Genomic DNA, 115343 nt, shown 5'->3' with positions numbered 1-115343 from the left:
GCGAGCGAGCCGCCGTCGGCGGTGGCCCGGTCCGCCCAGGTGGTGATCAGCGCACGGGCGCTGTGTTCCAGCCGCGCCTCCTCCTCGGGGCCGGTCGCCATGGCCCTGGCATCCGCCAGCCACGGCCCGAGCAGGAACAGCCGGTGCGCGCCGGTGACCTCGTCGCTGAGCCGCATCAGTCGCAGCCACAGCCCGGACAGCGCACGGAAGGTCGCCCGGTCCTTGCGCCGGTAGGCCTCCTGGAGCTGCCCGATCAGCTGCCAGGACCGGTTGGCGAGGGCCTGCCGGGCGGCATCCGTCAGATCGTGGCGGTAGGCATCGCTGCCGCGCAGCGCCGGGCGGACCCTCAGCAGCGCGGCGAACGCGGTGTCGAACCCCGCCGGGTCGAAGGCCGGGGTGTGGGTGGCCCAGACCGTGCCGGAGCGGGCGGCGAGGCTGGGCCGGGCGGCGAAGACCGAGTCGTGCGGACGGCCGTCCTTGCTGGAGATCTCGTACGCGCTGGTGCGCAGCGCGGCGTACGCGGCGCGGGCCCCCTCGTCGCGGGCGCCGTAGCGGAGGTCGGCATAGCCGTCGAACCAGGCCGTGCGGTCCACCGGGCGCTCCCGCCAGGCCAGCTCGCTGAACAGCTCGAAGGCGGCCGGGTCGCGCTCGGCGGCCTCCGGCATGTACGCGGTCCCGGCGAGCTCGCTGCCCGGCTTGTCGCGCCAGGCGGTGAAGCGCTCGGCCCAGATGTGGGTCTTGGCGCCGATGGTGGTGCGGCCGCCGAAGTTGGGGATGGAGCCGAAGGCGTACGGCACCCCGCCCCAGTCCCGCTCCCGGTCGGTGACCGTGTCCAGGTCGCTGAGGCCGTCCACGATCAGCATCCGGTCGTGGTCGACGGCGTCCAGCAGATCGCGCCGGGGGTTCTCCTGCCAGCCCAGGATCACCCAGGTGGCATCGGGGCGGGCGGTGCGCAGCGCCTTCTCGACGGCGCGGGCGGCGTCCGGTACGGGGACGTCCCCGGGGTCGCCGCCCTCGTGCAGCAGGTCCATCTTGAAGTGGTCCGCAGGTCCCAGGAGTTGCTGCTGGTGGCGGTAGAAGGAGGCGGCGGCCGCGGCGAAGACGTCGGTGCGCGGATCGAGCCAGTCGGGGCGCTTGAGGCCGGACCAGGTGCCCTGCGGCACGGTGCGCGCCCCGGGGTTGCGGGCGGCGAAACCGTCCGGGACGGTGCCGAAGTAGCCGGGCAGGACGGGACGCATGCCCAGCGCACGCAGCCGGTCGGTGATCCTGCGGCCCAACTCCGCTCTCTTGTCGATCAGTTGGCGGCTGAGCGGGCCGTCGTAGCCGCTCATGTTCTGCAACAGCCACCACGGCTGGTGCGAAGGCGCCGGGAGCCAGCCGCGGGCCTCGGTGTCGGAGTAGCCGAAGTCGGTCAGCAGCCGGTGGTAGACGGCCTCGGAGCCCGGGGTGACCAGCACCTCGTTCACCCCGTGCAGCGCCAGCACGTCGATCATCCGCTCCCAGTGCGGCCAGTCCGCGTACGGGGCGGTGTAACCGTCGTGGGTGTCGTTGAGGGCGAAGCGGTGCGGCAGAGAGGTGGCCCGCTCCATCGGGGAGGCCGGGGCGGGCAGCCGGTCCGGCAGCGCCGTCTGGTCGCCGGCCCACGACAGATGGGCCCGGCAGGTGTATTTGAGGTACCAGTTCACGCCGGTCAGCAGCACCGCGGGGGTGGTCCCGGAGACCGTGATCCGGCCCGCCCGGCCCTGCACCCGGAAGCGGTCGGCGCCGCCGTCCGGGGCGAGCGGCACCAGCTGGAACTGATCGGCGTGCCGGGGCAGCAGCCGGGCCAGCGCCGCCTGCGCCGGTGCGGTGTCATACGCCCGTGCGGAGTCGTACGCCGGTGCCCGCTCCCGGCTCCGGGCGGAAGTCCCGGCGGGGGCGGCCCCGCCGAGCGCCGCTCCGGCGCCGATCGCTCCGGCGGTTCCCAACAGTGCGCGTCGTGACGGTCGGCTCACGTGTGCCCCCACGGCTCGGTGGTAACAACAGTCCCGTGCGGGGGCACGCTAACGGTCGGTCAGCCGCGGTCCAAGGGGGCCAGGGCCGTTGGCGTCCGTCAGCGCCCGTCGGCTGGGGGAGTCGGAAGGGCAGTAGGGGGCGTGCGCCCTCCGGGCGGCGGCGACCAGTGTTCTGCGGACCCTCACCCGTTCGCTCCCTGGGCTTCACGCGCCCGGCCGTCGGGCACGGGAACAGTCTCCCGCGTAGAGAAGGGCCAGGTCATCGGGTGAACGCCCCCTCCCCAGGGGGCACCCGCACCACTGCGGAGCAGTGCAACGGCTGCCCCGCGCGGCCCGCAGGCCCGCTGTCTCACCGCCCCGTCGACTCGCACAGCCTCCCCACTCCCCAGGAGGGCTCTCATGAGCATGGCATCGACCGCGTCCGCCGCCGTCCCCCACACCACTCCCGCCCCCGCACCGGCATCCGTACCCGCCCCCGCACCGGCACCAGCAACCGCACCAGCAACCGCCCTCACACCGGCAACCGCCCCCGCCGACCCCGGCTACACCGCGGAGATCGCCGGCACCCGCGAGCAGATCCGCGCCGCACAGCGGCTGCGTCACCAGGTCTTCGCCGAGGAGATGGGCGCGACCCTGCACTCCCCGCTGGCCGGCCACGACATCGACGCCGTCGACGAACTCGCCGACCACCTCGTCGTCACCCACACCGCCACCGGCGAAGTCGTCGGCACCTACCGGCTGCTGCCGCCCGGCCGCAGCCCGCGGCTGTACTCCGACGGCGAGTTCGACCTCGGCGCCCTGGCGGGGCTGCGCCCCTCCCTCATCGAGGCCGGCCGCTCCTGTGTGCACCCCGACCACCGCGGTGGCGCCGTCATGACCCGGATGTGGGCCGCGCTCGCCCGCTACACCCTGCTCTCCGGCCACCGCTACCTCGCCGGCTGCGCCTCCGTCCCGCTCGCCGACGGCGGCACCGCCGCCGCCCACGCCTGGGGGCTGGGCCGGACCCGCTACGCCGCACCGCCCGAGCTCCAGGTCACCCCGCACCACCCCTGGCACGCCACGCTCCCCGTCCCCGACCGCCCCGGCCTCGCCCAGCTGCCGCCGCTGCTCCGCGGCTATCTGCGCATCGGCGCGTTCATCTGCGGCGCGCCCGCCCACGACCCCGAGTTCGATGTCGCCGATTTCTTCGTCGTCCTGGACATGGAACGGCTGGGCGACCGCTACCGGCGCTACTTCCTGGGGGAGCGGTGAACGGTCCCTGGGACGTCTGGTCCGGCTGCACCCCGGACTGCGCCGCACACGCGCTGCCGCGCGTACCGGCGACCCGTATCGCCCGCCGCGGCGCCGCGTTCGCCCACACCGTGCGGCGGGCGCTGACGGACGGCGAGCGGATGGCCGACCCGGTACGGCTGCGGGCCCACGCCGGGGCGCTGCTGGAGGCGCTCGGCGTCCGCGTCGAGGGCGCGGCCTCCCTCACCGCGGGGGACGGCACCGGCACCCTCATCGTCCTCAACCACATCTCCTGGCTCGACATCCTCGCCCTGCTCGCCGTCGAACCGGTCACCCTGCTCGCCAAGCGCGAGGTCGGCGGCTGGCCGGTCGTCGGCGGCCTGGCCCGCAGGGCAGGTACGCACTTCATCGACCGTACGAGTCCCCGCCGGCTGCGGCACACCGTCCAGGAGGTGGCCGAACTGCTCGGCTCCGGGCGGTCGGTGGCGGTCTTCCCGCAGGCCACCACTTGGTGCACGGCCGACCAGGGCACCTTCCGCCGGGCCACCTTCCAGGCCGCCCTCGACGCGGGTGCGCCGGTCCGCCCGGTGACCCTCGGCTACACCCAGCAGGGGCTGCCCAGCACGGTGGCCGCGTTCTGTGGCGAGGACACCTTTGCCGCCTCGCTGCGCCGGGTGCTCGCCGCCCGTGAGCTGACCGTACGGGTCACCGCGCATCCGGTGCTGACGGCGGCGGACGGGCGCCTGGGCCGGCGGGAGTTGGCGGAGCGGGCGGCGCGCGCGGTGCTGGGCGGCCGGCCGGGAGCGGGGGCGGTGGTACGGCAGGCGCCCGCGCGGCCCGCACTCCTGCCCGCCGCGCCGCGGCCGGGCTCCTCCGTGCCGGATGCTCCTGTGCGGGACACCCCGGCCCATGTTTGAGCAGCTGGACCAGCTCACCGAGCCGCTCCAGGGCATGCTGGGCTCGCCCTGGCTGTGGCTGATCGTCCTGCTGGTGTCCGGCCTCGACGCGCTGCTGCCGTTCATGCCGAGCGAGACCACCGTGGTCCTGGTCGCCGTGCTCATCGGCCCCGACCTGCCGCTGCTCGCCCTGCTGGCGGGCGTCGCGGCGGCCGGGGCACTGGCCGGTGACTGCCTCGGTTATGCGGTGGGACGGTACGCGGGCCCGCGCGCGATCGCCCGGCTGCTGCGGGGCCGGCGCGGGCGGGCCCGGCACACCAGGGCCCGCGCGAGGATCGAACGGCATGCCGCGCTGCTCGTCATCGCCGGCCGCTTCCTGCCCGGCGGCCGGGTGGTCGCGGCGCTGTCCACCGGGAGCGTCCGGTTCCCGCTGCGCCGCTTCGTCCTGCTGGACGCGCTGGGCGCGGGCATCTGGGCGGTGTGCAGCGCCGCCCTCGGCGGTCTGGGCGGCGCGGCGCTCACCGATTCCCCGGCGAAGGCGATGCTGCCGGCTTCCGGAACCGGGGTGGTGGTGGCGTGCGGTGTGGGATATCTGCACCGGCGGGCGCCCCGGAGGACGGGGAACGGACCCGCCCCGGGGAGCGAGCGCTGTCCGGCCGGGCGGGGGAGCGGCTCCCCGCCCGGCCGCGGCCCCGCGAGGAGGGCCTCCGAGCCCCGGCCTCAGAGGCTCGGCACGTACTTGTAGCCGACCCGCCGCACCGTCACGATCGACGACCGGTGCGCGGCGCCCAACTTGCGGCGCAGCCGGGCGACATGGACATCGACCGTACGGCCGTCGCCGACGTGCCCGTAGCCCCACACCGTGGTCACCAGCTGGTCGCGGGTGTGCACCCGGTGCGGATGCGCCACCAGATGGGCCAGCAGCTCGAATTCGAGGTAGGTCAGGTCCAGCGGCCGGCCCTGGACCTGTGCGGTGCGCTGTTCGGGGTCGATCCGCACGATCTCGTCGCCGGTCGGCGCGCTCACCACGGGCCCGGCGGCCGGCGGCGCGGCCGCGACCTGCTCGGCGGGTACGAGGACGAGATAGCCGACCATCGGCGGCTGACCGGGCAGCGCGGGCAGGCTGTGCTGCGGTGCCGGAAGCCAGGTGGCGCCCGAGTTCAGCAGCTCGGACACCGACTGGACGCTGTGGTCCGGAGCGGCTCCGCCCGGGGCGGTGGCGGGCAACGGGTGGGCCTCGTCGGGTGCTACGGCGCGCAGGCGGTGACGGTGCGGGTGCGGGGCGGGCTGGGCGGGGAGGGGAGCCGTCGCGGAACCGGCGGTCAGGGTACGGACGTTCGTCATCAGGAGTCAGCTCTTTCGCGCAGAGGGGCGTCGGGGACGTCGTGCGCGCGGGCAGGGCGTGGAACGCCGGTCAGCGGCGTCGGTGAGGCGTGTGCGGGCCCGCGCTCAGTGCGCGCGGCAACACAGACGGTCGAATGCGTGCGCCTGCCGGGACGGCCAGAAGGGCTCGAGGTCGCTGCGACCCGTCGCGGTGTCTGTAAGGCTGGCCATGGCACCCATTCAACCAGACGGTCGGTGATCTGTCCCTCGGGTGGACGGCCCTTTGACGGGATTCCGCCGCGCCGCAGCCGCGCAGGTACCGGGACCGGGGGCGACCCGGTCCCGACTCCGCTTTTCCGTAGGGGAGTTGGCGAAAGCACGGCGGGCCGGGCGGGTGGCTGGAATCCGCTTCGCGGGGCATGTTCCCCTATGGGCGGCGCAATGCGGATATCTGCGAGATGCGCCGTTCGCGCCTGGACGCCCAGGATTCACGCCCGGGGTTCACGCCCCGCTTCCCCGCCCCCCGGTTCATGCCCCGCTTCCACGCCGCGGGTTCATGCCTGCTTCCACGCCCGGGTTCACGCCCGGATCTGGGAGTTCGCCTCCGCCCCCGCCCCCGCCCGCATCCCCGTGCCGACCCGCATCCCCGTCCCCAGCGCCACTCCGATCACGAGCGCTGCCAGATGCCCGACGTCGGTGAACGTCCGCCCGCGGCGCAGTACGGGGCGTACGCCCAGTGCCAGCAGACCGGCCGTCGCCGCGGCCCGCGCGCCGTGGTGCGGGACGGTCGCGGCGAGGGCGCCCACGGTGGCGTTGAAGCCGTAGCTCGCTCCGACGTCGATGGCCCGTGCGGTCGTGTCCGGCGGCTCCGCACCCGTTTCCTCGGTGGCGTGGGTGGGGGAGACCCGGGCGGAGGCCGCGGTGGCGGTGGCGGTGGGGGTGCCTGCCCGCGTCCGCCGCCGCAGGGCCCCGTAGACCAGCAGGCTGGCCCCCGCATGGCCGGCCGCGAACACCCCCGCCGCACGCCATACGCCCCATCGCGCCTCGGCCGTGCCGAGCGCGGCGAGCAGCGCGGCGCTGTACGCCACCGGCAGCGGATCCTCGACGAACACGGCGCTGGTGGCCAGCGTCTGCCACCGGCCGGCCCGCAGATTGTCGACGTTGGTGGAGTGCGTACGCAGCAGCTCCGTTCGCCGCCGGCCGGGCAGCTGCGCGGTGGCATACGCGCCGAGCTGCACGGCGCCGACATACAGCGACGCGGCCCAGGGAACGGCGGCCGGCAGGCCACGCGGTGCGGTGGTCCGCGGGACGCGCGGTACAGCGGTCGGCAGGCCACGCGACAGGGCTGTCGGCAGGCCACGTGACAGGGAGATCGGCAGGACGCGTGGTAGGGCACGCGACAGACGACCGGAAGCTTTCCTCCGCGATGCGGCGCCCGGCATCTCAGGCCCCCGTCCGCGGCAGTCTCTTGCGCCAGTCCAGCGGGGCGACCTCGATGACCCGGTCCGGATCGCCGTCCCACTGCGCCGGCAGGCCCGCCTCGGCGAACGCCGCCACCACCGCCCGTCCGACGCCGGCCCGGTCCTGCGCGGAGGCCTCCCCGGCGTCCGCGTAGGCGCCGTAGCGGACCGACAGGCCATGGCCCTGCACGGCCGACTCGGTGTCCTGGAAGTGGAAGAAGACGAAGCCCCGGTCTCCTTCGCCGCGTTCGGCCGCTATCTCGCCCAGCGCGCAGTTGCTGCAACAGCTGAAGTTCATCCGGGCGGTCAGGCCCCGGGCGTCCAGTGCTTCGAAGGCCTGCTCGACCCGGTCGGCGTCGGTCACCGCGGGCCACTCGGCCTGCTCGGCGAGCCGCTCCTCCCACAGGCCCCCGACGATCCGCCGCGCCTCCTCCAGCGAGACCGGGGGATCCTCCGGGCCGAAGGCGTCACAGACGCCCTGGGCGACCTCATGGAAGTCCCAGAAACCGGAACAAATGTCCTTACGGGCCCGCTCCTCGGCGGCCGCGCGGGTCTTCGGGTCCAGGCCGGGGGTCGAGTAGAGATCCGCCGGCTGCCAGTCGAGCGCCGTACGCCAGGCCGCGCCGCCGCGCGCCCAGTCCAGGAAGAGCCCGACGACCCGGTCGGTATCGTCGCTCTCCGCGCGGAAGTGCCGCTCCGGAGCGCCGTCGCGGTACTCGACCGAGAACGGCCCGTCGCCGTCCCGCCAGGTCTGCACGAACACCTGGCCCTGTTCGGGGAACCGCTCGACGACCACGAAATGGTCGTCGTCGGCGCCGATCCGCCGCAGCAGCCCGGCGAGTTCGGCTTCGTCCGGGCGTGCGCGGTCCGGCCCGGTCTCGGTCTTGACGCTGATCGCAAGCATGCCCCCAGCGTGCCAGCCGCCACTGACAAACGGCCCCTGAACTGCGCCCGCTTGCGCCTGCCTGTGCCCGGCGAGGGCCGTGCGGCACAGGCGAAGGGGCCGGACCACAGCGGTCCGGCCCCTTCGTCCGTCGTGCTGGAGACGTCAGATCTGCTCGCGCCGCGCCAGCTCCGTGCAGCAGGTGTCCACCATCAGCCGGGTGACCACATACGGGTCGACGTTGGCGTTCGGACGCCGGTCCTCGATGTAGCCCTTCTTCTCGACCTCGACCTGCCAGGGGATCCGCACCGAGGCGCCGCGGTCGGAGGCGCCGTAGGAGTACGCGTCCCAGGGGGCGGTCTCGTGCGCGCCGGTCAGCCGGTCCTCGATGCCGGTGCCGTACTGGCGGACGTGCTCCAGCGGCTTGTCGTCCTGGCCCAGCGCCTCACAGGCGGTGATGATCGCGTCGTAGCCCTCCCGCATCGCGCGGGTGGAGAAGTTGGTGTGCGCGCCCGCGCCGTTCCAGTCGCCCTTGGCCGGCTTGGCGTCCAGCGACGCGGTGACGCCGAACTCCTCCGCCACCCGGTGCAGCAGCCAGCGGGCCACCCACATGTGGTCCGAGACCTCCAGCGCGGGCAGCGCGCCCACCTGGAACTCCCACTGGCCGGGCATGACCTCGGCGTTGATGCCGGACAGGCCGAGGCCGGCCGCCAGGCACAGGTCGAGGTGCTTCTCGACGATCTCCCGGCCGAAGATCGCGTCGGCGCCCACACCGCAGTAGTAGTCGGCCTGGGGAGCCGGGTAGCCGCCGCCCTCGGGGAAGCCGAGCGGGCGGTCGCCCTTGAGGAAGGTGTACTCCTGCTCGATGCCGAAGATGGCTTCCTGGTCGGCGAACCGCTCCGCGACCGGACGCAGCAGCGCACGGGTGTTGGAGGGGTGCGGGGTGAGGTCGGTGTGCAGTACCTCGCACAGCACCAGCAGGTGGTCGCCGCCGCGGATCGGGTCCGGGCAGCTGAAGACCGGCTCCAGCACCAGGTCCGAGGCGTGGCCTTCGGCCTGGTTCGTGCTGGACCCGTCGAAGCCCCACCGGGGCAGCTTGCTGCCGTCGGTCAGAATCCTGGTCTTGGAGCGGAGCTTGGCGGTCGGCTGCGTGCCGTCGATCCAGATGTACTCGGCCTTGATGCTCACGGGGTCCTCTTCACGGGGGTGCGGGGTACGGTGCGGGCGTACCGCCGCACTCTCGCAACGCGCTATTTCTCGTCCGTTGCCCGTTTGTGAACCACAGGTTACCGAGCCGGACATCCCGGCGTTCCTAAGGTTTTCCACCCGAGTTGCCTGGGATTTCCGGTGTGGATGTGCCGGTCGTCACATCATTCCGATGTGGCGGAGGCATTAGGGGGACGCTTCTGCGGCACCGTACGACGTGCGTGCGCGGAGCGCCACCGGCCGGCCCCTCGGCCCTCGGCCCTCGGCCCTCGGCGCGGCCGGGGCGAAATCGGCGCCCCGGCCCGCACCCCGCGAGACACTGGCCCCATGACGACCCCGCGCATCGGACTTCTCGGCACCGGACCCTGGGCGCGGAGCGTCCACGCCCCCGCCCTCGCCGCGCACCCCGGCGTCGAGTTCACCGGCGTCTGGGGGCGCAGACCGGAGGCGGCCGCCGCGCTGGCCCAGGTCCACCGCACCCACCCGTACGAGACCCCCGACGAGCTGTTCGAGGCCTGCGACGCCGTCGCGATCGCCCTGCCGCCGTCCGTGCAGGCCCCGTTGGCGGTCCGCGCCGCCGAGGCCGGCTGCCATCTCCTCCTGGACAAGCCGGTGGCCACCTCCGTGGCCGAGGCGCGCGCCGTCGCCACGGCCGCCGACCGGGCGGGCATCGCCTCGGTGGTCTTCTTCACGGCGCGCTTCGGGGAGCAGGAGGGGGAGTGGATCGCCGCCCAGGCCGCGGTCGGTGGCTGGTTCACCGCGCATGCCGACTGGCTCGGCTCGGTCTTCGCCGACGACAGCTCCAGCCCGTACGCCGACTCGCCCTGGCGCCGCGAGAAGGGCGGCCTGTGGGACGTCGGCCCGCATGCGCTGTCGGTGCTGCTGCCGGTGCTCGGCGACGCGGAAGCGGTCACCGCGACCCGGGGCCCGGCCGACGCGGTGCTGCTGACGATGCGTCACGGCAGTGGCGCGGCCAGTTCGGCGACCGTCGGCCTGACCGCGCCCGCCGCGGCGGCGGGCGTCGAGGTCACCCTCCGCGGCACCGCGGGCGTCACCTCCCTGCCCCGCCGCCAGGACGGCCCCGACGTGGCCTACCGCCACGCCGTCGACGCCCTGCTCACCGCCGCCGAGACCGGACTGCCCAACGCCTGCGATATCCACTTCGGCCTCCGGGTCACCGAAATCCTGGCGGCGGCGGAGGAATCGCTCCCCTCTCTCATGCCTCACGGGTCATGACTTCATGGCGAAATTGGTCGTGGAGGGCATGAGCGAACGTCCGTAGCGTCATGGGCGTGACCCCTTCGTCACGCACCCGCCACCGGCCCGAAGGAACCCGCTGCCATGACGCCCACCACCGGCTTCACCAGCTATACCGACGCCCTCCTCGCCGCCCTCGCCCGTGACCCGTCCCGTACCGCGGTGACCGTGGACGGCGGCGAGGAAGTCACCGCAGGCGCCTTACATGCCACCGTCCACCGCATGGCGGCGGTGCTCGCCGGCCGGGGCATCGGCCGCGGCCGGACCGTCTGTCTCCTCGGCGGCAACCGCCCCGAGGTCCTCGCCGCCCGCTACGCCGCGGGGCTCCTCGGCGCCCGCGTGGTCTTCCTCTACGACGGCATGGCCGCCGAGACCCTGGCCCGGATCGCCACGAGCGCGGAGGCCGCCCTGCTCCTGGTCGACCCGGCCCTCCACGACACCGCACGGGCGCTGCTCCACCACACCCGGGGCCCGCTCCCCGAGGTCATGACCCTGGGGGAGGGGGCCCCCGGTCCGGGCGCCGACCTGCTCGCCGCCTGTGCCGCACTCCCCGCCACCCCCGAGGTGCAGAGCGCCGCCCGGCCCGAGGACGACTGGTGCATCCGGCACACCGGCGGCACGACCGGCATACCCAAGGGGGTCCGGATGGGGCACGCCCCGTATGCCGGGATGCTGATCCACCACCGCATGGAGGCCGCCGGCGAGCCGCCCCGCTTCCTGGCCTGCACACCGCTCGCCCACCTCGCGGGCATCTTGGCCGATGCCACGCTCGTGGCCGGCGGCACCGTCGTCCTGCACCGCGCCTTCGACCCCACCGCCGTACTCGCCGCCGTCGCCCGCCACCGCATCACCCACCTGTGGCTGCTGCCCCCGCTCCTCTACCGGCTCCTCGACGACCCCACCCTCCCCACCACCGACCTCAGCTCCCTCACCCGCATCTCCTACGGCGGCTGCGCGGCCTCACCGACACGGCTGGCGCAGGCCGCCGAGGTCTTCGGCCCGGTCCTGTTCGGGCTGTACGGCCAGGCCGAGGCGATGTCGATCACCGAGGCCCGTCCGGAGGACCATGTCCCGACCGGTCCCGGCGGGCGGATCACCGTGGGCCGCCCGCTGCCCGGCGTGACGCTCGCCGTCCGGGACGCGGACGGGCGGGAGCTGCCGACGGGGGAGCAGGGCGAGGTCCACGTACGCTCCGCGGGCGTGATGACCGGCTACTGGAAGCAGCCCGAGCTGACCGCGCAGGTGCTGCACGACGACGGCTGGCTGCGCACCGGCGATGTCGGCGTGCTGGACGAGGAGGGCCGGCTCTACCTCGTCGACCGGGTCAAGGACCTGATCATCGTCGTGGGCGGCCATGTCCACCCGGCGGAGGTCGAGGACCTGCTGCACACCCATCCGGCGGTCGCCCAGTGCGCCGTCTACGGGGTGCTCGGGGCGGACGACACCGAGGAGGTGCATGCCGCGGTCGTCGCCGCCCCGGGCCGCCGTGTGGACACCGCCGGCCTCCGCGCCTTCGTCACCGAGCACAAGGGTGCCCTGTACACCCCGGCCGCCGTCCACGTCCTCGACGCCATCCCCCTCACACCTGTCGGCAAACCGGACAAAAACCTGCTCCGCGCGACGACCGTGCCGGCCTGACGGCGGCCGCCGGGGAGACCGTCCCGGAGGCTGTCCCGACGGGCGCGCGTCGGCCCCTCCTCAAAGCCTCAAATCCCTCCTGGCCAGGGGCTTTTGTCAGTGGTGGCCAGTAGAATGGGAACCAGTCAGTGAGGGTTCATCCACGCTCCAGGAGGTCGCCGATGGCCGCTGCCACGCTCATGACGAAGCCGCCCCCGGCCCACCCGCTGCCCAAGAGGCCGCTGCCCGCCGGATGGCCGCGCGAACGGTACGAATCGCACAACCGCCGCCTGAAGGCCATGCGGCTGGCCATAGCCCTGCTCGACACCGGCGTCTACCGCCCCGAGCAGGCCCACAACCGCAAGATCCGCAGCACCGCGGCCGACATCGGGGTCCACACCCCCTCCGACACGACCTGCCGTCTGGTGCGCGCCCTCATCTACGACAACTGCTGACCACCGACCGGCACACAACAGGGCGGCCGGCCCCGGGACTTCCCCCGGGGCCGGCCGCCCCACGCCGTGCCCGCACCCTGCCGGAGTCGGCTCACCCACCCGAGCCGTCCCCGGTCCCCTCGGCGGCGTCCATGTCCGTCACCTCCGCCAACGCCTCCTCCAGCCACTGGACCCAGAACGTCTCCAGGCCGATCCCGGCCCGCAGCACGAGCCGCCGCAACCGGTCCTCCGGGCCGGCCGCGGCCCCGAAGTCGCGGCCCTCGATGTCCTGGTACTCCGCCAACTGCCCCCGGTGCTGCGTCAGATGCCGCCGCAGCTCCTCGTCGAGCCCGGCCCGTCCCACGACGGCCGAGGCCCGCATCCGCAGCAGCAGTGCGTCCCGGATGGGCTTGGAGTCCTGCTCGCCGGACGCCCAGCGGGTCAGCTCGGTCCGTCCCGCGGGCAGCACCTCGAACTCCTTCTTCTGCCCGCGGGAGGGCTGGTCGCTGGGCAGTGCCCGGATGAACCCGGCCTGCTCCAGCTTTCCCAGCTCGCGATAGATCTGCTGATGGGTGGCCGACCAGAAGTAGCCGATCGACCGGTCGAACCTTCGGGTCAGCGACAGCCCCGACGACGGCTTCTCCAGCAGGGCGGTGAGGATGGCGTGCGGGAGTGACATGCGGCAATCCTAGGCAGGCGGCAGCAGGTCACAGGGTCGCCGCCAGCTCCGTCCCCTGCTTGATGGCGCGCTTGGCGTCCAGCTCCGCGGCGACATCCGCACCGCCGATGAGGTGCACGGCGCGCCCCTCGGCCCGCAGCTCCTCGTACAGATCCCGGCGCGGCTCCTGCCCGGTGCACAGCACGACCGTGTCCACGGGGAGCGTGCCGGCCGCGCCGTCGACGGTGACATGCAGGCCCTCGTCGTCGATCCGGTCGTACGTCGCCCCCGCGACCGTCGTCACGCCCCGGTGCCGGAGCTCCGCACGGTGGATCCAGCCGGTCGTCTTGCCCAGCCCGGCGCCGACCTTCGACGTCTTGCGCTGGAGCAGATGCACCTGGCGCGGGGCCTCGGGGCGCTCGGGCGCCCGCAGTCCGCCGCGCTCGCCGTACGCCGTGTCGACGCCCCAGGAGCGGAAGTAGGTCTCCGGGTCCTGGCTCGCCGCGTCGCCGGCGTCGGTCAGGAACTCCGCGACATCGAAGCCGATGCCCCCGGCCCCCAGGATCGCCACCCGCTCGCCGACCGGCGCGCCGTCGCGCAGCACATCGAGGTAGCTGACGACGCTCGGGTGGTCGATGCCCTCGATCTCCGGGGTGCGCGGGGTGACCCCCGTGGCGACCACGATCTCGTCGTACGCACCGAGGTCCCCGGCCGTCACGGGCGTGTTCAGCCGGACCTCCACACCCTGCCGCGCGAGCTGCGTACGGAAGTAGCGCAGGGTCTCCTCGAACTCCTCCTTGCCCGGCACCCGCTTGGCGATGTTCAGCTGCCCGCCGACCTCGTCCGCGGCGTCGAACAGCGTGACCTCATGGCCGCGCTCGGCGGCGGACACGGCGCAGGCGAGCCCGGCGGGCCCGGCGCCGACCACCGCGAGGCGCTTGCGCCGGCGGGTGGGGGAGAGGACCAGCTCGGTCTCGTGGCACGCCCGCGGATTGACCAGACAGGACGTGATCTTCCCGCTGAAGGTGTGGTCGAGGCAGGCCTGGTTGCAGCCGATGCAGGTGTTGATCTCATCGGCCCGGCCGTCCTCCGCCTTGCTGACGAAGTCCGGGTCGGCGAGGAAGGGCCGGGCCAGCGACACCATGTCGGCGCGCCCGTCGGCGAGCAACTCCTCTGCCACCTCGGGGGTGTTGATGCGGTTGCTGGTCACCAGGGGGATGGTGACCGAGCCCATCAGCCGCTTCGTCACCCAGGTGTAGGCGCCGCGCGGCACCGAGGTCACGATGGTGGGGATACGGGCCTCGTGCCACCCGATACCGGTGTTGATGATCGTGGCGCCGGCCGCCTCGATCTCCTTGGCGAGCGTGACCACCTCCTCCAGGGTGGAACCGCCCGGAACGAGGTCCAGCATCGAGAGCCGGTAGATCAGGATGAAGTCGGTGCCGACCCGTTCCCGGGTGCGGCGGACGATCTCCAGCGGGAAGCGCACCCGGTTCTCGTACGAGCCGCCCCACCGGTCCGTGCGCCGGTTGGTCGCGCCGACGATGAACTCGTTGATCAAGTAGCCCTCGGAGCCCATGATCTCGACCCCGTCGTACCCGGCGGACTTGGCCAGCTCCGCCGCCCGCACATAGTCCTCGATGGTCTGCTCGACCTCGTCGTCGGTGAGTGCATGCGGCGGAAAGGGGCTGATGGGAGCCTGGAGGGCGCTCGGCGCGACCAGATCGGGGTGGTACGCGTACCGCCCGAAGTGCAGGATCTGCATCGCGATCCGGCCGCCCGCCGCATGCACCGCGTCGGTCACGGTCCGGTGCTGCGCCGCCTCCTCCTCGGTGGTGAGCTTGGCCCCGCCGTCGTACGGCCGTCCCGCCTCGTTCGGCGCGATACCGCCGGTCACCATCAGGCCGACGCCGCCCCGCGCACGGGCGGCGTAGAAGGCCGCCATCCGCGCGAACCCGTTCTCGGCCTCTTCCAGGCCGATGTGCATCGACCCCATGAGCACCCGGTTGGGAAGGGTCGTGAACCCGAGGTCGAGCGGGCTCATCAGGTGCGGGTACTGACTCATGGGGGCCTCCTGGCGCGGTGGTCGTGACAGCAGTTGTAGACCAGCCGAGGAGCCTTATGCAACAAGTTGCATAAAACAGTGACGCAGGCGACGCCGGCCCGCCCCGGGCGCCCTTTGCCTCCTCGCCCCGGGTGCCTTCCCCCTTGCCCCTTCACGGCGCGCAGCCGCCGCGTCGGCGCAGTGTGACGTATCACAGACAACACGGGAGCGCTGTGGGAACTTCAACTGTGCTACTCCTCAATGGAGTTGCCGACGAGCTGACGGTGCGGGCCGACGGCGCGCGGACCGCACGGATCGCCTGGTGGGGGCGGCCGGAGCGACGCCGCGGGCCGGCGGCGGGCATCCGGCTCGGGACGGTCTGTCCGCGTGGAGAGGATCGAATGTCCACTTTGCAAGCCATCGCGCTCGACCAGGTGGTCGACACCGCCCGGTACCCCCTGGCACAACTCGACAGTGCCGAGGGGCGGGCCGTGATGTCCCGTGCCCGGCGCGAACTCTCGGCTCTCGGCTGCACCGTGCTGCCGGACTTCATCCGGCCGTCGCTCCGCAAGGTGCTGGAGCAGGAGTGCGCGGCCTTCGCCCCCCAGGCGCACTTCGACGTCGAGACCGTCAACGTCTACAACATCGCGGTGGACCGGGCGCTGCCCGAGGGCCACCCCGGCCGCCGGACCTTCCAGCGGGGCAACGCGTTCGTCGCCCGCGACCGCATCCCCGCGGACTCCGTCATCAGCCGGCTGTACTCCCACACGGCGTTCCAGGACTTCATCGCCCGCTGCTTCGGACTGCCGCAGCTGCACGAGCTGGCGGACCCGCTCTCCGGGCTGGTCCTCAATGTCGTCGCGCCGGGCATGGAGCACCCCTGGCACTTCGACACCAACGAGTTCACGGTGAGCCTGCTCACCCGCCAGGCGCAGGACGGCGGCGTCTTCGAGTACTGCCCGAACATCCGGTCCGCCGAGGACGAGCACTTCGACGACGTCCACGACGTCCTGGACGGCCGGGGCGAGCGGCTGACCCGCCGCCTCCCCCTGCAACCCGGTGATCTGCAGCTGTTCAAGGGCCGCTATTCGCTGCACCGGGTGAGCCCGGTGCGCGGCGAGCTCGCGCGCCACTCCGCGATCTTCGCCTACAGCGAGCGCCCCGGCGTCATCGGGAGCGTGGCACGGACCCGGCAGCTCTTCGGCCGGGCGCTGCCCGAGCATCTGGCGGCCGAGGGCCGGGCCGTCCGGGGCGACCGGCTGCTGGACTAGCGAAGGGCGACGCGCCGTCGCCTTGACCGTCGCCCGCTCCGCGCTCCAGGAGGAGCGGGCACGGTGGGTGACGGCGCGAGTATGGACGAGTGACATCACAGGTCCCCACGACGCGAATCGAGAGAGCAGAATTGAATACCCGTCAGGAAAGGCCAGCAGCCATGACGACCTTCGCCCAAGAGGACAGCCTGCCGCGGGTGCCGCTGCCCACGCTGGAGGCCAGCTGTGAGCGGTTCCTCGCCTGGTGCGCGCCGCTGCTGACCGCCGACGAGCTGGCGGCGACCGAGGCGGAGGTGACCGCCTTCCTCCGGCCCGGCGGCCCCGGCCGGGCGCTGCACGCGGCGCTGGAGCAGTACGACGCCGCGCAGGGCGTGCACAGCTGGCTCGACACCTTCTGGCCGTACCGCTACCTGGGCCGCCGGGACCGGATCGCGCTCAACGCCAACTTCTTCTTCCTCTTCCAGGACACCGGCCCGGCGCAACCGGAACCGCAGTCGCAGGTGGAGCGGGCGGCCGGCCTCATCGCCGGGGCCGTCGACTACAAGCGGCAGCTCGATCAGGAGCTCATCCCGCCGGTGGTGCAGCGCGGCGCGCCCCAGTCGATGGTCCAGAACAAGTTCCTCTTCTCCGCCACCCGGATCCCCGGGGCGGAACAGGACACCGTCCGCAGTCCCTACACCGACGCCTGGCCGGGCCCGTCCCGCGCACGGCACATCGTGGTGTTCTTCCGCGGCAGCATGTTCCGGATGGACGTGCTCGGCGCGGACGGCGTCCCGCACAGCCTGGAAGACCTCGAAGCGGGGCTGCGCGCCGTACAGAAGGCCGGCGCCGAACCGGCCCCCGCCAACACCTCGGTGGGCCACCTCACCACCATGGCCCGCGCGCAGTGGGCCGCGGCCCGCGAGTCCCTGCTCGCCTGCCACCCCCGCAACGCGGACGCCCTGGACGACATCGAGACCGCCCTGTTCTGCGTCTGCCTGGAGGACTTCGCCCCCGCGGACATCCAGCAGGCCTGCGACGAGCTGCTCCACGGCGACCGCGGCAACCGCTGGTTCGACAAGGCCGTCTCCCTGATCGTCTTCGCGGACGGCCGGGCGGGCATCAACGTCGAGCACTGCGAGCTGGACGGCACCACCATCCTCAGCTTCACCGACGCCCTGCTCAGCACCCCTGCCGAGGAACACTCCCGCCGCTCGGGAGCCCGCTCCCAGGGGCTCCCTTCCGTGGAGCCGGTCGTCTTCGAGCTGGACGACACCCTCCGGTCCGAGGTGCGCTCCGCCGCCGAGGCGTTCGCGGCGTTCGGGGAGAGCACCGCGACCCGGACCGTCTCCTTCGACGACTTCGGCAGCAACACCGCCAAGGCGCTGGGCTCCTCGCCGGACGCCTTCGTCCAGCTCGCCTACCAGCTGGCGCACCAGCGCGCCAAGGGGCACCTGGGTGCGACATACGAGTCGATCGCCACCCGCCAGTGGCGGCACGGCCGGACCGAGGCCATGCGGGTGGTCACCCCGGAGATCCAGGAGTTCGTCGCCGCGATGGAGGACCCGGCGGCCGACGCGGACACCCGCCGGGCCGCCTTCCGGGCCGCCGCCGCGAAGCACGTCGCCCGCGCCAAGGAGTGCCAGGCCGGTGACGCGCCCGAGCAGCACCTGTGGGAGCTGGAGCTGATCCAGCGGCGCCGCGGGGCGGAACTCGGCGTGACCGAGCAGCCCGCCCTCTACCGGACACCGGGCTGGCTGACGATGCGCGACGACTACCTGAGCACCAGCTCCGCGCCGTCCGCGAACATCCAGTACTTCGGCTTCGGCTCCACCAGCAGCCGCTGTATCGGCGTCGCCTACGTCCTGCTGCCCGACCGCTTCCACCTCTACCTGAGCACACCGCTGGCGGTGGCCGACCAGATGCGGACCTTCGCCGACCGGCTCCGGGAGGCGGTGGCCGAACTGCGGGAGCTGCTGGCGCCGGGGCGGCCCGGGGCCTGACCGCGCCGCCTTTCCCACCCGGCACCGAACCGAAGGGCCGCCACCCGCACCGGGTGGCGGCCCTTCCGCGCCGACTACTTCAGCAGCCTGGACATCCGCCGGTCCGCGAGGATCTTGCCGCCGGTCTGGCAGGCGGGGCAGTAGTGCATCGACGAATCGCTGAAGGACACCTCCCGGATCGTGTCCCCGCACACCGGACAGGCCTCCCCCTTCCGCCCGTGCACCCGCAGCCCGCTCTTCTTCTCCGCCTTGAGGTTCCGGAGGTCGGTCCCACGGGCCCGTTCGACCGCCTCGCCCAGCGTCGTACCGATCGCCTCGTGGATCCGGGTCACCTCGTCCTCCGACAGCCTGGCGGCGAGCTTGAACGGCGACATCCGGGCCGCGTGCAGAATCTCGTCCGAGTAGGCGTTCCCGATCCCGGCGATCACGCTCTGGTCCCGCAGCACCCCCTTGATCTGCCGGCTTTCCCCCGCCAGCAGCCCCGCGAAGGCCTCGCGGGTGAACCCCTCGGAGAGCGGGTCGGGCCCGAGCCGCGCGATCCCCGGCACCTCCTCCACCTCCCGTACGACATACACCGCGAGGTGCTTCTGGGTCCCGGCCTCGGTCACATCGAACCCCGCGCCGTCGTCGGGTGTCCCGAGCCGCACCCGGAGCGCCAACGGCCCCTTGCCCGGCCGCGGCGGCGCCACCGCCAGCTTCTCGCTCCACCGCACCCACCCCGCCCTGGCCAGGTGGAGGACCAGATGCAGCTCCCCGGCCCGGAGATCGAGGAACTTGCCGTGCCGGGTCACCTCGTCGAACGTCCGGCCCTCCAACGCGGTGAGGGGCGGGTCGTACGTCTTGAGCGCGTGGACGGCGACCGGGTACACGCGCTCGACGGTCCGGCCGACGACATGCTCGTGCACGAACCTGGTGAGCGACTCGACCTCCGGCATTTCAGGCATACCGCCAGTTTGCCTCAGTCCTCGGCCACCGGCGGGCCGGCGGGCACCGGCCGTACCGTGCGCTGCGGCCGGCGCGGCCGGCGGAAATCGCTCCAGGATTGAGCACCTTTTCCGACTCCGGGGTCGGAATCGACGGGCGGGGTGCAAGCTGGGCTCGATATGGAAGCCGGATGCGTTCTCAGGGGCTTGCGGGCCGTGGTGTTCGCCACGGTCTGTGTGCTGCTGACGGCTCTTGGGCACGTGCTGTCGTCCGGTTCGCCGCTGCCCTGGTACGTCGTGATCGCGTCCGTCGTGGGGGCCTCCGCCGGTGTGTGGTGCTTCGCCCGGCGTGAGCGCGGACCGGTGGTGGTGGGCCTGCTCACCGCCGGTACCCAGGCGGTGCTGCACACGGCGTTCGCGCTGAGTCAGATGGCCCCGGAGCAGGCGGCCGGCCCGTGGTCCCTGGGCCGGCTGTGGTGGAAGGTCATGGCGTGCGAGGGGGCGGCACCGCTCCCGTCCGCCCGGTTCGGCGACGGACCGGTGCCTGACGCGATGCCCGGAATGCCGAGGTCGCTGCACGAGGGAATGCAGACCGGTGGGCACTCGATGCTCGTGGCGCACCTGGCGGTGGCTGCGCTGAGCGCCTGGTGGATGTGGGGCGGGGAGCAGGCCGCCTTCCGTGTGGCGCGGACCGTGTCCCTGTTCCTGTTCCGGCGGATCTTCGCCGTGCTGCGTCCCGTGCCGTTGCCAGTTCCGGAGGGCGCCCGGGTACCGCGGCAGAGGCCACGACGGGCCCTGCGCGAACTGCTGCTGGCGCATGTGGTGTCGCTGCGTGGTCCGCCTGAGGAGCCGGCTGTCTGCTGACAGCAGCTGACCTCGGGTTGCGGACGTCGTGCGGCGGGAGCCGCGGCGGCCGTGCCCGCATCCGGCCCTCCGGTCCGTCCGTACGCAACGGCGACCGGATCACGCGAAGGACTCCAGATGATGACACCTGTCCGGACGTGGGCATCCCCGGTGCCCACGGCCGATCTCGTGCCGGCCACCGGCTCCGCCACGCGCAGGAGCCATGACCCCCTCTCCTCCGGGCTCCGTGGTGAGCGGCGAGGGGAGGAATCACATGCGTGAGATCGACGATGCTCTGGTAACCCAGTGGGCCTTGGCGGCCCGCACAGGAGACGAAGAGGCGGTGGAGCTGTTCGTGCGGGGCACCCGGCGTCATGTGCTGCGCTACGTCACGCATTTGAGCCGCGATGCCCAGGCCGCGGACGACCTGGTGCAGGACACCTATCTGCGGGCGCTGCGCAGCCTGCCCGGGTTCGAAGGCCGGTCCTCGGCCCGCACCTGGCTGCTGACCATCGCCCGGCGCACCGTCGCCGACCGGATCCGCGCCAACCGGGCCGGGCCCCGCGTCGCCGGGCTCGCCGACTGGGAGACCGTGGCCGAGCAGACACAGTGCGAGACCGGCCCGGGGTTCGACGAAGGGGTTGCCCTGACCGATCTCCTCTCCGCCCTCGCGCCGTGCCGGCGGGAGGCGTTCGTGCTCACCCAGCTGGTCGGCCTTCCCTATGCGGAGGCGGCCGCTGTCGTCGGCTGTCCGGTGGGGACGGTCCGCTCCAGGGTGGCCAGGGCCCGGGAGGCGCTGATCGCGCTCCTCGGCGCCGCCGACGGGGACCCGGCGCACCGGGAGACCGCGGCGCGGGGGCTTGCGCCCCGTCCCGTGGTGTCCGGTTCCGTGGCATGACCCGTCACCGGTAGGGAGCGAGGCCGCGCGGCACGGCAACGCGCCGTGCCGCGTGCGGTGCCCCGTCGGCCTTACAGCTCCCGCGCCGGCCACCGCCGTTCACGGCCACCGCCGTTCACGGGCACCGCCGTTCACGGACACCGTCGTTCACGGGCACCGGCCGGCTCCGCCGCGGCGGGGGCCTGGCGCCGGACGGTGCCGCGGCAGCGGCTCCGCGGCCCGGGCCGCACAGGCTGCCGACCGCCTGGGCGTGGGCGCGCTGACCCGGCTTCACGAATGAGAACAAACGGCGATGGCCGCCACCCGCGTGGGGTGGCGGCCATCGCCACGGCTGATGCCGCTCAGAGCACGGTTTAGATGTCGAAGTAAAGCTCGAACTCGTGCGGGTGCGGGCGCAGCTGGATCGGGGCGATCTCGTTGGTGCGCTTGTAGTCGATCCAGGTCTCGATCAGGTCGGAGGTGAAGACACCGCCCTGCTGGAGGTACTCGTTGTCGGCCTCGAGGGCGTCGAGGACGGCCGGGAGGGAGGTCGGGACCTGGGGGACGCCCGCGTGCTCCTCGGGGGCGAGCTCGTAGAGGTCCTTGTCGATCGGCTCGGCCGGCTCGATCTTGTTCTTGACGCCGTCCAGGCCCGCGAGGAGGAGGGCGGAGAAGGCGAGGTACGGGTTCGAGGACGGGTCCGGCGCGCGGAACTCGACGCGCTTGGCCTTGGGGTTCGAGCCCGTGATCGGGATACGCATGGCCGCGGAGCGGTTGCGCTGCGAGTAGACCAGATTGACCGGGGCCTCGAAGCCGGGGACCAGGCGGTGGTAGGAGTTCACCGTCGGGTTGGTGAAGGCCAGCAGCGACGGGGCGTGCTTGAGGATGCCGCCGATGTAGTAGCGGGCGGTGTCCGAGAGACCCGCGTAGCCCTGCTCGTCGTAGAAGAGGGGGCTGCCGCCCTGCCACAGGGACTGGTGGACGTGCATGCCGGAGCCGTTGTCACCGAAGATCGGCTTGGGCATGAAGGTCGCTGTCTTGCCGTTGCGCCAGGCGACGTTCTTCACGATGTACTTGAAGAGCATCAGGTCGTCGGCGGCGGCGAGCAGCGTGTTGAACTTGTAGTTGATCTCCGCCTGGCCGGCCGTGCCGACCTCGTGGTGCTGGCGCTCGACCTGGAGGCCGGCCGCGTCCAGCTCCAGGGAGATCTCGGCGCGCAGGTCGGCGAAGTGGTCGACCGGCGGGGCCGGGAAGTAGCCGCCCTTGTAGCGGACCTTGTAGCCGCGGTTGTTCTCCTCCGACCCGGTGTTCCAGGCGCCGGCCTCGGAGTCGATGTGGTAGAAGGACTGGTTCGCACCGGTCTCGAAGCGCACGCTGTCGAAGACGTAGAACTCGGCCTCGGGGCCGAAGAACGCGGTGTCCGCGATGCCGGTGGAGGCGAGGTAGGCCTCGGCCTTCTTGGCGATGTTGCGCGGGTCACGGCTGTACTGCTCGCCGGTGATCGGGTCGTGGATGAAGAAGTTGATGTTGACGGTCTTGTCGCGGCGGAACGGGTCCACACGAGCCGTCGACAGGTCCGCGCGCAGCGCCATGTCGGACTCGTGGATGGCCTGGAAGCCGCGGATCGAGGAGCCGTCGAAAGCGAGCTCCTCGGTCGGGTCGAACGCCTTCGCCGGGATCGTGAAGTGCTGCATCACGCCGGGCAGGTCACAGAACCTGACGTCGACGAACTTCACGTCCTCGTCCGCGATGAACTTCTTGGCCTCGTCAGCGTTCTGGAACATCCAACTCCTCCTAGCCCGGTCACCGGTCGGCGGACGCGGGATTGCTACTCGGAACGCGACCATGTGCGGTGGCGCGTTGCCCGACCATAGGCAGGCGGGATTTCCCAAGCATGACCCATTTGTTTCGCCGAGGTTAACCGGCGCGCGGCCGCCTTTATCTCCCAGTGTGACCCACGAAAGGCCATTTTGACCCGGGTGGCGACCGCCCGCTCCGACGTCGCGCCGAGTCGTTCCGCCCCCTTTCCGACCACCCCCGGGCACGGCCGGGAATGGGGGCCGGCACCGTCCCGCACCGGACCTCGGCGCAGCGAATGTATGCGGTCGCAGTACCGTGGTCGGGTGGACAACAGGCAAGCAATCGGATCGTGGATCTCCGGACCCCGCGCGGCAGCCGAGGACATGGGTGTCGAGTTCGGGTACCGCGGGCAGCAGCTCGGGCTGCCGGAGACGGGGCCGGGCTCGATCGCACGCCCCGGGCGGCGCTTCGCCGCGCTCTTCGTCGACTGGGCGCTGTGCATGCTCATCGCCTTCGGGCTGCTCAGCGGCGGTAGGGCACAGTCGGCGAGCAACTGGGCGCTGGTGGTTTTCGCCGTGCTCAGCGTGCTGACGGTGGGCACGGTCGGTTTCACGCCGGGCAAGCGGCTGCTGGGCCTGCGGGTGGTCGCCGAGGGCGGTGGCCGGATTTCGCTGCCGCGGGTCGTGCTTCGCACGGTGCTGCTCGTCGTGGTCATTCCGGCCGTGGTGTGGGACCGGGACGGGCGGGGGCTGCACGATCGCCTCTCGCGCGCCGTACAGGTCCGCATCTGAGCCCGTACCCGAGCTTTCGGCCTCGTACCTGAGCGCTTGCGGCCTTCCTCGTGCCTGAGCTGCGGCCCTCGTGCCCGCGCCCCGTACCTGAGCCGTCGGCCTCGTAGCCGCACCTGCGGCCCCCGTACCTGAGCCGTAGGGCGCCCCGTACCCGAGCACATCGGGGCCGCTCACGGAACGCCCGTCGTGGGGCCGCTCACGACACGCCCCGTCGTGGGGCCACTCACGGAACGCCCCCTGAACGCCCCACCGTGGGCCGCATACGAAACGCCCCGGAGCCATCGGCCCCGGGGCGTCGTCATCCGGTCAGGTGTCGGGTCCGCCGGCCGGCGCAGGCGCGCGGCCGGCCCGCACGGTCAGCGCGTCTTGCCGCCGCCCTTGGGCATCCGCATGCCCTTGGGCATGGGGCCCTTCGGAACCGGCATGTTGCTCATCAGGTCGCCCAGCGCCTTGAGCCGGTCGTTGACGGCAGTCACCTGCGCGCCGGGCAGCACCCGCGGCAGCTTCAGCAGGGTCGTACGGAGCTTCTTCAGCGGCACCTGGCCCTCGCCGTCACCCACGATGATGTCGTGGACCGGGGCGTCGGCGACGGTGCGCGCCATCCGCTTCTTCTCGGCGGCCAGCAGGCCGCGGAGACGGTTCGGGTTGCCCTCGCCGACCAGCACGATGCCGGCCTTGCCGACGGCGCGGTGGACCACGTCCTGGCTGCGGTTCATGGCCACCGCGGGGGTGACCGTCCAGCCGCGGCCGACGTTGTCCAGCACGGCGGCCGCCGCACCGGGCTGGCCTTCCATCTGCCCGAAGGCAGCTCGCTCGGCGCGCCGTCCGAAGACGATCGCCATCGCGAGGAAGGCCAGGACGAAGCCCAGGATTCCCGCGTAGATGGGATGGCCGATCACGAAGCCGATGGCAAGGAGAACGCCGAATACGACGATGCCTACACCAGCGACGACTAGACCGACCTTGGAGTCGACCCGACGGGTCATCTTGTAGGTCTGGGCGATCTGCTTCAGCCGCCCGGAGTTCTCAGCGCCGGCAGCGCCGTCTGAGTTTGCCTTCCTCGCCATACAGCGAAGTTTACGTGGCGTGCGGGCGCCGGGTCGCCGCGGCCTCCAGTACGTACGCGGCCTCGTGGCGGTCCTTGGCGCGGCGGCGGTCCTCCAGGACCGATGTCCAGGCGTTACGGCGGGCGGTGCGCTGCCCGCCGCGCATCAGAACGGCCTCGACGGCACGCAGTGCACCGGTGACCGAAGGGATGGGGAGGGCGGGATTGGCACGGAGCGGCGCGGCCTGCATGGTGGGTGACTCCCTCTGATCTGTTCGGAGAAGCAGGAGTAGGTGCGGGAGCGGTGCGTGCATCCATCGTCACTGATAGGTGTTACCAACGGATGACCTGCCGGTCAAACACCGATGAAACGTTGACGCGGCCCCCACGCCCCCCGTCAGGGGGAGTGCGGGCCGCGTCCTCAAGCATGTGCCACGTTTCACAAGATGGCGCGCCGGGGAAATCAAACCGCCTGACTGGACGCCTCGACCTCGCGCCGCTCGACGGCCTGCTGGTAAAGGCGGCCGGCGCGGTAGGAGGAGCGGACCAGCGGGCCGGACATGACACCGGCGTAGCCGATCTCCTCGGCTTCTTCCTTCAGCTCCACGAACTCGTCGGGCTTGACCCACCGCTCGATGGGGTGGTGGCGCACGGAGGGGCGCAGGTACTGCGTGATCGTGATGAGCTCACAGCCCGCGTCGTGCAGGTCCTGGAGCGCCTGGCTGATCTCCTCGCGCTCCTCGCCCATGCCCAGGATGAGATTGGACTTGGTGACCAGACCGGCCTCGCGGGACTTGGAGATGACCTCCAGCGAGCGCTCGTAGCGGAAGCCGGGGCGGATGCGCTTGAAGATCCGCGGGACGGTCTCGACGTTGTGGGCCAGCACCTCGGGGCGGGAGGAGAAGACCTCGGCGAGCTGCTCGGGGACCGCGTTGAAGTCGGGGATCAGCAGCTCGACGCCGGTGTCGGGCATCGAGGCGTGGATCTGCCGGACGGTCTCGGCGTAGAGCCAGGCGCCGCCGTCCTCCAGGTCGTCGCGTGCGACACCGGTGATCGTGGCGTACTTCAGGCCCATGGTCTGCACGGACTCGGCGACCCGGCGCGGCTCGTCGCGGTCCAGCTCCTGCGGCTTGCCGGTGTCGATCTGGCAGAAGTCGCAGCGGCGGGTGCACTGGTCACCGCCGATGAGGAAGGTCGCCTCGCGGTCCTCCCAGCATTCGAAGATGTTGGGACAGCCCGCCTCCTGGCAGACCGTGTGCAGACCCTCGCTCTTGACCAGGCCCTGGAGGTGGTTGTACTCGGGACCCATTTTCGCCCGGGTCTTGATCCACTCGGGCTTGCGCTCGATGGGGGTCTGGCTGTTCCGGACCTCCAGGCGCAACATCTTGCGTCCGTCGGGTGCGACTGCGGACACGACCGGCTCCCTACGACTTCGTTTCTTCGGCGTACACCAGGGTACGCCCGTTGATTCGCACGTCTTGACGTGCGGGGCAACCCCGTATGGCGGGGTTGCATTCCCGGCGGTCTCCGGAAGGACCGGGCCGGCGGCCGGCCGGCCCGGGATGCCGGGGCCGGCCGGCCGTCCGGTCAGACCGCGCGGGGGAGCAGTTCGGCGCCCTCCAGGACGTCCCGCAGATGTTTCTCGACGACGGGCAGCACCTCGGCGATGGTGATCTCGCGGCCCAGCTCGCCCGCCAGCGAGGCGACGCCGGCGTCACGGATGCCGCACGGCACGATCTTGTCGAACGAGGTGTTGTCCGGATTCACGTTCAGCGCGAAACCGTGCATCGTGACGCCCTTGGCGACGCGGATGCCGATCGCGGCGAGCTTGCGGTCCTCGCGGCGCTGGCCGGCGTTGGACGGCGCGTACTCCGGGCCGTTCAGCCGCGGGTCGAACAGCTCGTCCGCCGTCCGCGGGTCGAAATCGAGGTTCAGCCCGCCCAGGGCCGCCCGCTGCTCGGCTGCGCTGACGGTGTCTCCCAGGATCCACACACCGCTGCGGCCCTCGACCCGGGTGCCCTCCACGCCGAACTCGGCGCAGACCCGGATCAGGGCCTCTTCGAGACGGCGGACATGGGCCACGACGTCAACCGGGCGCGGCAGCTTCTGGATGGGATAGCCCACCAGCTGGCCGGGCCCGTGCCAGGTGATCTTCCCGCCGCGGTCCACGTCGACGACCGGGGTCCCGTCCAGCGGGCGCTCGTCGTCGGTCGTACGGCGGCCCGCGGTGTAGACGGCCTGGTGCTCCAGCAGCAGACAGGTGTCGGGCAGCTCGTCGGCGAACCGGGCGGCGTGCACCCGGCGCTGCTCCTGCCATGCCGATTCGTAGTCCACGGCGTCGGCGCCGAAGCCCAGATGCACAAAGCGCAGCCCCTCGGGTGCGGGGGTCTCCCCCCGAGAGATCGCAGTCACGGCAGCTCCTCTTCGAACCTCTGTTGCACTTCGCTGCAACGTTGATGCCACTTCGCGCCCATGCCACTGTACGGCCGCCTCGTCCGGACCCCGCAGGCGGCCGGTGTCCCGCCCTCCCGTCCCTGCTCACACGATCGGATGAACGCGAGGGACAGGCCGGGAATGGCGGGCCGAAGGCCGTTACATTCACGCCGTTCCACAAGGGCGATGAGCATGCCGGACAGGGTCCGCCGAACCCGGCAGCGGCCCGGAAGGCAGGAGACCGGTAAAGCTGATGACGGAACGACCCCCGCACCACACGCCCAACCGCCAGCTCGCCGCGCTCATCGCCGAGGCGGGATTCTCCAATGCCGGGCTGGCCAGACGGGTTGATCAGCTCGGCATCGAGCACGGCCTCGACCTCCGTTACGACAAGACGTCGGTGACCCGCTGGCTGCGCGGCCAGCAGCCCAGGGGCACCACCCCCGCCCTGATCGCGGAGGTGTTCACCCGCCGGCTGGGACGCCGGCTGTCCGCCCAGGACCTCGGCCTGGACGCCTGTGCGCCGGTGTACGCCGGGCTGGAGTTCGCCGCGAGCCCCAGTGAGGCGGTGGACATCGTCAGCGGGCTGTGGCGCAAGGACTCCGGCAGCCACGCCGAGCTGCGCAAGATCGCCTTCACCCCGGCCGGACTCGTCGTGCCCAGCCGGGACTGGCTGATCGGGCGCGCGGACGAGCGTGTCGCCCGCGGCGAGACCCACGACGACGGGGCGGGCCGGGTGCCCGCACAGGGCCGGGTCACGGTGCCCAGGCAGCGCCGCAACGACCGGGTCGACCGTACGCAGGGCTCCCGGGTCACCTCCGGGGACATCGCGGCGCTGCGCTCGGTCGGCGAGCTGTTCCGGGCGCTGGACCACGCCTACGGCGGCGGCCACGCCCGTCAGGCCCTGGTGCGCTATCTGGAACACGAGGCCGAGCCGATGCTGCGCGGCAGCTACGGGGAAGCCACCGGCCGCCGGCTGTTCGCGGCCGCCGCCGATCTGACCCGGCTGGCGGGCTGGACCTCGTACGACATCGCGGCCCACGGCCTGGCCCAGCGGTACTTCGTCCAGGCCCTGCGGCTGGCCCAGGCCGCCGGGGACCGGGCGTACGGGTCCTACGTCCTGGTGACGATGAGCCGACAGGCCGTCTACCTGGGGCACGGCAGGGAGGCCGTGCAGCTGGCTCGGGTCGCCCAGCAGGGCATCGGCAGCAGCGCGCCGCCCGCCGTGCAGGCGCTGCTGCACTCCGCGGAGGCGCGCGGCCACGGCGTCCTGGGCGAGGTCCGGGCCTGCACGGCGGCGCTGGCCCGCGCCGAACGGGCGCTGGAGACCGTCCGCCCCGGCGACGACACCCCGTACTGGGCACGCTTCTTCGACGAGGCGCAGCTCGCCGACGAACTGGCGCACTGCCACCGCGATCTCCAGCAGTACCGCGCGGCCTCCCAGCACGCCGAACGCTCCCTCCAGCTGCGCGCGGCCGGCTTCGCCCGCAGCCGGCTCTTCTGCCGGGTGGTGCTGGCCACCGCACGGCTGGGCCTGGGCGAGCTGGAGCAGGCCTGCACCCTGGGCGCCGAGGCGGCGCTCCAGGCCTCCGAGATGCGCTCCGTACGCGCCCATGAGTACGTCAGGGAGTTCGAGCGCCGCCTGGAGCCGTACCGGGACGCGGCGGCGGTGCGGGGGTACCGGGAACGGGTCGCGGCGCTGGGGTGAGGCCGGGCCGGGCCGCCGGGCTCAGGCCGCCGTGGGCAGGGTGTCCGGTTCCGTCGTGAAGGCCGGCAGCCCGAAGTCCTGGAGGAGCGCGCGGGCGGCGCGGCGGCCCGAGTTCAGCGCGCCCTGGAGGGTGCTGGTGTCGCGGTGATCCCCGCACACATAGAGACCGGAGAGCACCCGCACCGTCCGCTCGGGATCGTGCGGGGCCGGCATCGCGGGTACCGCGTACGGGTCGTGATGGGCGGTCAGCAGCTGCCAGTCGTCGGTGTGCGCACCGTAGATCCGGTCGAGCTGCGGACGGACGGTCTTGTCGAGCACGGACAGCGGCAGCATCGCCGCGGCGCCGAGCACGGTCGTGGTGATCAGGGACCGGCCCGGCGGTGTACGGGACGGGTCGATGGCGCCGGCGGCGTAGGTGTAGGCGACGGGGCCGTCCGCCGGCAGGATCAGGGTCGTGTCGCGCGAGGGTGCGCCGCGGCCCGCGGAGGCCGTCGCCGCGGTGTGGTGCAGGACGGCGACCGGGTGGAAGGCGGGCACCCGCAGGCCCGGCAGCAGCTCGGCCGCATCGCGCGCCCCGGTGGCCACCAGCACCGCCCGACAGGGGATCTGTCCGTGCTCCGCGGTGCTGACGCCGGTGGTGGAGACGGCGGTGACCTGCACGGACGTCCGGACCGTGCCGGGCGGCAGCGCGGCGGCGAGCAGCTCGGGGACGGCCGCGGCGCCGCCGGCCGGAAGCCACAACCGCCCCTGCGCGTAGGCGCGGAGGGCCGCCGTCGCGCCCCGGCTGGAGCCGCGCAGCTGCGGATCGCACAGCAGCGCGGCCAGCAGGGGCCGCAGGAACGCGTCATGGCCGCGCGGCGGGAAGGCGGGGCGGCTCGCGAGGGCGTCGCGGATCGGCCGGTCGGCGGGCGGGGCGTGGGTGGCGGCGGACGGGGGAGCGGCGGGCTCGGCGCGGCGGTCCGTACGGCGGTCGATACGGCGGACGGTGCGGCGGTCCGGGGGCTGGTCGGTCCGCCGGTCGGTGAGGCGGACGGTCTGACGGTCCGTGCGACGGTCGCCGCGCGAGAGGGCTCGCGCGGCGGCGAGCGCACCCTTCGTGCTCCGGGGCGCGCTGATGCGCTGGGTCCGTTGGCCGTTGTGGACGCTCAGGCCGGGGGCGAACGGACGGAGCGTCAGGTCGCCGAGGCCCGGGGTGCGGTGCAGCTCGGCGGCGGAGACGGCCAGCGGCCGGCCGCAGCGGTCCAGCCGGAAGCCGTCGAGACGGTCGGTGACGGACCGGCCGCCGATCCGTGGTGCGGCCTCCAGGACGGTGACCGACACTCCAGCGCCGGTCAGATGGCGCGCGGCGGCGAGCCCGGCCGGACCGGCCCCCACGATGACGACGTCCACGGCCGATGCGGTGCGCAGCACATGACCCTCCCGAGGTCGGTCCCAACGGCGGCGCACCCGAGTCGTGCCGGTGCCGCCGTGAGGGATACCGAGATGGTGTGCGGGGACGGTAGGAAGACGGCGGACCGTTCGACAGGGGGCGTCCAGGGGGCGCGTCGAAACGCCCCTTGGCCAAAGCTTCCCGTGTGGCCCCGCGGCTATGCCGCCCGGAGCGCGGTGTGACGTGGGCGACTCCGCGGCCCGGAAGGCTACGCGGCCCGGACCGCCTCGATGATGCGGGGACGGTGGAACGCGAACCCGGTGTCCAGCAGCCGCTGCGGAATGATCCGCTGGCTGCCCAGCACGTCACCGGCGAACTCGCCCAGGGCGATCCGCAGGACCGGTGCCGGAACGGTGAACAGCGTCGGGCGGTTGAGGACACGGCCCATCACGGCGGTGACCTCGCGGTTGGTGACCGGTTCGGGGGCCGTGAGGTTGACCGGCCCGGCCAGGGCCTCGGTGTCGACGAGGTGGCGGAGGGCCCTGATGTGGTCCTCCAGGGAGATGAAGCTCCAGTACTGGCTGCCGTCGCCGAGCCGGCCGCCCAGGCCGAGCCGGAAGAGGGGGAAGAGCCGGCCCCAGGCGCCGCCCGCGCGCGCCACCACCAGGCCGGTGCGGGCGAAGACGGTACGGATGCCCGCGTCCAGGGCCGGCTGCGCGGCGTCCTCCCAGGCCACACAGAGCTCCGGCAGGAACCCGCGGCCGGCCGGCGCGCTCTCGTCCGTGCGCCGGTCGCCGGTGTCGCCGTAGTAGCCGATCGCGCTGCCGCACACGAAGACTCCCGGCGGGCTGTCCATGGAGGCGAGGGCGGAGGCGAGCGTCCGGGTGCCCAGGACCCGGCTGTCGTAGAGCTCCTGCTTGTAGGCAGCCGTCCAGCGGTGGTCGCCGACCCCGGCGCCGGCCAGATGGACGACCGCGTCGCAGCCGGCCAGCCCGGCCGTGTCGACCTCCTGGCGCTTGGGGTCCCAGCGCACCTCGTCGGCGGCCGTGGGCTCGCGCCGGACGAGCCGGACGACGTCGTGGCCGTCCGCGCGCAGGGACCGTACGAGCGCCGTGCCGATGAGTCCGGTCGAGCCGGTGATCGCGATCCGCATGGGGCCATACTGCCCGCAGTGACGGGCCGGCGGGGGCATCCGGGCCCCGCGAGCCCGCCATGATCCGTACGGCATGCCTTACGGCTTGAAACGGTCCCAGAGGGTCGGGAAGCGCTCCGTCAGGGCCTGGGCGTCGTCGAAGTCGAGATATGTGCCGAGCGGTTCGCGCGGCGCCGGGGGCAGGCCCAGGTCCGGCATCACCCCGCCGGTCAGCTGCTCGTACGCCTCGTCGGCCGCGTAGCCCAGCTCCTCGGCGTCGCCGTCCACCGCCTCGTCGAAGTCGTCCAGCAGCTCGGCGAGCTGGTCCGGGTCGTGCAGTGCGCCCTCGAAGACCTCCCGGCCCTGGCCGATCAGCCAGCAGCGGAAGTAGTCGAAGGCGTCGTCGCTGGCGCCGCCCAGCATCACGGAGGCCGCGGCCCACAGCTCCCAGGAGTACGCCCGGTTGTAACGGGCCTCGAAGTGGCGGGCGAAGTCCACGACGGCATCCGGATCGAGCCCGAGGAGCCGCTCGACCAGCGCGTCGGCCTGCTCTTCGGGGTCGCCCTCGGCGGCCTCGCGGGAACCGTCGATCAGTTCCCAGAACTCCGTCTCGTCCATCACCGCTCCAGCATCTGCCCTGCCGGCGCCCGTCGCATGCGGAGTCCCCCGGATGCGACGGGTCGTTATCCGGATCGGTGACGTGCGGTGCAACACGGTGACGGGATGTTCGGGTCGGGCTCGCTCACCCCGGGCGGTGCTCCTGTGACCGTCCCAAGAATCACTCGTTGGAAGCCGTGCAACGACCGAACGACGGCATATCCACCACTTCGCGAAGGGCTGTTCCAGGCCATGCCCATGGACGAACGCACCCGGGCCGAGGTCGAACGGGCCGAGGCGGCCATCGTCGAGCACTATCCACGGCTCGTCCGCCTCACCTACCTCGTCCTGCCCCCGTCGATGGGCCGCCACCGCCGGGTCCTGACCGCGCACCGACTGGTCCAGCGGGCGCTGCCGCGGACCCGGCTGCGCCGGCCGGACGGCGGACTGCCGGCGCAGCGCGGCCCGGCGGCCGAATCGGGCTACGACGAGGTGCGGCTGCGGGCCCTGCGGGCCGCGCTGGCGCACGAGGGAGGGCCGGGCCGGGGAGTGGCGGTCATGCCGCTGGTCTGGGGGCTGCGGCTCTTCCCGCGGGCCGGCGGAGCCGACGAACTCGCCCTGGACCAGGCGCTGTCCGTCGTGCCGGCGCCGGTACGGGCCGCCCTGGGGCTGTGGCATCTGGAAGGCCTGGACGAGGACGCCGCGCGCAGCGTGCTGTCGCGGGCCGGGGTCGAGGACCCGGACGTGGCGCAGCGGGCGGCGGCGCAGCTGGACCGCGAGACCGGGGCCGGGGCCGCGACGCTGCTGAACTCGGCGGAGTTCGACCCCTGCACGGTGCAGACCCGCCCGACGGACCTGCTGCGCCGCCGGCAGCGGGTGCGCGCGGTGGCCGCGCTGGCGGCCGTACTGGTGGTCGGCGCGGTGGCGGCCGGGGCGTTGCGCGGCGACGGGGAGCGGGTGCGGCCTCCGGAGACCACCGCGGAGCAGGCCCTGGACCCGGGCCGGCTGCTGCGCACCCCCAACGAGCAGTGGACGGACACCTCCCGGGTGGACTTCACCGCCTGGCCCGCCCGCGGCCGGCAGGCCGGTGACCGGGAGCTGCTGGCGCGGGCGCTGCGGGTCTGGGCGGCGCCGCCCGCCGGTGCCCGGATCACGGCGGCCGCCGGCGCCTCCACCCGGCCGCCGGACCATCCGCCGCAGCTGCTGTACGCCGGCCTGATCGACAACGTGCTGGTCGTGGTCCTCCACGACGGCGAGCGGCTGGTGCGCTACGCCGAGCCCGAAGACGCCACGCCCACACTGCACTTCGCGCGGGTCGACGGCGCGGACCTGACGACCGCCGCCGCGTTGGTGATCGGGCGCGGCAACGGCTGGATGCGCTATCTGCTCGCGCCGTGGATCTCCGATATCGCCACCCGCGACCTGCTGGCACCGGCCGCCCCCTTGCACGGGCTGCATGTCGCCCCGGACGGCGTCACCGACCGGATCCCGACACCGCCCGAGGGGGCTGCCGGCTGCGGGCGCTGGCCGGTGGCCCAGTTCCGGACCTCGACGCGGATCGGGGCGAGCGGCCAGATCCCTCTCTTCCTGGTGGCCGACCTCGACGACCTCGTCCCCGTCCACCTCACCTATCTGCCACCGCCGTCCGACGGCGCACCGGCCGCCGGGCCGGGTGAGGCGACCGGCGCTCCGGCGCTGGCGAGCTGGGCCCGTACGGCCTGCTCGCTCGGGTCGCTGCGGGGCGCGGGCGTACGGTCCGTCAACAACTGGGCCTTCGCCGGGCAGCGCCTCCCGGAGGGCGGCGGCAGCGCGACCTGGGTGTGCACTCGTGCCGACACCTGGCGCGGGCCCGGCAGCGTGACGCTGCGGTTCCTGCCGCCCGCCGCGCGCCCGGCCGACCCCGGGCAGCTCGCCGGACGGGCCGCCAACACCGCCGCCTGTAGCCGCTTCGGATCCCCTGTGGTGGGCGGCGTCCACTGGCAGGCGAAGTCCGGCAAGTGGTACCTGCTCGCGGCGGGCAGCCAGGGGGTCGGCGGCCTCGACGCCACCGGCGGTGTACGGGCCACCGGCGACGGGAGCACGCTTGCCGCGCCGGCCGGGCGGGATGCCCCGGCGGAGGTCGTCGGACGGCTGGCCGGCGGGGGGAGCGTGCACGCCCTCCGTCCGTAGGCGGGTACGCGCTCCGTTCGTGAGCGTGCAGGCACTCCGTCCGTAGAGATGGGCCGATCGCTGTTCGGCGCCCGATGAACCCGGACAGGAGATGTCGGGTTTCGCTGCCAGGGTCGCTGCGCAGGGATGCGAGACACCGGACAGCGAGGAGTGGCGTACGTGACGGAACAGCAGGAACTGACGGGACGGGTGGCGCTGGTCGCCGGGGCGACCCGGGGCGCCGGCCGGGCGATGGCGGTGGAGCTGGGGCGGGCCGGGGCCCTGGTGTATGTGACGGGGCGGACGACCCGGGAGCGGGTGAGCGAGGTCGGCCGGCCCACGGAGACGATCGAGCAGACCGCGGAGCTGGTGACCGCCGCGGGCGGCATCGGCATCGCCGTACCGACCGACCACCTGGACCCGGCACAGGTCAAGGCGCTGACCGAGCGCATCGACCGGGAGCAGGGACGGCTGGATGTGCTGGTCAACAGCGTGTGGGGCGGCGACCGGCTGCTGGAGTTCCACACCAAGCTGTGGGACCTCGATCTGGAGAACGGGCTGCGGATGTTCCGTCTCGGCATCGACACCCACGTCATCACCAGCCATTACGCACTGCCGCTGCTGATCAGGCGGCCCGGCGGTCTGCTCGTCGAGGTCACCGACGGCACCGACACCTTCAACCGCACCTACCGCGAGAACCTCTGCTTCGACCTCACCAAGAACGCCCCGCACCGCATCGCCTTCGGCCTCGCCGCCGAGCTGAAGGAGTACGGCGGCACGGCGGTCTCGCTCACCCCCGGCTTTCTGCGGTCCGAGGAGATGCTCGACCACTTCGGGGTGACGGAGGAGACCTGGCGCGACGCGGTGGCCCAGGAACCGCACTTCGCCATCGCCGAATCTCCGGCCCTGATCGGCCGCGGCGTCCGCGCGCTGGCCGCTGACCCGGACAAGGAGCGCTGGAGCGGGCAGTCGCTCTCCAGCGGGCAGCTGGCGAAGGAGTACGACTTCACCGACACGGACGGCTCGCGGCCCGACGCCTTCGGCTACTTCGAGGAGGTCGTCTTCGGCGGGAAGGACGCGGGCGCGGACGACTACCGGTGAGGGGTCTCCGGCACTGGTAGGAGGCGCCGGGCGGAGGCGCGGGCCGGACCGCACCTGTTCCCGCCCGCGCCCCGCCGCGGGCCGTTCACGGCCCCCGCCTACTCGTACAACGCGGCCATCCGGCGGGCGGCCGACGCCAAGCGCTCCCGCAGCTCGCCGGGCGCGAGTACCTCGCCCTCCGGGCCGAGCGCCAGCAGCTGCGCGCAGGCGACCTCCATGGACTCCACGGCCAGCGTCACCGTCAGCCGGCCGTGCTCGTCGGGGCCGCCCTCGGCCTGCGCCCGGTCGATCGCCTCGCGGGCCGCGGCGCGTTCGGTGGCGTACGGCAGCTGGAGGACGCCGCGCGGGGAGAGCCGCAGCACCACCTCCTCGCGCAGGATCGACCGGGCGAACTGGGCCGCGCGCTCCGCCCAGAAGGCCGGGAGGTCGAAGGAGTCGTCGCGGGTGAACCGCTCCCCGGCGTCCTCGGTGCCGGAGGTCCTGCCGCTCCCGGCGCGCGCCACGGCGGTGAACCGGTCGACCCGGTAGACGCGGTAGTCCCCCTGCGTGCGTGCCGCGAGATACCAGACCCCGGCCTTCAGCACGAGGCCGTACGGCTCCAACTCCCGCTCCACCTCGGTGTCCTTGCGGAGGTAGCGGGCGGTGATCCGGCGGTCGTCCCAGACCGCGTCGGCGATCTCGGGCAGCAGTGCGGGGGTCTCGGGCTCCTGGTACCAGGCGGGTGCGTCGAGATGAAAGCGCTGGGCGGCGCCCGCCGCCGCATCGCGCAGCTCGGGCAGCAGGGCGGCGGAGACCTTCAGCCGGGCGGCGGACGCGGCGTCCGCCAGGCCCATCTCGCGCAGGGCCAAGGGCACTCCGGACAGGAAGAGCGCTTCCGCCTCGCTGCGGCCCAGACCCGTGAGCCGGGTGCGGTAGCCGCCTATGAGGCGGTAGCCGCCGGCCCGGCCGCGGTCCGCGTACACGGGCACCCCGGCCTCGGAGAGGGAGAGGACGTCCCGGGCGACCGTACGCTCGGAGACCTCCAGCTCCCGCGCCAGCTCGGCGCCCGTCATCGACGGCCGCGCCTGGAGCAGCAACACCATCCTGATCAGCCGGGCAGCACGCATGCGTCCATCATGCCGGGGGCCACTGACACCGCCCGGGGCAGTGGGCGTTGCCGTCGTCGGGCCGGCGGCGGAAGAGACAGCCCGGCCCGGCCGTAGCCAGGGCGTGGTCGGCCGGACCGGTGGTGGGTTCCCGTGCGGAGGCCCCGGGCGCGGGAAGGTGGCCTCCGCACGGGAGTCGGGGGTGCCCCTGAGGGGCGGGGCGGCGTCCGGCGCGGGCCGGGCCGCCCCCAGGAGGTACGGGCCGTACGGCCCCCGCCTCACAGGCCGTAGCGTTCCCTGGCCTCCTTGACGGTCTCCGGCTTGACCTGGCCGCGGTGGGCGAGGGCGGCCAGCGCCTGGACGACCACCGACTGCGGGTCGACGCCGAAGTGCCGGCGGGCCGCCTCGCGGGTGTCGGACAGACCGAAGCCGTCGGTGCCGATGGAGGTCCAGTCCTGCTCGACCCACGGCGCGATCTGGTCGGGAACCGCCCGCATCCAGTCGCTGACCGCGATGACCGGGCCGGGGGCACCGGCCAGCGCACGGGTGACGTACGGGATCCGGTCCTCGCCCTCCAGCCGGGCGGCGTCGCACTCCAGGGCGTCCCGGCGCAGCTCCGTCCAGGACGGCGCGGACCACACGTCCGCCGCCACACCCCAGTCGGCGGCCAGCAGCTGCTGCGCCTCCAGGGCCCAGTGGATGGCGGTGCCGGAGGCCAGCAGCTGGAGCTGCGGGCTGTCGGCCTCGGGCTTGGTGCCCTCGTTGAAGCGGTACAGGCCCTTGAGGATGCCCTCTTCGACGCCCTCCGGCATGGCCGGCTGGACCTTGGTCTCGTTGTAGACCGTGAGGTAGTAGAAGACGTCCTCGGCGTCCGGGCCGTACATCCGGCGCAGGCCCTCCTTGACGATGACCGCGACCTCGTAGGCGAAGGCGGGGTCGTAGGAGAGCGCCGCCGGGTTGGTGGAGGCGATCAGGTGCGAGTGGCCGTCCGCGTGCTGGAGGCCCTCACCGGTCATCGTCGTCCGCCCGGCGGTCGCGCCGATGACGAAACCGCGGCCCAACTGGTCGGCCAGCGCCCAGAACTGGTCGGCGGTGCGCTGCCAGCCGAACATCGAGTAGAAGATGTAGAAGGGGATCATCGGCTCGCCGTGCGTCGCGTAGGACGTCGCGGCGGCGGTGAAGTCGGCCAGCGAACCGGCCTCGGTGATGCCCTCGTTGAGAATCTGGCCGTCCTTGGCCTCCTTGTACCAAAGGAGCTGGTCACGGTCGACCGGGTCGTACGTCGCGCCCTTGGGGGAGTAGAGGCCGGCGGTCGGGAAGAGCGACTCCATGCCGAAGGTACGGGCCTCGTCGGGGACGATCGGGACCCAGCGCTTGCCGGTCTCCTTGTCCCGCATCAGGTCCTTGATCAGCCGGACGAACGCCATGGTGGTGGCGATCTCCTGGCTGCCGGAGCCCTTCTTCAGGGCGTCGAAGGCCTTGTCGGCGGGCATCGGCAGCGGCTTGGCGACGACCTTGCGGGCCGGGGCCGGGCCGTCGAGCGCGGCGCGCCGCTCGCGCAGGTAGACCATCTCGGGGGAGTCCTCGGCCGGGCGCCAGTACGGCACCTGGTCGCCCTCCAGCGCGCTGTCCGGGATGGGGAGTTCGAGCACGTCACGCATGGTGCGGAACTCGTCCATGGTGAGCTTCTTCATCTGGTGGTTGGCGTTGCGGGACTCGAAGCCCGCGCCGAGGGTGTAGCCCTTGACGGTCTGCGCCAGGATGACGGTCGGCGCGCCCTTGTGCGTGACGGCGGCCTGGTAGGCGGCGTACACCTTGCGCGGCTCGTGACCGGCCCGGGAGGTCTGGAACAGCTCCAGCAGCTTGGCGTCGGTCAGGGTACGGGCGAGGGCCTGCAGCGACTCGTTCGCGCCGAAGAAGTGCTCGCGCAGGTAGGCGGCGTCGCGGGTGGCGTACGTCTGGAACTGCGCGTCGGGGGTCTCGCCGAGGCGGCGGATCAGCGCGCCGTCGGTGTCCAGGGCGAAGATCTCGTCCCAGGCCCGGCCCCACAGCGACTTGACGACGTTCCAGCCGGCCGCGCGGAACTGGGCCTCCAGCTCCTGCACGATCTTGAAGTTGGGGCGGACCGGGCCGTCCAGGCGCTGGAGGTTGCAGTTGATGACGAAGGTGAGGTTGTCCAGGCCCTCACGGCCGGCCAGCGCCAGTGCGGCGGTCGACTCGGGCTCGTCCATCTCGCCGTCGCCCAGGAACGCCCAGACGTGGGAGTTGGCGGTGTCCTTGATGCCGCGGTGCTCCAGGTAGCGGTTGAAGCGCGCCTGGTAGATCGCGGAGAGCGGGCCCAGGCCCATGGAGACGGTGGGGAACTCCCACAGCCAGGGCAGCCGCCGCGGGTGCGGGTAGGAGGGCAGGCCCTCGCCGCCGGCCTCCTGGCGGAAGTGGTCGAGGTGCTCCTCGGTGAGGCGGCCTTCGAGGAAGGCGCGGGCGTAGACGCCGGGGGAGGCGTGGCCCTGGATGTAGAGCTGGTCGCCGCTGCCGTCGCCCTCCTTGCCGCGGAAGAAGTGCTGGAAGCCGGTCTCGTAGAGCCAGGCGGCGGAGGCGAAGGTGGCGATGTGGCCGCCGAGGCCCAGCTTGGAGCCGCGGGTGACCATCGCGGCGGCGTTCCAGCGGTTCCAGGCGGTGATCCTGGCCTCCAGTGCCTCGTCGCCCGGGAAGGCGGGCTCGGCGGAGGTCGGGATGGTGTTGACGTACTCCGTCTCCAGGAGGGACGGCAGGGCGGTGCCTTCGGTGCGCGCGGTGTGCTCCAGCGCACGGCGCATCAGGTAGGCGGCGCGCTGGGGGCCCGCCGCCTCGGTGACGGCGTCGAGCGACTCGCGCCACTCGGCGGTCTCCTCGGGGTCGCGGTCCGGGAGCTGGTCGAGCTGGCTGTACGGCAGGCGCACGGTTTCGGGCATGGGTGGCCCCTTTCCGGACGGGAGGTAGCTCGGGGGTGCCGCCGTGTACGGGCCGCGTCCACAGGGTTGGACGGCGGCCTCGACGACACCCCCTACGAGTTCGGCAGGCAGGGTTGTCGCGCCCCGACGCAAGACGATACGCCTCTGATCGATGATCGATCAACGCTCCGCGAACGAATAACCGCAGGTCGGCACGGGGTGCCGCATTTTTGGGCACCGCGTGCCAGCCGAAAAGGGGGCCGTCGGCCCCGTCCGGGAGGGTCCGCCGGCCCCTCCCGGACGCCCTCTCAGACCCGGGGTGCGCAGCTCAGCACGTGTGACTTGAGCAAGGCACCGATCTTGGGGTCGCGCCGCCGGAAGGCGTCCACGATCTCCTGGTGGTCCTGGGCGTGCGAGCGCGGCTCCGGGCTGAACCAGCGGATCGACAGCGTCGTCCAGACCTCGATGCCCAGTGACTCCCAGGTGTGCAGCAGCACGGCGTTCCCGGCGGCCCGCACGATCTCCCGGTGGAAGGCTACCGTGTGCCGTACCTGCGCCTCCCCGTCACCGGCCAGATCCGCCTCGCGCAGCGCCGCCACCTCGCGCTCCAGCGCCACGGTGTCCTCGGACAGCCGCCCGGCGGCCAGTTCGGCGGCCACCTGCTCCAGCCCGGCCCGCACCGGATAGCTCTCCTTGAGGTCGTCCGCGGTCAGATTCCGTACCCGTACGCCCTTGTTCGGTGCCGACTCGATCAGCTGAAGCGACTCCAACTCGCGCAGCGCCTCCCGTACGGGTGTCTGGCTGACCTCCAGCTCCACCGCGATCCGCCGCTCCACGATCCGCTCGCCCGGCTGCCAGCGGCCGCTGACGATCCCCTCGAGGATGTGCTCGCGGATCTGCTCGCGCAGCGAATGGACGACGGGCGGGGTCATGAGGTGCTCCTTCAGAGCGGGTGGTGACGAGGGGGCCATTATCCGGGACGGACGGAAGCCCCCGGGCGGCAACGGGTATCGGGGACGCGCAAAGGGGCCGGCCCCGGCTCGTACGACGAACCGGGGCCGACCCCCTGCTGCACACCTACGGCGTGACTGCCGGACTCAGAGACCGATCTCGGTCTCGAACTCGGCGGCCTCCAGGATCTGCTTGACCGTGGTCAGGTAGCGGGCGGCGTCCGCGCCGTCCACCAGACGGTGGTCGTAGGAGAGCGCGAGGTAGGTCATGTCGCGCACCGCGATGGTCTCGCCGAGCTCCGGGTGGTTGATGACCACCGGGCGCTTGACGGTCGCACCGATGCCCAGGATGCCGACCTGGTTCGGGGGCACGATGACGGTGTCGAACAGGGCACCGCGCGAACCGGTGTTGCTGATGGTGAAGGTCGCACCGGACAGCTCGTCCGGCGTGATCTTGTTCGCGCGGACCTTGCCCGCCAGGTCCGCCGTCTTGCGGGCGATACCGGCGATGTTGAGGTCACCGGCGTCCTTGATGACCGGGGTCATCAGGCCCTTCTCCGCGTCCACCGCGATACCGACGTTCTCGGTGTCGAAGTAGGTGATGGTGCCCTCGTCCTCGTTGATCCGGGCGTTGACGACCGGGTGGGCCTTCAGCGCCTGGACAGCGGCCTTGACGAAGAACGGCATCGGCGAGAGCTTGACGCCCTCACGCTGCGCGAAGGCGTCCTTGGCCTTGTTGCGCATCCGCATGATCTTGGTGATGTCCACCTCGACCACGGAGGTCAGCTGCGCCTGGCCGTGCAGGGCCTTCATCATGTTGTCGCCGATGACCTTGCGCATCCGCGGCATCTTGACGGTCTGGCCGCGCAGCGGCGACACCTCGATGACCGGGGCCTTGGAGGCGGCGGCCGGGGCGGCGGCCGGAGCCGGCGCGGCCGCCTTGGCGGCCTCGGCGGCGGCGATGACGTCCTGCTTGCGGATGCGGCCACCGACACCGGTGCCCTTGACCGTGGACAGGTCGACGCCGTTCTCCGCGGCGAGCTTGCGCACCAGCGGGGTGACGTAGGCGCCGTCGCCCTCACCGGCGGCCGGAGCCGGGGCGGCCGGAGCCGGCTTGGGGGCCGGAGCCGGAGCGGGCGTCGGAGCCGGAGCGGCCGGAGCCGGAGCGGCGGGCGCCGGGGCAGCAGCGGCCGGGGCCGGAGCCGGGGCCGGAGCGGGCTCCGGAGCGGCGGCCGGGGCCGGAGCGGCCGGGGCGGGCGCGGCGGCCGGAGCGGCACCGGCCGCACCGATGACGGCGAGCTTGGCGCCGACCTCGGCGGTCTCGTCCTCACCGACGACGATCTCCAGCAGGGTGCCGGAAGCCGGCGCCGGGATCTCGGTGTCGACCTTGTCGGTGGAGACCTCCAGCAGCGGCTCGTCGGCCGAGACCTCCTCGCCGACCTCCTTCAGCCAGCGGGTGACGGTGCCCTCGGTGACGCTCTCGCCGAGCGCGGGGAGGACGACGTCGGTGCCCTCGGCGCCACCCGCGGGGGCGGCGGCCGGGGCGGGGGCCTCGGCGGCCGGAGCCGGGGAGGGCTCGGGCTGCGGCTCGGCCGCGGGTGCCTCGGCGGCGGCCGGGGCCGCCTCGGCCGCGGGCGCACCGCTGCCGTCGTCGATGAGGGCCAGCTCGGCGCCGACCTCCACGGTCTCGTCCTCGGCCACCTTGATGGCGGAGAGGATGCCGGCGGCCGGGGCCGGGATCTCGGTGTCGACCTTGTCGGTCGACACCTCGAGCAGCGGCTCGTCGGCCTCGACGCGCTCACCCTCGGCCTTGAGCCAGCGAGTGACGGTGCCCTCGGTGACGCTCTCGCCGAGCGCCGGCAGGGTTACGGAAACCGCCATGGTTTCAGTTGCTCCTTACGGTGGGTCTCCCAGCTCGAGCGAGGTCGAGATCCTGGGGAAGTGCGGATGTGGTCGCGCCCGGGACTGGGGTCAGTCGTGGGAGTGGAGAGGCTTGCCGGCCAGGGCCAGGTGGGCCTCACCGAGGGCCTCGTTCTGCGTCGGGTGCGCGTGTACGAGCTGCGCCACCTCGGCCGGCAGGGCCTCCCAGTTGTAGACCAGCTGGGCCTCACCGACCTGCTCGCCCATACGGTCACCGACCATGTGGACGCCGACCACGGCACCGTCCTTGACCTGGACGAGCTTGATCTCGCCCGTGGTCTTGAGGATCTTGCTCTTGCCGTTGCCCGCGAGGTTGTACTTGAGAGCGACGACCTTGTCGGCGCCGTACAGCTCCTTGGCCTTGGCCTCGGTGATACCCACCGAAGCGACCTCGGGGTGGCAGTACGTGACGCGCGGCACGCCGTCGTAGTCGATCGGCACGGTCTTCTCACCGGCCAGCCGCTCCGCCACCAGCATGCCCTCGGCGAAGCCGACGTGGGCGAGCTGGAGGGTGGGAACGAGGTCACCGACGGCCGAGATGGTCGGCACGTTGGTCTGCATGTACTCATCGACCAGGACGTAGCCGCGGTCCATCGCGACGCCCTGCTCCTCGTAGCCCAGGCCCGCCGAGACCGGCCCGCGGCCGATCGCGACCAGCAGCACCTCGGCCTCGAAGGTCTTGCCGTCGGCGAGGGTGACCTGCACGCCGTCGGCGGTGTACTCGGCCTTGTCGAAGAAGGTGCCGAGGTTGAACTTGATGCCACGCTTGCGGAAGGCCCGCTCCAGCAGCTTGGAGCTGTTCTCGTCCTCGACCGGGACGAGGTGCTTGAGGCCCTCGATGATGGTGACGTCGGTGCCGAAGGACTTCCACGCGGAGGCGAACTCGACGCCGATGACGCCGCCGCCCAGCACGATCGCGGACTTCGGCACGCGGTCCAGCGTCAGCGCGTGGTCCGAGGAGATGATGCGGTTGCCGTCGATCTCCAGGCCCGGCAGCGACTTCGGCACGGAGCCGGTCGCCAGCAGGACGTGGCGGCCCTGGACGCGCTGGCCGTTCACATCGACGGAGGTCGGGGAGGAGAGCCGGCCCTCGCCCTCGATGTACGTCACCTTGCGGGAGGCGATCAGGCCCTGCAGGCCCTTGTACAGGCCCGAGATGACCTCGTCCTTGTACTTGTGGACCGCCTCGATGTCGATGCCCTCGAAGGTGGCCTTGACACCGAACTGCTCGCTCTCGCGAGCCTGGTCGGCGATCTCACCGGCGTGCAGCAGAGCCTTGGTGGGGATGCAGCCGTTGTGCAGGCAGGTGCCGCCGACCTTGCCCTTCTCGATCAGGGCGACGTCCAGGCCCAGCTGCGCCCCGCGCAGGGCAGCGGCGTAACCACCGCTACCGCCTCCGAGGATCACTAGGTCGAAAACGGTGCTGGCGTCGTTCGCCACGTCACGTCCTCCATGCATGGGTACGCCGGAGCCGGTCTCCGATGACCGGGCGGCGGCTGTGGTTCGGCCGCTTTTACTTCGGCCCTGGGTAAGGGGGGCCCTGTCCTGCCGAGAACCCATCTTCGCACTTGTTCCACGAAGCCGGGACGGCGGGCCGGGCTCGGGGCGGACGATCAACCGCCCCATAGGGGTTACTGGCGCGTACTGGCGTACGGATTTCGTTGAGGGCGAACACGGGGTGCACACGCACCTACGGCCCCGGGCGGTATGCCCGGGGCCGTACGGATATAACGGGCAAGAGGGAGGAATCTCCCCGGGTTGACCGTCAGCCCAGGTCGCCCGCGGCGGTGCGCTCCGCCAGGCGTACCAGGGTGCGCACCGCGGATCCCGTGCCGCCCTTGGGGGTGTAGCCCCAGGGAGCGCCCTCGTGGAAGGCCGGGCCGGCGATGTCGAGGTGGGCCCACGTGATGCCCTCGCCGACGAACTCCTTGAGGAAGAGGCCGGCGACCAGGCCGCCGCCCATCCGCTCACCCATGTTGGCGATGTCGGCAACCGGGGAGTCCATGCCCTTGCGCAGCTCGGACGGCATCGGCATCGGCCAGGACTGCTCGCCGACCTCCTCCGCGATCTCGTGGACAGAGGTACGGAACGCGTCGTCGTTGGCCATGATCCCGAAGGTGCGGCTGCCCAGCGCCAGCACCATCGCACCGGTGAGGGTGGCGACGTCCACGATCGCGTCCGGGGTCTCCTCCGAGGCGCGGGTCAGCGCGTCGGCCAGCACCAGACGGCCCTCGGCGTCGGTGTTGAGCACCTCGACGGTCTTGCCGCTGTACATGGTCAGCACGTCGCCGGGGCGGGTGGCGGAGCCGGACGGCATGTTCTCGGCGAGCGCCAGCCAGCCGGTGACGTTCACCTCCAGGCCCAGCCTGGCGGCGGCCACGACGGCGGCGAAGACCGCGGCCGCGCCGCTCATGTCGCACTTCATGGTCTCGTTGTGGCCGGCCGGCTTGAGCGAGATGCCGCCCGAGTCGTAGGTGATGCCCTTGCCGACCAGCGCCAGGGTCTTGGTGGCCTTGGCGTGCGTGTGCGCGATCCGCACCAGCCGCGGCGGGGCCTCCGCGCCCTGGCCGACGCCCAGCAGGCCGCCGTAGCCGCCCTTCTTGAGCGCCTTCTCGTCCAGCACCTCGACCTTGAGGCCGAACTCCTTGGCCGCGGCCTGCGCCTCGGCCGCGAAGGCCTTCGGGTCGAGGTCGTTGGGGGGCATGTTGATCAGGTCGCGGGCGCGGTTGATCTCCGCGGCCAGCGCCTGGGAGCGCTCGGCGGCGGCCTTGAACTCCTTGTCGCGCGGCTTGGTACCGAGGAGTGCGACCTCCGCGAGCGGCGCCGACTTGGCGTCGTTCTTCTTGGCGCCCTTGGCGTTCTGCCCGTTGCCGTTGCTGCGGTAGGCGGTGAAGGAGTACGCGCCGAGCAGCGCGCCCTCGCTCACCGCGGCGGCCGCCTCGGCGTCCTCGACGGGCAGCGCGAAGCCGGCCTTCTTGCTGCCGGTCAGTGCGCGGGCGGCACTGCCCGCGGCGCGCCGCAGCGCCTCGTTGTCGTAGCCGTCGTCCTTGCCCGGCGCCTCGCCGAGGCCGACCGCCAGCACGACCGGCGCCTTGAGGCCGTCCGCGGCGGGCAGCTTGGTCACCTCGCCCTCGGCACCACTCGCGCCGAGGGTCTCCAGCACCGCGGCGAGCTTGCCGCCGAAGGCCTTGTCCACGGCCTCCGCGCCGGGGGCGACAACGACGCCCTTGGCGCCCTTGGCCACGCCGACGACGACGGCATCCGCGCGCACCGTTGCGGCGGAAGAAGTACTGAGGGTCAGTGCAGTCACGGTGATAAAGGTCCTGTTCCGTCCGGGGAATCCGTCTGCGCGCAGCGCGCTGCTGCGGCCGAGCCTACGCTCGGCGGCGCCGCAAGGCCCGTCCAATACCACACCGGCACATAACGGGGCCTCGGCAGTTGTCGGCGTTCCGCCTCAACTCGATTTCTTTGCAGGCGAGTTGGGCGGACGGAAGGGGAGCGCTCGGGCGCTATCCGAGACTCATCGCGACCAGCGCCGTGAGCCCGGCGCCCTCCGCGAGCGCGCCGAACACATCGCCGGTCACCCCGCCGAACCGCCGCCGGCAGTGCCGCAGCAGCAGTTCGCCCAGCCCGAGGCCGAGCAGCGCCGCGAGCCCGGCGTGCAGCGCGCCGTACGGGCCGAAGGCGGCGCCGGCGGCCGTGCATCCGGCGGCCACCAGCGCCGTGCACAGCAGCGCCGCCCGCACCGGGACGGTGCCCGCGACCGCCGCGCCAAGTCCCTCCGGGCGGGCGGCCGGCACCCCCGCGCGGGAGGCGAGGGTCAGGGCGCAGCGGGCGGTGACCGCCGCAACGACCGCCGCGACGGCGGCGGGTGCCCAGCCGTCCGCATACAGCTGGTCGAGCGCGGCCACCTGTGCCAGCAGGGCGAACAGCAGCGTGATGACCCCGAACGGGCCGATGTCGGACTGCTTCATGATGCGCAGCGCCGCCTCGGCGGGCTTGGCGCTGCCCAGGCCGTCGGCGGTGTCGGCGAGCCCGTCCAGATGCAGTCCGCGGGTGAGCACGGCGGGCACCACGGCGGTGGCGACCGCGGCGAGCAGCGGACCGCCGCCGAGCAGCAGCAGCGCCGCGCCGAGCGCGGCCGCACACAGCCCGACGACCAGTCCGGCCAGCGGCGCGCAGAGCATTCCGCCGCGCGCCGCCTCCCGGTCCCAGCGGGTGACGCGTACCGGCAGCACGGTCAGCGTCCCGAAGGCGAAGCGCAGGGCGTCGGAGGGGGCCGGGGGAGCGGGGGAGTCGGTCACCGCGGCAGGCTATCCGGGCGTCCCACGCGTTTGGCTGCCGGTCCTGGCCGCCGAAACAGGGCCTAATGGTGGTGAGGTGTCCTTACGCGACATACGGGAGCGTGCGGGATGGGCCACTGGTGGTACCGCAATATCGTCGAGCCGGGGAAGCTGCCGCTGCTGCTGGCCCTCGTCTCGTTCGTGCTGACGTTCCTCGTGACCCGGGCCGTCACCCGGCTCATCCGCGCGGGCAAGGGCCCCTTCCGCGACATCACTCCCGGCGGCGTCCACGTCCACCACGTCGTGCCCGGAGTGATCCTGATGGTCGTCGGGGGCTTCATCGCCATCGGGGGCGGCCGGAGCGGTTTCGGCGCGGGTGCCGCGGCGGTGCTCTTCGGCGTGGGTGTGGGCCTCGTCCTGGACGAGTTCGCGCTGGTCCTCCACCTCGACGACGTGTACTGGACCGAGGAGGGGACCAAGAGCGTCGAGATCGTCATCCTCACCGTCGCCCTGGTGGCCCTGATCCTGGCCGGCTTCCTGCCGTTCGGCGTCAATGACATCGGCCCGGGGGAGAGCACCGACCGCTTCACGGTCGTGCGGACCGTGGCCGTCAACTTCCTCTTCGCGCTCGTCGCGCTCACCAAGGGCAAGGGCCGGATCGCGGTCATCGGGGTCTTCGTGCCGTTCGTCGCGCTCTTCGGCGCGATCCGGCTGGCCCGGCCGAACTCGCCCTGGGCCAGACGCTTCTACCGCACACGCGCGAAGGCGCGGGCCCGTGCCCGGGTCCGCGCCTACCGTCACGACCGTCGCTGGTCGGCGCTGCGCCGCAAGGTCGAGCACGTCATCGGGGGTGCCCCCAGCCGCTGACGTGCCGGTCGCCGCGCGGCTTGCGCGGCCGCCACACCTCTCCCAGCGCACACACGGCCAGCACCGCCAGCACCGCCGCGACATGCTCCTTGCCCGCCAGGTTGTTCTTGATGGACACCACCTCGACGACCATCGCCACGGCGACGAGGGCACAGGTGAACCACGCGCGATAACGCCAGCACACGAACACCGCCAGCCCCACCACGGCCGCCGACGGCCCGGTGTCGATGACGTACTTGTCCGAGTCGGGCAGCCCGACGGGGCTCACCGGGCCGATCCAGATGCCGATCCGGGCGTACATGGTCCCGGCGAGCGTGGCGACGTAGGCGACCACCAGCGTCTGCCGCCAGCCCACACAGATCTCCGCGATCCCGAAGACCACCAGGATCTGCGCCAGCGCCCCCCACACCGGAAGGTCCAGCGCCGGTACGAACAGCGACAGCGGGGTGCGCAGCAGCGCCACCCACAGATGCTCATAGGCCTGTACGGAGCCGATGTTCTGGACCGTCCGATAGCCCCAGGCCTGGTTCTGCACGAACTGGAGCGCCAGGGTCAGACACACCGCGGTGAGTGTCAGCGGAATCGCCCGCAGCCTGTCCGTGACCAGCGAGGAGCGCACCGTCCGCAGGAGCGGGCCCCACTCGGCACGCGCGAAGCGACGCAGGGCGGGTGCCTCCCGCCGCCCCGGCGCGGATACCTCCCGCCGCCCTGGCACAGGCCCCTCCCGCCGCCCTGGCACAGGCCCCTCCCGCCGCCCCGGCACAGGTCCCTCCCGCCGCCCCGCCCCAGCAGAGCTCATCTCACGTTCTCCAGGTGCTTGCGGTTCAGCCACTTGGGCAGACCCGGCGCTTCCAGAAAGCCTTCCGCACGGCCGGCGGCGATTCCGATGCGCAGCAAATCGGTGCTCTTTTCGAAGAGCATGTACCGCGGTTCCCAGATCGGCCGGTATTTCGCATTGGCGCGATAGAGCGATTCGATCTGCCACCACCTGGAGAAGAAGCTGAGCAGCGAGCGCCACAGGCGCAGCACCGGGCCCGCGCCGAGTCGCGATCCACGTTCGAAGACGGAACGGAACATCGCGAAGTTGAGCGAGAGCTGAGTGATCTCCACCTCTTTCGCCCGCTGGATCAACTCCAGCACCATGAACTCCATCAGGCCGTTCTCGGAGTTCCGGTCCCGCCGCATCAGATCCAGCGAAAGGCCCTTCTCGCCCCAGGGAACGAAGCTGAGCAGCGCCCGCAGCTCGCCCTCCTCCCCGTCCGTCCCGCCGTCCCGGCATTCGAGCATCACGCAGCGCCCGTCCCCCGGGTCGCCGAGCCGGCCCAGCGCCATCGAGAAGCCGCGCTCGGTCTCCCCGTCGCGCCAGTCGTCGGCCAGCCGCAGCAGGTGCGCCATCTCCGGTGCCGGGATGTCCTCGTGGCGCCGGATGGTGACCGTGTAGCCGGCCCGCTTGATGCGGTTGTAGGCCTGCCGCACGGTGCGCATCGCCCGGCCGTCGAGGGTGAACTCCCCGGTGTCCACGATCGCTTCGTCGCCGAGCTCCAGGGCGTCCAGGCCGTGCCGGGCGTAGATCGTGCCGCCCTCCTCGCCGGCGCCCATCACCGCAGGGGCCCAGCCGTGCTCCCGTGCCTCGGCCAGCCACACCTCGATCGCCCCGGGCCAGGCCTCGGGGTCGCCCAGCGGATCGCCGGAGGCCAGCGACACCCCGCCCACCACGCGGTAGGTGACCGCCGCCTTGCCGCTGGGGGAGAAGAGCACGCTCTTGTCGCGGCGCAGCGCGAAGTAGCCCAGCGAATCGCGGTCGCCGTGCCGCGCCAGCAGGGCGCGCAGCCGCTCCTCGTCCTCCTCGGTGATCGGGTCGGTGCTGCGCACGGACCGGAACGCCGCCCACAGGACCGCGACCAGCAGCAGCGTGCTGAGCACGTTGATCGCCACATTGACCCAGTTCGGGGTGGCGATCTCCGGGAACGCACGGTCGTCGGCGGCCAGCGACACCAGCCGCATCAGGCCGTAGCGCCAGCGCTGCACGAATGTCGAGGAACCGTCCCCGGCGGTGTTGGTGACGGTCACCAGCAGCGCCGCCAGCAGCGAGGCGATCAGCAGACCGCCCGCCGCGACCGTCGCCGCCAGTTTCGGGTTCGCGCGGTCACCCTTAGCCGAGAACTCGCGCCGCCCGACCACCAGCGCGGCGGCGAACAGCACGGTCAATACCAGCGACACCCAGTTCTGCACATGTCCGCGGAACTCCGGGGCCGCCACCATCCCGAATCCGAAGAGCAGCGCCAGCAGCCCGGACAGCACCAGATTCAAAATCCAGGACGCCCGCTTGCGCCGCCGCAGGGTCACCGACAGGAAGAGCGAGAAGGCGCCGGAGGCGAACCCCGCCGTCAGCAGGTACGGAGTGAAGAATTCCGCGATGTTGTGCCGACGGATGTCATTGCCGAACGACACCCATACCGCGCTCAGCAAATTGATGAAGGTGACCGTGCGCAGATACCAGATGCCGAATGCGGCACCACGCTGTGACCACGTGCCGCGAGGGCGGTCTTCGTCCGGACTCAAGCGATGTCTCCCATAAAACGTGTAAAGCGTGATCTTATGGGGCGCCGCCGGTGGTCCGGTGCGGGCGTGAAGTGATGAGCGCCCGGCGGGCGCTCATCCGGTCGCTGCGTACGACGGCCGGCCGGGCCGGTGCCGGGTCAGTCGCGTACGGGCAGTTCTGCCGCCAGGGCCGCGGCCGCCTGCACCAATGGCAGGGCCAGCAGCGCCCCCGTCCCCTCTCCAGCAGTGACGCCGTGGTCGAGCAGAGGGTTGAGTGCGATCCGGTCCAGCGCCTTGGCCTGCGCCGGCTCCCCGCTCGCCTGCCCGGCCACCCACCAGTCCGGCGCCCGGAACGCCACCCGCTGCGCCACCAGCGCACAGGCCGCCGAGACCACCCCGTCCAGGATCACCGGCGTACGGCGCACCGCACTCTGGAGCAGGAAGCCGGTCATGGCGGTCAGGTCCGCGCCGCCGACCGTGGCCAGCAGCTCCAGCTGGTCGCCGAGCACCGGACGGGCCCGCCGCAGCGCGTCGCGGATCGCCGCGCACTTGCGCATCCAGGCCAGATCGTCGATCGGGGCCCCGCCCCGCCCGGTGACCACCGAGGCGTCCGTCCCGCACAGCGCGGCGATCAACGTGCTCGCCGCCGTCGTCCCGCCGACGCTCAGATCGCCCAGCACCACCAGGTCGGTCCCGGCGTCCGCCTCCTCGTCCGCGACGGCCATCCCGGCCCGGAACGCCGCCTCGGCCTCCTCGGCCGTCAGCGCGTCCTCGATGTCGATCCGTCCTGAACCGCGCCGCACCCGGTGCCGGGTGACGTCCTCCGGCAGCTCCTCCGGGTCGCAGTCCACGGACAGATCCACCACCCGCAGCTGCGCCCCGGCGCCACGGGCCAGCACCGCGGCCGGGCTCGACCCGTCCAGCACGGCCCGTACGAGATCCCTGGTGCCGCCGGCCGGCCGGGCCGACACCCCCAGCTCCGCCACCCCGTGATCGCCCGCGAACAGCAGCACCCGCGGGCGTCCGACGGGCCGTACCGGGACCTGCTGCTGCGCGGCGGCCAACCACTCGCCCAGCTCGTCGAGGCGGCCGAGCGCACCCGGCGGCACGGCCAGCCGTGCCCGCCGCTCCTCGGCGTCACGGCGCACACCGCCGTCGGGGCGCTCGATCAGGTGGGCGAAGTCATCGAGGTTCAGGGCGCTCATTGGGCGCAGATTACCGTCAACTCACGGCTGACGAGGCGCCCCGGGGGAACCGGCCGGCGCGAAGCGCACCTCGCACACCAGCGGCGTCAGCGCGCCCAGCACCGGTACGCGGCGCACCGGCCACAGGAGCCGGGCCGGCAGACCGCCCGGCGCCGTCCGCTGCGGCGACGCCGGCGGCGGGCCGACTTCGCGGACCGCGACGATGCCCGGGTGCGCACCGGCCACCCGCGGCAGTTGGGCACGGTCCAGCGCCCAGCGCACCGGCGCCGGCCACCGGCCGCCGGCCCCACCGGCCCACCGGGCCCGCGCGGTCGCCCGCCGTGGCGGTGCGTCAAAGACCAGCGCACCACCGGGAAACCGCTCCGCACAGGCCGCCAGCAGCGCGCGGACCGCGGGCGGCGGCAGCCGCATCAGCACCCCCGGCGCCGTCACGATGACCCCGCGCCCCGGCTCCCGTACCGCGTCCAGCCAGCCGTGATCGGTCACCGCGCGGGCGACGGTACGCCGCCGGGCGCTGTCCGGCAGCAGTATCCGGCGCACCGCGGCGGTCTCCGGCGGCACCACCGTCAGCCAGTTCAGCCGCCCGTTGTCCAGCCGCCAGAAACCGGTCCCGAGCCCCTCGCCGAGCGCGACCACCGTCGCCTCCGGACGCCGCTCCAGATAGGCGCGTACGGCCGCGTCGAAACGCCGCCCGCGCGCGCCCGGCTCCCGGGCGGGCCCGGCTTCCCACCCGGCCGGCGTTTCGGATTCGGTCCGCTCGGATTCGGTCACGGGTCAAGAGCACCCGGTGCCGCGCCGCCGGGCAAGCGGACACGGGCCCCACCGGGCCTCCGTCATCCACGCAGCGCAGCGGACACGGGCCCCACCGGGCCTCCGTCATCCACGCAGCGCAGCGGACACGGGCCCCAGCGGGCCTCCGTCATCCACGCAGCGCAGCGGACACGGGCCCCAGCGGGCCTCCGTCATCCACGCAGCGCAGCGGACACGGGCCCCAGCGGGCCTCCGTCATCCACGCAGCGCAGCGGTCACGGGCCCCAGCGGGCCTCCGTCATCCACGCAGCGCAAGCGCCTGGCCCGCGACGACCAGCAGCAGCTGCTCGCACTCCGCGCCGAACGCCGCGTTCAGCCGCCCCAGTTCGTCACGGAACCGGCGGCCCGCCGCAGTCGCGGGGACGACGCCGGATCCGACCTCGTTGCTCACCGCCACCACGGTCCGGGGCGTGTGGCGCACCGCCGCCACCAGCGCATCGGTCCGCTCCCGCAGCGCCCGCCGGCCACCGGCCTCCCAGGTCGCGTCGTCCCACGCCCCGACCTCGTCCATGACATGCGTCAGCCACAGCGCCAGACAGTCGATGAGCAGCGGCGATGTCTCGCCCGCCCGGCCGGCGCCGGGCCCCTCGGCGTCGAGGCCCGGCCCCCCGGCTTCCGTGCCCCGCGCCTCGGCGTCCGCACCCGGCCTCCCGGCGTCCGCACCCGGCCTCCCGGCGTCCGCACCCGGCCTCCCGGCCTCCAGGAGCGGCACCAGATCGCAGGTCTCGACCGTGCGCCAGCTGCCGGGGCGCCGCTCACGGTGCAGCGAGACCCGCTGCGCCCAGTCCTGGTCGCCGTCCCGGGTCCCCCCGGTGGCCACGTACACCACGTCGGGAAAGGCCGCGAGCCGCCGCTCCGCCTCCACCGACTTCCCGCTGCGCGCCCCGCCCAGCACCAGCGTCCGCCGCGGCAGATCCGGCACCGCATGGAACTCGCCGACCACCAGCGTGCTGCCGTCGGGCACCGCACGGGCTCCCACCGCCGCCAGCCGGCGGTGCAGCTCGGGCCCCGGCGGCACGTCGTGGTCGATGTGCACCGCGACCACATCCGTCGCCGCGTCGGCCGCCCCGCTCGCCCGCAGCTTCGCCAGCGCATCGGGCCGCTCCAGTACGTCGAGCAGCACCAGGTCGTAGGGGCCGGTGCCGCCCCCGCCGCCCGCCGTGCGGCCGTTCCCGTTGACCGGCCCGGCCGGGGCCGCGCCCGGCGGCAGATACAGCAGCCGCTCGCCCGTGGCGCCGGAGATCTCGTAGCCGGTACCCGGGATGTCCACCGCGACCGCCCGCACCCGGTGTCCGTCGAGCAGCGCCAGCTCCCGCCCGTCCGCGACCCGGCCCGGCTGCGGCAGCCCGGCAGGCACCTCCATCACCGGACCGTCGTGCGGATGCGAGAGCAGCACCTGGCGGACACCCGTCAGCGACTGCCCGGCGCGGGCGGCCGCGAAAGCCGGTCCGGGCGTCAGATCGATCATCAGCGCACCGTCGACGAGCAGCGCGGTCGCCGCCCGCGCCTCGTCGCCGACGGCGGTCGCGCAGGCGGCACACGGGCAGCCGGGCCGCGGCAGCCCCTGAGGGGCGCCGGTGCCGAGGAGAGTCACATCCACACCGCCGAGTTTCTCGCGTCCGCGTCCGGCGGGCGCGGCGGGGGCGGACTCGACACGGCCGTTAGGCTGCCGATCAGCACGGAAGCACGGCACGGCGGAGTGCGTCAGGACGCGCTCCGCGGTGGCACAGATTCGTACTCGGTGGGATCCAGGAGGCGCACATGGCGTGGACGTGGCGGTTCGAGAAGGCCGACGGTTCGGAGACGGCGCCGGCCGTGCAACCGGAGGAGTTCACCACCCAGGGCGACGCGGAGTCCTGGATCGGCGAGGAGTGGAAGGCCCTCCTCGAGGGCGGCGTCGACCAGGTGAGGCTCTTCGAGGACGGCACCGAAATCTACCCGGGCCCCATGAGCCTGCACGCGGACGCGGAGGCCTGAGCCGGGGCTGACCAGCCCGGGGCCGAGCCCTGACGACTGCTGGGCCGGGTCCGTACGGACCCGGCCCAGCAGTCAAAAACTTCATCCCGCCGCGACGGCGCGCCACCACAACGGCGAGGTCCGGGGGCACCTCCCAGCGTTGGCCGGGGGAGGCATCGGGAACGACCCCGGCCCCCACGCACGACTACGGCTTTTCGCCCCGCTTCACCTGCGGCTTCGGCAGTCGCAGCCGCCGCATCTGCAACGTGCGCATGACCGCGTACGGCTTCACGCCCTTGAGGTTCTCGTTCGGGAAGCGCTCCTGGAGCAGCTTGCCCAGACGGACCCAGATCAGGGCGGAGTCGATCACGATCAGCACGATGATCACGAGCCACAGCAGCAGCGCGATGCTCTGGATCGACGGCACCCGGATCATGGTGAGCACCAGGATCACCACGGCCATCGGCAGGAAGAACTCGGCGACGGCCCAGCGGGAGTCGACGTAGTCGCGCGCGAACCGGCGCACCGGTCCCTTGTCGCGCACCGGCAGATACCGCTCGTCACCGCTGGCCATGGCCTCGCGCTGGCGGGCCATGTCGGCGCGGCGGGCCTCACGCTGGGCCTTCGTCGCGTCCTTGCGGTTGGCCGGCGTATGCGCACGGGAGCGGCGCTGCGACTGGGAATCGCTGCGTTTGGGCGTCGGGCGGCCCTTGGGGGCCTGCGGATCGCGGGGCTGCTGGGGCTGGTCCGCGGTCACCTTGGCGGTCGCGGCCTGCTCATCCTTCGAACGGCTTCGGAACACAAGGCCCAAGGGTACGTGCTCGCCGCGGCTGAACCATGGTCCGACGGGGCACGATCCGGCAACGGCACCCGCGGAGCCTGCGCCCGGCCGTGCCGGAACCCCTGTCCTACCGGCACAGAGCAGACATCGTGTGGCTTGTCCGGACTCTCCCTACTCCTTGCGCGGGAGACGACGCCGCCGCGATCGTCCTGGAGGAGGAGCGCATCCGGGCGCGAACAGTGCGGTAATGGAACCAGGGCCCGTACTGTGGGGTCTGTAGATGTGCTGGAGCCTAAGCCCGAGGTGACTCGGTCAGAAGGGGGCGCGCGAGGCCCATGAGCGATGGTGTCATGAAGCGGATGGGGATGATCTTCCGCGCGAAGGCCAACAAGGCCCTGGACCGGGCCGAAGACCCGCGCGAAACCCTCGACTACTCGTACCAGAAGCAGCTGGAGCTGCTTCAGAAGGTACGCCGCGGCGTCGCCGACGTGGCGACCTCCCGCAAGCGCCTGGAGCTTCAGCTCAACCAGCTCCAGGGCCAGTCCGCCAAGCTGGAGGACCAGGGCCGCAAGGCGCTCGCGCTCGGCCGCGAGGACCTGGCCCGCGAGGCGCTGAGCCGGCGCAGTGCGCTGCAGCAGCAGGTCACGGACCTGGAGACGCAGCACCAGACGCTCCAGGGCGAGGAGGAGAAGCTCACGCTGGCCGCGCAGCGGCTGCAGGCCAAGGTCGACGCCTTCCGTACGAAGAAGGAAACGATCAAGGCCACGTACACGGCCGCCCAGGCACAGACCCGGATCGGCGAGGCCTTCTCCGGCATCTCCGAGGAGATGGGCGACGTCGGCATGGCCATCCAGCGTGCGGAGGACAAGACCGCACAGCTCCAGGCCAGGGCCGGTGCGCTCGACGAGCTGATGGCCTCCGGCGCGCTGGACGACCCGACCGGCATGGCCAAGGACGACATCACGGCCGAGCTGGACCGCCTCTCCGGCGGCAGCGATGTCGAACTGGAGCTACAGCGGATGAAGGCCGAGCTCGCGGGAGGCTCGTCCGGCCAGCAGGCGATCGAGGGCGGTCAGAACGGCGCGGGGCAGTCCGCCCCGCAGCAGGACCGGCCGCGTTTCGACAAGCAGTGACGGCCGGCGGCGGATAGCCTCGCAGAGATCGTCGGACCGGACCAAGGGAGACCGTCGTGATCGTACGGATCATGGGGGAGGGCCAGGTGAAGCTGGACGATGCCCACTTCGCCGAGCTCAACAAGCTGGACGATGAGCTGCTCGCCGAGATGGAGAGCAACGACGAAGCAGGCTTCCAGCGCACTCTCGGTGCCCTGCTGGACGCGGTGCGCCGGCTCGGCACGCCGCTCCCCGACGACGCCCTCGAACCCTCCGAACTCATCCTGCCGTCCCCGGACGCCTCGCTCGACGAGGTCCGGGAGATGCTCAGCGACGACGGCCTCATCCCGGGCTGAGTCCTGGGCCGCTCCCGGCCCGACCGCTCCACTCCAGCGCACAGCGCCCCGGCCCCTCGGTGGACCGGGGCGCTACCGTTTGCTCTTGTGAGCCTCCTCGACCCCCGCCCGGACGCACCCCGTGTCGGCCGCTTCCAGTGGCACCGGACGCATCCGCTCGCCTTCGACGCCGCCCTGGCCGTGGCCGTCTTCGCGTGCATCCTGTGCGGTGCGGTGGCCGACCCGCACGGTCCGCACGGCCCGCGGTTCGCCGGCCACCACCTGACCGCCACGACCGTGGTGCTCGCCGCGCTGGCCTGCGCCGCACTGGTCCTGCGCCGCCGGCTGCCCCGTACGGTCCTGGCCGTCACCGGCTCGCTCACCATCGTCGAGCTGCTCGCCCGCTCCAGCGATCCGCGGGCCCCCGTGGCCGCCTCCGCCGTGATAGCGCTCTACAGCCTGGCCTCGCGCACCGACCGGCCCACGACCGGGCGGGTCGGCGCCCTGACCGTGGTCGTCCTGACCGCCGCGGCGATGCTCTACGGGCCCCGCCCCTGGTACGCGCAGGAGAACATCGCCATCTTCGCCTGGACGGGCATGGCCGCGGCCGCCGGCGACGCGGTCCGCAGCCGACGCGCCTTCGTCAGCGCCATCCGGGAGCGCGCCGAACGCGCCGAGCGCACCCGCGAGGAGGAGGCCCGGCGCCGGGTCGCCGAGGAGCGCCTGCGGATCGCCCGTGAGCTGCACGATGTCGTCGCCCATCACATCGCCCTGGTCAACGTCCAGGCGGGCGTCGCCTCGCACGTCATGGACAACCGTCCCGACCAGGCGAAGCAGGCGCTGGCGCACGTCCGTGAGGCGTCCCGCTCGGCGCTGGAGGAACTCCGCGCCACCGTCGGCCTGTTGCGGCAGTCCGACGATCCCAAGGCGCCGACCGAGCCGGCTCCGGGACTCGGTGTCCTCGACCAGCTCGTCGACGGGTTCGTCCGGGCCGGCATCCCGGTCGACCTGGAGGTCCCGCACTCGCCCCGGCCGCTGCCCGCCTCCGTCGACCTCACCGCCTACCGCGTGGTCCAGGAGGCGCTGACCAATGTCCACAAGCACGCCGGTGAGGGGGCCCGCGCCACGGTGCGGATCGTCCACGGCGACACCGCGCTGACCGTGACCGTCCTGGACGACGGCGCGGGCCGGGCCGGCATCCCGCGGCAGAAGGGCGGCGACCGGCCGCCCGTGGGGCCCGGCGGGCCCGGTGAGCCGGAGGACAGCGGCGGTGGCCACGGCCTGATCGGGATGCGCGAGCGGGTCTTCGCCCTGCGCGGCACGGTCGTGACAGGACCGCGGGCGGCCGGCGGCTTCCAGGTCCGGGTCACCCTTCCGCTTCAGGCCGTCCGGACGGGGGAGTCGGTATGACGATCAAGGTGCTGCTCGCCGACGACCAGGCGCTGCTGCGCAGCGCGTTCCGGGTGCTGGTCGACTCCGAGCCGGACATGCGGGTGGTGGGGGAGGCCTCCGACGGCGCCCAGGCGTACGAACTGACCCGGGCCCAGCGCCCCGATGTCGTCCTGATGGACATCCGGATGCCCGGGGTGGACGGCCTGGCGGCCACCCGCATGATCAGCGAGGACCCGGAGCTCACCGACGTCCGGGTGGTCATCCTGACCACCTTCGAGGTCGACGACTATGTGGTGCAGTCGCTGCGGAACGGCGCCAGCGGCTTCCTCGGCAAGGGCGCCGAACCGGACGAGATGCTGAACGCGATCCGGATCGCGGCGGCCGGGGAGGCGCTGCTCTCGCCCGTCGCGACCAAGGGCCTGATCGCGAAGTTCCTCGCGCAGGGCGGCAGTTCCGGGGACGGCGGACCCGGCGGCCGGGGTGCCGAACGGCTGGCGACGCTGACCGGCCGCGAGCGCGAGGTGCTGACCCTGGTGGCCGGCGGGCTGTCCAACGACGAGATCGGCGAGCAGCTCGCGGTCAGCCCGCTCACCGTCAAGACGCATGTGAACCGCGCGATGGCCAAGCTGGGCGCCCGGGACCGCTCCCAGCTGGTGGTCATCGCCTACGAGTCGGGACTCGTACGCCCACGGGTGCAGTGAGGGGGGAGCCTGCCGTACTCCCAACGCGGTACGGGCACCGGCCGGAAACCGACCTGCGAGCGAGGAAATCCGGTCAGGGCATGGCGGAAGGTGTATGTGGGCCCGTGAAAGGCCCCGCCGTCCGTTTCAGAACAGAAGAGAGACCCCACCCATGTCCTGGCTGTCCCGACTCAGCCTCGTACAACGGGGCCTGATAGCGCTGATGTCGATCGTGGCGATCGCCTTCGGCGCCATCGCGATCCCACAGCTCAAGCAGCAGCTCCTGCCGTCCATCGAACTCCCGATGGTGTCCGTGCTGGCGCCGTACCAGGGCGCCTCCCCCGATGTCGTCGAGAAGCAGGTGATCGAGCCGCTCGAGGACGGTGTCCAGGCGGTCGACGGCATCAAGAGCGTCACCTCGACGTCGAGCGAGGGCTCGGGCGTCATCATGGCGCAGTTCGACTACGGCAACGACTCCGAGCGCCTGGTCGCCGATGTCCAGCAGGCCGTGAACCGCGCCCGCGCGAAGCTGCCCAAGGACGTCGACCCGCAGGTGGTGGCCGGCTCGACGGACGACATCCCCACCGTCGTCCTCGCCGTCTCCTCCCGGGACAAGGACCAGCAGACGCTCGCCGACCAGCTCAAGCGCAGCGTCGTCCCGGACCTGAAGAACATCGACGGCGTCAGCCAGGTCACGGTGGACGGCGTCCAGGACCGGATCGTCGCGGTCACCCCCGACGAGAAGAAGCTCGCCGCCGCCGGGCTGAACTCCCAGGCGCTCGGCCAGGCGCTGGAGGCCGGCGGGACGTCGGTGCCCGCCGGGTCGTTCGCCGAGGGCGGGCAGAGCAAGACCGTCCAGGTCGGCGCGGGCTTCACGTCCGTCAAGCAGATCAGGGACCTGACGATCGCGCCGTCCCCGGCAGCCGGTGACGCCGCCGCGGGCGCCGGCCGGCCGGCCGAGCCGGTCCGCCTCGGCGACGTCGCCACCGTCAAGGAGCAGTCGGCCACCCCGACCTCGATCACCCGCACCGACGGCAGGCCCAGCCTCGCCGTCATGGTGACGATGGACCAGGACGGCAGCGCGGTCGCGATATCCGACGCGGTCAAGGACAAGCTCACGAAGATCCGTCAGGACCTGGGCAAGGGCACCGAGGTCACGGTCGCCTCCGACCAGGGCCCGGCGGTCTCCAAGTCGATCGAGTCGCTGACCACCGAGGGCCTGCTCGGTCTCGCCATGGCGGTCATCGTCATCCTCGTCTTCCTGCTCAGCCTGCGCTCGACGCTGGTCACCGCGGTCTCCATCCCGCTCTCGGTGGTCATCACGCTGATCGTGCTGTGGACCGGGGACCTCTCCCTGAACATGCTCACCCTCGGCGCGCTGACCATCGCGATCGGCCGCGTCGTCGACGACTCCATCGTCGTCCTGGAGAACATCAAGCGGCACCTGGGCTACGGCGAGGAGCGCCGCGAGGCCATCCTCTCCGCCGTCAAGGAGGTCTCCGGAGCGATCACCTCCTCCACCCTCACCACGGTCGCGGTCTTCCTGCCGATCGGCGTGGTCGGCGGCATGGTCGGTGCGCTCTTCGGCTCCTTCTCGCTGACGGTGACCGTCGCCCTGCTCTCCTCCCTGATCGTCTCCCTGACGGTCGTACCGGTCCTCTCGTTCTGGTTCCTGCGCGCCCCGGAGATCCCCGAGGGCACGACCCAGGACGACCTGCGCCGCGAGGCCGAGGAGAAGGAGGCCAAGAGCCCGCTGCAGCGCCTCTACGTCCCCGTCCTGCGGTTCGCGACCCGCCGCCGGATCACCAGCCTGGTCATCGCCGTCGTCATCCTCCTCGGTACCTTCGGCATGGGCCCGCTCCTGAAGACCAACTTCTTCGACCAGGGCGACCAGGACACCCTCACCGTCAAGCAGGAGCTCGAGCCCGGCACCAGCCTGGACGCGGCCGACAAGCAGGCCAAGAAGGTCGAGAAGCTGCTCGCGGCCAACGACGACCTCGCCGACTACCAGGTCACCGTCGGCTCCTCCGGCTTCATGGCCGCCTTCGGCGGCGGCACCGGCGCCAACCAGGCCTCCTACCAGCTCAAGCTGAAGGACGCCGCGGACTCCGGCAAGGTCAGCGACGACCTGCGGGCCGGTCTCGACAAGCTCGGCCCGTCCATCGGCGACACCACCGTCACCGCGGGCGGCGGCTTCGGCAACCAGGACCTGAGCGTGGTCGTCAAGGCCGCCGACGGCGACGTCCTGAAGAAGGCCAGTGAGCAGGTCCGCAAGACCGTCGCCGGTCTCGACGACGTCACCGACGTCCAGAGCGACCTCGCCCAGAGCGTGCCGCGGATCTCCGTGAAGCCCAACGAGAAGGCGGCCGCGGCCGGTTACAACCAGACCACCCTCGGCGGTGCGGTCACCCAGGCGGTCCGCGGCACCACCAGCGGCAAGGCCGTCCTGGACGACACCGAGCGCGACATCGTGATCAAGTCGGCCCACCCGGCGACCACCGTGGCCGAGTTGAAGAAGCTGGCCATCCCGACCCCGGCCGGACCCGCCGAGCTCGGCACGCTCGCCACCGTGCGGACCGTCCCCGGCCCGGTCCAGATGACCCGGATCGACGGGGCCCGTTCGGCGACCATCACCGCCAAGCCGACCGGCGACAACACCGGCGCGGTCAGTGCCACGCTCCAGAGCAAGATCAACGCGCTGAAGCTGCCGGACGGTGCCACCGCGGAGATCGGCGGCGTCTCCCAGGACCAGACCGACGCGTTCTCCTCGCTCGGCCTGGCGATGCTGGCGGCCATCGCCATCGTCTTCATGCTGCTGGTCGCCACCTTCCGCTCGCTGATCCAGCCGCTGATCCTCCTCGTCTCGATCCCCTTCGCGGCGACCGGTGCGATCGGCCTGCTGGTCGCCACCGGCACCCCGCTGGGCGTCCCGGCGATGATCGGCATGCTGATGCTGATCGGCATCGTGGTCACCAACGCCATCGTGCTGATCGACCTGATCAACCAGTACCGGGCGCAGGGCCACGGCGTCGTGGAGGCGGTCATCGAGGGCGGCCGCCACCGCCTCCGCCCGATCCTCATGACCGCCCTGGCCACGATCATGGCGCTGCTCCCGATGGCGCTGTCCATCACGGGCGACGGCGGCTTCATCTCCCAGCCGCTCGCCGTGGTCGTGATCGGCGGTCTGATCACCTCCACCCTGCTCACCCTCCTCCTCGTCCCGACGCTCTACGCGATGATCGAGCTCCGCAAGGAGCGCCGGGCGAAGAAGAAGGCCGCCAAGAAGGCCGGAAAGGGCGGCCCGCAGGCGGAGGAGACCGACCGCGCCGCCCCGGAGCCGGCGGGCGTCTGACGCCGGTGACGGGACACCGCAGAAACACAGAAGCAACGAGGTAGCGCAGAAACGATGCCCCCGCAGGCCGGTGCTTGCGGGGGCATCGTGCTGGGCATCCCCGTCACGGGGCCCGACCGCCCCACCACCGGCGAAGGGGGATGTCCATGGGAAAGCACGGGGACGGCAAGGGCGGCGAGGAGGGCGACAAGCAGCAGAGCCCGAAGGAGTCCGACGGCCGGTGGACCAAGCCGGTGACCCAGCCGCCGAAGAAGTAGGGGAGGCCGCCATGTCCTCACCGGGCCGGCTGGTGGAAATCCTGCGCAACAAGGGCGCGTTGGCGCCGGAATGGGCCCCGGCCGTCGCCGCGGTCGACCGCGCGCACTTCGTCCCGGACACCTTCGAGGTGGCCGACCGCACGGTCTCCCGCTCCGCGGACGAGGCGGAGTGGCGCCGGATGGTCTATGCCGATCTGCCGCTCATCACCCAGCACAACGACGGGCGGCGCGCGGCGGGCGAGGTCGCCGTTCCCACCTGCTCGACGTCCATGCCCTCCCTCATGCTGGCGATGGCCGCGGTCGTCCGGGACGGCGACGCCGTATTGGAGATCGGCACGGGCACCGGCTATCACGCCGCCTGGCTCGCGCACCGGCTCGGCGAGGACCGTACGACCACGATCGAGACCGACAAGGCCTTGCACGACATCGCCCGGGACAACCTGGCGCGGGCGGGCCTGCATCCGCACATGGAGTGCGGCGACGGCCTGGCGGGCGTCCCCGGGCGGGCCCGCTTCGACCGCACCATCGCCACGTGCACGGTCCGCGACATCCCCTACGCCTGGGTGGAGCAGACCGCCCCGGGCGGCACGATCCTCACCCCGTGGGGCTCGTCGTTCCACTCCTACTCGTTCGCGACCCTGACCGTCCGCGACGGGCGGGCCACCGGCCGCTTCTCCGGCCGACCGGCCTTCATGTGGGCCCGTCAGCAGCGCCGCTCCTACGGCCGCATCCGGGACTGGTACCACGGCGAGGAGGGCGAGCGCGGTACGACCACGCTCGATCCGCGGGTGCTGGAGGAGGATCTGCACGCCCGCTTCGCCGTGGGACTGCGGGTGCGGGACGCCTGGCCGCTGCTGTGCCCCGCCGACGACGGCAGCGACGAAGCCACGTACTGGCTCTTCGACGACGCCCGCAGCTCCTGGGCCACCGTCGAGTACGTCCCCGGCCGTGCGGTGTACGAGACCGAACAGCACGGCCCGCGCCGCCTGTGGGACGAGGTGGAGTGCGCCTACCGCGCCTGGACCGGGCAGGGCAGCCCCTCGCGGGACCGCTACCGCATCACGGTCACGGCCCAGGGTCAGTCCGTGTCGCTGTGACCGCCGCCCGGTGCACGCGTTCGGGGGCGCATCTCTCGCCGATCGCCGGGCGCGATGGTTACGTGGCCTGTGGTGCTGAACCGACGAAAGGTGAGCGAGCGTGCCGTCCTCCCTGGTCCGCAAGGCCGCCCCCGTAACCGCCGCCGGGCTCGCCTGTGCGCTGGCCCTCGCGGCCGCTCCGCCCGCCGCGGCCGGACCTGCCGCCGCCCTGCCCACCGTCGGCGTCCGGGTAGGCGTCACGGGCGGGGCCTACACCGGCAGCGTGGGGATCGTCCGGACGTCCGCCCGCACGGTCTTCGGCGGCTACTACTGCGCGGCCAACGGCACCGACCCCACACCGCTCACCGCCCTGGTCGACGCCCAGGAGCAATACGGCCTCGGCGGGGTGCGGGCGTACTGGGACGCCGCCAAGAAGGACTTCGTCGTCACCGACATCCATGGTGATGTCGCGGACGGCAAGAAGAAGTGGAACGCGTACGTGAACGAGAAGAAGATCACGACCGGGCCCTGCGGGACGGCGATCAAGGACACCGACAAGGTCCGCTGGACCCTGGAGGCCTGACCGGCCGCCGCACCCGCTCCGGGGCGGCCGTCGCACTCTCTCCGGGCGGGGCTGGGCGGCCGTCGCGCGTCACGCTGCCGGCCGCCACGGCCCGCGGGGCCTACGGCAGCGCCAGCATCCGCTCCAGCGCCAGCTTCGCGAAGCTCTCGGTCTCCTTGTCGACCTCGATGCGGTTGACGACCTTGCCGGCGGCGAGGGACTCCAGCGTCCACACGAGGTGGGGGAGGTCGATGCGGTTCATCGTCGAGCAGAAGCAGACCGTCTTGTCGAGGAAGACGATCTCCTTGTCCTCCTCGGCGAAGCGGTTGGCCAGCCGGCGGACCAGGTTCAGTTCGGTGCCGATGGCCCACTTCGAGCCGCGGGGGGCGGCCTCCAGCGCCTTGATGATGTACTCCGTCGAGCCGACGTAGTCCGCGGCCGCCACGACTTCGTGCTTGCACTCGGGGTGGACGAGGACATTGACGTCCGGAATGCGCTTCCGCACATCCTCCACCGACTCCAGCGAGAAGCGGCCGTGCACCGAGCAGTGGCCGCGCCACAGGATCATCTTGGCGGCCCGCAGCTCCTCGGCGGTCAGGCCGCCGTTGGGCTTGTGCGGGTTGTAGACCACACAGTCGTCCAGGGACAGGCCCATGTCGCGGACGGCGGTGTTGCGGCCCAGGTGCTGGTCGGGCAGGAAGAGGACCTTCGTCGAGTCGGCCTCCCCTTGCTCGAAGGCCCAGTCCAGCGCGCGCTTGGCGTTGGAGGACGTACAGATCGTGCCGCCGTGCTTGCCGGTGAAGGCCTTGATGTCGGCGGAGGAGTTCATGTACGAGACCGGCACGACCTGCTCGGCTATGCCGGCCTCGGTGAGGACGTCCCAGCACTCGGCGACCTGCTCGGCGGTGGCCATATCGGCCATCGAGCAGCCTGCGGCCAGGTCGGGGAGGATGACCTGCTGGTCGTCGCCGGTGAGGATGTCCGCGGACTCCGCCATGAAGTGCACACCGCAGAAGACGATGTACTCGGCGTCCGGCCGGGCGGCGGCGTCCCGCGCGAGCTTGAAGGAGTCGCCCGTCACATCGGCGAACTCGATGACCTCGTCGCGCTGGTAGTGGTGCCCGAGGACGAAGACCTTGTCCCCGAGCTCCGCCTTGGCCGCGCGGGCGCGCTCGACGAGGTCGGGGTCCGACGGCGTCGGCAGATCGCCGGGGCACTCCACACCGCGCTCGCTCTTCGGGTCGGCCTCACGGCCGAGGAGCAGCAGGGCCAGCGGGGTCGGCTGGACGTCCAGGGGCTGGGCGGTGGTCACAACACGCACCCTCTCTTCTTCGATGAGTGCGACGGGGCCGCACCAGGGGAGCCGGCTTGCACCGGGAGCCTTTTCGTCTATTTGACGCTATCTATCATAGCCGCTTCACGTCACTTTGACGATGGCCATCGTGTCGATGTGACGCATCCGTACCGCCGTGTGCGGTCGGCCACCTGTTCCCGGCGGCCGGTGTGCGAGCATGAGGAGAGAACGATGCGAGAGGCCGCCACCGGCGGTGTCCGAAAAGGCCTCTCGACGAATTGCGCCCAGCCGGAATTAATCCGGGACGTCCCCGGTTGCAGCTGGTTGCAACCGATGACAAGCGGTCCGTACAACCCGGGAGAGATCTAGATGAGCGTTCAGGACGAGACCACCGTCAGCGACGGCATCATCCTGTCCGACGCGGCCGCGTCGAAGGTCAAGAGCCTTCTGGAGCAGGAAGGCCGGGACGACCTCGCGCTGCGGGTGGCCGTTCAGCCCGGCGGCTGCTCCGGACTGCGCTACCAGCTCTTCTTCGACGAGCGTTCGCTCGACGGCGATGTCGTCAAGGACTTCGACGGCGTCAAGGTCGTCACCGACCGGATGAGCGCCCCCTACCTGGGCGGTGCCTCCATCGACTTCGTGGACACCATCGAGAAGCAGGGCTTCACGATCGACAACCCGAACGCCTCCGGCTCCTGCGCCTGCGGCGACTCCTTCAGCTAAGGAGACGGGCAGTACGTACGAAGGGCGGCGCCCCCCCCCGAGTGGGGGAGCGCCGCCCTTCGTTTTCCCGTCTCCGTGCGGCCCGCCGCGGTGGTCTCCGCCGCCGGCGGGCCCACGGCGTCCGCTCACCGCTTCGGCACGGACTCACCGCTCGACACATCGACCACCTTCCGGCCGTCCAGCGGCTTCTGGAGCGTCACGGTCTTGGTGAACTCCTTGGCGATCTTCACGCAGACCTGGCCCGGCTTCTTGTCCTTGCCGACGACCTTGGTCTTCACGGTCGAGCCGGACTCCTCGGCGCTCACCGAGTAGACGCTGCACACCCCGCCCCAGAAGTGCACCGTCAGCTTCTTGCCGCCGTCGCTCACGGCGTACGACTCCAGGGACATCGCCCCGGGCTTCCCGGACGGCTTCCCGGACGGCTTCTGCGGGCTCTGCGACGTGCCGCCGCCGTCCCGGTGGGCCAGGTACTTCGGGTTCACCGCCGGGTGCGCGACCGTCGAGGCGGCGTCCGGGCCGCTCCCGGCGCCCGGCTGGCGCACCGTGTAGAGCCACGACGGCACCAGCGCCTGGCTGCCGTCCACGTACTGCACCGAGAGCCCGAAGACCGCACCGGTCACCTCGGCCGGCTGCTGCGCCTTCGTCGGCGCCGGCTCGCACGGCGCGATCCCGTCGCCCTTGCCGCTCTTGCCGTCCTTGCCGGCGGGCGTCGAGGGGCAGCCGGCCGGCGTGCGGCCGTCGCCCGAATTCAGCCGGTCCAGCGTCTTGCCGGCGCTCAGCACCGGATAGTCCGCACCCTTGACCGGGTTCGCCAACTGCCCGCTGCCGCCCACCACTTGACCGTCCGAGCCGACCTGTATATCGCTCTGCCAGCCGTACGTCGGCAGCCCGCCGAGCACCGGATTCGCGCTGACGATGCGCACCGCACCGGACAGCCCGCCCGCGTCGAGCCTGGCGTTCTCCTGGCCGAGCGCCTTCAGCACCGGCCGCACCGCCTGCTCGGCCTTCTTCGGCGAGACCGCGCCCTTGCCGCTGCTGTCGTCCTCGGTCGTGACGTCCCCGCCGCCGCGGTACGACGGACAGCCGGGCCGGCCGGACGGCGCGGCGCCGTCGCCCTTGTCCTGGCCCCTCCCGCCCTTCGGGGAGGCGGGCAGCGCACAGTTCGTGCCGCCCGGGGTGCCGTACTGCGAGTACGTCCAGGCGCCCGAGCCGGACTTCTTCACCTCCAGGACGGGGCTACGGGCATCCCGCGTCAGCCCGCCGACCTTCCAGGACGCGCCCTCCGAGCGGACCTTTCCGGACACATCCAGTGCCTTCGCCAGTCGTTCCACCGACTCGCGGCTGATCTCGCCCTTGGGGCGGTATACCGGCGCGGACGCCGGGCCGCCGGGAAGCTTCTTCACCGCGCGGTACTTCGCACCCTGGGGGTTGGGCTCACCGGCGGCGATCGAACCGCCGCCGGCGTATCCGTCGAGTGCCAGCGGCGGCGGGTCGCCCGCGGCCGCGGAGCCCGCGCCGGAGCCCTCGCCGCTGGAAGCGGACGAAGCCCAGTACGCCGCGCCGCCCCCGGCGAGAAGTACCGCCGCGGCCATCGAGGCGACCACCACTGGGGTGCGCCGCCTGCGCTCCTGGGGGTTCGGGGTGTCGGTGGTGTCCTCGGTGTTCACCGCATCGCTCCTTCGCTCCGCTGAACATCTGACGTGCCATCCTCCGTGAGGGGACGTCGATGAGACGGAGCGGGGGCGTATACGGTTCCGGCCGGCCGGCCGGTCAGTCGCCGTACTCGGACATTCCGTCCACGAGTGCGGCCGAAGCGGAGGGGACCTCGACGCCGTGCAGATCGGCGGCGCGCCCCGGCGGCGGCGCGGAGCGCCGTCCGCCCTTCCAGCGACCGGCCATCCGTGCACAGTCGCCGCGCAGCTCGTCGAGCGATTCGGGGTCCGGCGCAGAGGGCGATCCGCCCTTGCGCGGTGTGACGGCTTTCACAGGCTTGGTCATAGGGGCACCGTACGCAGCCATGTACCGAGGAGAAAGGCCTACTATTGGGTAGTTTCAGCCATTCCAAGTGTCCGGGATGACCGGGTGGCGCGCGACCCCGGCGGGTAGCGTTGCTCCACGTCCGCCCGCCCCTACGCCTTCCGCAGGAGCAGACCCGTCGTGCGTATCGCAGTCACCGGCTCCATCGCCACCGACCACCTGATGACCTTCCCCGGCCGTTTCGCCGATCAGTTGGTCGCCGACCAACTGCATACGGTCTCCCTCTCCTTCCTGGTGGACCAGCTCGACGTCCGCCGCGGCGGCGTCGCCGCCAACATCTGCTTCGGCATGGGCCAGCTCGGCACCGCGCCGATCCTGGTCGGTGCCGCCGGCAACGACTTCGAGGAGTACCGCGCCTGGCTCGACCGCCACGGCGTCGACACCCGCTCCGTCCGCATCTCCGAGGTCCTGCACACCGCGCGCTTCGTGTGCACCACCGACGCCGACCACAACCAGATCGGCTCCTTCTACACCGGTGCGATGAGCGAGGCCCGGCTGATCGAGCTCCAGCATGTCTCCGCGCGCGTCGGCGGCCTGGACCTCGTGCTGATCGGCGCGGACGACCCCGAGGCGATGATCCGGCACACCGAGGAGTGCCGCAGCCGCAATATCCCGTTCGGCGCCGACTTCTCCCAGCAGATCGCCCGGATGGACGGCGACGCCATCCGCACCCTCCTGGAGGACGCGGCCTACCTCTTCTCCAACGAGTACGAGAAGGGCCTGATCGAGTCCAAGACCGGCTGGACCGGCGACGAGATCCTCGCCAAGGTCGGCACCCGCGTCACCACCCTCGGCGCCAACGGCGTCCGCATCGAGCGGGTCGGCGAGCCGGCCATCGAGGTCGGCGTCCCGGAGGAGAACGCCAAGGCCGACCCGACCGGCGTCGGCGACGCCTTCCGCGCGGGCTTCCTGTCCGGTCTGGCCTGGGGCGTCGGCCTGGAGCGTGCCGCGCAGGTCGGCTGCATGCTGGCGACGCTGGTCATCGAGACCGTCGGCACCCAGGAGTACGAGCTGCGCCGCAGCCACTTCATGGACCGCTTCACCAAGGCCTACGGCCACGAGGCCGCCGCCGAGGTCCAGCAGCACCTGGCCTGACCGGCCCCGTCAGGCGCGGCGCCGCACGACATATGCGGCGCCGCGTTCGGCCGCCCGCTCGCCCGCGTACTCCTGGCCGCGCATGGTGCACCAGGCCGGAATGTCCTGCCGGGCCGCCTCGTCGTCGGAGAGCACCGTCACGGTCCCGCCGACCGGCACCTCGCCGATGACCTTCGCCAGCTCGATGACCGGGATCGGGCAGCGCTTGCCGAGCGAGTCGACGACCAGGCTGCCGGAATCGTCCCCGGGTCCGGCGGGTCCGGCGGGTCCGGCGGCGGGCTCCGCGGTCTCCGCGGACGCCGGCACCCGAGCGGCGTGCCCCGCCCCGCCGGCCGTCGCCCGCGCGGCCCCGGCCTCCGCCGCCGGGACGCCCAGCCGCTCCCGCACCGAGCGCACCACCTGTGGCAGCACCTCAAGGAAGCGCTCCACCTCCGCCTCGGCCGTGCCGTACGGCAGCGAGATCCGCACATTCCCCTCGGACAGCACACCCATCGCGCGCAGCACATGGCTCGGCGTCAGGGTGCTGGACGTGCACGACGATCCGGACGACACCGAGAAGCCCGCCCGGTCGAGCTCGTGCAGCAGCGCCTCCCCGTCGACATAGAGACAGGAGAAGGTGACGAGATGGGGGAGGCGGTGCACCGGGTCGCCGACCACCTCCACGTCCGGGACCAGCTGCGGCACCCGCTCCCGGATCCGGTCCACCAGCCGCCGCAGCCGCGCCGCTTCGTCCCCGGTCCCCGCTCCGGCCCGCAGCGCGCGCAGGGAGGCCGCGGCGGCCACCACCGCCGGGATGTTCTCGAACCCCGCACTACGGCCCGACTCCCGCTCGTCCTGCGGCCCCTGAGGTGCGAACCGGGTCCCCTTGCGGACCACGAGCAGCCCCACACCGGGCGGGCCGCCCCACTTGTGGGCGCTCGCCGCCAGCAGCGACCAGGCGCCGGGCACCGGCCCCCACGGCAGCGACTGCGCGGCATCCACCAGGAGGGGTACGTCGGCCTCCCGGCAGAGCGCGGCCACCTCTTCGACCGGCTGTTCGGTTCCCACCTCGTGATTGGCGGACTGGAGGCAGACCAGGGCGGTGTCCGGGCCGAGCGCGCCGCCGACCTCGCCGGCCGCCACCCGGCCCGTACGGTCCACCGCCAGCTCCCCGCGGGTGCCGCCGGCCGCCTCGTGGACCTCGGCGGCATGCAGGACGGAGGAGTGCTCGACGGCGGAGTGCAGCAGCCGGCGGCCGACACGCCGACGGGCCGCCAGCGCGCCGGAAACTCCCGCGTGCACGGCCTGCGTCCCCGAAGGGGTGAAAACCAATTCGTCCGGGCGGCAGCCCACGGCCTCGGCCGCCGCCTCCCGCGCGGCGTCCAGCAGCAGCCGGGCGCGCCGTCCCTCCCGGTAGAGGCGGGCCGGGTCGGCCCAGCCTTCGTCGAGCGAGGCGAGCAGGGCCTCGCGGGCGACGGGGTGCAGCGGGGCGGCGGACGCCGCGTCGAAATAGGACATGTACAAGACGTTAGTCCCCGGGCCGATCCGGCGAGGCGCCCTCCTCGCGGTGCGGTGGCACGGGGCTCCGGGGCGCCGGTGCCCGGTCGGGCGGGGCCGCCGGGCGCAACCCCGCGGAGCGTCGTGGAAGCATTGCAGGGCACGGCGTCAGATGCCTGGTGGAAGCGGGTATTCGGGGGTCCGGGGGGCGTCTCCCGTAGGCCTTGGCCACCCCTTAGGGGTGCGTCGCGGCGCGTTGGGCACCCTCCCCGCGCGACCCCAAATAGCGTCCAGTAGGGTTTGGTCCGCATAAACATCCAAACCCCTGCCCGTGACAGGGCCGGCGACCGACCAGCGAGACGGCCGCAGCCGGTCTCGCGGGCGAGACTCTCGGGAAGGCGCTACGTGAGTCCCAACGGCTCCGACCGCTCGTCGCGGCGCCCGATGCGGCGGAAGCTGCCGCAGGTGCTTGCTGCGGGCCTGGTCCTGGCGACCGCTACTGGTTGCACATATAAGGACTTCCCCCGCCTCGGCATGCCAACGCCCGTCACCGACGAGGCGCCGCGGATCCTCTCTCTTTGGCAGGGCTCCTGGGCCGCCGCCCTCGCAACGGGCGTGCTGGTCTGGGGCCTGATCATCTGGAGCGTGATCTTCCACCGCCGCAGCAGGACCAAGGTGGAGGTCCCCGCGCAGACGCGGTACAACATGCCGATCGAGGCGTTGTACACGATCGTCCCGTTCATCATCATCGCGGTGCTTTTCTACTTCACCGCGCGTGATGAGAGCGCAATTCTCAAGACTTCCAAGAAGCCGGACCACATCGTCAATGTGGTGGGCTTCCAGTGGAGCTGGGCGTTCAACTACCTGGAGGACGTGGACGGCGACAAGGCGTCCTCGAACATCAACTCCAGCGCACTGAACGCGATCCCGCCCAAGTGGAAGAAGGGCGCTCCGGCCGGTGCCGACGGCGTCTACGACGTGGGCACCCCCGGCGAGCGCAACCCGCAGACCGGTAACCCGGGCCCGACGCTGTGGCTGCCCAAGGGCGAGACGGTTCAGTTCGTGCTGACCTCGCGTGACGTCATCCACTCCTTCTGGGTGGTGCCCTTCCTGATGAAGCAGGACGTCATCCCGGGCCACACCAACGTCTTCGAGGTGACCCCCAACAAGGAGGGCACCTTCATGGGCAAGTGCGCCGAGCTCTGTGGTGTCGACCACTCCCGGATGCTCTTCAACGTCAAGGTCGTCTCCCCTGAGCGGTACCGGGAGCACCTGAAGGACCTGGCGAAGAAGGGCCAGACCGGATACCTGCCGTCGGGCATCAAGCAGACGGATCACGCCAGGAATGCGGAGACCAAGAACCAGTGAGCATCCTCAACGAACCTCAGGGTGCCGCCGCCGATACGGCTCCGGCAGCACCGCCCGTACGCAAGAAGCAACCCGGCATCGCTGCGGTGAAGTGGCTGACGACCACCGACCACAAGACCATCGGCACGATGTACCTGGTCACGTCGTTCGCGTTCTTCTGCGTCGGCGGACTGATGGCGCTGCTCATGCGCGCCGAGCTCGCCCGTCCCGGCACGCAGCTGATGTCGAACGAGCAGTTCAACCAGGCGTTCACGATGCACGGCACGATCATGCTGCTGATGTTCGCGACGCCGCTGTTCGCCGGTTTCGCGAACTGGATCATGCCGCTGCAGATCGGCGCGCCCGACGTGGCGTTCCCGCGGCTGAACATGTTCGCCTACTGGCTGTACCTCTTCGGCTCGCTGATCGCGGTGGCCGGCTTCCTCACCCCGCAGGGTGCGGCGGACTTCGGCTGGTTCGCGTACTCGCCGCTCTCGGACGCGGTGCGTTCGCCGGGCGTCGGTGCCGATATGTGGATCATGGGTCTGGCCTTCTCGGGTTTCGGCACGATCCTCGGTTCGGTCAACTTCATCACGACGATCATCTGCATGCGGGCGCCCGGCATGACGATGTTCCGGATGCCGATCTTCACCTGGAACGTGCTGCTGACCGGTGTGCTGGTGCTGCTGGCCTTCCCGGTGCTGGCGGCGGCGCTGTTCGCGCTGGAGGCGGACCGTAAATTCGGTGCGCATGTCTTCGATGCGGCAAATGGCGGGGCGTTGCTCTGGCAGCATCTCTTCTGGTTCTTCGGCCATCCAGAGGTGTACATCATCGCGCTGCCGTTCTTCGGCATCATTTCCGAGGTCATTCCGGTGTTCTCCCGGAAGCCGATGTTCGGTTACATCGGTCTGATTGCGGCGACGATTTCGATTGCCGGTCTTTCGGTCACGGTGTGGGCGCACCACATGTATGTGACGGGCGGCGTGCTGTTGCCGTTCTTCTCGTTCATGACGTTCCTGATCGCGGTGCCGACCGGTGTGAAGTTCTTCAACTGGATCGGCACGATGTGGAAGGGCTCGCTGTCCTTCGAGACGCCGATGCTGTGGACGATCGGGTTCCTGATCACCTTCACGTTCGGTGGTCTGACCGGTGTCATCCTGGCCTCGCCGCCGATGGACTTCCATGTGTCCGACTCGTACTTCGTCGTGGCGCACTTCCATTACGTGGTCTTCGGCACGGTCGTCTTCGCGATGTTCGCCGGCTTCCACTTCTGGTGGCCGAAGTTCACCGGCAAGATGCTGGACGAGCGGCTCGGCAAGATCACTTTCTGGACGCTGTTCGTGGGCTTCCACGGCACCTTCCTCGTCCAGCACTGGCTGGGCGCCGAGGGCATGCCGCGGCGTTACGCGGACTACCTCGCGGCCGACGGCTTCACGACGCTGAACACCATCTCGACGATCAGCTCGTTCCTGCTGGGCCTGTCGATCCTGCCCTTCATGTACAACGTCTGGAAGACGGCGAAGTACGGCGAGAAGATCGAGGTCGACGACCCGTGGGGCTACGGCCGCTCGCTGGAGTGGGCGACGTCCTGCCCGCCGCCGCGGCACAACTTCCTCACCCTGCCGCGTATTCGCTCCGAATCCCCGGCGTTCGACCTGCACCACCCGGAGATCGCAGCCCTCGATGCGCTGCACAACGGCCGCGGCTCCGAGGATGACAAGGCCCTCGCCGGCGGCAAGGAGGCGGGCAAGTGAAGATCCAGGGCAAGATGTTCATCTGGCTCTCCGTCTTCGTCCTCGCCATGGCGATCGTCTATGGCGTCTGGTCGAAGGAGCCGGCGGGTACCACCGCACTGTTCCTCGCCTTCGGCCTGTGCATCATGGTCGGCTACTACCTGGCCTTCACGGCCCGGCGGGTCGACGCGGGTGCGCAGGACAACGAGAACGCCGAGGTCTCGGACGACGCCGGTGAGCTGGGCTTCTTCAGCCCGCACAGCTGGCAGCCGCTGTCCCTGGCCGTCGGTGGCGCGCTCGCCTTCCTGGGCGTCGTCTTCGGCTGGTGGCTGCTGTACTTCTCCCTCCCGGTGATCCTCGTCGGCCTCTTCGGCTGGGTCTTCGAGTACTACCGCGGCGAGAACCGCACGCAGTAACCACGGCGCATGTGCCTACGGCGGGCCCGGACACCTCAACAGGTGTCCGGGCCCGTCTCGTTTGGCGGCCGGGGGCAGACCCGTTTGCAGTCCTCCAGCGCGCTGAGACAGGTGATTCTTCATATTTTTGGGGCATGAGTCACAGACCTCGAACCCGGACGGTGCTGAGCTGCGGCCTCCTGCTCGTGCCCCTTGCGGTGAGCGCCACCGCGTGCGGGGGCTCGGATTCGGAAGCGCTCTCCGCCAATCCCTACGACGCGGCCGACCAGATCTCGGCCAACACCCCCGACGGCAACAAGAAAGCGGACCCCGACAAGCCGCTGGAGGTCTCCGTCAAGGGTGACGAGGCGCGGATCACGGACGTGACCGCCACCGACACCACCGGGCGCGCCGTCCGCGGCGAGCTGAGCGCCGACGGCAGGCACTGGCGCACCACGTCGCCCCTGGCCGCCGGCAGCCGCTACACGGTGCGGGTGAGCACCGAGGAGGAGGACGGCTCGCCCGGCCGTAAGACGCTCGTGGTCAACACCCGCGGCGCAGACGGGCAGTTGACCGCCACCTTCGGCCCGAAGGAGGGCGAGTACGGCGTCGGCCAGCCGGTCACCGCCGAGCTGAGCCAGCCGATCAAGGACCAGAAGGCCCGGTCGGTCGTCGAGAGCGCCCTGAAGGTCGACTCCATGCCGCGGGTCCAGGGCTCCTGGCACTGGGTGGACGACAAGAAGCTGCACTTCCGCCCGAAGGAGTACTGGCCCGCCCACGCCACCATCTCCGTGCACAGCAACCTGGCGGGTCTGAAGGTCGCCAAGGGGCTCTACGGAGGCCCGTCCAAACCGGTGAAGCTCACCACCGGCGACCGGGTGGAGGCCGTCACCGACGCGGCAACGCACCAGATGACGGTGCTGCGCAACGGTGAGTCGATCAACACCATCCCCGTGACCACCGGCAAGCCCGGCTTCTCCACCCGCAACGGCGTCAAGGTCGTCCTCGGCAAGGAGAGCTTCGTACGGATGCGCAGCTCGACGGTCGGCATCGCCGCCGGGAGCGGAGACTCCTACGATCTGCCGGTCTACTGGGCCACCCGGGTGACCTGGAGCGGTGAGTACGTCCACGCCGCACCCTGGTCCGTCGGATCGCAGGGCGCGGCGAACGTCAGCCACGGCTGTACGGGCATGTCGACGAGCAACGCCCAGTGGTTCTTCAACACCGTGCGGGTCGGCGACATCGTCAAGGTCGTCAACAGCGGCGGCGACACCATGACGCCGTTCGACAACGGCTTCGGCGACTGGAACATGCCGTGGCAGGAATGGCGCGACGGCAGCGCGCTGAAGAGCAAGGCCTCCAGCACCACAGGAGCGGCCGAGCGCGCCCAGAACCCCGCCGACGACGCCAGACTGCGCCCGAAATTCTGAGCGCCGCCCAGCGGGCCGCTCAGGCCTGTACGAGGTGCCTGCGGCGCAGCAGGCCGGCCAGGGCGTCGGCGAAGGCCACCGGGTCCAGCGGATGCGTCACCGCGGCGTCCGCACGGCTCCAGGTCGCCAGCCAGGCGTCCTGGGGACGGCCGATCAGCAGCAGCACCGGCGGGCACCGGAAGATCTCGTCCTTGATCTGCCGGCAGACACCCATCCCGCCCGCGGGCGCCGTCTCGCCGTCCAGCACGCAGACGTCGATGCCGCCCTGCTCCAGGGCGGTGAGGACGGCCGGCGCGGTGGCGCACTCCAGGATCTCGATCTGCGGGGCATCGGCGGCGGGGCGCCGTCCGGCCGCCAGCCGGACCTGCTCGCGGGTGTTGGCGTTGTCGCTGTAGACCAGCACCGTGGCAGTCGCCTGCATCGTTCCTCCACGCTTCGTAGCGGCACAGCATCGGGTGGGGCGGATGCTACTCCCGCGGCGGGTGTCCGCAGGAGGGGTTGGCCGGAACCAAGATCTGCCCGACGGGCCGTCAGGGCGGGCGCCGGGGGCCCGGCGGTCGGCGGCGCGCCCGGTGCGTCCCTCCTTCGAGCGACCGCCGAAATGGCCCGTACGAGCAGGGCATACGCCCTTGACACACCGAACGGCACCCCCCGGAGTGAGGGCGGGATAAGCGACCGACATAATGTCGGTCGTGGCGACAGCAACGACAGTAGAAACCGGGCACGCGCACCCGTCGGTCAATCGGCCGAACCTCACCAGCGTCGGAACCATCATCTGGCTGAGTTCCGAGCTGATGTTCTTCGCGGCCCTCTTCGCGATGTACTTCACCCTTCGTTCGGTGACCGGATCCGAGTATTGGAAGGAATCCGCCAGTGCGCTGAATCTTCCGTTCTCAGCGACCAACACCACGATCCTGGTGCTCAGCTCTCTGACCTGCCAGCTCGGCGTTTTCGCAGCCGAGCGTGGCGATGTCAAGAAGCTCCGGGCCTGGTTCGTGGTCACCTTCATCATGGGTGCGATCTTCATCGGCGGTCAGGTCTTCGAGTACACGGAGCTGGTCAAGCACGAGGGCCTGTCGCTCTCGTCCGGCCCGTACGGCTCGGTGTTCTACCTGACCACCGGCTTCCACGGACTGCATGTGACGGGCGGTCTGATCGCCTTCCTGCTGGTCCTGGGCAGGACGTACGCGGCCAAGAGGTTCACCCACACGCAGGCCACCGCGGCCATCGTCGTGTCCTACTACTGGCACTTCGTCGATGTCGTCTGGATCGGCCTCTTCGCCACGATCTACCTGATCAAGTAGTCCGGGCCCGTACCGGCTCGCATCAGACAGACATATCCAAAGCATCGACGCAGAAGATCCTGACACCGGGGTAATCCGTGAAAAAGCTCTCCGCACGACGGCGCCATCCGCTGGCGGCGCTCGTCGTCCTACTCTTCGCGCTGGCGGTCACTGGGGGGCTGTACGCCGCGTTCGCGCCGGCGGACAAGGCTCAGGCCGATGACACCGCCCAGTCTCTTGCCGTCAAGGAGGGCAAGAAGCTCTTCGCCGTGGGCTGCGCCAGCTGCCACGGCACCGGCGGTCAGGGCACCTCCGACGGCCCGAGCCTGGTCGGCGTCGGCGCCGCAGCCGTGGACTTCCAGGTGGGCACCGGCCGTATGCCGGCCCAGCAGCCCGGCGCCCAGGTGCCGCGGAAGAAGAACATCTACACCAACGCCCAGATCGACCAGCTCGCGGCCTACGTCGCGTCGCTGGGCCCCGGCCCGAGCGTGCCGTCCAAGGAGCAGTACAGCCCCGAAGGCGCCAACATCGGCAAGGGCGGCGAGCTGTTCCGCACCAACTGCGCGCAGTGCCACAACTTCACCGGTAAGGGCGGCGCCCTGACCGACGGCAAGTTCGCACCGACGCTCGAGGGCGTGGACCCGAAGCACATCTACGAGGCCATGGAAACCGGCCCGCAGAACATGCCCTCCTTCGGTGACGGCTCGCTGTCGAAGGAGAACAAGAAGGACATCATCGCGTACCTCGGCGCCGTCAACGGCGATGAATCCGAGAGCCCCGGCGGCCTCGACCTCGGTGGTCTCGGTCCGGTCAGTGAGGGTCTCTTCGGCTACATCTTCGGCCTGGGCGCGCTGATCGCGGTCGCCATCTGGGTCGCAGCCCGGACTACGAAGGCCAAGAAGTCATGAGCGAGACTGGACGACACGAAGACGTGCCAGAAGAAACCCTTCCCAGTGAGCGGGAGACGGCTCACGAAGGCGCGGTGGCCACGGCGGAGAACCCGTTCGCGGACCCGGGCCTGCCGCCCCACGAGCACCGTGCCCAGGACATCGACGAGCAGGCCGCCCGGCGCTCCGAGCGCACCGTGGCCTTCCTCTTCCTGGTGTCGATGGTGGCCACGGTCGGCTTCATCGCCTCGTACGTGGCGATCCCGATCGACAAGATCGTCTACATCTGGCCGATCGGACACATCAGCGCGCTGAACTTCGCGCTCGGTCTGACGCTCGGCGCGGCGCTCTTCTGCATCGGCGCCGGTGCGGTCCACTGGGCCCGCACGCTGATGTCGGACGAGGAGGTCGCCGACGAGCGCCACCCGATCGAGGCTTCGCCCGAGGTCAAGGCCAAGGTCATGGCGGACTTCGCAGAGGGTGCGAAGGAGTCGCAGTTCGGCCGCCGCAAGCTGATCCGCAACACGATGTTCGGTGCGCTGGCCCTGGTGCCGCTCTCCGGCGTCGTCCTGCTGCGCGACCTCGGGCCGCTGCCCGGGAACAAGCTGCGCACCACGGGCTGGAAGAAGGGCGTCCGCCTGGTCAACCAGGCGACCAACCTCCCGCTGCGTCCCGAGGACATCGCGGTCGGCTCCCTGACGTTCGCCATGCCCGAGGGCCTGGAGGAGGACGACGAGGAGTTCGCCGAGAAGATCGCCAAGGACGCCCTGATGATCGTGCGGATTCAGCCGCAGAACATCAAGGACAAGCACGAACTCTCCTGGTCGCACGAGGGCATCGTGGCGTACTCGAAGATCTGCACCCACGTGGGTTGCCCGATCAGCCTGTACGAGCAGCAGACGCACCACGTGCTCTGCCCCTGCCACCAGTCGACGTTCGACCTCTCTGACGGCGGTCGGGTGATCTTCGGTCCCGCCGGACACGCCCTGCCGCAGCTGCACATCACAGAGAAGGACGGCTTCCTGGAGGCCGCAAGCGGCTTCGAGGAGCCCGTCGGCCCGAGCTTCTGGGAGCGCGGATGAGTAACGAGACAACCGCGACCACCACACGTCGTGGCCAGGCGCCACGGGGCGAGCGGATCGCGGACTGGGCGGACGGCCGGCTGGGCATCTACAGCCTCGCCAAGTCCAACATGCGCAAGATCTTCCCGGACCACTGGTCCTTCATGCTCGGTGAGGTCGCGCTCTACAGCTTCATCATCATCATCCTGACCGGTGTCTATCTGACGCTGTTCTTCCACCCGAGCATGGCCGAGGTGACCTATCACGGTTCCTATGTGCCCATGCAGGGGATCCGGATGACGCAGGCCTTCGAGTCGACGCTGGACATCAGCTTCGACGTGCGGGGCGGGCTGCTTATAAGGCAGATCCACCACTGGGCCGCGCTGGTGTTCCTGGCCGCGATGATGGTCCACATGATGCGGGTGTTCTTCACCGGCGCCTTCCGCAAGCCGCGCGAGGTCAACTGGCTGTTCGGCTTCCTGCTGTTCGTGCTGGGCATGTTCACCGGCTTCACCGGCTACTCGCTCCCCGACGACCTGCTCTCCGGCACCGGCGTGCGGTTCATCGAGGGCGTCATCCTGGCGATGCCGCTGGTCGGTTCGTACCTGCAGTTCTTCATCTTCGGCGGGGAGTTCCCGGGGCACGACATCATCCCGAGGTTCTTCACGGTGCACGTCCTGCTGCTGCCGGGCATCATGCTCGGCCTGCTGGTGGCGCACCTGATCCTGGTCTTCTACCACAAGCACACCCAGTTCCCGGGTGCCGGCAAGACCAACAACAACGTCGTGGGCATGCCGCTGCTGCCGGTCTACATGGCCAAGGCCGGAGGCTTCTTCTTCCTGGTCTTCGGTGTGATCGCCGCGATCGCCGCGATCGCCAGCATCAACCCGGTGTGGGCGATCGGCCCCTACCGGCCCGACCAGGTCTCCACCGGCGCCCAGCCCGACTGGTACATGGGCTTCGCCGAGGGTCTGGTGCGTGTCATGCCGGGCTGGGAGTGGAACTTCTGGGGCCACACCGTCAACTTCGGCGTGCTGATCCCGATCATCATCTTCCCGCTGGTCCTGGTCGCGATCGCGGTCTACCCGTTCGTCGAGTCCTGGGTCAAGGGCGACAAGCGCGAGCACCACATCCTGGACCGCCCGCGCAACGTCCCGACCCGTACCGGCTTCGGTGTGGCCTGGCTGATCGCGTACTTCGTGATGCTGATCGGTGGCGGCAACGACCTGTGGGCGACGCACTTCCACCTGTCGATCAACTCGATCACCTGGTTCGTCCGGATCGCGTTCTTCGTCGGGCCGGTGCTGGGCTTCATCGCCACCAAGCGGATCTGCCTGGGCCTGCAGCGTCGCGACAAGGACAAGGTGCTGCACGGACGCGAGTCCGGCATCATCAAGCGCCTGCCGCACGGTGAGTTCATCGAGGTCCACGAGCCGCTCGACCAGGAGCAGCTGCACGTGCTCACGCAGCACGAGCAGCCCGCGCCGCTCGAGCTCGGCCCGGAGGTCGACGAGAACGGTGTGGCACGCAAGGTGTCGCGCTCGCAGAAGCTCCGCGCCAAGCTCTCGAAGAGCTACTACGGCGAGGACAGCGTCATCGCCAAGCCCACGGTGGAGGAGTACAAGGAGATCACCAGCGGCCACGGCCACCACTGATCACCTCGGCGCCTCGTAGCGCACCGTAGGAAGTACGCCACCCAGAGGGCCCCGTTCGATCACCGGACGGGGCCCTCCGGCATACAGGGCGGCTCGATAGGGTGACGGCATAAGCAGGAGACAAACCAGGAGTGTGGACCATGAACGTTGTGACCCCGGTTGGCGGCGACAGCGTGGCGGCCCACACCTGGCCGGCCCTGCTCAACGCCCTGCTCGACGGCCGGGACCTCGCCGCGGACGACACCGCATGGGCGATGGACAAGATCATGCGTGGCGAGGCCAGCGACGCCCAGATCGCCGGTTTCGTGGTGGCGCTGCGGGCCAAGGGCGAGACCGTCGCCGAGATCTCCGGCCTGGTGCGCACCATGTACGCCCACGCCCGGCTGATCGAGGTGCCGGGCCCCAGCGTCGACATCGTCGGCACCGGCGGCGACGGCGCCAAGACCGTCAACATCTCCACGATGTCCTCGATCGTCGTGGCCGGCACCGGCGCCAAGGTCGTCAAGCACGGCAACCGCGCGGCGTCCTCGGCCAGCGGTGCCTCCGACGTGCTGGAGAAGCTCGGCGTCAATCTCGACCTCACCCCGCAGCGGGTCGTCGAGGTGGCCGAGGAAGCGGGCATCACCTTCTGTTTCGCGGTGAAGTTCCACCCGTCGCTGCGGCATGTCGCCAACGCCCGGGGTCAGCTCGGCATCCGTACGACGTTCAATGTGCTGGGCCCGCTGACCAACCCCGCGAAGGTCCGCGCCCAGGCGACCGGAGTCGCGGACGCCCGGATGGCGCCGATCCTGGCCGGGGTGCTGGCCGAGCGCGGCTCGTCGGCGCTGGTCTTCCGCGGCGACGACGGCCTGGACGAGCTGACCACGACCGCGACCTCCCGGGTCTGGATCGTCCGGGACGGCACGGTGCGCGAGGAGGCCTTCGACCCGCGGGACGTGGGGATCGAGCTGGTGCCGGTGGAGGCGCTGCGCGGCGCGGACGCCTCGTACAACGCGGAGGTGGCCCGCCGGCTGCTGGACGGGGAGACCGGTCCGGTGCGTGACGCGGTGCTGCTGAACTCCGCGGCGGCGCTGGTCGCGCTGGAGCCGTCCGACGCCCCGCTGGCCGTACAGATCCGGGCCGGTATCGACAAGGCCGCCGCCTCGATCGACTCCGGAGCGGCCCGGCAGGCGCTGGAGCGCTGGGTGGCCGCCAGCAACGCATGAGCGCGCGGTGACGCAGAGTGTGACGCAAGCCCCGGTCCGGTATGCGGACCGGGGCTTGCGTGATGTTGCCCGTGTGGCATGATTCTGCGCAGGTCACGAGTGACAGCGATGCAGGCCCCGGCCCGCTGTCCGGCAACCCTCCTTCCGTGGCGGGGTGCCCCGGGTGATGACCAGGCCGTAGGCAGCGAGGTCTGCGGCAAGCGCGGATCCCTCGCCAGGGATCCTGGTCCTCGAGGGAGAACTTCCGTGAATCAGCGAATGCGATAGGGCTCGACGGCCCCTTTTCCGCATCCCTTTTTCTTTCCCGTTGCGGCGCCGTGCGGTGCGCTCCTCGCGCCCCCGCCCGCAGCGAATTCGCTTACCTCTTACGGGAGTTCGCCATGTCTGTTTCCGCCGTTGCCGCCGACCGTTCCGTCTGTGCCCCGCTGCCGGTTCTCGGCCGGGACGTCCGGGTCCCGCTCGTGACCGGCGGCGAGGTCGACTACGCCGCGCTGGACTACGCCGCCAGCGCCCCCGCGCTCCAGCGGGTCTGGGACGACGTCGCGGCCTACGCTCCGTACTACGGCAGCGTGCACCGCGGCGCCGGGTACCTCTCGCAGCTGTCCACCGACCTCTTCGAGAACAGCCGCCGGACGATCGCGGAGTTCCTGGGCTGCGGGATCGAGGGGGGCCTGGGCGGAGCCCAGTCCGGCAAGGGCGGTGGTGGGCGACGGGAGGGCGACCAGGTCGTCTTCACCCGCTCGACCACCGACTCGCTGAACCTGCTCGCCGCCGTACTCCCGCAGGACACCCGGGTGTTCGTCTTCGAGACCGAGCATCACGCCTCGCTGCTGCCGTGGGAGCAGCGCGCGGACGTCGCCGTGACGTACCTCGACGCGCCGCGCACCCCGCAGCAGGCGGTGGACATCCTGGAGAAGGCGCTGGCCGAGCGCGAGCCGTACGGCCCGGCGCTGGTGTGCGTGACCGGTGCGTCGAATGTGACCGGTGAGCTGTGGCCGGTACGGGAGCTGGCGGCCGCCGCGCATGCGCACGGCGCGCGGATCGTGCTGGACGCGGCGCAGCTCGTCCCGCACCACCCCGTGGACATCGCCGAACTGGACGTCGACTGGGTCGCCTTCTCCGGGCACAAGCTGTACGCGCCGTTCGGCGCCGGCGTGCTGGCCGGCCGCGCGGACTGGCTCCAGGACGCCGCACCGTACCTGGCCGGCGGCGGCGCCAGCCGCAAGGTCTCCCGGCGGACGGACGGCGGCGTGGACGTCGAGTGGCACACCACCGCCGCGCGGCACGAGGCCGGTTCGCCGAACGTCATCGGCGCCTACGCGATCGCCTCGGCCTGCCGGGCGCTGACCGAGGCCGGTTTCGAGGGTCTGGTGGCCCGCGAGCAGGAGCTGATCAACCGGGTTCGGGAGGGCCTGGCCGAGGTGCCCGAGGTGAACGTGCTCTCGCTCTTCGGCGAGGACGCCGCGCGGGTGGGGGTCCTCTCCTTCGTCGTCGAGGGCTGGAACAGCTCGCACTTCGCCGCGGCGCTCTCGGCGGAGTACGGCATCGGAGTCCGCGACGGCCTGTTCTGCGCACACCCCCTCGTACGGACCCTGCTGGGCAGCGAGCCGCAGGAGCCGGGCGAGTGCGGGGCGCCGGACTCGGCACCCGGCGAGCGCTCGCTGAACGCCATCCGCGTCAGTTTCGGCGCCGGCACCCCCGACGAGCACGTCGAGCGGTTCCTCCGCGCCGTCAAGGAACTGGTGACGGACGGCGCACGCTGGAACTACCGCACGGAGGACGGGCGTTGTGTGCCCGCGGTGTGAGGCCCACGTTTTTGGCTGTCCCGCCGTGTTGGTTTCGCCGCCGTTTGTCGCCCGCTGCGCGGTGCGCTCGCCGTTGCGCCTGCGGCGGGCGGGTGGGTGTCGGGTGCGGTGACGGGCCGGAGGGGCCGGTGTGTGGGACTGCTTCGCTTTACGTCCCACACACCGGCCCCTCCGGCCCGTCCCCTCCCGTGGGTGGAGTAAGTGAAGGTGGGTGGGGGCGGGCGTCTCGGCCGCTGATTTCTGTGCGAGACACAAGGTGCACGTGACCACCAACCGGCACCACGGCCAAGGTTTTTCCACCCCCCAACGGGAGGGGACGGGCCGGAGCGGGTGGGGTGCCGGACGTAAAGCGAAGCAGTCCGGCACCCCACCCGCGGAGGCCCGTCACCGCACCCCGACAGCCCCGCGCAGCGGACCCAGCCCGCCGCAGGCGCAACGGCGAGACGAACCACGGCGGGACAGCCGACAACGTGGGCCGCAAAGCAAAGCGCAGCGGAACGGCGGGAAAGCCAAAAACGTGGGAAGGAAAGGGCTACGCGTCGAGCCCAATCGCAAAGGCAGCCTCAAGGTCGTGCTGCGAGTAGGTGCGGAAGGCGATGTGCGTCTCCGTGGCGGCGACGCCGGGGACCTTGCTGATCCGGCCGGGGATGACATCCGCGAGGTCGTCGTGGGCGGCGACCCGCACCATCGCGATCAGGTCGTGGGCACCGGTGACCGAGTAGACCTCGCTGACCCCTTCCAGCGCGGCGATCTTCTCGGCGATCTCCGGGATCTGGTCCACGTTGGTCTTGATGAGCACGATCGACGTGATCACGGCTGGCTCTCTCCCTCGGTCGCCCGGACATCCCCCCTGGTGGCCCCCACACTATCCCTCCCGTAGCGGGCCCATGCGTAGAGGAACCCGAGCGCGAAGCCGACGACATGGGCGAGGTAGGCGACGCCGGGACCGCGGGGATCGTCCTGCGCGGCCTGCCACTGGAGGAAGAACCAGAAGAGCAGCACGATCCAGGCGGGGAAGCGCAGCGGCAGGAAGAACAGGAACGGGAAGATGCTGGTGACCCGGGCCGTGGGGAACAGGAAGAGGAAGGCGCCCAGTACGCCGGAGATCGAGCCGGAGGCGCCCACCAGCGTCTGGCCCGAAGCGGCGTGGGCGGCCGCGTAGCCGAGCAGCGCCAGGTAGCCGATGATGAGGTAGAAGGCGGCGAACGGCAGCCGGCCCATGCGCGCCTCGGTCATTGCGCCGAAGACGTACAGAAACAGCATGTTGCCGAGCAGGTGCAGCCAGCTGCCGTGCACGAACAACGCGGTGAGCGGGGTGATCAGCGCCCGTAACGAACCGCTCCACAGATCCAGCGGGATCACGCCCCACCGCTCGAAATATGCGGTCTGGGCCTTCAGCAGGGCACCGCCGCTGCCGTATATCCGGTTCAGGCCGGAGGCGGGGCCGAGCACGAAGACCGCACAGCACAGGCCGATCAGCACATTCGTCACCCGCGAGAACACCGCGGCCAGCGACCGGGCGCGGCGCGGAGGGCGGGGGAGGAGACCGGACGAGCGGGGAGAACGGGGTGAGGGGGCCGGCACCGTCATGAGGTGATCATGGCCCAATGCGGGCAATCGGGACAGAGTGCCTCGCCGCGTCCCGGCACCTGGGCGGGCCCGCACCGGCCCCCCGTCAGGCCGTAGGGTTACAGGCAGTACTTTGCGTACTTCCGCGATCCGACGGCGCACCGCGTGAACCGCGCAGCAGCACGAGACGATGAGCACGAAAGAGGACGACACGATGGCTGTTCCCCTGCCGACGGACGGAACCCGGTGGCGCTGCACGCTGTGCGGCAACCTCACGCGTTTCGATGTGACCCGCCGGTCCAAGGTCGTGGAGTACGTCCACCTGGACCTCGCCGGGGCGCCGACGGTCGAGGAGCGCGAGGTCCTCAGTGAGAGCATCGAGTCCGTGCGCTGCCGCTGGTGCAACGCGGTCGACCAGATCGAGCTGGTGGACCGTCCGGGCGCGAACGCCTGAGATCGGAGCGATGCAGCCGTGGTGGACCGTCCAGAAGGGGAGCCGGGGGCCCAGCGTGACGACGCACCCGAGGGTGCGGCCGACGAAGTGCTCGACCGTCCGCTGCCCGAGGGCGTGCGGCGCCGCGTCGTGGCGCTCACCGCGGAGTCGTTCGGCGCGCTGACCCTCGCCGAACTCCCGCCCCCGCTGCGGCAGTACGCCCGGTTCACCCCGACTCGTCGGGCCAAGTTCGCCGGAAATGCGATGGCCGCGGCGCTGGAGAGCGATGCGGTCTTCCGGCAGCGGATCGCCGGCAAGCTGCGCGAGGCGCAGTCCGAGCTCGCCGAGGCCCTGGAGCACGGCACCCCGCCCGCGGCCGCCGATCCGCTCGATGTCGCGGCGGCCGCCTATGTGCTGCGCCCCGAAGGGTGGGTCAAACTCGTCGCGGCGGCCGGTGAGGAGGCGCAGCGGGCGCGTGCCGAGCGGGCCGGCGAGGAGGCCGAGCGGGAGCTGGCCAGGCTGCGCGAGGAGCTGGCGCAGGCGCGCGGCGAAGCCCGTACGGAGGCCGACCGGATCCGGGGGGACCTGGACGCCCTCCGCAAGGAGAACGAATCACTGCGGCGCAAGCTGCGCAGCGCGCTGAGTGACGTCAAGCGCGGTGAGGCCGCGGTGCGCAAGGCCGAGGCCGCCATGGCGGACGTACGGGACCGGTCGGCCACGGAGAAGACCGCAGCGGACAGCGAAGTGCGCCGGCTCAAGGCCCGGATCGCCGAGGCCGAGGCGGCGCTGGAGGCCAGCCGGCGCTCCGCCCGCGAGGGCCGCAGCGTCGAGGACATGCGGCTGCGGCTGCTGCTGGACACGGTCCTGGACGCGGCACAGGGGCTGCGCCGCGAGCTGGCGCTGCCGCCCGCGAGCGTCCACCCGGCGGACACCGTCGAGGCGGTCGCGCCGGGCCGGATGACACCCAAGGACATTGCGGCGCGGGCACTGTCGGAGATGGACCCGGCGCTGCTCGACCAGCTTCTGGCGCTGCCGCAGGCGCATTTGGTGGTGGATGGCTACAACGTCACCAAAACCGGCTATCCGACCATGCCGCTCGACAAGCAGCGGCTGCGGCTGCTGGGCGGTCTCGCGGTGCTGGCGGCGCAGACCGGTGCGGAGATGACCTGTGTCTTCGACGGGGCGGAGCTGGCGGCGCCGGTGCTGCTCGCGCCGCCGCGCGGAGTCCGGGTCCTCTTCAGCAAACCGGGCGTAACGGCCGATGAGTTGATTCGTCAGCTGGTACGGGCCGAACCGCCCGGCCGCCCGGTCGTCGTGGTCTCCACGGACCGGGAAGTGGCCGACGGTGTGGCGAAGGCCGGGGCGCGGCCGGTCGCATCGGCCTTGCTCCTCAAACGACTTGCCCGGACCTGACGCACTGCCCGCCGGGAGCCGCCGCCACACCCAAAATCGCCGGCGATTCGTCTCTGAGCGTCAAGTGGCGCTCACTGCCTGTGTGATGTTGGTAAAGGATGGGACTCGTGGCGCAGATTTTTCCCCTGAGGATTTGAAGCGATCACAGCTCGGTTACTAAGGTCAGCCCCGAACCTTCATGAATCTGATCATCCAACCGGGATGAACGGTGAAGGAACCGCCGAGTCCGCGGCGTTCACGCGGAGCCGGGGTCTCACCCCCCACTTCCCGGTAGGCGGCTGGAGGAAGAAGGAGCTCGCCCCCGTGGCGTCCCACCGTCGACCCAAGCAGCCGAGCCGTACCCGCGTGACCGTGCTCACCGCCACCGCCGCGGCGGCCGTCGCCCTCTCGTCCCAGGCCGCCCAGGCCGACCCCCACCAGTCGAAGAAGGACGTCAAGTCCGAGGTCGACAAGCTCTACGGGGAGGCCGAGCAGGCCACCGAGAAGTACAACGGGGTGAAGGAGCAGCAGGAGAAGCTCCAGAAGGAGGTCGACGACCTCCAGGACAAGGTCGCCCGCGGGCAGGGTGACCTCAACCAGCTCCGCAAGGGCCTCGGCGCCGTCGCCTCCGGCCAGTACCGCAGCGGCAGCATCGACCCCTCGGTCCAGCTGTTCCTCTCCGGTGACCCGGACACCTACCTCGAAAAGGCCGCCACGCTCGACCAGTTGAGCGGCAAGCAGGCCGACCAGCTGAAGACCATCGCGGACAAGCAGCGCCGGCTCGCCCAGGAGCGCGAAGAGGCCGCGAGCAAGATCAAGGACCTCTCCGAGACCCGTAAGGCGCTCGGTGACAAGAAGGACGAGATCAAGGACAAGCTGGGCAAGGCCCAGGAGCTCCTCAACACCCTGACGGCCAAGGAGCGGGCGGCCATGCAGGCCGAGGAGAACCGCGCCAACCGCAGCAACGACCGGGTCAACCTCGGTGATGACGTCCCGGCGTCGCAGCGCGGTGCGGCCGCCCTGGCCGCCGCCCAGGGCAAGATAGGTTCCCCGTACGTCTGGGGCGCCACCGGCCCGTCGTCCTTCGACTGCTCGGGTCTGACGTCGTGGGCCTACCAGCAGGCCGGCCAGTCCCTGCCGCGTACCTCGCAGGCGCAGGCCAACGCCGGTACCCGGATCAGCTCGCAGAGCGCCCTCAAGCCCGGCGATCTGGTGCTGTTCTACAGCGACCTGCACCACATCGGCCTCTACGCCGGCAACGGCCAGGTGCTGCACGCGCCGAAGCCCGGCGCCGCCGTGCGCTACGAGCCCATGAGCAACATGGAGTTCGCGTTCGGCGTGCGGGTCTGAAAAGCCTCACAACGCTCTCAACCTGCCGCCCGAACGGGCGAATTGTGGCCTCGGCCGCTGACTTCCCGCCCCGCCGGTGACCTGCACAGTCACCGGCGGGGCGGCTTTTTGCGTACGAAAAGGCCGCTTTGGTCGGATCGTACCGGCGCCGTTACTGTCTGCCCTCGCAGCGTCCGGTTCACCGACCGCCCTCCCGGGGCGGCAGGGGCGTCCCCCAAGCTCTCGGCTGCGCTCGAACAGGGGGGATCCCCATCGGAAGGAGTTTGGCTCTCGTGGTGTCCCACCGCCGTACCTCGCAGCACGGCCAGACCACTCTCGCCGGGGTCACCGTGGTGTCGGCCGCCCTGGCGACCGCCGCCGCCGCGCTGTCGGCACCGCAGGCCTCCGCCGACCCCACCGCCCCCGCCGGCCGCGATACGGCGACCGCGCGGGTCGACCACCTCTACGAGCAGGCGGAGCGGGCCACCGAGAAGTTCAACGGCGCGGACGCACGCACCAAGAAGCTGCGCAAACAGGTGGCGGTCCTCCAGGACCGCACCGCCCGCACCCAGGAGCGGGTCAACCGGATGCGCGGCAGGCTGGGCGCTCTGGCCGCCGCCCAGTACCGGGCCGGCGGGATGGACCCCACCGTCCGGCTGATGCTCTCCGAAGGGCCCGACACCTACCTGGAGAAGGCCTCCGCCCTCGACCGGCTGGGCAACAGCCAGGCGCGCGAGCTGCACGGCCTGCGGGCAGCGCAGCGCTCCCTGGAGCAGCAGCGCAGGGAGGCCACCAGGAAGCTGGCGGAGCTGGAGGCCGGCCGCAAGGAGGTCGCGCGTCACAAGAAGGACGTCCAGCACAAGCTGGCCACCGCGCGGCGGCTGCTGAACGCGCTCCCCAGGGACACCAGGGAGGCCTACGCCAGGGCCTCCAGGAGCGACGGGCGCCATGAGGCGGTCCCGGACCTGCGGGGAGCCGCACCGGCCTCCGGGCGTGCCGCCGCGGCCGTCGCCGCGGTGCGCGCCGCGGTCGGCTCCCCGTACGCCTGGGGAGGCAACGGACCCTCGGCCTTCGACTGCTCCGGACTCACCCAATGGGCCTACGGCCGGGCCGGCGTCTCCCTCCCGCGTACCTCGCAGGCGCAGCGCGGCGCCGGGCGGCAGGTGTCACTGGGCCAGGCGCAGCCCGGTGACCTGGTCGTCTACCGCTCGGACGCCAGCCACGTCGGGATGTACGTCGGCAACGGCCAAGTGGTCCACGCGCCCTATCCCGGCGCCCGGGTCCGCTACGACCCCGTCGGGATGATGCCGATCTCGTCCATCACCAGGCCCTGAAGCCGGTCGCAGCGTTTTTGCCCCGGCCGGGCCGGATCTACGATCGTCCGCATGTCACACCAGTGGGCGAGAAGGCGGCCGTCGCGGGCCGCGGCGGCGGGCTGTGCCGCCCTGCTCCTCGCCCTGCTCGCCCCGGTGGCCGGCTGTGCGCCCGAGACCTCCACACCGGCCCGCTTCCCGGACGTCCAGCGGATGCTCGACACCCGTGCGCAGGCCGTCCAGCGGCGGGACGCGGCGGGCTTCCTCGCCTCCGTCGACCCGCGGGCCACCGGCTACCGGGACCGTCAGCGCGCGATGTTCGCCCATCTGGCAGGCGTGCCGCTGGCCGACTGGCACTACGACCTCGACTCGACCGGGGCCTTCCCGCTCCGGGCCGGAGAATCCGACGTGCGGCTGGCCGCCAAGGTACGGCTGCGCTACCGCCTCAAGGGCTACGACAGCTCGCCGGTGCACGCTGTCCAGTACCTCACCCTGACCCGGCGCGACGGCCGCTGGCTGATCTCCGCCGACACCGATGGCACGGCGGCGGGCAAGAGCGGCACCCGCCAGCTGTGGGACCAGGGCCCGGTGCGACTGGTCCGCGGCCGGCACAGCCTGGTCCTCGGCGGGCCCGCGCATCTGGCCCGGCTGAAGGACCTCGCGCGCCGGGTCGACCGGGCGGTGCCCGCGGTCTCCGACGCCTGGAAGGGGAAGTGGTCCCGGAAGGTCGTGGTGGAGGCGCCGGACTCGGTCGAGCGGATGGCGCAGCTGATGGGCAGCGACGACGCGTCCGGCTATGCGGGGATCGCGGCGGTCACCACCGGTGAGGCGGGCGTCGCGACGGCCACGCCCGCGGACCGCGTGATCATCAACCCCGACGCCTACGAGGAACTCAACGACCTGGGCCGCAGGGTGGTGCTCACCCACGAGACCGCGCATGTCGCCACCCGCACGGCCACCACGGTGGCCACGCCGCTGTGGCTCTCGGAGGGCTTCGCCGACTGGGTCGCCTACCGGGGCAGCCACCGCAAGCCTGTCACCATCGCCCCCGAACTCACGCGCGCGCTCGCCCGGGGCAGGGTCCCTGTCCGTCTGCCGACCGACGAGGACTTCGGCTTCAAGGCCGGCGCGAGCCGGCTGGCCAAGGCCTACGAGGGAAGCTGGCTGGCCTGCCGGATGATCGCCGGCAAGTACGGCGAGGCCAAGCTGATCGCCTTCTACCGCGCGGCGGGCAAGAGCGCGATACGTGCCTCGTCGGGGAGCGCGGGGGCGCCGATGGAGGCGGCCACGGCCGCTGCCGCCGGCTCCCGCCCGGCCTCAGGGGCCGTCGGCGACGGGCACCGCAGGCCGGCCCGCGCCGACCGGACGGACGGCGCCCTGCGCTCCCAACTGGGCATCAACCTCGCGGAGTTCACCCGGCAGTGGCGGGCCTATGTGAAGGCCCAGCTGCGGCGGTGAGCGGGGGCGGGCGCTCGCCGGGCCGGCCGGCCGCGCGGGTACCGCTGTCGGTCGTCCCGTGCGGGGGCGAGCTGTGGCAGTGCGCCTGGCAGTGCGCCACGGCGGCTCACCGGCCCGATGCCGCCGGCCCGTCCGCCGGTGCCTGCGAGGTGTGACGCGTGAGCCGCCCGGTGGCGGCGGTGGTCTCGCCGACCGGCCGGCGCGCGCTCACCACGCCGACGGGCTCCGTACGGCCGTGCCCGCTGCCGCGCGTCGCGACCCACAGCCGGCGGCAGGCGATCAGCGATGCGGCCACCAGCAGCCCGTTGCGCACGACCAGCAGCGCGACGCCCCGCGGAGCGCTCGCCACGACGTCCGCGAACCAGACGGGGAACTCCAGCAGCGTGACCCCGGTGGCCAGCAGCACCAGCACCGCCGGCAGCGCCTGCCGGCTGGCCCGTACGGTCACACACACGGCGGCGAGCCCCACCAGCCAGAGCATGTACTGCGGGCTGATGACACGGCTGGTCGTCGTGAACAGCAGGGTGGCGGTGAAGGCGGCATCGCACAGCGTCCCGGGGCCGGACTCCCGGGCGCGCACCCGCCACAGGAACAGCCAGCCCACGGCGGCGAGGCTCAGGGTGAGCGCCAGGGTGCTGACGAACGGAACGCCCGGCCCGAGGAACTCCAGCGAGCCGTAGTGCAGCAGCACCTGTCCGTCCCACCCGTACTGGCGGGCCACATGGAAGACCAGCGCGCCGAGCGACTCGACCTCCGTACCGCGGTCGCGCTGGAAGGTGAGGAAGGCCCACGCGCCCGGTGCCGCGGCCGCGGAGAGCAGGGCCAGCCCGGCCGCGGTGCCGGCCGCGCTCCACCACAGGGTGCGCGCCCGGCGGCCGCGCACCGCCGCCCCCGTCAGCAGCAGTACGGGCCAGACCTTCAGCAGCGCACCGAAGGCGACCAGCGCGCCCGCCACCCGCGGCCGGCGAGCGGCTGCGAACAGCGCGGCGGCGGCCACGGCGACGACCATCAGGTCGTAGCGGGCGTACGCGGTCGGGCCCAGCAGCGCGACGCCCGCGATCCACACCCAGGCCCCCGCCGGGCGATGGCCCGCCCGCCGACCGGCCCGCAGGAACAGCGCCAGCGCCGCCGCGTCCGTGACCAGGATCAGGGTGAAGAACGCCGGGGCGTAGTCCAGGAACGGCAGCAGGCCGGGGGAGAGGATCGCGAGCGCGGCGGCGGGCGGGTACTGCCAGGTCACATCGGCCAGCGGGAAGGTGCCGGTCTTCAGGATCCCGGACCAGCCCTGGTAGATCACCGAGACATCGGTGGTGACATCCGGCCCCGGCAGCACCAGCACCCTCAGGACGCACAGCAGGACCACGGCCCGGGTCACGGCCCATACCGCGACCGGGAGCCACACCCCGCGTGCTCTGCCGACGCCGCTCATCGTCACCTCGTCGTCCTCCTCGGCCGTTGCCCGACGGCGCCGGGTGCGGCCCGCCGGACACTGTGCCCTGCACACCGCTCCCCGCTCGTGCTGCCCGCACGGCGCCGGTGGCGGCTGGTCACGACCGTAGACGAGGGCCGGACCGGCAGGGCGGGCCGCCCCGCCGGGCCCGCCGACCGGTACTGTCGGGCCCGAACCGCCGAGACCGACCGCCGAGAGACCATCGTGCACAAGACCTTGATCGTCACGAACGACTTCCCGCCCCGGCCCGGCGGCATCCAGGCCTTCCTGCACAGCATGGCGCTGCGCCTGGACCCCTCCCAGGTCGTCGTCTACGCCTCGACCTGGAAGCGCGGTGCGGAAGGTCTCGCGGCCACCGCCGCCTTCGACGCCGAGCAGCCGTTCCCGGTGGTACGGGACCGTACGACGATGCTGCTGCCCACCCCGAGGGTGACCCGGCGGGCCACCGGGCTGCTGCGCGAACACGGCTGCTCCTCCGTATGGTTCGGCGCGGCGGCGCCGCTCGGGCTGATGGCGCCCGCGCTCCGCTCGGCCGGTGCGCGCCGCATCGTGGCGACCACGCACGGCCACGAGGCGGGCTGGGCCCAGCTGCCGGCCGCCCGCGGGCTGCTGCGCCGGATCGGCGAAGGCACCGACACGCTCACCTACCTCGGGGAGTACACCCGCTCGCGGATCGCCGGTGCGCTCACCCCGGAAGCCGCCGGGCGGATGGTCCAACTCCCGCCCGGGGTGGACGAGAAGACCTTCCATCCCGGTTCGGGGGGCGACGCCGTACGGGCCGCGCTCGGGCTCACCGGCCGGCCGGTGGTGGTGTGTGTCTCGCGGCTCGTGCCGCGCAAGGGCCAGGACACCCTGATCGAGGCGATGCCGGCCATTGTGGCCGCGGTGCCCGACGCCGTCCTGCTGATCGTCGGCGGCGGCCCGTACGAGAAGGAGCTGCACGCGCTGGCCCTGGCGAAGGGCGTCGGGGACTCGGTGCGCTTCACCGGCGCGGTCCCGTGGGAGGAGCTGCCGGCCCACTTCGGCGCCGGCGATGTCTTTGCGATGCCCTGCCGCACCCGCCGCGGCGGACTCGACGTCGAGGGCCTCGGCATCGTCTACCTGGAGGCCTCCGCCACCGGGCTCCCCGTGGTGGCGGGCGATTCGGGCGGCGCTCCCGACGCCGTCCTGGACGGCGAGACGGGCTGGGTCGTCCCCGGCGGCTTCCCGGCCCCCACCGCCGACCGCATCATCACCCTGCTCCGGGACCCCGCTCTGCGCCGCACCATGGGCGCACGCGGCCGCGCCTGGGTCGAGGAGAAGTGGCGCTGGGACCTGCTGGCGGAACGGCTGAAGGAACTGCTGTAGGGCTGCCGCGTTCTGCGTTCTGCGTTCTGCGTTCCGCGTTGCGCGTTGCGCGTTCCGGCGAACGAAAATCCGCCGCCGTGGCGAGCAGCCACGACGGCGGATTCGGCGGTACCGGACCGGCCTCGGCCCCAGCGCGGGCCGGACACCCCATCTACCCGCGGTAGATCGCCTCGATCTCCTCCGCGAAGTCCTTCGCCACCACGTTCCGCTTGAGCTTCAGCGACGGCGTGACATGGCCCGACTCCTCGGTGAACTGGGTCGGCAGAACACGGAACTTGCGTACCGACTCGGCCTTGGAGACCGCCGCGTTGCCGTCGTCGACGGCGCGCTGGACGGCGGCCAGCAGCTCCGGGTCCTCGGCGATCTGGGACGGCGTCACATCGGCGGGGTGGCCGTGCTCCTCGGCCCAGCGGGGCAGGAACTCCTCGTCGAGCGTGACCAGCGCGCCGATGAACGGCCGGCCGTCGCCGACGACCATGCACTCGGCGATCAGGGCGTGCGCCCGGATACGGTCCTCGATCACGGCCGGGGCGACGTTCTTGCCGCCCGCGGTGACCAGTATTTCCTTCTTGCGGCCGGTGATGGCGAGGTAGCCGTCCTCGTCGAGGGTGCCGAGGTCGCCGGTGTGGAACCAGCCGTCGGACAGCGCCTCCTTGGTGGCCGACGGGTTGTTCCAGTACTCGGTGAACAGGTGCTCGCCGTGCAGCAGCACCTCGCCGTCGTCGGCGATCCGCACGACCGAACCGGGCAGCGGCTGTCCGACGCTGCCGATCTTCTGCCGGTCCCAGGGGTTGAAGGCGGTCGCCGCACAGGACTCCGTCAGGCCGTAGCCCTCCAGGACGGTGAAGCCGATGCCGCGGTAGAAGTGGCCGAGGCGCTCACCGAGCGGGGCGCCGCCGGAGATGGCGTGGGTGGCGCGGCCGCCTAGGACGGCGCGCAGCCTGCCGTAGACCAGCCGGTCGAAGACCTTGTACTTCACCTTCAGGCCGAGGGACGGGCCCTCCGGGGTGTCCAGCGCGCGGCTGTAGGCGATCGCGATGTCCGCCGCCTTGTCGAAGATCTTGCCCTTGCCGTCGGCCTGCGCCTTCGCCCGCGCCGAGTTGTAGACCTTCTCGAAGACCCGGGGCACGCCCAGGACCAGCTTCGGCCGGAAGGAGGCGAGGTCGTCGGTGAGGTTCTTGATGTCGGGGGCGTGGCCCAGCTTGATGGGCGCCATCACCGCGGCGACCTGCACCAGCCGGCCGAAGACATGCGCGATGGGGAGGAAGAGGAGCACCGAGGACTCGCCGGTACGGAACAGCGGGCGCAGCCGCTCGACGATGTTGCCGCACTCCGCGAAGAAGCTGCGGTGGCTGAGCACACAGCCCTTGGGGCGGCCGGTGGTGCCGGAGGTGTAGACGATGGTGGCGGGCGAGTCCGCGTCGGCGAGCGCGCTGCGCGCATCCACCTCGGCGTCGGAGATGTCGGCGCCGGCCGCCCGCAGCCGGGCGATGGCGTCCCGCTCGATCTGCCAGATGTTCTCCAGGCCCGGCAGCCGGTCGCGGACCGACTCGACGGTCGCCTCGTGCGTGGGCGACTCCACCAGGCAGGCCACCGCGCCGGAGTCGCCGAGGATCCACTGGATCTGCTCGGCGGAACTGGTCTCGTACACGGGGACGGTGATGGCGCCGGCGCTCCAGATGGCGAAGTCCAGCAGCGTCCACTCGTAGCGCGTGCGCGACATCAGGCCGACCCGGTCACCGGGCTGCACCCCGGAGGCGATCAGACCTTTGGCGGCGGCGCGGACCTCGGCGAGGAAGGCGGCGGCGGTGACGTCCTGCCACGCGCCGTTCACCTTGCGTCCCATGACGGCAACATCCGGGTGCTGCGCGGCATTTCGACGGATAAGGTCCGTCAGATTGCCGTCCGCGGGGACCTCGTACAGGGCCGGAAGGCTGAACTCGCGCAAGACTGCTGCTCCTCAAAAGCGCCGGCGCCACGACGCTGTGTGTACACCGGCGGCGGTCCACGATCATGCAGGGGGGATTGGACTGCCCGGACGTTACCCATGGGTATTGCTTTTGGGATAGGGGGGAAAGGCCAGATGTTTGATGCGTCACACGCTGCGGGACACGCCATGGGGACTGTCCCGCGCAGACTAGACCAGCGGGTAGGTGACCCGAAAGTAACCCCAGGTCCGCCTACCCCTCCCCGCGCCCGCCCGCGCGATCTAGGGTGACGCCATGCGTGTGCATGTGGTCAGTGACGTACACGGCAACAGCCGGGACCTCGCGGCGGCCGGAACCGGCGCCGACGCCCTGCTCTGCCTCGGTGACCTGGTCCTCTTCCTCGATTACGCCGACCATTCGCGCGGCATCTTCCCCGACCTCTTCGGCGTCGAGAACGCCGACGCGCTGGTCGAACTGCGCACCGCTCGCCGCTTCGAGGAGGCCCGCGAACTGGGCCGCCGGCTGTGGGCCGGGCTCGACCGTTCGGGCGTGAGCCGTGAGTCGGTCATCGAGCGCGCGGTCCGCAAGCAGTACGCCGAACTCTTCGCGGCCTTCCCCACACCCACGTACGCCACCTACGGCAACGTCGACATCCCGCGCCTGTGGCCCGAGTTCACCGGACCGGGCACCACCGTCCTGGACGGGCAGCGGGTGGAGATCGGCGGCCGGGTCTTCGGGTTCGTCGGCGGCGGCCTGACCACACCCATGAGCACGCCGTACGAGATCAGCGACGAGGAGTACGCCGCCAAGGTCGAGGCGGTCGGCGAGGTGGACGTGCTGTGCACCCACATCCCGCCCGACGTCCCCGAGCTCTGCTACGACACCGTCGCCCGCCGCTTCGAGCGCGGCAGCGCGGCCCTGCTGCACGCCATCCGCACCACCCGGCCGCGCTACGCCCTCTTCGGCCACGTGCACCAGCCGCTCGCCCGCCGGGTCCGGATCGACGGCACGGAATGCATCAATGTCGGCCATTTCAATGCGACCGGGACGCCCTACGTCATGGAGTGGTGAGCCCGGACGCCTCAGGTCGCGGGCCCGGCGGTGAGCGGCCGGCCGCCGCCCCGCCCCGTCGTGCCGGGCCTGCTGGTGTCCGCCCGCCGTTGCCCGCGCGGTAGCCTTCAGCAGCAGAGACACCGCGTAAATTGGGGTCTCCCCGGCTCGAGAAGAGCGGAGAGCCGGGGAGGAGTCGGCGGACCGGCATGAAGCGGCATGGAGGAGTCACGGCGATGGCCGAACACACCAGCTCGAGCATCACGATCGAGGCGGCACCCGCCGAAGTGATGGGAGTGATCGCCGACTTTGACCGCTATCCGGAATGGACCGGCGAGGTCAAAGAGGCAGAGGTGCTGGCCAAGGACGACCGTGGCCGCGCCGAGCAGGTGCGCCTGCTGCTGGACGCCGGGGCGATCAAGGACGACCACACCCTCGCCTACACCTGGACCGGCGAGAACGAGGTCAGCTGGTCCCTGGTCAAGTCCCAGATGCTGCGCGCGCTCGACGGCTCCTACCGTCTCGCGGCGCTGGGCGGGGGCGCCCGCACCGAGGTGACGTACCAGCTCACCGTCGACGTCAAGATCCCGATGCTCGGCATGATCAAGCGCAAGGCCGAGAAGGTCATCATCGACCGTGCGCTGGCCGGGCTGAAGAAGCGCGTGGAGAGCGGCCCCGCCGACCAGGCCGCCGGGCCCGCCGACGCGGCCGAGTCCACCGACGAGGCCAAGAAGCTCTGAGCGTGCGCATCGTCCTCGTCACGGGCCCCGGCGGCGCGGGCCGCACCACGCTCGCCGCCGCGACCGCCCTGGCCGGCGCGCGCCGGGGCGCGCGGGCACTCCTGCTCACCACCGAGAGCAGCGCTCCGGAAACGGTGCTGGGCACCGCCCTCGGCGCCGACGCACCCACCCCGATAGCGCCGGGCCTGCACGCCCTGCGCATCGACCCCGGCGACCGCTTCCGCCAGGAATTCCTCGCCTTCCAGGAGCGGGCCGGCGCGGCCCTCGACCTGCTCGGCGCCAGCCCCCTCGACGAGGACGAACTCACCGAACTCCCCGGCTCCGAGGACTTCGCGCTGCTGCACGCGCTGCGCGCCGAACACGCCTCGGGCGCCTGGGACATGGTCGTCGTCGACATGCCCTCCGCCGCCGAAGCGATCCGGCTGCTCGCCCTGCCCGCCCAGGTGCGCCGCTATCTGCGCCGTCTGCTGCCGCCCGAGCGCCAGGCGGCCCGCGCGCTGCGCCCGGTGCTCGCCCAGCTCGCCGGCGTCCCGATGCCGGCCCAGAAGCTCTACGACGCCGCCGAGCGCTGGGAGAGCGAGCTCGCCGCCGTCCAGCGGGCGATCGACGACCCCGGCACCTCCGTACGCCTGGTCACCGACGCCGGCCCGGTCGCCGCCGCCAACCTGCGCACCATCCGTGCCGGACTCGCGCTGCACGGCCGGCGCACCGACGGCGTGGTCGTCAACCGGCTGCTGCCCACCGGCTCGTCCGACCCGTTCCTCGCCGCGCTCTCCGGCAGTCAGCAGACCGCCCTCAAGGCGCTGCGCGAGGAGTTCCCCGACCTCCCCGTCCACGAGGTGGCGCACCTGGGCCGCGACCCGCAGGGCGTCGACGAGCTCGACGAGCTGATCGGCGGGCCGGCCGGCGAGATCGGCGCGGACGGACCCGCCGACGGGGACCGCCCCGACCCCTGGACCGTCGAGGACCGGCTGGCCACCGACGGCATCCTCGTCTGGCGGGTGCCGCTGCCCGGCGCCGAACGCAAGGGCCTCGGCCTGGTGCGGCGCGGTGACGAGATCGTGGTCACCGTCGGCCGCTTCCGGCGGATCCGTACGCTCCCCTCCGCGCTGCGCCGCTGCACCGTCTCCGGCGCCGGACTGCGCGACGGCGCCCTGGAGATCCGCTTCACGCCCGATCCTGACCTGTGGCCCAAGAGCGACTGAACGCGGCACCACCGTTCGGGTACCGTCGAAGGTGGGCTGTGTCCCGACGTGTCCGTCCCGCACCCTTCGCCGTACCGCCTCGCCGCAGGAGTCACGGAGTTCCTCATGAGTGATGCCACCGAGCGCCCCGCCGACCGCAGGGCCGAGCCCGATGCCGACGCCTGGGCGGCTGCCTGCGCCGAGGATCTCGCGGCCGAGAAGGCCCGGCACCGTGCCGCCCACGGCCCGCAGCCGGGCAGCGCGACGGAGGAGCTGCGCAAGCTCGCCGAGGCGGTGACCGACAAGCTCGCCGGTATCCAGCTGCCCGGCGCGCTGGGCGGCATCGCCGCGCAGGGTGCCGTCAGCCAGCTGTTCAAGCAGGCCAAGGCCGCCGTCGAGCCGGTCATCGAGCGCAACCCCGACCTCTTCGACCACCTCGCCGCGGCCGGCTCCGAGCTGCTCGCCGCCTACCGCTCCGCCGTCGAGAGCAGCGAGCGCCGCTGGACCCGCGACGACCTCGACGAGGAGCCCGACGGCCGCCGCGGTGACGATCCGCGCGACGACGACGGCCCGACCGGCACCGAGCGGATCGATCTCGACTGACCCCTCAGGGCCTCGCCACCCAGGGGAAGCCGCCCAGGTCCACCACCTGAAGAGCACGGGCGGCACCCCCACCTCCGGTACGGTGGGACCTGGCGGGGTTCGAGCGAAAAACTGAGGGACACATGGGACTCACCATCGGCGTCGACATCGGCGGCACGAAGATCGCGGCCGGCGTGGTCGACGAAGAGGGCTCGATCCTTGAGACGTGCCAGGTTCCGACCCCGCATGCCACCGAGGCGCTGACCGAGGCCATCGCGGACGCGGTGCGGACCGTCGGGGCCGGGCATCACGTCGAGGCCGTCGGCATCGGTGCCGCCGGCTATGTCGACGAGAAGCGGGCCACGGTCCTGTTCGCCCCGAACATCGACTGGCGCCACGAACCGCTCAAGGACAAGGTCGAGCAGCGCGTCGGCCTCCCCGTGGTGGTCGAGAACGACGCCAACGCCGCGGCCTGGGGCGAGTACAAGTTCGGCGCCGGCCAGGGCCACAGCGACGTCATCTGCATCACCCTCGGCACGGGCCTGGGCGGCGGCATCATCATCGGCAACAAGCTGCGCCGCGGACGCTTCGGCGTCGCCGCCGAATTCGGCCACATCCGGGTCGTGCCCGACGGCCTGCTGTGCGGCTGCGGCAGCCAGGGCTGCTGGGAGCAGTACGCCTCCGGCCGCGCCCTGCTGCGCTACGCCCGCCAGCGTGCCTTCGCCACCCCCGAGAACGCCGAGATCCTGCTGGCGCTCGGCGACGGGACCTCCGAGGGTATCGAGGGCCGGCACGTCAGCGAGGCCGCCCGCCAGGGCGACCCGGTCGCCATCGACTCGTTCCGCGAGCTGGCCCGTTGGGCCGGTGCCGGTCTCGCCGACCTGGCCTCGCTCTTCGACCCGTCGGCCTTCATCGTCGGCGGCGGCGTCTCGGACGAGGGCGAACTGGTCCTGGACCCGATCCGCAAGTCCTTCCGCCGCTGGCTGGTCGGCAACCAGTGGCGGCCGCACGCCCAGGTGCTCGCCGCCCAGCTCGGCGGCAAGGCCGGTCTGGTCGGTGCGGCCGACCTGGCCCGCCAGGGCTGAGCGGCCGGGCGCCCTGCCACGCCCGCTCTTTCGCAGGACACCGTCCGTCGCGTCCCTCCGGGGATGCGGCGGACGGTGCTCTATCTTGGCCCGCGTGACGATCCCGGTGAGAGGACCCGCCGCCTTGATCCCGCTTCCCGACTCCCGTACCGAGCCCGACGGTACGGCCGTGATCCGCGTGCTCAGCTACAACATCCGCTCGATGCGCGACGACCGGACGGCGCTGGCCAGGGTCATCCGGGCCTGTGCCCCCGATCTCGTGCTGATCCAGGAGGCGCCGCGGTTCTTCCGCTGGCGCAAGGCCGCCGAGCGGCTGGCCCGCGCGGCCGGTCTGGTGTACGTCACCGGTGGGGGCACGGCCGCGGGCCCGATGATCCTGTCCACCCTGCGCGCCCATGTGGAGCACACCCAGGACGTGCTGCTGCCCCGCACCCCCGGACTGCACCAGCGCGGGTTCGCCACCGCCGTGGTCCGCATCGGCGGGGTCCGGCTCGGGGTGCTCAGCTGCCATCTCAGCCTCGCCGCCCGGGAGCGGGACGAGCAGGCCGGGCTGCTGCTGGAGCGGCTGGCCGCCATGGACGTGCCGTACGCCGTTGCCGGGGGTGACCTCAACGAGCGGCCGCAGGACCGTAGCTTCCGGCGGCTGGCGTCCTCGCTGACCGATGCCTGGGCGGCCGAGCCGTGGGGCGGGGAGCTCACCTCCACGCCCCGGGACCCGCATCAGCGGATCGACGCGATCTTCGCCACGAAGGGCGTGGAGGTCCTCGGCTGCGGTGTGCCGCACGGGCTGCCGGGGGTACGGGAGAGCGACCTCACGGCCGCGACGGATCATCTGCCGGTGCTGGCCGCACTGCGGCTGCCGGCCACGGGCTGATTCACACCACCGCGCCGCTGCCCGGCAGGTCGTCGTCGTCCTCGTCGTCCTTCTTCATCCGGGCCACCAGGGTGGCGAAACCGCCGAGGAAGCCGCCGATGCCCAGGACCGTGATCCACCACGTCACCGGCTGTTGCAGCAGCATCATGGCCACCAGCAGCATCGGACCGCCGATCACCGCGAGCCAGGCGAACTTGGTGGTGACATCGGCCTCCGGCAGCGGAGGCGGCTCGGGCGGGGTGAAGTGGCCCTCGTCGGTCTCGTCGAAGTCGTCGTCGGACGCCTCCGCGGCGGTCCAGTTGCGGGGGCCGACGCCCGGCGCGAAGACGACGAAGCTGCCCGGACGGGCGGGCTCCTCCTTGCCGTCCCCGGCCTTGTGGTCCCCGGCCTTGCTGTCGCCCGCCTTGTTGTCTCCCGCCTTGCTGTCGCCGTCCTTGCTGTCCCCGGCCTCGTCCTGCTCGGTGTCCTTCGTGCCGTCGCCTCCGGCCGGTTCGTCCTTGCCGGCGCCGTCTCCCGCGGCGAACGACGGCTGGTCGCCGTAGCCCGCCACGATCTCGGCCCAGGCGGCCTCTTCGTCCAGCGGGTCCCGGGGGTCGCGGGGGCTACGCTCCGGCACTGGCCGCCGTCCCCTCCGGAGTCGCGTCCGCCCCCGCACGGGGGGCGAGCCGGGTGATGAAGTGGAAGGTGTCCTGGCAGATGCGCTCCGCGTCGTGGTCGAGCGTGGCGACGTGGTAGCTGCGCTCCAGCAGCGTCTGGCGGACGTCCGTCGAGGAGACCCGGCTCAGGATGCGCTCGGAGTCCACCGGCGGTACGACATGGTCCTGCGGGCTGGTCATCACCAGCAACGGCTGGGTGACACCGGGGAGTTCGGAGTCGACCTGCTGGAAGAAGCGGCGCACCGAATACGCGGCGTGCAGCGGCACCCGGTCGTAGCCGACCTCCTCGGAACCGGGCTTGGCGATATCGCTCACCAGCCCCTTGGTCGTCCGGACGAGATGACGCAGCACCGGCAGCAGCGGCCCGGCGGCGTCGTGCACCTTGTTGGCGGGGTTGACCACGGCCACCCCGCTGATGGCGTCGCCGTGCTTGGCGGCCAGCCGCAGGGCCAGTGCGCCGCCCATCGACAGGCCGCAGACGAAGACCGAGGTGCAGCGCTCGGTCAGCGCCCGCAGCTCGCGGTCGACCTCGGCGTACCAGTCCTGCCAGGTCGTGATCTGCAGGTCCTGCCAGCGGGTGCCGTGACCGGGCAGCAGCGGCAGACTGACCGTGAGCCCTCGGTCGGCCAGGTATTCGGCCCAGGGGCGTACGGACTGGGGGGAGCCCGTGAAGCCGTGGCACACAAGGACGCCGACCTCTCCGCCGTCACGGCGGAACGGCTCGGCTCCGGGAAGGAGCGGCACCGGGGGACTCCGATCGATGAGGGGGCCTGGCGAGTTACCTCAGGGTACGCAAAGTGACGGCGGGCGGATAGGTCCGGCGACCGCCGCGGCGCGAGTGCGTCACCGCGGCAGGTTAAGGTCTTTGCGTCACACACAGGAGGCAGTCGGTTGATCTACGGCGCAATGAAGTTTTCCATCGGCGGGTCGCTGAAGCTTGCCTTCAGGCCCTGGGTGGAAGGCATCGAGAACATTCCCGCCGAGGGCCCGGCGATCCTCGCGAGCAACCATCTCTCCTTCTCGGACTCCTTCTTCCTGCCCGCGGTACTGGACCGGAAGATCACCTTCATCGCGAAGTCCGAGTACTTCACCTCGCCCGGTGTGAAGGGCAGGCTGACCGCCGCTTTCTTCAAGGGCGTGGGCCAGCTGCCGGTGGACCGCTCGGGCGGCCGGGGCGCGGGCGAGGCGGCGATCAAGAGCGGCATCGAGGTGCTGGAGCGCGGTGAGCTGTTCGGCATCTACCCGGAGGGCACCCGCTCCCCGGACGGCCGGCTCTACCGCGGAAAGCCGGGCGGTCTGGCGCGGGTGGCGCTGGCCACCGGGGCGCCGGTCATCCCCGTGGCGATGATCGACACCGAGAAGGTGCAGCCTCCGGGCAAGATCGTGCCGAAGATGATCCGGCCGGGCATCCGCATCGGCACGCCACTGGACTTCACCCGCTATCAGGGCATGGAGGGCGACCGCTTCATCCTGCGGTCGGTCACCGACGAGGTCATGTACGAGATCATGAAGCTGTCCGGCCAGGAGTACGTCGACATCTACGCGACCGCGGCCAAGCGGCAGCTGGCCGATGCCGCGAAGGCCGAGACGGCACAGGCCGAGGCGAAGAAGAAGGCCGAGGCGGAGCGGGCCAGGAAGGCCGCCGCCGAATAGACGGGCAGGGCCGACACCGGGCGTGAACGCGCCCGGCGAGGGGGACGGCAATGACGGATACGGACACGGATACGGCTATACCGACGGTGAGCGGCGCCATGGCCGCCAGACGCCATGGCAAGCGCCCGCCGAAGGTGCTGCGGATGTCGGTCGAACTCCCGCTGTGGCGCGCACTCACCGGCTACCGGATCCTCACCCTCGTCTACACCCTGTGCCTGGTCGCGCTCTCCTACCGGCACTACGACCATCCGCTGGGCGCCGCCGCCTACATGGGCGTGCTCACCGTCTGGATGGTGCTGACCTGGCGCTGTACGACCTCGGCGGAGCGCTGCACCCGGCAGTTCCTGGTCGCCGACCTCGGCTTCGCGATCGGCGGCATCCTGCTCACGCTCGTGGTCGACAGCCACGCCCGCATCATGGACGGCGGGCCGACGCTGCCGTCCATCTGGACGGCGGGTGCCGTCCTCGGTTTCGCGATCAAGGGCGGCTGGCGCTGGGCCGCGGTGGCCTCCGCCATCGTGGCGGTGGCCAATCTCGTCGAGCGCCAGGAGCTGGCCCGCGACACCATCCACAACGTGGTGCTGGTGTGGGTGGCCAGCGTCGGCCTCGGCTATGTCGTCGAGGTGGCCCGTTCCAGTGAGCGCACCCTCGCCCGAGCCCTGCAGATCGAGGCCGCCACCCGGGAACGGGAACGGCTGGCCCGCGACATCCACGACAGCGTGCTCCAGGTGCTGGCGATGGTGCAGCGGCGCGGCGCCGAGATCGGCGGCGAGGCGACCGAACTCGGCCGGATGGCCGGTGAACAGGAGGTCGCGCTGCGGACCCTGGTCGCCGGCGGTCTGGTGTCGCCGCCCGGGATCCGGTTCGGCGGGGCGGCGTCCGCGGTGCCGCACCCGGCGGGCGAGGGCGGACGCGAGGGCACCCTGGCGCCCGCCGGGGCCGCTTCGGCGTCGGCCGGCGAGCCGTGCGATGTCCGGGCGCTGCTCGCGCCGTACGCGGGGGCCGGCGTCACCTTCTCCGAGCCCGGCGCCCCGGTCGCGCTGCCGGCCGCCGCGGCGGCCGAACTCGCGGCCGCTGTCAGTGCCGCGTTGGACAATGTACGGGTGCATGCGGGGGCCGAGGCCCACGCATGGATCCTGGTGGAGGACGAACCGCATGCGGTGATCGTGACGGTCCGCGACGACGGCCCCGGCATTCCCGAGGGCCGGCTCGCGGACGCCGAGCGCGAGGGCCGTCTGGGGGTGGCCCTGTCGATCCGCGGGCGGCTGCGGGATCTGGGCGGCAGCGCGGAGTGGGTCTCGGTCCCCGGCCAGGGCACGGAAGTGGAGTTGACGGTTCCCAAGGGCGGCGCGCCCGGGGGTGGCAAGCGGGGGAAGGCCGGAGCGTGAACGAGCAGGGGCTGAAGGTCATGGTGGTCGACGACCACCCGATGTGGCGGGACGCGGTCGCGCGGGATCTGGCGGAGGCCGGGTGCGAGGTGGTGGCGACGGCCGGCGACGGCCTCCAGGCGGTGCGCAGGGCGCAGGCCGCGGGGCCCGATGTGCTGGTCCTGGACCTCAATCTGCCGGGGCTGCCCGGCGTGGCGGTGTGCAAGGAGCTGGTCGGCGCCAATCCGGCGCTGCGGGTGCTGGTGCTGTCCGCGAGCGGTGAGCACGCCGATGTCCTGGAGGCGGTCAAGTCCGGGGCGACCGGCTATCTGCTGAAGTCGGCGAGCACCGAGGAGCTGCTGGACGCGGTGCGGCGCACGGCCGCCGGCGATGCGGTGTTCACACCGGGCCTGGCCGGTCTGGTGCTCGGCGAGTACCGCAGGCTGGCCACCGAGCCGGCCCCGGCGACGCCGGACGAGCCGGGCGCACCGCAGTTGACGGACCGGGAGACCGAGGTGCTGCGCCTGGTCGCCAAGGGACTCTCGTACAAGCAGATCGCCGAACGGCTGGTCATCTCGCACCGCACGGTGCAGAACCACGTCCAGAACACCCTCGGCAAGCTCCAGTTGCACAACCGCGTGGAGCTGGTGCGCTATGCGATAGAGCGCGGCCTCGACGAGGCGTGAGCGGCGCGGTCACCGGCCGGGCCGGCCATGACCCGGCCGGAGCCGCTCGTACGGGTGAACGGCCCGGATCAACTCCCCGTTAAATCACCGACATCACCCTTTGTCCCATCCCTGAGTGACCCAGATCACCATTAGCGTGGCCGGGGTCGGCTCACACACGGCCGTGCGCGGCCACTGACGGGATGTAGGTGAAGCAGCGATGCGGGTCGGAGTACTGACCGGCGGCGGCGACTGCCCGGGTCTGAACGCAGTGATCAGAGGCATTGTCCGCAAGGGCACCCAGGAGTACGGATACGAATTCGTCGGCTTCCGGGACGGCTGGCGCGGGCCGTTGGACGGCGACACGGTGCCGCTGGACATCCCGGCGGTACGCGGCATTCTGCCCCGTGGCGGCACGATCCTCGGCTCCTCGCGGACCAACCCCTTCAAGGAGGACGACGGCGTCCGCAGGATCAAGGAGACGCTCGCCAAGGAGGAGGTCGAAGCACTGATCGCGATCGGCGGCGAGGACACCCTCGGCGTCGCCGCCCGGCTCTCCGGCGAACACGCGATCCCCTGTGTCGGCGTCCCCAAGACCATCGACAACGATCTGTCGGCCACGGACTACACCTTCGGCTTCGACACCGCCGTCGGCGTCGCCACCGAAGCCATCGACCGGCTGCACACCACCGCCGAGTCCCATATGCGGGTGCTGGTCGTCGAGGTGATGGGCCGGCACGCCGGCTGGATCGCCCTGCACTCCGGCCTCGCCGGCGGGGCGAACGTCATCCTCATCCCGGAGCAGCGCTTCGACATCGAGCAGGTCTGCCGGTGGATCGACTCCCGCTTCAAGGTCCGCTACGCCCCGATCGTGGTCGTCGCCGAGGGCGCCATGCCCAAGGACGGCCAGATGGTGCTCAAGGACAGCTCCACCGACTCCTTCGGGCATGTCCGGCTGTCCGGGGTGGGGGAGTGGCTGGCCAAGGAGATCGAGGCACGTACGGGCAAGGAGGCGCGTACGACGGTCCTCGGGCACACCCAGCGCGGCGGTACGCCCAGCGCCTTCGACCGCTGGCTCGCCACCCGCTTCGGGCTGCACGCCATCGACGCGGTGCGCGACGGCGACTTCGGCAAGATGGTCGCGCTGCGCGGCACGGACATCGTCCGGGTGCCGATCGCGGAGGCGACCGCGAAGCTCAAGACCGTCGATCCGGCGCTCTATGCCGAGGTCGGGGTGTTCTTCGGCTGAGCGGCGCCGCCGCCCCCTCTTCCCGTACCCCGTAGTCCTCCCGCCGGCCGTCGTGCACTCCGGGCGGCATCACCGGGCGATGGGCCGTATATTCGCCCTACACGGCATATCCGGCCTATCGCCCATAGGCGGGAGAACGGAACCGGCGGGAGAACCCGGGAGAGCTCGTGGAGATCGTCGCCTTCGGTGTACAGGCGGATGAGCAGCCGTTCCTGGACAAGGCCTTCGCCGGCCGTCACCAGGTCCGCAGCCTGGATGTCTTCCTCAACCGCGACACCGCCCCCATCGCGCGCGGCTACGAGATCGTCAGCTCCAGCGTCAACGCCGATCTGGGCGCGGACGTCCTGCAGACCCTCGCGGCCGGCGGGACGAAGATGATCGCCCAGCGCTCCACGGGCTTCAACAACATCGATCTGGAGGCCGCGGCCGACCTCGGGATGAGCATCGGCCGGGTCTCCTTCTACTCCCCCCACGCGGTCGCCGAATTCGCCTGGACCCTCGCGCTGGCCGTCAACCGGCGGATCGTCCGGGCCACGAACCGCACCCGTAACTTCGACTTCCGGCTGGACGGCCTGATGGGCCGCGATCTGCGCGGGCGGACGGCGGGGGTGGTCGGCACCGGCAAGATCGGCGAGGCCTTCACCCGGATCGCCCATGGCTTCGGGATGAACCTGCTGGGCTGGGACCTCGCCGAGAACCCGCGCTGCATCGAGCTGGGCATGAAATACGTCCCCCGGGAGCGGCTGTTCGCCGAGGCGGATCTGATCACCCTCCATGTCCCGCTGGTTGCGGACACCCGGCGGCTCGTCGACGCCGCCGCGCTGGCCGCGATGAAGGACGACGCGATCCTCGTCAACTCCAGCCGCGGCGGGCTCGTCGACACCGCGGCCCTCGTCGAGACGCTCAAGGCCGGCCGGCTCACCGGCGTCGGGCTGGACGTCTATGAGGAGGAGGCCAAATTCTTCTTCTTCGACAAGTCCCTGGACATCATCGACGACGACACCCTCGCCCGCCTGATGACCTTCGGGAACGTGCTGGTCACCTCGCACCAGGCGTACTTCACCGAGGAGGCGGTGGGCCAGATCGTCGAGGCCACCGTGGCCAATGTCGAGGACTACCTGGCCCACCGCACCAACGAGAACATGCTGGTCACACGAGGACAGCTGCCAACAGCTGGGCGGTGACCGAGGCGCCGTCCAGGCTCAGCACCGACTCGGGGTGGAACTGCACGCCCGCAAAGCCCGGACCGCGCAGCGCATGCACCTCTCCGGTGTCCGCGTCCCGGCTCAACTCGACGCGGTGCATGGCGAGTTCGGTCGCCGTGGTGTCGTCACAGCGGGCCGTGAAGGTGTTGTAGAAGCCGACCGTCTCCTGGTGCCCGAAGAAGTCGATCCGCTCCTGCGCGCCCTGGTAGGGCACCTCCTTGCGGACGATCTCCAGCCCCAGCTCCGCGGCGAGCAGTTCATGGCCGAGGCACACCCCCAGCAGGCCGTCGCGGTGCCCGGCGACCAGCTCGGCGGTCAGCGACCGCAGAAAGCGCATCTTGGGGTCGGCGGCGTCCGACGGGTCGCCCGGTCCCGGGCCCAGCACGATCGGGCCCCGGTGCGCGCGGGCGGCCTCGCGCAGCCCCGGCTCGTCGAAACGGCGCACGGTGACGGTCAGCCCCGAGGTGCGCAGCAGATGCGCCAGCATCGCGGTGAAGGTGTCCTCCGCGTCGACGACCAGCGCATGCCCGCTCAGCTCGGCGGTCGGCGCGGTGGTCTGCATCCGCAGCCAGAACGGCGCCAGGTCGGCGCGGCGGGCATCCAGCGCGGCCTGCACCCGGGGGTCGTCGGCCAGCCGCCGCCCCCGGTCCCCGGCCGCCGGACGCGCGGGCGCCGGCCGTACTCCCAGCGCGCTCAGCACACCCGCGGCCTTGGCGTGCGTCTCGGCGACCTCGCTGTGCGGGTCGGAGGCGCGGACGAGGGTGGCGCCCACCGGCACCCGCAGCCGGCCGTCGGCGGCAATATCGGCGGTACGGATCAGGATCGGTGAGTCCAGCGTCTGGGCGCCGCCCGCATCCCGGCCGATCAGCGCCAGCGCCCCCGCGTAGTAGCCACGGCCCCGCCCGTCGGGGCCCACCGGCTCGTACCGCTCGATCACCCGGCAGGCGTTCTGCACCGGCGACCCGGTGACCGTCGCCGCGAACATCGTCTCCTTGAGCACCTCGCGCACATCGAGGGTGGACCGGCCGCGCAGCTCGTACTCGGTGTGCGCGAGATGCGCCATCTCCTTGAGCCGGGGCCCGATCACCACCCCGCCCTTGTCGCCGACGGTGCACATCATCTTCAGCTCCTCGTCCACCACCATCGACAGCTCCTCGACCTCCTTGCGGTCGCCGAGGAACGCCAGCAGGCTCTCGGGGGTGGGGCCGCCCTCCGGGTAGCGGTAGGTGCCGCTGATCGGGTTCATCACGACCGTGCCGGCCGCTCGCCCGCCGTCCTCGGACGCCGCCGCCTCGCCTCCGCCCCGCCCGCCGGTCATCCGGACATGCACCTCGGGGCTGGCGCCGACCAGGGTGCGCACCCCGGGGCGGTGCACCACGTACGTCCAGTACGCCCCGCGCTCACCGGACAGCAGCCGCCGGAACAGCGCCAGCGCGTCGGCCGCCGAGAAGTCCGCGATCGTGCCCTCGAACGTCCTGCGGACCACGAAGTTCGCGCCCTCGCCGGTGCCGATCTCGTCCCGTACCACCCGCCCGACGATCTCGGCGTAGGCGTCGTCGTCCACGTCGAACGCCCCGTCCGTCACCTGTACGTCGTGTCCGGGCAGCGCCGCCAGCACCTCGTCCAGGGGCAGCTCGGCACTCTCGCGGGGGCGCAGCACGGCCAGCGGTGTGCCGTCGTCATGGGCCCGGAAGCCGCGCTCGCGGATCTGCCGGAACGGGATCAGCGCGAGCGCATCGGTCACCGGCGCGTCCGGCACCCCTTCGCCCAGCGGGATGTCGGCCAGCCGCCCGACCTCGTCGACCTCACCGATCAGCACCTCGACGGTGGGGGCACCTCCCGCTCGAGCGAAGCCGAGAGTGGGGGAGGCCGCCTCCCGCCCGGGGGAGCGGCGGTGCAGCAGCGCGAAGGGCGGGCAGGCGGGGTCGAGCAGCCGCTGGACGAGTGCGGCGGCGTCGGTGCGGGCTGGGGGCTCGCGGTGCATGACGGGGTTCCTTCCGGACAGAGGAGGAACGGCCGCCGGAAAGGCTGAAGGCCGCCCCTCGGGCGGCCTTCGCGAAGTGGGTGATGTGCGCGCGAATCAGTGGGCCGCCGGATGAGCGGTCCACCACCAGTTCCTGTTCATGGCCGGTTGCGTGCACATGGGGGGCACCCTACCGGACCGTCCGAGTGCAGTGCGTCTCAAAGTCCGGATGCCCGGACGGACAGCCTCGGCGGACCCCGTAATGTGGGGCTTGTGACCGTGAACGCTGAAACCCACGCCGGTGGCCACACCTGGCGAGACCTGCCCGCGGCGCAGCAGCCTGACTGGCCGGACCAAGAGGCTCTGCGCGATGTGATCGCGGAGCTCGAGTCCTATCCGCCGCTCGTCTTCGCGGGCGAGTGCGACCAGCTGCGCGAGCGCCTGGGAGCAGTCGCCCGTGGTGAGGCGTTCCTGCTGCAGGGCGGCGACTGCGCGGAGGCCTTCGACGCCGTATCCGCCGAGCACATCCGCAACAAGCTCAAGACGCTCCTCCAGATGGGTGCCGTCCTGACCTACGCCGGGTCCGTTCCGGTGGTCAAGGTCGGCCGGATCGCCGGCCAGTACAGCAAGCCGCGCTCCAAGCCCACCGAGACCCGCGACGGGGTGACGCTGCCGACCTACCGCGGCGACTCCGTCAACGGCTTCGAGTTCACCGAGGCGGCCCGCATCCCGGACCCCGAGCGGCTCAAGCGGATGTACCACGCCTCCGCGGCGACCCTGAACCTCGTGCGCGCCTTCACCACCGGCGGCTACGCCGACCTGCGGCAGGTGCACGCCTGGAACCAGGACTTCGTGAAGTCCTCGCCCTCCGGACAGCGCTACGAGGCGCTGGCCCGCGAGATCGACCGCGCGATGAACTTCATGAATGCCTGCGGGGTGGACCCGGAGGAGTTCCGCACCGTCGAGTTCTACGCCTCCCACGAGGCGCTGGTCCTCGACTACGAGTCCTCGCTGACCCGGGTCGACTCGCGCACCGGCAACCTCTACGACGTCTCCGGCCACATGGTCTGGATCGGCGAGCGCACCCGTCAGCTGGACGGCGCGCACATCGAGTTCGCCTCGCGCATCCGCAACCCCATCGGCGTCAAGCTCGGCCCGACGACCACGCCCGAGGACGCCCTGACGCTCATCGAGCGGCTCGACCCGGAGCGTGAGCCGGGCCGGCTGACCTTCATCACCCGCATGGGAGCGGACAAGGTCCGCGACAAGCTCCCCGAGCTGGTCGAGAAGGTCACCGCCTCCGGCGCGCAGGTCGCCTGGATCTGCGACCCGATGCACGGCAACACCTTCGAGGCGGCCTCCGGTCACAAGACCCGGCGCTTCGACGATGTGCTGGACGAGGTCAAGGGCTTCTTCGAGGTCCACAAGAGCCTCGGTACGCACCCGGGCGGTATCCACGTCGAGCTGACCGGTGACGATGTCACCGAGTGCGTGGGCGGCGGCGACGAGATCTTCGTCGACGACCTCCACCAGCGCTACGAGACCGCCTGCGACCCGCGGCTCAACCGCAGCCAGTCGCTGGACCTGGCCTTCCTGGTGGCGGAGATGTACCGCGATCAGTGAGTCGGTCGGCCGCTGACCTGCACTGACGGGCCGGGGCAAGACAAGAGTGGGGCGCGGATCCTGTGATCCGCGCCCCACTGCGTTGTGCAGCCCCTGCCGGGCCAGGTAAGGTAAGGGTTACCTCACTCAAGATCAGCCGGATCTGAGGTGGCCGCCACGGAGGTGAAACCGCGTGTACGTCTGCTCCTGCTTCGGGATCACCGAGCAGCAGGTCCGTGACCACGCGGATACCGGTGCCTGCACCCCCCGCCAGATCGCCTCGGCCTGCAAGGCCGGTACCGACTGCGGCGGCTGTGTGCGCCGCATCCAGGCGCTGCTCGGCCGGAGCGCGTGCCCCCGCCGGGAGCTCATCGACGGTGGCGCGCCCGAGCCGCTGGGCGTGGAGGCGGACGCAGTGGAGCCCGCGGCGCTTTCGGAGGCCGCGTAGCCCTCAGGGGCGACGGGGGTCTCCCGCTGCCGGTCAGGGCATGGCGGAGGCTGGACATCCGACCGCTCGCTCAGCTCGGCTGCTCGATGACCTGGGCGATGTAGAGCGCCTCGCCGAGCTTCTCCACCAGCTCCAGCTGGGTGTCGAGATAGTCGATGTGCTCTTCCTCGTCCGCGAGAATGTCCTCGAAGATATTCGCCGAGGTGATGTCACCCTTGGTGCGCATGACCTCGATACCGCGCTTGAGCCGGTCGATTGCCTCGACCTCGACCTGCCGGTCGGCCTGGAACATCTCCGTGACGGTCTGGCCGATCCGCACATGGAACAGCCGCTGGTAATTCGGCAGACCTTCAAGGAAGAGAATCCGGTCGGTCAGGATCTCCGCGTGCTTCATCTCGTCGAAGGACTCTGAGCGGGTGTACTTCGCGAGCTTCGTCCAGCCGAAGTTCTCCTGCATCTTGGCGTGCAGGAAGTACTGGTTGATCGCGGTGAGCTCGGCGGTCAGCTGCTCATTGAGGAATTCGATGACCTCGGGGTCGCCCTGCATGGCTGCGGGCTCCTTCCACGCGAGAAACTGGGCAGGTGCCGCGCATCCTCGCACCGCTGTGACCAGGGCGTCCAGTAAGTGCACGCTTAGTGCGAGTTGCCCGAATCCCTCCCTCCCTGGTCATCGGCACCCCTCCCGGTCTGACAACATGGAGGGCATGGGTCAGCCGGAAAGCCGCGAAGAGGAGCCTCCTCAGCTGCCTCCGGGCCAGCGGCTACAGCGGGGCTGGCCGGTGACGCATTACGGGCCGGTGCCGAAGTTCCGCGCCGAACGCTGGGAGTTCCGGGCTTTTGGTGCCACCGCCGACGGCGCCAAGCACTGCTGGTCGCACGAGGAATTCACGGCGCTGCCGTACACCACGGTCGTCGCCGATATGCACTGCGTGACGAAATTCAGCATGCTGGGAGCCGAATGGGGCGGGGTGAGTACCCGGACGATCCTGGAACTGGCGCCGCCGGCACCCGATGTCACCCATGTCATGGTGTGGGCCGAGTACGGCTTCAGTTCGAATGTGCGAATCGAGGATTTCGCCGCGGAGAAGTGCCTCTTCGCCACCCATCGCTCGGGTGAGCTGCTCACCGCGGAGCATGGATTCCCGGTGCGCCTGATCGTTCCGCATCTGTATGCCTGGAAGGGCCCCAAATGGGTCCGCGGCATCGAATACATGCGGGCCGACCGCCGCGGCTTCTGGGAGGAGCGCGGCTACCACAACCTCGGCGACCCGTGGCGCGAGCAGCGCTACTCGTACCAGGAAGAGCCCGGGGACGGCCCCGAGCTCTGATCCCGTATGCTCCCGGGGCTCAGTGCGCGCGCAGCTCCTTGAGCCGGACCACGTCCGCCGCATGCCCTTCCTTGCCGCCCGGGGTCTCGACGACCAGCGGCACTCCGGCCGTCGCCGGATGACGGAACAGCTCGCCGAAGGGCTCCGCACCGATGTGACCCGCACCGATGTTCTCGTGCCTGTCCTTGTGGGCGCCGGCCACGTCCTTGGAGTCATTGGCGTGGATCAGCTTCAGCCGGCCCTCGCCGGCGACCTCCACCAGCTCGTCCAGCAGCGCCTTCGTCCCGCCCGGCGCCGCCATGTCGTGCCCGGCCGCGAACGCATGACAGGTGTCGAGGCAGATCCCCAGCTTGGGGTGCCGGTCCAGTGCGTCGAAGTACGGACCGAGATCCTCGGCCAGCGCACACAGTGACGCCCCCTGCCCGGCCGTCGGCTCCAGCAGAAGCCAGGGGTCGTCCGGGTGCGTCAGCTCGTCGAGCAAGGGCCGCATCCGCTCCCTGACCTGCGCCATGGCCGTGGCACGCGGCCGCCCGCCGGTCGCCGAGCCGGTGTGGACGACCACCCCGAGCGCGCCGATCTCCCGGCCGCGGCGCAGCGAATGGCGCAGCGAGTCCACGGATCGGTCGACGGTCGCCTCGGTGTGCGAGCCGAAGTTGATCAGATAGGGCGCATGGACATACGCCGGGATCCCGTGCTGGGCACAGGCGGCCCGGAACGCCTCGTCCTGTGCGGGGTTGCCGGGCAGCGTGGCCCAGCCGCGCGGATTGGCCACGAAGACCTGAACGACCTCGTCGCCCATCTCGTGGGCGTAGGGAATGCCGACCTTCGCCAGGCCGCCGGCCACCGGCACATGGCCGCCGACCGGGTTACGTGCACGGGCGCGCTGCTCGGCGCCCTCGGGGGAGGTACTCACCCCCCAGGGTGCCAGGTGCCCCACGCCCGCCGGACGGCAGCCGGGGGCACCGCCGGCGGGCCCTACAGGGCGCCCTTGAGCTTGATGGTGATCGTGCCGCCCTTGGGCGCCTTCTTGCCGGGGTCGACGGACTGGGATTCGACGGTGTCCTGCGGGAACAGGAACGGCTTGTCCACCTCGACCTGGAAGCCCAGGTCCGTCAGCTGCTTCTTGGCGTCATCGACGTTCTTGCCGGTGACATCCGGGACGGGGATCATCTCCGGGCCCTTGGAGAGCGTGAGGGTGACCGTCTCGCCCTTGCCGAGCTTGCCGCCCTCATCCGGGTTCTGCCGGGCGACGGTGCCCTTGTCCTGGGTGGAGAAGACCGGCTGGTCGGCGAAGCGCACCTGGAAACCGGCCGCGCGCAGCGTGGACACCGCGTCGGTGCGGTCGCTGCCGAGCACTCCGGGCACATCGATCGAGGTGCCGCGGCTGATGGTCAGCCCCACCGCCGTATCGGGCCGCCGCTTGGTGCCGGCGGGCGGGTCCGTACGGATCACCGAGCCCTTGGCGACCTCGTCGTTGAAAGCGCGGGTCACGGTGCCCGGGACCAGCCCGCGGTCGCGCAGCTTGCGCTTGGCGTCCGCGACCGGGGTGCCGGACAGATCCGGGATGGTGACGATCTCCGGGCCGCGGGAGATGGTGAGGGTGACGGTGCCCGTGCCACGGATCTGCTTGCCGTTCGCGGGATCCGTCTTCATGACATGGCCGCGCTCGACGTTCGAGCTGAAGCCGCGCACCACCTTCACCCCCAGACCGTCGTCCCGCAGGGTCTTCGCGGCCTTGGCCTGTGTCATGTCCAGCACCGCGGGGACGGTGGTGAACTGGCCGAAGTTGATGTACCAGACGCCCGCACCCGCCCCGAGGACCAGCAGGACGGCCGCGATGAGGGTGGCGAGCCGCCGCCTCTGGAGCAGTCCGCCACGGGGCGCGGCGGCGGGCTCCGGCCGCAGCCGTGTGGTCTGCTCGTCCGACGGCACCTCCAGCCGGCTGGTGCGGTTCAGCTCCGCTTCGCCGGTGCGGGGTATCACGTCCGTACGCTCCGAGCCGTCGCCCGCCCCGGCGCCGCCCGCGGGCAGTTCCTTGGCCTCCGGCGGCACGATGTCCAGCTGTGCGTCGGTCAGCTGCGCCCGGGCCTCCTGCGCCCGGGACAGCAGCGCCACCGCGTCCTCCGGACGCTGCTGCGGATCGCGTGCGCAGGCCAGCGCGATCAGCTCGTCCAGCTGCGGCGCGAGACCGGGCACCAGCCCCGACGGCGGCAGCACGTCCTCGTGCAGATGCTGGTAGAGGATCTGCGCCACGGTGCCGCCGGTGTGCGGTTTGCCGCCGGTCAGCATCTCGTAGAGCACCACACCGCAGGCGTAGACATCGACCCGGGCGTCCGCGGTGCCGTGCTCCAGCTGCTCGGGGGCGAGGTAGGAGACCGTGCCCAGGACGGAGCCCGTCGAGGCGGTGGTGTTGGTGTCCACCGCGCGCACCAGCCCGAAGTCGGCGACCTTGACCCGGCCGTCGTCCCCGATCAGGACGTTCTCCGGCTTCATGTCGCGGTGCACCAGGCCCGCGCGGTGCGCGGCCCCCAGAGCGGCCAGGATCGGCTCCAGGATGTCCAGCGCGGCCCGGGGCTGGAGGGCGCCCCGCTCGCGCAGCACATCGCGCAGCGTGCAGCCGGCGACGTACTCCATCGCCAGATAGACGTACGTACCGTCGGTGCCCTGGTCGAAGACGCCCACCACATTCGGATGCGACAGCCGCGCGACCGACTTCGCCTCACGGATGAAGCGGTCGACGAACGCCCCGTCCGTGGCGAGGCCCGGGTGCATCACCTTCAGCGCGAGCACGCGGTCGAGCCGGGTGTCCATGGCCTGGTAGACCGTGGCCATACCGCCTGCGGCGATGCGCGCCTGGACGCGGTAGCGGCCGTCGAGCAGCTGGCCCACGAGCGGGTCCTGAAGGGTCGTATCCACGGCAGACGAGTCTAC

Annotated in this window: 99 protein-coding genes and 1 riboswitch (1 of these 100 cut by a window edge); of the genes, 55 read left to right on the top strand and 44 right to left on the bottom strand. The window is 71.7% G+C overall.

What is annotated here, in order from left to right; translation table 11 throughout:
- Positions 1-1994, bottom strand: partial view of an alpha-N-acetylglucosaminidase gene (locus K7C20_RS10520; RefSeq protein WP_053208841.1) — the 5' portion only. 1168 nt of this gene lie to the left of the window's left edge; only the first 1994 of its 3162 coding nucleotides appear in the window; its start codon is at positions 1992-1994; its stop codon lies beyond the left edge, outside the window.
- Between the two features lie 399 nt (positions 1995-2393).
- Between K7C20_RS10520 and K7C20_RS10515 the strand changes: the two genes are divergently transcribed.
- The 3 genes from K7C20_RS10515 to K7C20_RS10505 are packed head-to-tail and all read left to right on the top strand — an operon-like array spanning position 2394 to position 4865.
- Positions 2394-3245, top strand: coding sequence for a GNAT family N-acetyltransferase (locus tag K7C20_RS10515; RefSeq protein ID WP_053208840.1), 852 nt, complete (start codon positions 2394-2396; stop codon positions 3243-3245).
- Positions 3242-4141, top strand: a complete 900-nt coding sequence (locus K7C20_RS10510) for a lysophospholipid acyltransferase family protein (RefSeq protein WP_048829691.1) — start codon at positions 3242-3244, stop codon at positions 4139-4141. Before K7C20_RS10515 ends, K7C20_RS10510 begins: the two co-directional genes overlap by 4 nt.
- The gene (locus K7C20_RS10505) at positions 4134-4865 is read left to right on the top strand and encodes a DedA family protein (protein WP_053208839.1); all 732 of its coding nucleotides are present in this window, start codon (positions 4134-4136) and stop codon (positions 4863-4865) included. Before K7C20_RS10510 ends, K7C20_RS10505 begins: the two co-directional genes overlap by 8 nt.
- Here K7C20_RS10505 and K7C20_RS10500 read toward each other — a convergent pair.
- From K7C20_RS10500 to glnII, 4 genes are all read right to left on the bottom strand, one after another.
- The gene (locus K7C20_RS10500) at positions 4841-5464 is read right to left on the bottom strand and encodes a winged helix-turn-helix domain-containing protein (RefSeq protein WP_053208838.1); all 624 of its coding nucleotides are present in this window, start codon (positions 5462-5464) and stop codon (positions 4841-4843) included. The genes K7C20_RS10505 and K7C20_RS10500 overlap by 25 nt on opposite strands.
- Before the next feature lie 557 nt (positions 5465-6021).
- Positions 6022-6681, bottom strand: coding sequence for a rhomboid-like protein (locus K7C20_RS10495; RefSeq protein WP_246655293.1), 660 nt, complete (start codon positions 6679-6681; stop codon positions 6022-6024).
- A gap of 205 nt (positions 6682-6886) precedes the next feature.
- Positions 6887-7807: a DUF6891 domain-containing protein gene (locus K7C20_RS10490; RefSeq protein ID WP_030083649.1), complete on the bottom strand. Its 921-nt coding sequence runs from the start codon at positions 7805-7807 to the stop codon at positions 6887-6889.
- Positions 7808-7951: 144 nt separating this feature from the next.
- Positions 7952-8974 (bottom strand): glutamine synthetase, encoded by a 1023-nt coding sequence (gene glnII, locus K7C20_RS10485; protein WP_030083651.1) that lies wholly within the window; start codon positions 8972-8974, stop codon positions 7952-7954.
- 345 nt (positions 8975-9319) lie between these two features.
- Here glnII and K7C20_RS10480 point away from each other — a divergent pair, with 345 nt between their 5' ends.
- From K7C20_RS10480 to K7C20_RS10470, 3 genes are all read left to right on the top strand, one after another.
- Positions 9320-10228, top strand: a complete 909-nt coding sequence (locus tag K7C20_RS10480; protein ID WP_078953001.1) for a Gfo/Idh/MocA family protein — start codon at positions 9320-9322, stop codon at positions 10226-10228.
- A gap of 105 nt (positions 10229-10333) precedes the next feature.
- Positions 10334-11887: an AMP-binding protein gene (locus K7C20_RS10475; protein ID WP_053208837.1), complete on the top strand. Its 1554-nt coding sequence runs from the start codon at positions 10334-10336 to the stop codon at positions 11885-11887.
- 161 nt (positions 11888-12048) lie between these two features.
- Positions 12049-12321 carry a hypothetical protein gene (locus K7C20_RS10470; protein ID WP_030083656.1) on the top strand — a complete coding sequence of 91 codons (273 nt, stop codon included), beginning with the start codon at positions 12049-12051 and terminating at the stop codon, positions 12319-12321.
- A gap of 91 nt (positions 12322-12412) precedes the next feature.
- On the opposite strand, the gene K7C20_RS10465 is transcribed toward K7C20_RS10470, so the two are convergent.
- On the bottom strand, positions 12413-12979 hold the full coding sequence (locus tag K7C20_RS10465; RefSeq protein ID WP_030083659.1) for a PadR family transcriptional regulator: 567 nt from the start codon (positions 12977-12979) through the stop codon (positions 12413-12415).
- A 28-nt stretch (positions 12980-13007) separates the two neighbouring features.
- Positions 13008-15023 carry an NADPH-dependent 2,4-dienoyl-CoA reductase gene (locus tag K7C20_RS10460; RefSeq protein WP_030083661.1) on the bottom strand — a complete coding sequence of 672 codons (2016 nt, stop codon included), beginning with the start codon at positions 15021-15023 and terminating at the stop codon, positions 13008-13010.
- Positions 15024-15403: 380 nt separating this feature from the next.
- Between K7C20_RS10460 and K7C20_RS10455 the strand changes: the two genes are divergently transcribed.
- A complete protein-coding gene (locus K7C20_RS10455; protein WP_030083662.1) occupies positions 15404-16273 on the top strand; it encodes a HalD/BesD family halogenase in 870 nt (289 codons plus the stop codon).
- 161 nt (positions 16274-16434) lie between these two features.
- Complete coding sequence (locus K7C20_RS10450) at positions 16435-18255, top strand: choline/carnitine O-acyltransferase (RefSeq protein WP_107083351.1); 1821 nt, start codon at positions 16435-16437, stop codon at positions 18253-18255.
- Positions 18256-18329: 74 nt separating this feature from the next.
- Here the strand turns inward: K7C20_RS10450 and K7C20_RS10445 are convergent, their stop codons facing one another.
- A complete protein-coding gene (locus tag K7C20_RS10445) occupies positions 18330-19199 on the bottom strand; it encodes an Fpg/Nei family DNA glycosylase (protein ID WP_030083663.1) in 870 nt (289 codons plus the stop codon).
- 195 nt (positions 19200-19394) lie between these two features.
- On the opposite strand from K7C20_RS10445, the gene K7C20_RS10440 reads away from it, so the two are divergent.
- Positions 19395-20042, top strand: a complete 648-nt coding sequence (locus K7C20_RS10440; RefSeq protein ID WP_053208835.1) for a hypothetical protein — start codon at positions 19395-19397, stop codon at positions 20040-20042.
- A gap of 253 nt (positions 20043-20295) precedes the next feature.
- Positions 20296-20919, top strand: a complete 624-nt coding sequence (locus K7C20_RS10435; RefSeq protein WP_052414334.1) for a sigma-70 family RNA polymerase sigma factor — start codon at positions 20296-20298, stop codon at positions 20917-20919.
- Between the two features lie 353 nt (positions 20920-21272).
- On the opposite strand, the gene glnA is transcribed toward K7C20_RS10435, so the two are convergent.
- Positions 21273-22682: a type I glutamate--ammonia ligase gene (gene glnA / locus K7C20_RS10430; RefSeq protein WP_030083669.1), complete on the bottom strand. Its 1410-nt coding sequence runs from the start codon at positions 22680-22682 to the stop codon at positions 21273-21275.
- 339 nt (positions 22683-23021) lie between these two features.
- Between glnA and K7C20_RS10425 the strand changes: the two genes are divergently transcribed.
- Complete coding sequence (locus K7C20_RS10425) at positions 23022-23489, top strand: RDD family protein (protein WP_167352499.1); 468 nt, start codon at positions 23022-23024, stop codon at positions 23487-23489.
- Between the two features lie 356 nt (positions 23490-23845).
- Here the strand turns inward: K7C20_RS10425 and K7C20_RS10420 are convergent, their stop codons facing one another.
- From K7C20_RS10420 to lipB, 4 genes are all read right to left on the bottom strand, one after another.
- Positions 23846-24556, bottom strand: coding sequence for a DUF4191 domain-containing protein (locus K7C20_RS10420; protein WP_053208834.1), 711 nt, complete (start codon positions 24554-24556; stop codon positions 23846-23848).
- A gap of 10 nt (positions 24557-24566) precedes the next feature.
- Positions 24567-24785, bottom strand: a complete 219-nt coding sequence (locus K7C20_RS10415) for an SCO2195 family GlnR-regulated protein (protein WP_030083677.1) — start codon at positions 24783-24785, stop codon at positions 24567-24569.
- A 212-nt stretch (positions 24786-24997) separates the two neighbouring features.
- Positions 24998-25948 (bottom strand): lipoyl synthase, encoded by a 951-nt coding sequence (lipA, locus tag K7C20_RS10410; protein ID WP_030083679.1) that lies wholly within the window; start codon positions 25946-25948, stop codon positions 24998-25000.
- Positions 25949-26121: 173 nt separating this feature from the next.
- Positions 26122-26946 (bottom strand): lipoyl(octanoyl) transferase LipB, encoded by an 825-nt coding sequence (gene lipB, locus K7C20_RS10405; protein ID WP_048829694.1) that lies wholly within the window; start codon positions 26944-26946, stop codon positions 26122-26124.
- A gap of 274 nt (positions 26947-27220) precedes the next feature.
- Here lipB and K7C20_RS10400 point away from each other — a divergent pair, with 274 nt between their 5' ends.
- On the top strand, positions 27221-28675 hold the full coding sequence (locus K7C20_RS10400; protein ID WP_053208833.1) for a hypothetical protein: 1455 nt from the start codon (positions 27221-27223) through the stop codon (positions 28673-28675).
- A 21-nt stretch (positions 28676-28696) separates the two neighbouring features.
- On the opposite strand, the gene K7C20_RS10395 is transcribed toward K7C20_RS10400, so the two are convergent.
- The 3 genes from K7C20_RS10395 to K7C20_RS10385 form a co-directional block, all read right to left on the bottom strand.
- Positions 28697-30085, bottom strand: a complete 1389-nt coding sequence (locus tag K7C20_RS10395; RefSeq protein ID WP_053208832.1) for an FAD-dependent oxidoreductase — start codon at positions 30083-30085, stop codon at positions 28697-28699.
- 227 nt (positions 30086-30312) lie between these two features.
- On the bottom strand, positions 30313-31197 hold the full coding sequence (locus K7C20_RS10390; RefSeq protein WP_053208831.1) for a TIGR01777 family oxidoreductase: 885 nt from the start codon (positions 31195-31197) through the stop codon (positions 30313-30315).
- 78 nt (positions 31198-31275) lie between these two features.
- Entirely contained in the window at positions 31276-31794 is a 519-nt protein-coding gene (locus K7C20_RS10385; RefSeq protein ID WP_030083691.1) for a DUF4240 domain-containing protein, read from the bottom strand.
- Positions 31795-32031: 237 nt separating this feature from the next.
- Between K7C20_RS10385 and K7C20_RS10380 the strand changes: the two genes are divergently transcribed.
- On the top strand, positions 32032-33942 hold the full coding sequence (locus tag K7C20_RS10380; RefSeq protein WP_078953000.1) for a hypothetical protein: 1911 nt from the start codon (positions 32032-32034) through the stop codon (positions 33940-33942).
- A 159-nt stretch (positions 33943-34101) separates the two neighbouring features.
- Positions 34102-35022 carry an SDR family oxidoreductase gene (locus tag K7C20_RS10375; RefSeq protein WP_030083701.1) on the top strand — a complete coding sequence of 307 codons (921 nt, stop codon included), beginning with the start codon at positions 34102-34104 and terminating at the stop codon, positions 35020-35022.
- Between the two features lie 98 nt (positions 35023-35120).
- Here the strand turns inward: K7C20_RS10375 and K7C20_RS10370 are convergent, their stop codons facing one another.
- From K7C20_RS10370 to K7C20_RS10340, 7 genes are all read right to left on the bottom strand, one after another.
- Positions 35121-36128 (bottom strand): helix-turn-helix transcriptional regulator, encoded by a 1008-nt coding sequence (locus tag K7C20_RS10370; RefSeq protein ID WP_053208829.1) that lies wholly within the window; start codon positions 36126-36128, stop codon positions 35121-35123.
- Between the two features lie 257 nt (positions 36129-36385).
- Positions 36386-39058: a pyruvate dehydrogenase (acetyl-transferring), homodimeric type gene (aceE, locus tag K7C20_RS10365; RefSeq protein WP_053208828.1), complete on the bottom strand. Its 2673-nt coding sequence runs from the start codon at positions 39056-39058 to the stop codon at positions 36386-36388.
- A 287-nt stretch (positions 39059-39345) separates the two neighbouring features.
- Complete coding sequence (locus K7C20_RS10360; RefSeq protein ID WP_030990799.1) at positions 39346-39969, bottom strand: GntR family transcriptional regulator; 624 nt, start codon at positions 39967-39969, stop codon at positions 39346-39348.
- Positions 39970-40134: 165 nt separating this feature from the next.
- Positions 40135-41868 (bottom strand): 2-oxoglutarate dehydrogenase, E2 component, dihydrolipoamide succinyltransferase, encoded by a 1734-nt coding sequence (gene sucB, locus K7C20_RS10355; protein ID WP_053208827.1) that lies wholly within the window; start codon positions 41866-41868, stop codon positions 40135-40137.
- A 90-nt stretch (positions 41869-41958) separates the two neighbouring features.
- Positions 41959-43347: a dihydrolipoyl dehydrogenase gene (lpdA, locus tag K7C20_RS10350; protein WP_030083720.1), complete on the bottom strand. Its 1389-nt coding sequence runs from the start codon at positions 43345-43347 to the stop codon at positions 41959-41961.
- 325 nt (positions 43348-43672) lie between these two features.
- Positions 43673-45217, bottom strand: coding sequence for a leucyl aminopeptidase (locus tag K7C20_RS10345; protein WP_030083722.1), 1545 nt, complete (start codon positions 45215-45217; stop codon positions 43673-43675).
- Positions 45218-45416: 199 nt separating this feature from the next.
- Positions 45417-46211 (bottom strand): adenosylcobinamide-GDP ribazoletransferase, encoded by a 795-nt coding sequence (locus tag K7C20_RS10340; RefSeq protein WP_053208826.1) that lies wholly within the window; start codon positions 46209-46211, stop codon positions 45417-45419.
- A 108-nt stretch (positions 46212-46319) separates the two neighbouring features.
- Between K7C20_RS10340 and K7C20_RS10335 the strand changes: the two genes are divergently transcribed.
- Positions 46320-47057, top strand: coding sequence for a hypothetical protein (locus tag K7C20_RS10335; protein WP_030083728.1), 738 nt, complete (start codon positions 46320-46322; stop codon positions 47055-47057).
- Here the strand turns inward: K7C20_RS10335 and K7C20_RS10330 are convergent.
- The 5 genes from K7C20_RS10330 to K7C20_RS10310 form a co-directional block, all read right to left on the bottom strand.
- Positions 47032-47856 (bottom strand): hypothetical protein, encoded by an 825-nt coding sequence (locus K7C20_RS10330; RefSeq protein WP_245171006.1) that lies wholly within the window; start codon positions 47854-47856, stop codon positions 47032-47034. The genes K7C20_RS10335 and K7C20_RS10330 overlap by 26 nt on opposite strands.
- Entirely contained in the window at positions 47853-49619 is a 1767-nt protein-coding gene (locus tag K7C20_RS10325) for a phosphatidylglycerol lysyltransferase domain-containing protein (RefSeq protein WP_030083730.1), read from the bottom strand. Before K7C20_RS10325 ends, K7C20_RS10330 begins: the two co-directional genes overlap by 4 nt.
- A 137-nt stretch (positions 49620-49756) precedes the next feature.
- Entirely contained in the window at positions 49757-50803 is a 1047-nt protein-coding gene (cobT, locus tag K7C20_RS10320) for a nicotinate-nucleotide--dimethylbenzimidazole phosphoribosyltransferase (RefSeq protein ID WP_053208824.1), read from the bottom strand.
- 21 nt (positions 50804-50824) lie between these two features.
- Positions 50825-51574 (bottom strand): class I SAM-dependent methyltransferase, encoded by a 750-nt coding sequence (locus K7C20_RS10315; protein WP_053208823.1) that lies wholly within the window; start codon positions 51572-51574, stop codon positions 50825-50827.
- 277 nt (positions 51575-51851) lie between these two features.
- Positions 51852-53213: a bifunctional adenosylcobinamide kinase/adenosylcobinamide-phosphate guanylyltransferase gene (locus K7C20_RS10310; RefSeq protein WP_053208822.1), complete on the bottom strand. Its 1362-nt coding sequence runs from the start codon at positions 53211-53213 to the stop codon at positions 51852-51854.
- Positions 53214-53374: 161 nt separating this feature from the next.
- On the opposite strand from K7C20_RS10310, the gene K7C20_RS10305 reads away from it, so the two are divergent.
- Positions 53375-53590 (top strand): hypothetical protein, encoded by a 216-nt coding sequence (locus K7C20_RS10305; RefSeq protein ID WP_030083739.1) that lies wholly within the window; start codon positions 53375-53377, stop codon positions 53588-53590.
- A gap of 184 nt (positions 53591-53774) precedes the next feature.
- Here the strand turns inward: K7C20_RS10305 and K7C20_RS10300 are convergent, their stop codons facing one another.
- Positions 53775-54371 carry a DUF3043 domain-containing protein gene (locus K7C20_RS10300; protein ID WP_053208821.1) on the bottom strand — a complete coding sequence of 199 codons (597 nt, stop codon included), beginning with the start codon at positions 54369-54371 and terminating at the stop codon, positions 53775-53777.
- Positions 54372-54685: 314 nt separating this feature from the next.
- Here K7C20_RS10300 and K7C20_RS10295 point away from each other — a divergent pair, with 314 nt between their 5' ends.
- From K7C20_RS10295 to K7C20_RS10265, 7 genes are all read left to right on the top strand, one after another.
- The gene (locus tag K7C20_RS10295; protein ID WP_280921980.1) at positions 54686-55483 is read left to right on the top strand and encodes a PspA/IM30 family protein; all 798 of its coding nucleotides are present in this window, start codon (positions 54686-54688) and stop codon (positions 55481-55483) included.
- A gap of 56 nt (positions 55484-55539) precedes the next feature.
- A complete protein-coding gene (pspAA, locus tag K7C20_RS10290) occupies positions 55540-55818 on the top strand; it encodes a PspA-associated protein PspAA (RefSeq protein WP_030083745.1) in 279 nt (92 codons plus the stop codon).
- Between the two features lie 87 nt (positions 55819-55905).
- Complete coding sequence (locus tag K7C20_RS10285; RefSeq protein ID WP_030083747.1) at positions 55906-57207, top strand: sensor histidine kinase; 1302 nt, start codon at positions 55906-55908, stop codon at positions 57205-57207.
- Positions 57204-57890, top strand: coding sequence for a response regulator (locus tag K7C20_RS10280; protein ID WP_030083750.1), 687 nt, complete (start codon positions 57204-57206; stop codon positions 57888-57890). The genes K7C20_RS10285 and K7C20_RS10280 overlap by 4 nt, the downstream gene beginning before the upstream one ends.
- 151 nt (positions 57891-58041) lie before the next feature.
- A complete protein-coding gene (locus K7C20_RS10275) occupies positions 58042-61221 on the top strand; it encodes an efflux RND transporter permease subunit (RefSeq protein WP_053208820.1) in 3180 nt (1059 codons plus the stop codon).
- A gap of 268 nt (positions 61222-61489) precedes the next feature.
- Complete coding sequence (locus K7C20_RS10270) at positions 61490-62575, top strand: methyltransferase domain-containing protein (protein WP_030083752.1); 1086 nt, start codon at positions 61490-61492, stop codon at positions 62573-62575.
- A 100-nt stretch (positions 62576-62675) separates the two neighbouring features.
- Entirely contained in the window at positions 62676-63137 is a 462-nt protein-coding gene (locus tag K7C20_RS10265; RefSeq protein ID WP_053208819.1) for a hypothetical protein, read from the top strand.
- Positions 63138-63237: 100 nt separating this feature from the next.
- Here the strand turns inward: K7C20_RS10265 and nadA are convergent, their stop codons facing one another.
- Positions 63238-64437 (bottom strand): quinolinate synthase NadA, encoded by a 1200-nt coding sequence (gene nadA / locus K7C20_RS10260; protein ID WP_078952998.1) that lies wholly within the window; start codon positions 64435-64437, stop codon positions 63238-63240.
- Between the two features lie 342 nt (positions 64438-64779).
- Between nadA and K7C20_RS10255 the strand changes: the two genes are divergently transcribed.
- Positions 64780-65133 (top strand): HesB/IscA family protein, encoded by a 354-nt coding sequence (locus K7C20_RS10255; protein WP_030083757.1) that lies wholly within the window; start codon positions 64780-64782, stop codon positions 65131-65133.
- A gap of 125 nt (positions 65134-65258) precedes the next feature.
- On the opposite strand, the gene K7C20_RS10250 is transcribed toward K7C20_RS10255, so the two are convergent.
- Positions 65259-66800, bottom strand: a complete 1542-nt coding sequence (locus K7C20_RS10250; protein ID WP_053208818.1) for a hypothetical protein — start codon at positions 66798-66800, stop codon at positions 65259-65261.
- 103 nt (positions 66801-66903) lie between these two features.
- Complete coding sequence (locus K7C20_RS10245) at positions 66904-67131, bottom strand: hypothetical protein (protein ID WP_030083759.1); 228 nt, start codon at positions 67129-67131, stop codon at positions 66904-66906.
- A 159-nt stretch (positions 67132-67290) separates the two neighbouring features.
- Between K7C20_RS10245 and K7C20_RS10240 the strand changes: the two genes are divergently transcribed.
- Positions 67291-68265, top strand: coding sequence for a carbohydrate kinase family protein (locus K7C20_RS10240; RefSeq protein WP_030083761.1), 975 nt, complete (start codon positions 67291-67293; stop codon positions 68263-68265).
- A 9-nt stretch (positions 68266-68274) separates the two neighbouring features.
- Here the strand turns inward: K7C20_RS10240 and K7C20_RS10235 are convergent, their stop codons facing one another.
- Positions 68275-69762 carry a cysteine desulfurase/sulfurtransferase TusA family protein gene (locus tag K7C20_RS10235; RefSeq protein WP_030083763.1) on the bottom strand — a complete coding sequence of 496 codons (1488 nt, stop codon included), beginning with the start codon at positions 69760-69762 and terminating at the stop codon, positions 68275-68277.
- Positions 69763-70146: 384 nt separating this feature from the next.
- Between K7C20_RS10235 and ctaC the strand changes: the two genes are divergently transcribed.
- From ctaC to K7C20_RS10215, 4 genes are all read left to right on the top strand, one after another.
- Positions 70147-71109, top strand: coding sequence for an aa3-type cytochrome oxidase subunit II (gene ctaC, locus K7C20_RS10230; protein WP_167352497.1), 963 nt, complete (start codon positions 70147-70149; stop codon positions 71107-71109).
- Complete coding sequence (gene ctaD / locus K7C20_RS10225) at positions 71106-72842, top strand: aa3-type cytochrome oxidase subunit I (protein WP_222892582.1); 1737 nt, start codon at positions 71106-71108, stop codon at positions 72840-72842. The genes ctaC and ctaD overlap by 4 nt, the downstream gene beginning before the upstream one ends.
- Positions 72839-73237, top strand: coding sequence for a cytochrome c oxidase subunit 4 (locus K7C20_RS10220; protein ID WP_030083935.1), 399 nt, complete (start codon positions 72839-72841; stop codon positions 73235-73237). Before ctaD ends, K7C20_RS10220 begins: the two co-directional genes overlap by 4 nt.
- 134 nt (positions 73238-73371) lie before the next feature.
- Positions 73372-74646 carry a L,D-transpeptidase gene (locus K7C20_RS10215; RefSeq protein ID WP_245171716.1) on the top strand — a complete coding sequence of 425 codons (1275 nt, stop codon included), beginning with the start codon at positions 73372-73374 and terminating at the stop codon, positions 74644-74646.
- A gap of 19 nt (positions 74647-74665) precedes the next feature.
- Here K7C20_RS10215 and K7C20_RS10210 read toward each other — a convergent pair whose 3' ends face one another.
- Positions 74666-75067 carry a DNA-binding transcriptional response regulator gene (locus tag K7C20_RS10210; protein ID WP_030083933.1) on the bottom strand — a complete coding sequence of 134 codons (402 nt, stop codon included), beginning with the start codon at positions 75065-75067 and terminating at the stop codon, positions 74666-74668.
- A 262-nt stretch (positions 75068-75329) separates the two neighbouring features.
- Here K7C20_RS10210 and ctaE point away from each other — a divergent pair, with 262 nt between their 5' ends.
- The 6 genes from ctaE to K7C20_RS10180 all read left to right on the top strand — a co-directional run bounded on the left by ctaE (position 75330) and on the right by K7C20_RS10180 (position 82542).
- Positions 75330-75950: an aa3-type cytochrome oxidase subunit III gene (ctaE, locus tag K7C20_RS10205; RefSeq protein ID WP_030083931.1), complete on the top strand. Its 621-nt coding sequence runs from the start codon at positions 75330-75332 to the stop codon at positions 75948-75950.
- Between the two features lie 77 nt (positions 75951-76027).
- Positions 76028-76837: a cytochrome bc1 complex diheme cytochrome c subunit gene (gene qcrC, locus K7C20_RS10200; RefSeq protein WP_030083929.1), complete on the top strand. Its 810-nt coding sequence runs from the start codon at positions 76028-76030 to the stop codon at positions 76835-76837.
- Positions 76834-77898, top strand: coding sequence for a cytochrome bc1 complex Rieske iron-sulfur subunit (qcrA, locus tag K7C20_RS10195; RefSeq protein WP_048829722.1), 1065 nt, complete (start codon positions 76834-76836; stop codon positions 77896-77898). The genes qcrC and qcrA overlap by 4 nt, the downstream gene beginning before the upstream one ends.
- Positions 77895-79532, top strand: coding sequence for a cytochrome bc1 complex cytochrome b subunit (qcrB, locus tag K7C20_RS10190; protein WP_030083925.1), 1638 nt, complete (start codon positions 77895-77897; stop codon positions 79530-79532). Before qcrA ends, qcrB begins: the two co-directional genes overlap by 4 nt.
- Before the next feature lie 140 nt (positions 79533-79672).
- Positions 79673-80737 (top strand): anthranilate phosphoribosyltransferase, encoded by a 1065-nt coding sequence (trpD, locus tag K7C20_RS10185; RefSeq protein ID WP_030083923.1) that lies wholly within the window; start codon positions 79673-79675, stop codon positions 80735-80737.
- A 91-nt stretch (positions 80738-80828) separates the two neighbouring features.
- A riboswitch (SAM riboswitch) is annotated at positions 80829-80946 on the top strand.
- Between the two features lie 171 nt (positions 80947-81117).
- On the top strand, positions 81118-82542 hold the full coding sequence (locus tag K7C20_RS10180) for an aminotransferase class V-fold PLP-dependent enzyme (RefSeq protein WP_030083921.1): 1425 nt from the start codon (positions 81118-81120) through the stop codon (positions 82540-82542).
- A 532-nt stretch (positions 82543-83074) separates the two neighbouring features.
- Here K7C20_RS10180 and K7C20_RS10175 read toward each other — a convergent pair.
- The gene (locus K7C20_RS10175; protein WP_030086627.1) at positions 83075-83356 is read right to left on the bottom strand and encodes an Lrp/AsnC family transcriptional regulator; all 282 of its coding nucleotides are present in this window, start codon (positions 83354-83356) and stop codon (positions 83075-83077) included.
- On the bottom strand, positions 83353-84132 hold the full coding sequence (locus K7C20_RS10170) for a rhomboid family intramembrane serine protease (protein WP_245171714.1): 780 nt from the start codon (positions 84130-84132) through the stop codon (positions 83353-83355). Before K7C20_RS10170 ends, K7C20_RS10175 begins: the two co-directional genes overlap by 4 nt.
- Positions 84133-84325: 193 nt before the next feature.
- Here K7C20_RS10170 and K7C20_RS10165 point away from each other — a divergent pair, with 193 nt between their 5' ends.
- The 5 genes from K7C20_RS10165 (at position 84326) to K7C20_RS10145 (ending at position 90036) form a co-directional block, all read left to right on the top strand.
- Positions 84326-84565: a hypothetical protein gene (locus K7C20_RS10165; RefSeq protein ID WP_030086623.1), complete on the top strand. Its 240-nt coding sequence runs from the start codon at positions 84326-84328 to the stop codon at positions 84563-84565.
- Between the two features lie 18 nt (positions 84566-84583).
- Positions 84584-85957 (top strand): NYN domain-containing protein, encoded by a 1374-nt coding sequence (locus K7C20_RS10160; protein WP_053210160.1) that lies wholly within the window; start codon positions 84584-84586, stop codon positions 85955-85957.
- A 303-nt stretch (positions 85958-86260) separates the two neighbouring features.
- The gene (locus K7C20_RS10155) at positions 86261-87286 is read left to right on the top strand and encodes a C40 family peptidase (RefSeq protein ID WP_030086617.1); all 1026 of its coding nucleotides are present in this window, start codon (positions 86261-86263) and stop codon (positions 87284-87286) included.
- Between the two features lie 272 nt (positions 87287-87558).
- The gene (locus K7C20_RS10150) at positions 87559-88599 is read left to right on the top strand and encodes an NlpC/P60 family protein (protein WP_030086615.1); all 1041 of its coding nucleotides are present in this window, start codon (positions 87559-87561) and stop codon (positions 88597-88599) included.
- Positions 88600-88650: 51 nt separating this feature from the next.
- A complete protein-coding gene (locus tag K7C20_RS10145; RefSeq protein WP_053210159.1) occupies positions 88651-90036 on the top strand; it encodes a hypothetical protein in 1386 nt (461 codons plus the stop codon).
- 106 nt (positions 90037-90142) lie between these two features.
- Here K7C20_RS10145 and K7C20_RS10140 read toward each other — a convergent pair whose 3' ends face one another.
- Positions 90143-91465: a glycosyltransferase 87 family protein gene (locus K7C20_RS10140; protein ID WP_053210164.1), complete on the bottom strand. Its 1323-nt coding sequence runs from the start codon at positions 91463-91465 to the stop codon at positions 90143-90145.
- A gap of 225 nt (positions 91466-91690) precedes the next feature.
- Here K7C20_RS10140 and K7C20_RS10135 point away from each other — a divergent pair, with 225 nt between their 5' ends.
- Positions 91691-92833, top strand: a complete 1143-nt coding sequence (locus tag K7C20_RS10135; RefSeq protein WP_053210163.1) for a glycosyltransferase family 4 protein — start codon at positions 91691-91693, stop codon at positions 92831-92833.
- 151 nt (positions 92834-92984) lie between these two features.
- On the opposite strand, the gene K7C20_RS10130 is transcribed toward K7C20_RS10135, so the two are convergent.
- Positions 92985-94781, bottom strand: a complete 1797-nt coding sequence (locus tag K7C20_RS10130; RefSeq protein ID WP_030086603.1) for an AMP-dependent synthetase/ligase — start codon at positions 94779-94781, stop codon at positions 92985-92987.
- A 274-nt stretch (positions 94782-95055) separates the two neighbouring features.
- On the opposite strand from K7C20_RS10130, the gene K7C20_RS10125 reads away from it, so the two are divergent.
- The 6 genes from K7C20_RS10125 (at position 95056) to K7C20_RS10100 (ending at position 100276) form a co-directional block, all read left to right on the top strand.
- The gene (locus tag K7C20_RS10125) at positions 95056-95832 is read left to right on the top strand and encodes a metallophosphoesterase family protein (protein WP_030086601.1); all 777 of its coding nucleotides are present in this window, start codon (positions 95056-95058) and stop codon (positions 95830-95832) included.
- A 215-nt stretch (positions 95833-96047) separates the two neighbouring features.
- The gene (locus K7C20_RS10120) at positions 96048-96551 is read left to right on the top strand and encodes an SRPBCC family protein (RefSeq protein WP_030086598.1); all 504 of its coding nucleotides are present in this window, start codon (positions 96048-96050) and stop codon (positions 96549-96551) included.
- 2 nt (positions 96552-96553) lie between these two features.
- The gene (locus tag K7C20_RS10115) at positions 96554-97756 is read left to right on the top strand and encodes an ArsA family ATPase (protein ID WP_053210158.1); all 1203 of its coding nucleotides are present in this window, start codon (positions 96554-96556) and stop codon (positions 97754-97756) included.
- 105 nt (positions 97757-97861) lie between these two features.
- Positions 97862-98338, top strand: coding sequence for a DUF5304 domain-containing protein (locus K7C20_RS10110; RefSeq protein WP_030086596.1), 477 nt, complete (start codon positions 97862-97864; stop codon positions 98336-98338).
- A gap of 122 nt (positions 98339-98460) precedes the next feature.
- A complete protein-coding gene (locus tag K7C20_RS10105) occupies positions 98461-99402 on the top strand; it encodes an ROK family glucokinase (protein WP_030086594.1) in 942 nt (313 codons plus the stop codon).
- 124 nt (positions 99403-99526) lie between these two features.
- The gene (locus tag K7C20_RS10100) at positions 99527-100276 is read left to right on the top strand and encodes an endonuclease/exonuclease/phosphatase family protein (protein WP_160328767.1); all 750 of its coding nucleotides are present in this window, start codon (positions 99527-99529) and stop codon (positions 100274-100276) included.
- 1 nt (position 100277) lies between these two features.
- On the opposite strand, the gene K7C20_RS10095 is transcribed toward K7C20_RS10100, so the two are convergent.
- On the bottom strand, positions 100278-100892 hold the full coding sequence (locus tag K7C20_RS10095; RefSeq protein ID WP_030086589.1) for a hypothetical protein: 615 nt from the start codon (positions 100890-100892) through the stop codon (positions 100278-100280).
- Positions 100879-101676: an alpha/beta hydrolase gene (locus K7C20_RS10090; protein ID WP_030086587.1), complete on the bottom strand. Its 798-nt coding sequence runs from the start codon at positions 101674-101676 to the stop codon at positions 100879-100881. Before K7C20_RS10090 ends, K7C20_RS10095 begins: the two co-directional genes overlap by 14 nt.
- A gap of 162 nt (positions 101677-101838) precedes the next feature.
- Here K7C20_RS10090 and K7C20_RS10085 point away from each other — a divergent pair, with 162 nt between their 5' ends.
- The 5 genes from K7C20_RS10085 to K7C20_RS10065 all read left to right on the top strand — a co-directional run bounded on the left by K7C20_RS10085 (position 101839) and on the right by K7C20_RS10065 (position 107050).
- Positions 101839-102585, top strand: a complete 747-nt coding sequence (locus tag K7C20_RS10085) for a lysophospholipid acyltransferase family protein (RefSeq protein WP_030086584.1) — start codon at positions 101839-101841, stop codon at positions 102583-102585.
- 98 nt (positions 102586-102683) lie between these two features.
- Positions 102684-103973: a MacS family sensor histidine kinase gene (gene macS / locus K7C20_RS10080; protein ID WP_048830065.1), complete on the top strand. Its 1290-nt coding sequence runs from the start codon at positions 102684-102686 to the stop codon at positions 103971-103973.
- 20 nt (positions 103974-103993) lie between these two features.
- Positions 103994-104638: a response regulator gene (locus tag K7C20_RS10075; RefSeq protein WP_030992380.1), complete on the top strand. Its 645-nt coding sequence runs from the start codon at positions 103994-103996 to the stop codon at positions 104636-104638.
- Between the two features lie 199 nt (positions 104639-104837).
- The gene (locus K7C20_RS10070; protein WP_053210157.1) at positions 104838-105866 is read left to right on the top strand and encodes a 6-phosphofructokinase; all 1029 of its coding nucleotides are present in this window, start codon (positions 104838-104840) and stop codon (positions 105864-105866) included.
- Positions 105867-106033: 167 nt separating this feature from the next.
- Positions 106034-107050, top strand: a complete 1017-nt coding sequence (locus tag K7C20_RS10065; protein ID WP_030086576.1) for a 2-hydroxyacid dehydrogenase — start codon at positions 106034-106036, stop codon at positions 107048-107050.
- Here K7C20_RS10065 and K7C20_RS10060 read toward each other — a convergent pair.
- Positions 107016-109055 (bottom strand): anthranilate synthase family protein, encoded by a 2040-nt coding sequence (locus K7C20_RS10060; RefSeq protein ID WP_053210156.1) that lies wholly within the window; start codon positions 109053-109055, stop codon positions 107016-107018. The genes K7C20_RS10065 and K7C20_RS10060 overlap by 35 nt on opposite strands.
- Positions 109056-109307: 252 nt before the next feature.
- Here K7C20_RS10060 and K7C20_RS10055 point away from each other — a divergent pair, with 252 nt between their 5' ends.
- On the top strand, positions 109308-110657 hold the full coding sequence (locus K7C20_RS10055) for a class II 3-deoxy-7-phosphoheptulonate synthase (RefSeq protein ID WP_030086566.1): 1350 nt from the start codon (positions 109308-109310) through the stop codon (positions 110655-110657).
- A 172-nt stretch (positions 110658-110829) separates the two neighbouring features.
- Entirely contained in the window at positions 110830-111084 is a 255-nt protein-coding gene (locus K7C20_RS10050) for a (2Fe-2S)-binding protein (protein ID WP_030992370.1), read from the top strand.
- Positions 111085-111154: 70 nt separating this feature from the next.
- Here the strand turns inward: K7C20_RS10050 and bfr are convergent, their stop codons facing one another.
- Positions 111155-111631, bottom strand: coding sequence for a bacterioferritin (bfr, locus tag K7C20_RS10045; RefSeq protein ID WP_030086565.1), 477 nt, complete (start codon positions 111629-111631; stop codon positions 111155-111157).
- Between the two features lie 148 nt (positions 111632-111779).
- Here bfr and K7C20_RS10040 point away from each other — a divergent pair, with 148 nt between their 5' ends.
- Positions 111780-112412 carry a sulfite oxidase-like oxidoreductase gene (locus K7C20_RS10040; protein ID WP_030086563.1) on the top strand — a complete coding sequence of 211 codons (633 nt, stop codon included), beginning with the start codon at positions 111780-111782 and terminating at the stop codon, positions 112410-112412.
- Between the two features lie 19 nt (positions 112413-112431).
- On the opposite strand, the gene K7C20_RS10035 is transcribed toward K7C20_RS10040, so the two are convergent.
- Together K7C20_RS10035 and pknB are read right to left on the bottom strand one after the other, a co-directional pair.
- The gene (locus tag K7C20_RS10035) at positions 112432-113325 is read right to left on the bottom strand and encodes a deoxyribonuclease IV (protein ID WP_048830064.1); all 894 of its coding nucleotides are present in this window, start codon (positions 113323-113325) and stop codon (positions 112432-112434) included.
- A 62-nt stretch (positions 113326-113387) separates the two neighbouring features.
- Entirely contained in the window at positions 113388-115328 is a 1941-nt protein-coding gene (pknB, locus tag K7C20_RS10030) for a Stk1 family PASTA domain-containing Ser/Thr kinase (RefSeq protein ID WP_030086559.1), read from the bottom strand.
- Between the last annotated feature and the right edge of the window lie 15 nt (positions 115329-115343).

Origin of the sequence: Streptomyces decoyicus (genome assembly GCF_019880305.1) — a bacterium.
GTDB lineage: Bacteria > Actinomycetota > Actinomycetes > Streptomycetales > Streptomycetaceae > Streptomyces > Streptomyces decoyicus.
Note: the sequence above shows the minus strand (reverse complement) of the source record. Positions and strands in the feature narration are given on the sequence as shown.

Excerpts from the sequence above, each read along its gene's own strand:
- K7C20_RS10215 (WP_245171716.1), top strand. The coding sequence starts at position 73,372 with ATGAGTCACAGACCTCGAACCCGGACGGTGCTGAGCTGCGGCCTCCTG.
- K7C20_RS10360 (WP_030990799.1), bottom strand. The coding sequence starts at position 39,969 with ATGACCCCGCCCGTCGTCCATTCGCTGCGCGAGCAGATCCGCGAGCAC.
- K7C20_RS10415 (WP_030083677.1), bottom strand. The coding sequence starts at position 24,785 with ATGCAGGCCGCGCCGCTCCGTGCCAATCCCGCCCTCCCCATCCCTTCG.
- K7C20_RS10270 (WP_030083752.1), top strand. The coding sequence starts at position 61,490 with ATGTCCTCACCGGGCCGGCTGGTGGAAATCCTGCGCAACAAGGGCGCG.
- K7C20_RS10245 (WP_030083759.1), bottom strand. The coding sequence starts at position 67,131 with ATGACCAAGCCTGTGAAAGCCGTCACACCGCGCAAGGGCGGATCGCCC.
- K7C20_RS10280 (WP_030083750.1), top strand. The coding sequence starts at position 57,204 with ATGACGATCAAGGTGCTGCTCGCCGACGACCAGGCGCTGCTGCGCAGC.
- K7C20_RS10435 (WP_052414334.1), top strand. The coding sequence starts at position 20,296 with ATGCGTGAGATCGACGATGCTCTGGTAACCCAGTGGGCCTTGGCGGCC.
- qcrA (WP_048829722.1), top strand. The coding sequence starts at position 76,834 with ATGAGCGAGACTGGACGACACGAAGACGTGCCAGAAGAAACCCTTCCC.
- macS (WP_048830065.1), top strand. The coding sequence starts at position 102,684 with ATGGCCGCCAGACGCCATGGCAAGCGCCCGCCGAAGGTGCTGCGGATG.
- K7C20_RS10075 (WP_030992380.1), top strand. The coding sequence starts at position 103,994 with ATGGTGGTCGACGACCACCCGATGTGGCGGGACGCGGTCGCGCGGGAT.
- K7C20_RS10180 (WP_030083921.1), top strand. The coding sequence starts at position 81,118 with ATGTCTGTTTCCGCCGTTGCCGCCGACCGTTCCGTCTGTGCCCCGCTG.
- K7C20_RS10455 (WP_030083662.1), top strand. The coding sequence starts at position 15,404 with ATGTCCACTTTGCAAGCCATCGCGCTCGACCAGGTGGTCGACACCGCC.
- K7C20_RS10110 (WP_030086596.1), top strand. The coding sequence starts at position 97,862 with ATGAGTGATGCCACCGAGCGCCCCGCCGACCGCAGGGCCGAGCCCGAT.
- K7C20_RS10120 (WP_030086598.1), top strand. The coding sequence starts at position 96,048 with ATGGCCGAACACACCAGCTCGAGCATCACGATCGAGGCGGCACCCGCC.
- K7C20_RS10390 (WP_053208831.1), bottom strand. The coding sequence starts at position 31,197 with ATGCGGATCGCGATCACCGGCTCGACCGGACTCATCGGCACGGCGCTC.
- K7C20_RS10445 (WP_030083663.1), bottom strand. The coding sequence starts at position 19,199 with ATGCCTGAAATGCCGGAGGTCGAGTCGCTCACCAGGTTCGTGCACGAG.
- K7C20_RS10460 (WP_030083661.1), bottom strand. The coding sequence starts at position 15,023 with ATGAGTCAGTACCCGCACCTGATGAGCCCGCTCGACCTCGGGTTCACG.
- K7C20_RS10500 (WP_053208838.1), bottom strand. The coding sequence starts at position 5,464 with ATGACGAACGTCCGTACCCTGACCGCCGGTTCCGCGACGGCTCCCCTC.
- K7C20_RS10040 (WP_030086563.1), top strand. The coding sequence starts at position 111,780 with ATGGAGGGCATGGGTCAGCCGGAAAGCCGCGAAGAGGAGCCTCCTCAG.
- K7C20_RS10380 (WP_078953000.1), top strand. The coding sequence starts at position 32,032 with ATGGACGAACGCACCCGGGCCGAGGTCGAACGGGCCGAGGCGGCCATC.
- aceE (WP_053208828.1), bottom strand. The coding sequence starts at position 39,058 with ATGCCCGAAACCGTGCGCCTGCCGTACAGCCAGCTCGACCAGCTCCCG.
- K7C20_RS10165 (WP_030086623.1), top strand. The coding sequence starts at position 84,326 with ATGGCTGTTCCCCTGCCGACGGACGGAACCCGGTGGCGCTGCACGCTG.
- K7C20_RS10450 (WP_107083351.1), top strand. The coding sequence starts at position 16,435 with ATGACGACCTTCGCCCAAGAGGACAGCCTGCCGCGGGTGCCGCTGCCC.
- K7C20_RS10125 (WP_030086601.1), top strand. The coding sequence starts at position 95,056 with ATGCGTGTGCATGTGGTCAGTGACGTACACGGCAACAGCCGGGACCTC.
- K7C20_RS10305 (WP_030083739.1), top strand. The coding sequence starts at position 53,375 with ATGGCGTGGACGTGGCGGTTCGAGAAGGCCGACGGTTCGGAGACGGCG.
- K7C20_RS10515 (WP_053208840.1), top strand. The coding sequence starts at position 2,394 with ATGAGCATGGCATCGACCGCGTCCGCCGCCGTCCCCCACACCACTCCC.
- K7C20_RS10145 (WP_053210159.1), top strand. The coding sequence starts at position 88,651 with ATGTCACACCAGTGGGCGAGAAGGCGGCCGTCGCGGGCCGCGGCGGCG.
- K7C20_RS10295 (WP_280921980.1), top strand. The coding sequence starts at position 54,686 with ATGAGCGATGGTGTCATGAAGCGGATGGGGATGATCTTCCGCGCGAAG.
- K7C20_RS10275 (WP_053208820.1), top strand. The coding sequence starts at position 58,042 with ATGTCCTGGCTGTCCCGACTCAGCCTCGTACAACGGGGCCTGATAGCG.
- K7C20_RS10330 (WP_245171006.1), bottom strand. The coding sequence starts at position 47,856 with ATGAGCTCTGCTGGGGCGGGGCGGCGGGAGGGACCTGTGCCGGGGCGG.
- K7C20_RS10210 (WP_030083933.1), bottom strand. The coding sequence starts at position 75,067 with ATGCAGGCGACTGCCACGGTGCTGGTCTACAGCGACAACGCCAACACC.
- K7C20_RS10470 (WP_030083656.1), top strand. The coding sequence starts at position 12,049 with ATGGCCGCTGCCACGCTCATGACGAAGCCGCCCCCGGCCCACCCGCTG.
- K7C20_RS10255 (WP_030083757.1), top strand. The coding sequence starts at position 64,780 with ATGAGCGTTCAGGACGAGACCACCGTCAGCGACGGCATCATCCTGTCC.
- K7C20_RS10400 (WP_053208833.1), top strand. The coding sequence starts at position 27,221 with ATGACGGAACGACCCCCGCACCACACGCCCAACCGCCAGCTCGCCGCG.
- K7C20_RS10060 (WP_053210156.1), bottom strand. The coding sequence starts at position 109,055 with ATGCACCGCGAGCCCCCAGCCCGCACCGACGCCGCCGCACTCGTCCAG.
- K7C20_RS10480 (WP_078953001.1), top strand. The coding sequence starts at position 9,320 with ATGACGACCCCGCGCATCGGACTTCTCGGCACCGGACCCTGGGCGCGG.
- qcrB (WP_030083925.1), top strand. The coding sequence starts at position 77,895 with ATGAGTAACGAGACAACCGCGACCACCACACGTCGTGGCCAGGCGCCA.
- ctaE (WP_030083931.1), top strand. The coding sequence starts at position 75,330 with ATGTCGGTCGTGGCGACAGCAACGACAGTAGAAACCGGGCACGCGCAC.
- K7C20_RS10140 (WP_053210164.1), bottom strand. The coding sequence starts at position 91,465 with ATGAGCGGCGTCGGCAGAGCACGCGGGGTGTGGCTCCCGGTCGCGGTA.
- cobT (WP_053208824.1), bottom strand. The coding sequence starts at position 50,803 with ATGAGCGCCCTGAACCTCGATGACTTCGCCCACCTGATCGAGCGCCCC.
- bfr (WP_030086565.1), bottom strand. The coding sequence starts at position 111,631 with ATGCAGGGCGACCCCGAGGTCATCGAATTCCTCAATGAGCAGCTGACC.
- K7C20_RS10335 (WP_030083728.1), top strand. The coding sequence starts at position 46,320 with ATGGGCCACTGGTGGTACCGCAATATCGTCGAGCCGGGGAAGCTGCCG.
- K7C20_RS10475 (WP_053208837.1), top strand. The coding sequence starts at position 10,334 with ATGACGCCCACCACCGGCTTCACCAGCTATACCGACGCCCTCCTCGCC.
- K7C20_RS10490 (WP_030083649.1), bottom strand. The coding sequence starts at position 7,807 with ATGCTTGCGATCAGCGTCAAGACCGAGACCGGGCCGGACCGCGCACGC.
- glnA (WP_030083669.1), bottom strand. The coding sequence starts at position 22,682 with ATGTTCCAGAACGCTGACGAGGCCAAGAAGTTCATCGCGGACGAGGAC.
- K7C20_RS10385 (WP_030083691.1), bottom strand. The coding sequence starts at position 31,794 with ATGGACGAGACGGAGTTCTGGGAACTGATCGACGGTTCCCGCGAGGCC.
- K7C20_RS10465 (WP_030083659.1), bottom strand. The coding sequence starts at position 12,979 with ATGTCACTCCCGCACGCCATCCTCACCGCCCTGCTGGAGAAGCCGTCG.
- K7C20_RS10505 (WP_053208839.1), top strand. The coding sequence starts at position 4,134 with ATGTTTGAGCAGCTGGACCAGCTCACCGAGCCGCTCCAGGGCATGCTG.
- K7C20_RS10105 (WP_030086594.1), top strand. The coding sequence starts at position 98,461 with ATGGGACTCACCATCGGCGTCGACATCGGCGGCACGAAGATCGCGGCC.
- K7C20_RS10170 (WP_245171714.1), bottom strand. The coding sequence starts at position 84,132 with ATGACGGTGCCGGCCCCCTCACCCCGTTCTCCCCGCTCGTCCGGTCTC.
- sucB (WP_053208827.1), bottom strand. The coding sequence starts at position 41,868 with ATGGCGGTTTCCGTAACCCTGCCGGCGCTCGGCGAGAGCGTCACCGAG.
- K7C20_RS10370 (WP_053208829.1), bottom strand. The coding sequence starts at position 36,128 with ATGCGTGCTGCCCGGCTGATCAGGATGGTGTTGCTGCTCCAGGCGCGG.
- K7C20_RS10070 (WP_053210157.1), top strand. The coding sequence starts at position 104,838 with ATGCGGGTCGGAGTACTGACCGGCGGCGGCGACTGCCCGGGTCTGAAC.
- K7C20_RS10235 (WP_030083763.1), bottom strand. The coding sequence starts at position 69,762 with ATGTCCTATTTCGACGCGGCGTCCGCCGCCCCGCTGCACCCCGTCGCC.
- K7C20_RS10420 (WP_053208834.1), bottom strand. The coding sequence starts at position 24,556 with ATGGCGAGGAAGGCAAACTCAGACGGCGCTGCCGGCGCTGAGAACTCC.
- K7C20_RS10085 (WP_030086584.1), top strand. The coding sequence starts at position 101,839 with ATGAAGTTTTCCATCGGCGGGTCGCTGAAGCTTGCCTTCAGGCCCTGG.
- trpD (WP_030083923.1), top strand. The coding sequence starts at position 79,673 with ATGAACGTTGTGACCCCGGTTGGCGGCGACAGCGTGGCGGCCCACACC.